Source organism: Gallionella capsiferriformans ES-2 (assembly GCF_000145255.1).
Classification (GTDB): domain Bacteria; phylum Pseudomonadota; class Gammaproteobacteria; order Burkholderiales; family Gallionellaceae; genus Gallionella; species Gallionella capsiferriformans.
The window spans coordinates 1,786,230-1,901,572 of record NC_014394.1 but is presented as its reverse complement, the minus strand read 5'-3'; the positions used below and the strand labels follow the sequence as shown (position 1 = coordinate 1,901,572).

The 115,343-nt window shown below is 52.9% G+C and carries 109 protein-coding genes, 3 tRNA genes and 1 pseudogene (2 of these 113 cut by a window edge); 50 read left to right on the top strand and 63 right to left on the bottom strand.

Annotated features, from left to right (window positions below):
- Positions 1-619, top strand: the 3' end of a protein-coding gene (locus GALF_RS15020) for a CYTH and CHAD domain-containing protein (RefSeq protein ID WP_013293693.1). The gene continues 872 nt to the left of window position 1, outside the view; the window shows 619 of its 1,491 coding nt (coding positions 873-1,491); its start codon lies off the left edge, out of view; the stop codon is at positions 617-619.
- 13 nt (positions 620-632) lie between these two features.
- Here GALF_RS15020 and ung read toward each other — a convergent pair whose 3' ends face one another.
- The 7 genes from ung to GALF_RS08690 form a co-directional block, all read right to left on the bottom strand.
- On the bottom strand, positions 633-1,298 hold the full coding sequence (ung, locus tag GALF_RS08720; RefSeq protein WP_013293692.1) for a uracil-DNA glycosylase: 666 nt from the start codon (positions 1,296-1,298) through the stop codon (positions 633-635).
- A gap of 36 nt (positions 1,299-1,334) precedes the next feature.
- Complete coding sequence (locus tag GALF_RS08715) at positions 1,335-3,500, bottom strand: heavy metal translocating P-type ATPase (protein WP_013293691.1); 2,166 nt, start codon at positions 3,498-3,500, stop codon at positions 1,335-1,337.
- Between the two features lie 33 nt (positions 3,501-3,533).
- Positions 3,534-4,325 (bottom strand): sulfite exporter TauE/SafE family protein, encoded by a 792-nt coding sequence (locus GALF_RS08710; protein WP_013293690.1) that lies wholly within the window; start codon positions 4,323-4,325, stop codon positions 3,534-3,536.
- Positions 4,326-4,343: 18 nt separating this feature from the next.
- The gene (locus GALF_RS08705; protein WP_013293689.1) at positions 4,344-4,535 is read right to left on the bottom strand and encodes a YgaP family membrane protein; all 192 of its coding nucleotides are present in this window, start codon (positions 4,533-4,535) and stop codon (positions 4,344-4,346) included.
- Between the two features lie 61 nt (positions 4,536-4,596).
- Positions 4,597-5,265, bottom strand: coding sequence for a Crp/Fnr family transcriptional regulator (locus tag GALF_RS08700; protein WP_013293688.1), 669 nt, complete (start codon positions 5,263-5,265; stop codon positions 4,597-4,599).
- 27 nt (positions 5,266-5,292) lie between these two features.
- The gene (gene lysS, locus GALF_RS08695) at positions 5,293-6,816 is read right to left on the bottom strand and encodes a lysine--tRNA ligase (protein ID WP_013293687.1); all 1,524 of its coding nucleotides are present in this window, start codon (positions 6,814-6,816) and stop codon (positions 5,293-5,295) included.
- Positions 6,817-6,933: 117 nt separating this feature from the next.
- The gene (locus GALF_RS08690) at positions 6,934-7,710 is read right to left on the bottom strand and encodes a TrmH family RNA methyltransferase (protein ID WP_013293686.1); all 777 of its coding nucleotides are present in this window, start codon (positions 7,708-7,710) and stop codon (positions 6,934-6,936) included.
- 152 nt (positions 7,711-7,862) lie between these two features.
- Between GALF_RS08690 and GALF_RS08685 the strand changes: the two genes are divergently transcribed.
- Entirely contained in the window at positions 7,863-8,660 is a 798-nt protein-coding gene (locus GALF_RS08685; protein WP_223293686.1) for a L,D-transpeptidase family protein, read from the top strand.
- A gap of 6 nt (positions 8,661-8,666) precedes the next feature.
- Here GALF_RS08685 and hpnE read toward each other — a convergent pair whose 3' ends face one another.
- The 11 genes from hpnE to dapC form a co-directional block, all read right to left on the bottom strand.
- Entirely contained in the window at positions 8,667-9,959 is a 1,293-nt protein-coding gene (gene hpnE, locus GALF_RS08680) for a hydroxysqualene dehydroxylase HpnE (protein WP_041938409.1), read from the bottom strand.
- Complete coding sequence (hpnD, locus tag GALF_RS08675) at positions 9,944-10,777, bottom strand: presqualene diphosphate synthase HpnD (protein ID WP_013293683.1); 834 nt, start codon at positions 10,775-10,777, stop codon at positions 9,944-9,946. The genes hpnE and hpnD overlap by 16 nt, the downstream gene beginning before the upstream one ends.
- 14 nt (positions 10,778-10,791) lie before the next feature.
- On the bottom strand, positions 10,792-11,031 hold the full coding sequence (locus GALF_RS08670) for a DUF2442 domain-containing protein (RefSeq protein ID WP_013293682.1): 240 nt from the start codon (positions 11,029-11,031) through the stop codon (positions 10,792-10,794).
- A 4-nt stretch (positions 11,032-11,035) separates the two neighbouring features.
- A complete protein-coding gene (locus tag GALF_RS08665) occupies positions 11,036-11,290 on the bottom strand; it encodes a DUF4160 domain-containing protein (RefSeq protein ID WP_013293681.1) in 255 nt (84 codons plus the stop codon).
- A 13-nt stretch (positions 11,291-11,303) separates the two neighbouring features.
- Entirely contained in the window at positions 11,304-12,128 is an 825-nt protein-coding gene (gene hpnC, locus GALF_RS08660) for a squalene synthase HpnC (RefSeq protein WP_013293680.1), read from the bottom strand.
- Positions 12,129-12,134: 6 nt separating this feature from the next.
- Positions 12,135-13,043, bottom strand: a complete 909-nt coding sequence (gene prmB, locus GALF_RS08655) for a 50S ribosomal protein L3 N(5)-glutamine methyltransferase (protein WP_013293679.1) — start codon at positions 13,041-13,043, stop codon at positions 12,135-12,137.
- The gene (dapE, locus tag GALF_RS08650; protein ID WP_013293678.1) at positions 13,034-14,164 is read right to left on the bottom strand and encodes a succinyl-diaminopimelate desuccinylase; all 1,131 of its coding nucleotides are present in this window, start codon (positions 14,162-14,164) and stop codon (positions 13,034-13,036) included. The genes prmB and dapE overlap by 10 nt, the downstream gene beginning before the upstream one ends.
- On the bottom strand, positions 14,161-14,523 hold the full coding sequence (locus tag GALF_RS08645) for a Spx/MgsR family RNA polymerase-binding regulatory protein (protein WP_041938408.1): 363 nt from the start codon (positions 14,521-14,523) through the stop codon (positions 14,161-14,163). Before GALF_RS08645 ends, dapE begins: the two co-directional genes overlap by 4 nt.
- Entirely contained in the window at positions 14,523-15,683 is a 1,161-nt protein-coding gene (locus tag GALF_RS08640; protein ID WP_013293676.1) for a PilT/PilU family type 4a pilus ATPase, read from the bottom strand. The genes GALF_RS08645 and GALF_RS08640 overlap by 1 nt, the downstream gene beginning before the upstream one ends.
- Positions 15,684-15,756: 73 nt before the next feature.
- Positions 15,757-16,578 (bottom strand): 2,3,4,5-tetrahydropyridine-2,6-dicarboxylate N-succinyltransferase, encoded by an 822-nt coding sequence (gene dapD, locus GALF_RS08635; protein ID WP_013293675.1) that lies wholly within the window; start codon positions 16,576-16,578, stop codon positions 15,757-15,759.
- 44 nt (positions 16,579-16,622) lie between these two features.
- Positions 16,623-17,828 carry a succinyldiaminopimelate transaminase gene (gene dapC / locus GALF_RS08630; protein ID WP_013293674.1) on the bottom strand — a complete coding sequence of 402 codons (1,206 nt, stop codon included), beginning with the start codon at positions 17,826-17,828 and terminating at the stop codon, positions 16,623-16,625.
- 669 nt (positions 17,829-18,497) lie between these two features.
- On the opposite strand from dapC, the gene GALF_RS08625 reads away from it, so the two are divergent.
- From GALF_RS08625 to GALF_RS08580, 10 genes are all read left to right on the top strand, one after another.
- The gene (locus tag GALF_RS08625; protein ID WP_150102596.1) at positions 18,498-20,060 is read left to right on the top strand and encodes a hypothetical protein; all 1,563 of its coding nucleotides are present in this window, start codon (positions 18,498-18,500) and stop codon (positions 20,058-20,060) included.
- A gap of 31 nt (positions 20,061-20,091) precedes the next feature.
- Positions 20,092-21,381: a hypothetical protein gene (locus GALF_RS08620; RefSeq protein WP_013293671.1), complete on the top strand. Its 1,290-nt coding sequence runs from the start codon at positions 20,092-20,094 to the stop codon at positions 21,379-21,381.
- 86 nt (positions 21,382-21,467) lie between these two features.
- Positions 21,468-21,773, top strand: a complete 306-nt coding sequence (locus GALF_RS08615; protein WP_013293670.1) for a hypothetical protein — start codon at positions 21,468-21,470, stop codon at positions 21,771-21,773.
- Between the two features lie 42 nt (positions 21,774-21,815).
- Positions 21,816-22,133: a hypothetical protein gene (locus GALF_RS08610; RefSeq protein WP_013293669.1), complete on the top strand. Its 318-nt coding sequence runs from the start codon at positions 21,816-21,818 to the stop codon at positions 22,131-22,133.
- A 38-nt stretch (positions 22,134-22,171) separates the two neighbouring features.
- The gene (locus tag GALF_RS08605; protein ID WP_013293668.1) at positions 22,172-22,555 is read left to right on the top strand and encodes a hypothetical protein; all 384 of its coding nucleotides are present in this window, start codon (positions 22,172-22,174) and stop codon (positions 22,553-22,555) included.
- 1,394 nt (positions 22,556-23,949) lie between these two features.
- Positions 23,950-24,828, top strand: a complete 879-nt coding sequence (locus GALF_RS08600; RefSeq protein ID WP_013293667.1) for a putative selenate ABC transporter substrate-binding protein — start codon at positions 23,950-23,952, stop codon at positions 24,826-24,828.
- Between the two features lie 2 nt (positions 24,829-24,830).
- Positions 24,831-25,652, top strand: coding sequence for a phosphonate ABC transporter ATP-binding protein (locus tag GALF_RS08595; RefSeq protein WP_013293666.1), 822 nt, complete (start codon positions 24,831-24,833; stop codon positions 25,650-25,652).
- Positions 25,649-26,485 carry a PhnE/PtxC family ABC transporter permease gene (locus GALF_RS08590; protein WP_013293665.1) on the top strand — a complete coding sequence of 279 codons (837 nt, stop codon included), beginning with the start codon at positions 25,649-25,651 and terminating at the stop codon, positions 26,483-26,485. Before GALF_RS08595 ends, GALF_RS08590 begins: the two co-directional genes overlap by 4 nt.
- A 1-nt stretch (position 26,486) precedes the next feature.
- Positions 26,487-27,344 (top strand): phosphonate ABC transporter, permease protein PhnE, encoded by an 858-nt coding sequence (gene phnE, locus GALF_RS08585; protein ID WP_013293664.1) that lies wholly within the window; start codon positions 26,487-26,489, stop codon positions 27,342-27,344.
- A 334-nt stretch (positions 27,345-27,678) separates the two neighbouring features.
- A complete protein-coding gene (locus tag GALF_RS08580) occupies positions 27,679-28,572 on the top strand; it encodes a DMT family transporter (protein ID WP_041938404.1) in 894 nt (297 codons plus the stop codon).
- A 29-nt stretch (positions 28,573-28,601) separates the two neighbouring features.
- Here GALF_RS08580 and GALF_RS08575 read toward each other — a convergent pair whose 3' ends face one another.
- The 4 genes from GALF_RS08575 to GALF_RS08560 form a co-directional block, all read right to left on the bottom strand.
- Positions 28,602-29,489 carry an MBL fold metallo-hydrolase gene (locus GALF_RS08575; protein WP_013293662.1) on the bottom strand — a complete coding sequence of 296 codons (888 nt, stop codon included), beginning with the start codon at positions 29,487-29,489 and terminating at the stop codon, positions 28,602-28,604.
- The gene (locus GALF_RS08570; protein ID WP_013293661.1) at positions 29,486-30,361 is read right to left on the bottom strand and encodes an HDOD domain-containing protein; all 876 of its coding nucleotides are present in this window, start codon (positions 30,359-30,361) and stop codon (positions 29,486-29,488) included. The genes GALF_RS08575 and GALF_RS08570 overlap by 4 nt, the downstream gene beginning before the upstream one ends.
- 78 nt (positions 30,362-30,439) lie before the next feature.
- Positions 30,440-32,134, bottom strand: coding sequence for a diguanylate cyclase domain-containing protein (locus GALF_RS08565; RefSeq protein WP_013293660.1), 1,695 nt, complete (start codon positions 32,132-32,134; stop codon positions 30,440-30,442).
- A 192-nt stretch (positions 32,135-32,326) separates the two neighbouring features.
- Positions 32,327-33,409, bottom strand: coding sequence for a class I fructose-bisphosphate aldolase (locus GALF_RS08560; RefSeq protein ID WP_223293685.1), 1,083 nt, complete (start codon positions 33,407-33,409; stop codon positions 32,327-32,329).
- 153 nt (positions 33,410-33,562) lie between these two features.
- On the opposite strand from GALF_RS08560, the gene purT reads away from it, so the two are divergent.
- The 3 genes from purT to zapE are packed head-to-tail and all read left to right on the top strand — an operon-like array spanning position 33,563 to position 36,271.
- Positions 33,563-34,774: a formate-dependent phosphoribosylglycinamide formyltransferase gene (gene purT, locus GALF_RS08555; protein WP_013293658.1), complete on the top strand. Its 1,212-nt coding sequence runs from the start codon at positions 33,563-33,565 to the stop codon at positions 34,772-34,774.
- Entirely contained in the window at positions 34,771-35,142 is a 372-nt protein-coding gene (locus tag GALF_RS08550) for a VOC family protein (protein WP_013293657.1), read from the top strand. The genes purT and GALF_RS08550 overlap by 4 nt, the downstream gene beginning before the upstream one ends.
- Before the next feature lies 1 nt (position 35,143).
- On the top strand, positions 35,144-36,271 hold the full coding sequence (gene zapE, locus GALF_RS08545; RefSeq protein ID WP_013293656.1) for a cell division protein ZapE: 1,128 nt from the start codon (positions 35,144-35,146) through the stop codon (positions 36,269-36,271).
- Here zapE and mnmH read toward each other — a convergent pair.
- Positions 36,268-37,302, bottom strand: a complete 1,035-nt coding sequence (gene mnmH / locus GALF_RS08540; protein ID WP_013293655.1) for a tRNA 2-selenouridine(34) synthase MnmH — start codon at positions 37,300-37,302, stop codon at positions 36,268-36,270. The two genes, zapE and mnmH, sit on opposite strands and share 4 nt — an antisense overlap.
- Positions 37,303-37,312: 10 nt before the next feature.
- Between mnmH and selD the strand changes: the two genes are divergently transcribed.
- Positions 37,313-38,353, top strand: coding sequence for a selenide, water dikinase SelD (gene selD / locus GALF_RS08535; protein ID WP_013293654.1), 1,041 nt, complete (start codon positions 37,313-37,315; stop codon positions 38,351-38,353).
- Positions 38,354-38,365: 12 nt separating this feature from the next.
- Here the strand turns inward: selD and GALF_RS08530 are convergent, their stop codons facing one another.
- From GALF_RS08530 to queF, 5 genes are all read right to left on the bottom strand, one after another.
- Positions 38,366-38,626 (bottom strand): hypothetical protein, encoded by a 261-nt coding sequence (locus GALF_RS08530; RefSeq protein ID WP_013293653.1) that lies wholly within the window; start codon positions 38,624-38,626, stop codon positions 38,366-38,368.
- A 37-nt stretch (positions 38,627-38,663) separates the two neighbouring features.
- Entirely contained in the window at positions 38,664-39,269 is a 606-nt protein-coding gene (locus GALF_RS08525; RefSeq protein WP_013293652.1) for a protein phosphatase CheZ, read from the bottom strand.
- Between the two features lie 51 nt (positions 39,270-39,320).
- The gene (locus GALF_RS08520) at positions 39,321-39,683 is read right to left on the bottom strand and encodes a nucleotide pyrophosphohydrolase (protein ID WP_013293651.1); all 363 of its coding nucleotides are present in this window, start codon (positions 39,681-39,683) and stop codon (positions 39,321-39,323) included.
- 3 nt (positions 39,684-39,686) lie between these two features.
- Positions 39,687-39,890 carry a hypothetical protein gene (locus GALF_RS08515; protein WP_013293650.1) on the bottom strand — a complete coding sequence of 68 codons (204 nt, stop codon included), beginning with the start codon at positions 39,888-39,890 and terminating at the stop codon, positions 39,687-39,689.
- A gap of 80 nt (positions 39,891-39,970) precedes the next feature.
- Positions 39,971-40,390, bottom strand: coding sequence for a preQ(1) synthase (queF, locus tag GALF_RS08510; protein WP_013293649.1), 420 nt, complete (start codon positions 40,388-40,390; stop codon positions 39,971-39,973).
- Between the two features lie 59 nt (positions 40,391-40,449).
- Here queF and smc point away from each other — a divergent pair, with 59 nt between their 5' ends.
- From smc to GALF_RS08465, 9 genes are all read left to right on the top strand, one after another.
- Positions 40,450-43,920, top strand: coding sequence for a chromosome segregation protein SMC (smc, locus tag GALF_RS08505; RefSeq protein WP_013293648.1), 3,471 nt, complete (start codon positions 40,450-40,452; stop codon positions 43,918-43,920).
- A gap of 54 nt (positions 43,921-43,974) precedes the next feature.
- Positions 43,975-44,280 (top strand): hypothetical protein, encoded by a 306-nt coding sequence (locus GALF_RS08500; protein ID WP_041938039.1) that lies wholly within the window; start codon positions 43,975-43,977, stop codon positions 44,278-44,280.
- A gap of 69 nt (positions 44,281-44,349) precedes the next feature.
- Positions 44,350-45,582 carry a TolC family protein gene (locus GALF_RS08495; protein ID WP_013293646.1) on the top strand — a complete coding sequence of 411 codons (1,233 nt, stop codon included), beginning with the start codon at positions 44,350-44,352 and terminating at the stop codon, positions 45,580-45,582.
- Positions 45,579-46,724, top strand: a complete 1,146-nt coding sequence (locus tag GALF_RS08490; protein WP_013293645.1) for an efflux RND transporter periplasmic adaptor subunit — start codon at positions 45,579-45,581, stop codon at positions 46,722-46,724. Before GALF_RS08495 ends, GALF_RS08490 begins: the two co-directional genes overlap by 4 nt.
- 48 nt (positions 46,725-46,772) lie before the next feature.
- On the top strand, positions 46,773-49,874 hold the full coding sequence (locus tag GALF_RS08485; protein ID WP_013293644.1) for an efflux RND transporter permease subunit: 3,102 nt from the start codon (positions 46,773-46,775) through the stop codon (positions 49,872-49,874).
- A 9-nt stretch (positions 49,875-49,883) separates the two neighbouring features.
- Positions 49,884-50,216, top strand: coding sequence for a P-II family nitrogen regulator (locus GALF_RS08480; RefSeq protein WP_013293643.1), 333 nt, complete (start codon positions 49,884-49,886; stop codon positions 50,214-50,216).
- A gap of 75 nt (positions 50,217-50,291) precedes the next feature.
- A complete protein-coding gene (locus tag GALF_RS08475; protein ID WP_013293642.1) occupies positions 50,292-51,368 on the top strand; it encodes a calcium:proton antiporter in 1,077 nt (358 codons plus the stop codon).
- Between the two features lie 31 nt (positions 51,369-51,399).
- A complete protein-coding gene (locus GALF_RS08470; protein ID WP_013293641.1) occupies positions 51,400-52,065 on the top strand; it encodes a response regulator transcription factor in 666 nt (221 codons plus the stop codon).
- A complete protein-coding gene (locus GALF_RS08465) occupies positions 52,062-53,468 on the top strand; it encodes a sensor histidine kinase (protein ID WP_013293640.1) in 1,407 nt (468 codons plus the stop codon). Before GALF_RS08470 ends, GALF_RS08465 begins: the two co-directional genes overlap by 4 nt.
- A gap of 4 nt (positions 53,469-53,472) precedes the next feature.
- Here the strand turns inward: GALF_RS08465 and GALF_RS08460 are convergent, their stop codons facing one another.
- Complete coding sequence (locus GALF_RS08460) at positions 53,473-53,979, bottom strand: Smr/MutS family protein (protein ID WP_013293639.1); 507 nt, start codon at positions 53,977-53,979, stop codon at positions 53,473-53,475.
- A 19-nt stretch (positions 53,980-53,998) separates the two neighbouring features.
- Positions 53,999-54,955 carry a thioredoxin-disulfide reductase gene (gene trxB, locus GALF_RS08455; RefSeq protein WP_013293638.1) on the bottom strand — a complete coding sequence of 319 codons (957 nt, stop codon included), beginning with the start codon at positions 54,953-54,955 and terminating at the stop codon, positions 53,999-54,001.
- Between the two features lie 163 nt (positions 54,956-55,118).
- Between trxB and mltB the strand changes: the two genes are divergently transcribed.
- Complete coding sequence (mltB, locus tag GALF_RS08450; RefSeq protein ID WP_150102595.1) at positions 55,119-56,024, top strand: lytic murein transglycosylase B; 906 nt, start codon at positions 55,119-55,121, stop codon at positions 56,022-56,024.
- On the opposite strand, the gene GALF_RS08445 is transcribed toward mltB, so the two are convergent.
- The gene (locus GALF_RS08445) at positions 56,021-56,533 is read right to left on the bottom strand and encodes a C40 family peptidase (RefSeq protein ID WP_013293636.1); all 513 of its coding nucleotides are present in this window, start codon (positions 56,531-56,533) and stop codon (positions 56,021-56,023) included. The genes mltB and GALF_RS08445 overlap by 4 nt on opposite strands.
- 46 nt (positions 56,534-56,579) lie before the next feature.
- Here GALF_RS08445 and GALF_RS08440 point away from each other — a divergent pair, with 46 nt between their 5' ends.
- Complete coding sequence (locus GALF_RS08440) at positions 56,580-57,383, top strand: type II and III secretion system protein (protein ID WP_013293635.1); 804 nt, start codon at positions 56,580-56,582, stop codon at positions 57,381-57,383.
- On the opposite strand, the gene GALF_RS08435 is transcribed toward GALF_RS08440, so the two are convergent.
- The 7 genes from GALF_RS08435 to GALF_RS08405 all read right to left on the bottom strand — a co-directional run bounded on the left by GALF_RS08435 (position 57,380) and on the right by GALF_RS08405 (position 65,278).
- Positions 57,380-57,922 (bottom strand): hemerythrin domain-containing protein, encoded by a 543-nt coding sequence (locus GALF_RS08435; protein WP_013293634.1) that lies wholly within the window; start codon positions 57,920-57,922, stop codon positions 57,380-57,382. The genes GALF_RS08440 and GALF_RS08435 overlap by 4 nt on opposite strands.
- A 90-nt stretch (positions 57,923-58,012) precedes the next feature.
- Complete coding sequence (locus GALF_RS08430) at positions 58,013-59,077, bottom strand: DUF6765 family protein (protein WP_013293633.1); 1,065 nt, start codon at positions 59,075-59,077, stop codon at positions 58,013-58,015.
- Positions 59,078-59,110: 33 nt separating this feature from the next.
- A complete protein-coding gene (locus GALF_RS08425; protein WP_013293632.1) occupies positions 59,111-61,324 on the bottom strand; it encodes a hypothetical protein in 2,214 nt (737 codons plus the stop codon).
- A 34-nt stretch (positions 61,325-61,358) separates the two neighbouring features.
- Positions 61,359-61,772 (bottom strand): hypothetical protein, encoded by a 414-nt coding sequence (locus tag GALF_RS08420; protein ID WP_013293631.1) that lies wholly within the window; start codon positions 61,770-61,772, stop codon positions 61,359-61,361.
- A gap of 19 nt (positions 61,773-61,791) precedes the next feature.
- The gene (locus GALF_RS08415; protein WP_013293630.1) at positions 61,792-62,637 is read right to left on the bottom strand and encodes a hypothetical protein; all 846 of its coding nucleotides are present in this window, start codon (positions 62,635-62,637) and stop codon (positions 61,792-61,794) included.
- Between the two features lie 16 nt (positions 62,638-62,653).
- Positions 62,654-62,842, bottom strand: a complete 189-nt coding sequence (locus tag GALF_RS08410; protein ID WP_013293629.1) for a hypothetical protein — start codon at positions 62,840-62,842, stop codon at positions 62,654-62,656.
- 75 nt (positions 62,843-62,917) lie between these two features.
- On the bottom strand, positions 62,918-65,278 hold the full coding sequence (locus tag GALF_RS08405; RefSeq protein WP_013293628.1) for a DNA internalization-related competence protein ComEC/Rec2: 2,361 nt from the start codon (positions 65,276-65,278) through the stop codon (positions 62,918-62,920).
- Positions 65,279-65,311: 33 nt separating this feature from the next.
- Between GALF_RS08405 and GALF_RS08400 the strand changes: the two genes are divergently transcribed.
- Positions 65,312-65,845 carry a DUF2062 domain-containing protein gene (locus tag GALF_RS08400; RefSeq protein ID WP_013293627.1) on the top strand — a complete coding sequence of 178 codons (534 nt, stop codon included), beginning with the start codon at positions 65,312-65,314 and terminating at the stop codon, positions 65,843-65,845.
- 2 nt (positions 65,846-65,847) lie between these two features.
- Here GALF_RS08400 and lolD read toward each other — a convergent pair whose 3' ends face one another.
- Positions 65,848-66,540, bottom strand: coding sequence for a lipoprotein-releasing ABC transporter ATP-binding protein LolD (gene lolD / locus GALF_RS08395; protein ID WP_013293626.1), 693 nt, complete (start codon positions 66,538-66,540; stop codon positions 65,848-65,850).
- Entirely contained in the window at positions 66,533-67,777 is a 1,245-nt protein-coding gene (locus GALF_RS08390) for a lipoprotein-releasing ABC transporter permease subunit (RefSeq protein WP_013293625.1), read from the bottom strand. Before GALF_RS08390 ends, lolD begins: the two co-directional genes overlap by 8 nt.
- Before the next feature lie 358 nt (positions 67,778-68,135).
- Here GALF_RS08390 and GALF_RS08385 point away from each other — a divergent pair, with 358 nt between their 5' ends.
- From GALF_RS08385 to GALF_RS08375, 3 genes are all read left to right on the top strand, one after another.
- The gene (locus GALF_RS08385; protein WP_013293624.1) at positions 68,136-68,636 is read left to right on the top strand and encodes a CIA30 family protein; all 501 of its coding nucleotides are present in this window, start codon (positions 68,136-68,138) and stop codon (positions 68,634-68,636) included.
- A gap of 211 nt (positions 68,637-68,847) precedes the next feature.
- Positions 68,848-70,017, top strand: a complete 1,170-nt coding sequence (locus tag GALF_RS08380) for an IS4 family transposase (protein ID WP_013292311.1) — start codon at positions 68,848-68,850, stop codon at positions 70,015-70,017.
- Between the two features lie 22 nt (positions 70,018-70,039).
- The gene (locus GALF_RS08375) at positions 70,040-70,939 is read left to right on the top strand and encodes a TIGR01777 family oxidoreductase (protein WP_013293623.1); all 900 of its coding nucleotides are present in this window, start codon (positions 70,040-70,042) and stop codon (positions 70,937-70,939) included.
- 363 nt (positions 70,940-71,302) lie between these two features.
- On the opposite strand, the gene GALF_RS15560 is transcribed toward GALF_RS08375, so the two are convergent.
- Both GALF_RS15560 and GALF_RS08365 read right to left on the bottom strand, forming a co-directional pair.
- A complete protein-coding gene (locus GALF_RS15560) occupies positions 71,303-72,025 on the bottom strand; it encodes a hypothetical protein (protein ID WP_013293621.1) in 723 nt (240 codons plus the stop codon).
- A 16-nt stretch (positions 72,026-72,041) separates the two neighbouring features.
- The gene (locus tag GALF_RS08365) at positions 72,042-72,314 is read right to left on the bottom strand and encodes a hypothetical protein (RefSeq protein ID WP_013293620.1); all 273 of its coding nucleotides are present in this window, start codon (positions 72,312-72,314) and stop codon (positions 72,042-72,044) included.
- A gap of 69 nt (positions 72,315-72,383) precedes the next feature.
- On the opposite strand from GALF_RS08365, the gene GALF_RS15710 reads away from it, so the two are divergent.
- From GALF_RS15710 to GALF_RS08355, 4 genes are all read left to right on the top strand, one after another.
- Positions 72,384-72,539 carry a hypothetical protein gene (locus GALF_RS15710; protein WP_190274064.1) on the top strand — a complete coding sequence of 52 codons (156 nt, stop codon included), beginning with the start codon at positions 72,384-72,386 and terminating at the stop codon, positions 72,537-72,539.
- A 1,095-nt stretch (positions 72,540-73,634) separates the two neighbouring features.
- Positions 73,635-73,928, top strand: coding sequence for a hypothetical protein (locus tag GALF_RS08360; RefSeq protein WP_013293619.1), 294 nt, complete (start codon positions 73,635-73,637; stop codon positions 73,926-73,928).
- Positions 73,929-74,072, top strand: coding sequence for a hypothetical protein (locus GALF_RS15705; RefSeq protein ID WP_013293618.1), 144 nt, complete (start codon positions 73,929-73,931; stop codon positions 74,070-74,072).
- Positions 74,073-74,168: 96 nt separating this feature from the next.
- A complete protein-coding gene (locus GALF_RS08355) occupies positions 74,169-75,803 on the top strand; it encodes a recombinase family protein (RefSeq protein ID WP_013293617.1) in 1,635 nt (544 codons plus the stop codon).
- A 180-nt stretch (positions 75,804-75,983) separates the two neighbouring features.
- Here GALF_RS08355 and GALF_RS08350 read toward each other — a convergent pair whose 3' ends face one another.
- The 9 genes from GALF_RS08350 to GALF_RS08320 all read right to left on the bottom strand — a co-directional run bounded on the left by GALF_RS08350 (position 75,984) and on the right by GALF_RS08320 (position 82,951).
- A complete protein-coding gene (locus GALF_RS08350; RefSeq protein WP_013293616.1) occupies positions 75,984-76,163 on the bottom strand; it encodes a hypothetical protein in 180 nt (59 codons plus the stop codon).
- Positions 76,160-76,675, bottom strand: coding sequence for a zeta toxin family protein (locus tag GALF_RS08345; protein WP_013293615.1), 516 nt, complete (start codon positions 76,673-76,675; stop codon positions 76,160-76,162). Before GALF_RS08345 ends, GALF_RS08350 begins: the two co-directional genes overlap by 4 nt.
- A gap of 964 nt (positions 76,676-77,639) precedes the next feature.
- Entirely contained in the window at positions 77,640-77,774 is a 135-nt protein-coding gene (locus tag GALF_RS15940) for a hypothetical protein (RefSeq protein WP_263053275.1), read from the bottom strand.
- A gap of 100 nt (positions 77,775-77,874) precedes the next feature.
- Complete coding sequence (locus tag GALF_RS16030) at positions 77,875-78,006, bottom strand: hypothetical protein (RefSeq protein WP_263053274.1); 132 nt, start codon at positions 78,004-78,006, stop codon at positions 77,875-77,877.
- An 88-nt stretch (positions 78,007-78,094) separates the two neighbouring features.
- Positions 78,095-78,856: a dihydrodipicolinate reductase C-terminal domain-containing protein gene (locus GALF_RS08340; protein WP_013293613.1), complete on the bottom strand. Its 762-nt coding sequence runs from the start codon at positions 78,854-78,856 to the stop codon at positions 78,095-78,097.
- Positions 78,857-79,083: 227 nt separating this feature from the next.
- On the bottom strand, positions 79,084-79,287 hold the full coding sequence (locus GALF_RS08335; RefSeq protein WP_013293612.1) for a hypothetical protein: 204 nt from the start codon (positions 79,285-79,287) through the stop codon (positions 79,084-79,086).
- Between the two features lie 252 nt (positions 79,288-79,539).
- Positions 79,540-80,910 carry a sigma-54-dependent transcriptional regulator gene (locus GALF_RS08330; RefSeq protein WP_013293611.1) on the bottom strand — a complete coding sequence of 457 codons (1,371 nt, stop codon included), beginning with the start codon at positions 80,908-80,910 and terminating at the stop codon, positions 79,540-79,542.
- Complete coding sequence (locus GALF_RS08325; RefSeq protein ID WP_013293610.1) at positions 80,907-81,446, bottom strand: hypothetical protein; 540 nt, start codon at positions 81,444-81,446, stop codon at positions 80,907-80,909. The genes GALF_RS08330 and GALF_RS08325 overlap by 4 nt, the downstream gene beginning before the upstream one ends.
- Positions 81,443-82,951, bottom strand: coding sequence for a HAMP domain-containing sensor histidine kinase (locus GALF_RS08320; RefSeq protein WP_190274063.1), 1,509 nt, complete (start codon positions 82,949-82,951; stop codon positions 81,443-81,445). The genes GALF_RS08325 and GALF_RS08320 overlap by 4 nt, the downstream gene beginning before the upstream one ends.
- Before the next feature lie 116 nt (positions 82,952-83,067).
- On the opposite strand from GALF_RS08320, the pseudogene GALF_RS08315 reads away from it, so the two are divergent.
- A pseudogene (locus GALF_RS08315) lies at positions 83,068-83,645 on the top strand (transposase); the annotation flags it as partial.
- A gap of 211 nt (positions 83,646-83,856) precedes the next feature.
- Here GALF_RS08315 and GALF_RS08310 read toward each other — a convergent pair.
- Positions 83,857-85,884, bottom strand: coding sequence for a site-specific recombinase (locus GALF_RS08310; protein WP_050752595.1), 2,028 nt, complete (start codon positions 85,882-85,884; stop codon positions 83,857-83,859).
- A 756-nt stretch (positions 85,885-86,640) separates the two neighbouring features.
- On the opposite strand from GALF_RS08310, the gene GALF_RS15015 reads away from it, so the two are divergent.
- From GALF_RS15015 to GALF_RS08295, 3 genes are all read left to right on the top strand, one after another.
- A complete protein-coding gene (locus GALF_RS15015) occupies positions 86,641-87,825 on the top strand; it encodes a plasmid recombination protein (RefSeq protein ID WP_013293607.1) in 1,185 nt (394 codons plus the stop codon).
- Positions 87,826-88,156: 331 nt separating this feature from the next.
- Positions 88,157-88,450 (top strand): hypothetical protein, encoded by a 294-nt coding sequence (locus GALF_RS08300; RefSeq protein WP_013293606.1) that lies wholly within the window; start codon positions 88,157-88,159, stop codon positions 88,448-88,450.
- 242 nt (positions 88,451-88,692) lie between these two features.
- The gene (locus tag GALF_RS08295; RefSeq protein WP_041938035.1) at positions 88,693-89,910 is read left to right on the top strand and encodes a recombinase family protein; all 1,218 of its coding nucleotides are present in this window, start codon (positions 88,693-88,695) and stop codon (positions 89,908-89,910) included.
- A gap of 369 nt (positions 89,911-90,279) precedes the next feature.
- On the opposite strand, the gene GALF_RS08290 is transcribed toward GALF_RS08295, so the two are convergent.
- The 4 genes from GALF_RS08290 to GALF_RS08275 all read right to left on the bottom strand — a co-directional run bounded on the left by GALF_RS08290 (position 90,280) and on the right by GALF_RS08275 (position 91,920).
- A tRNA-Arg gene (locus GALF_RS08290) sits at positions 90,280-90,356 on the bottom strand.
- 82 nt (positions 90,357-90,438) lie between these two features.
- Positions 90,439-90,515 (bottom strand) — tRNA-Arg (locus GALF_RS08285).
- A gap of 35 nt (positions 90,516-90,550) precedes the next feature.
- A tRNA-Ser gene (locus tag GALF_RS08280) sits at positions 90,551-90,643 on the bottom strand.
- A 44-nt stretch (positions 90,644-90,687) separates the two neighbouring features.
- On the bottom strand, positions 90,688-91,920 hold the full coding sequence (locus GALF_RS08275; RefSeq protein WP_013293605.1) for an aspartate kinase: 1,233 nt from the start codon (positions 91,918-91,920) through the stop codon (positions 90,688-90,690).
- Between the two features lie 148 nt (positions 91,921-92,068).
- Between GALF_RS08275 and recJ the strand changes: the two genes are divergently transcribed.
- Both recJ and GALF_RS08265 read left to right on the top strand, forming a co-directional pair.
- Positions 92,069-93,757 (top strand): single-stranded-DNA-specific exonuclease RecJ, encoded by a 1,689-nt coding sequence (gene recJ / locus GALF_RS08270; RefSeq protein WP_013293604.1) that lies wholly within the window; start codon positions 92,069-92,071, stop codon positions 93,755-93,757.
- A 42-nt stretch (positions 93,758-93,799) separates the two neighbouring features.
- Positions 93,800-94,276: a DUF3124 domain-containing protein gene (locus tag GALF_RS08265; protein ID WP_013293603.1), complete on the top strand. Its 477-nt coding sequence runs from the start codon at positions 93,800-93,802 to the stop codon at positions 94,274-94,276.
- A 23-nt stretch (positions 94,277-94,299) separates the two neighbouring features.
- On the opposite strand, the gene GALF_RS08260 is transcribed toward GALF_RS08265, so the two are convergent.
- From GALF_RS08260 to GALF_RS15700, 3 genes are read right to left on the bottom strand one after another with little or no spacing between them, the layout of a single operon-like run.
- Entirely contained in the window at positions 94,300-95,094 is a 795-nt protein-coding gene (locus GALF_RS08260) for a DODA-type extradiol aromatic ring-opening family dioxygenase (protein ID WP_013293602.1), read from the bottom strand.
- Positions 95,095-95,565, bottom strand: coding sequence for a DUF4149 domain-containing protein (locus GALF_RS08255; RefSeq protein ID WP_041938034.1), 471 nt, complete (start codon positions 95,563-95,565; stop codon positions 95,095-95,097).
- A gap of 45 nt (positions 95,566-95,610) precedes the next feature.
- Positions 95,611-95,778, bottom strand: a complete 168-nt coding sequence (locus tag GALF_RS15700) for a hypothetical protein (RefSeq protein WP_013293600.1) — start codon at positions 95,776-95,778, stop codon at positions 95,611-95,613.
- 162 nt (positions 95,779-95,940) lie between these two features.
- Between GALF_RS15700 and GALF_RS08250 the strand changes: the two genes are divergently transcribed.
- The 3 genes from GALF_RS08250 to GALF_RS08240 are packed head-to-tail and all read left to right on the top strand — an operon-like array spanning position 95,941 to position 100,227.
- Positions 95,941-98,829 carry a pyruvate formate lyase family protein gene (locus GALF_RS08250; RefSeq protein WP_013293599.1) on the top strand — a complete coding sequence of 963 codons (2,889 nt, stop codon included), beginning with the start codon at positions 95,941-95,943 and terminating at the stop codon, positions 98,827-98,829.
- 22 nt (positions 98,830-98,851) lie between these two features.
- Positions 98,852-99,481 (top strand): hypothetical protein, encoded by a 630-nt coding sequence (locus GALF_RS08245; protein ID WP_013293598.1) that lies wholly within the window; start codon positions 98,852-98,854, stop codon positions 99,479-99,481.
- Positions 99,478-100,227, top strand: coding sequence for a radical SAM protein (locus GALF_RS08240; protein ID WP_013293597.1), 750 nt, complete (start codon positions 99,478-99,480; stop codon positions 100,225-100,227). The genes GALF_RS08245 and GALF_RS08240 overlap by 4 nt, the downstream gene beginning before the upstream one ends.
- Before the next feature lie 40 nt (positions 100,228-100,267).
- Here GALF_RS08240 and GALF_RS15010 read toward each other — a convergent pair whose 3' ends face one another.
- Complete coding sequence (locus tag GALF_RS15010; protein WP_013293596.1) at positions 100,268-101,050, bottom strand: response regulator; 783 nt, start codon at positions 101,048-101,050, stop codon at positions 100,268-100,270.
- 224 nt (positions 101,051-101,274) lie between these two features.
- Between GALF_RS15010 and GALF_RS08230 the strand changes: the two genes are divergently transcribed.
- Positions 101,275-101,904 (top strand): response regulator, encoded by a 630-nt coding sequence (locus GALF_RS08230; RefSeq protein WP_190274062.1) that lies wholly within the window; start codon positions 101,275-101,277, stop codon positions 101,902-101,904.
- 42 nt (positions 101,905-101,946) lie between these two features.
- Here the strand turns inward: GALF_RS08230 and GALF_RS15005 are convergent, their stop codons facing one another.
- From GALF_RS15005 to GALF_RS08210, 3 genes are all read right to left on the bottom strand, one after another.
- On the bottom strand, positions 101,947-104,724 hold the full coding sequence (locus GALF_RS15005) for a bifunctional diguanylate cyclase/phosphodiesterase (RefSeq protein ID WP_013293594.1): 2,778 nt from the start codon (positions 104,722-104,724) through the stop codon (positions 101,947-101,949).
- A 717-nt stretch (positions 104,725-105,441) separates the two neighbouring features.
- Positions 105,442-107,214 carry a SapC family protein gene (locus GALF_RS15000; protein WP_013293593.1) on the bottom strand — a complete coding sequence of 591 codons (1,773 nt, stop codon included), beginning with the start codon at positions 107,212-107,214 and terminating at the stop codon, positions 105,442-105,444.
- Positions 107,208-107,444, bottom strand: a complete 237-nt coding sequence (locus GALF_RS08210; RefSeq protein WP_013293592.1) for a hypothetical protein — start codon at positions 107,442-107,444, stop codon at positions 107,208-107,210. Before GALF_RS08210 ends, GALF_RS15000 begins: the two co-directional genes overlap by 7 nt.
- A gap of 366 nt (positions 107,445-107,810) precedes the next feature.
- Here GALF_RS08210 and GALF_RS08205 point away from each other — a divergent pair, with 366 nt between their 5' ends.
- From GALF_RS08205 to GALF_RS15935, 5 genes are all read left to right on the top strand, one after another.
- Complete coding sequence (locus GALF_RS08205) at positions 107,811-110,309, top strand: EAL domain-containing protein (RefSeq protein ID WP_013293591.1); 2,499 nt, start codon at positions 107,811-107,813, stop codon at positions 110,307-110,309.
- A gap of 20 nt (positions 110,310-110,329) precedes the next feature.
- Complete coding sequence (locus GALF_RS14995) at positions 110,330-113,158, top strand: PAS domain S-box protein (RefSeq protein WP_013293590.1); 2,829 nt, start codon at positions 110,330-110,332, stop codon at positions 113,156-113,158.
- A gap of 105 nt (positions 113,159-113,263) precedes the next feature.
- The gene (locus GALF_RS08195; protein WP_013293589.1) at positions 113,264-113,713 is read left to right on the top strand and encodes a response regulator; all 450 of its coding nucleotides are present in this window, start codon (positions 113,264-113,266) and stop codon (positions 113,711-113,713) included.
- A 13-nt stretch (positions 113,714-113,726) separates the two neighbouring features.
- Positions 113,727-115,277, top strand: a complete 1,551-nt coding sequence (locus tag GALF_RS08190) for an ASKHA domain-containing protein (protein WP_190274061.1) — start codon at positions 113,727-113,729, stop codon at positions 115,275-115,277.
- Positions 115,278-115,301: 24 nt separating this feature from the next.
- Positions 115,302-115,343 carry the 5' portion of a uroporphyrinogen decarboxylase family protein gene (locus GALF_RS15935; protein ID WP_013293587.1) on the top strand. Its footprint extends 1,650 nt past the window's final position, so the window shows 42 of its 1,692 coding nt (coding positions 1-42); it begins with the start codon at positions 115,302-115,304; the stop codon falls past the right edge of the window.

The window sequence follows — 115,343 nt, the reverse complement described above, 5'->3', positions numbered from 1 at the left end:
TGTGCTGGGCCGGGTGCGCGATTGGGATGTGTTTATCGGCAATTTGCATGCACTTTCATTCGCTCCACCGGGTTTTGAAGCGCTGCTGACGGCGTGTGAGACGCAACGCGCGGCCTCGAATGCTGCGCTGCGCGCTCAGGGGAGTGCGATGCAGCGTTTATTGCTTCGTTTTGCGGTCTGGATGAACGGAAACTATTGGCAGCAGGCTGAACTGACAGCCCCTGACATGCCTGAGTTTGCCCGTCGTTGTCTGCAGCAGTTACACAAACGCTATCAAAAGGCCAGCGAGCAATCAGACAGGCTCGATGAGGTGGCGTTGCACGATTTGCGCATCGATGCCAAAAAATTACGTTACAGCGCGGAATGTTTTGCAGGTCTGTTCAATGCGGCCAAGGCCGAGGTTTATATTTCAGGACTGAGCGAGGTGCAGGAATTTCTGGGGGATATCAACGATGTATCGGTTGCTCGCAGCTTGCTGGCTCGTCTGGCAGATACGCTGCCTGCAGACAGTGTGGCACTGATCGATCATGAAATTCGCTTAAAGTCGTCAAAAAATCTAAAGCTATTGAATAAGAAGCTTAAAGCTTTTAATCAGGAACCCGTTTTTTGGAAAAAGTAATCCTGCACGCACATCACAGATCGGTAATCTGCCAGTCTATGGGGCGTCGGCCGGCATCGGTCAGTGCAGCATTAATTTTAGAAAACGGACGGCTGCCGAAAAATCCCCGGTAGGCGGACAGCGGTGAGGGGTGGGGGGATTCGATCACCACATGGCGACTTTGATCAATCAGACCGATTTTTTTCCGCGCATAGGCACCCCAGAGTACAAATACCACGGGATCTGTTTTGGCATTCACGGCCGCAATCACCGCATCGGTAAAGGTCTCCCAGCCGCGCGCCTTGTGCGAATTGGCGTGATGCGCCTCGACGGTCAATACGGCATTGAGGAGTAAGACGCCCTGTCTGGCCCATGGGATCAGGCAGCCATTATTGGGTATCTGGCAGCCGAGATCCGCTTTTAATTCTTTGAAAATGTTCAGCAACGAGGGCGGAATGCTCACGCCGGGGCGCACCGAAAAGCAGAGTCCATGCGCCTGATGGTCATCGTGATAGGGGTCCTGACCCAGTATGAATACACGGACCTCTTCAATCGGGGTCAGGTGCAGTGCCGCGTAAACATCGGCTTCAGGCGGGAAAACGGTGTGTTTTTCACGCTGTTCGGCAATGAACTGTTGTAACTGTCCAAAATAGGGTTTGTGCGTTTCTTCGATTAGAAGGGGGCGCCAGGTGGTTTTCATGATTAAACTCAGTGCGGACAATGGGAAAGGTTCAGCTTAATCTTCGACGGCGGGCATCCAGCGCTTGAGCAGCAGTGCGTTGCTCACGACCGATAGTGAACTCAGCGCCATCATCGCACCCGCAATCACCGGATTGAGCATGCCGGCCGCTGCGAGCGGTATGCCCAGCACGTTATAGCCAAAGGCGAAAAACAGGTTTTGGCGGATTTTTGCAAGGGCTGCGCGTGACAAGGAGATGGCGTCAACGACACTCATCAGGTCGCTCTTCATCAGCGTAATGTCGGCCGCCTCGATGGCGATGTCGCTGCCGCCGCGCATGGCGAAGCTCACGTGGGCTGCGGCGAGTGCCGGCGCATCGTTGATGCCATCGCCTACCATGCCGACGGTGTTCCCGCCCTGTTTGAATGATTCCACCAGCGCAGCCTTTTCTTCCGGACGCACGTTGGCGCGAAACTCGCTGATGCCGGCCTGATCCGCGATGCGTTGTGATGTGACCGGATTGTCGCCGCTGATCATGATCACGCGGATGCCAAGTTTAATGAGTTTGCTGACCGCTGACCGGCTGGTGGGACGCAACGGGTCAGCCACTGCGATGTAGCCTAGTAATGCTGAATCTTGTGCGATGACCAGCACCGTTTTTCCTTGCTGTTGCAACGCTGTGATGCGTTGATCATCGAGTGCGACCGCACGTCCGGCGGCGAAGGCGGGGGAGCCTAGCAAGTACGACATTCCGTTGATTTCGGCACACAACCCCTGTCCTGGAAATTCGCGAATATTGCCGGCTTGTTCGGTATCGATGCGCAGCGTGCTTGCATGCGCTGTCAATGCGCGTGACAGCGGGTGCGTGGAGCCTTGGGCCAGTGCTGCGGAAATTTTCAAAAGTTCGTCGCCGGTCAAATCGCCGTGCGGCAGCAGATCGGTGACGGCTGGATGCCCTTCGGTTAGCGTACCTGTCTTGTCAACCAGCAATACGGAGAGTTTATGCGTGCGTTCCAGCGCCTCGGCATCCTTGACTAAAATACCCGTCTGGGCCGCGCGTCCCGTTGCGACGACCAGGGCCGTGGGGGTGGCAAGACCCAGCGCGCAGGGGCAGGAGATGACCAGCACCGCCACTGCATTGATCAGTGCCGTGCCCAGCGTACTGCCGGCTACCCACCATGCGACAAAGGTCAGCAGAGCGATGCACACGACGGTCGGCACGAACACGGCGGAGAGCTTGTCGGCCAGTTGCTGGATTGCCGCTTTCGAACCCTGAGCCTGTTCGACAAGACGGATGATAGCGGCGAGCCGCGTATGCGAGCCGATTGCCTGTGCGCGGCATTTCAACACGCCGAGCCCGTTGAGCGTGGCGGCATACACGGTGTCGCCCTTGCTTTTCGATTGCGGCAGGCTCTCGCCCGTCAGCATCGCCTCATCAATGGCCGATGATCCCGACAATACGATGCCATCCACCGGCACGCTCTCGCCCGGGCGCACCAGAAAGACATCCTCTATGCGCATCTGATCAATTGCCATTTCCAGCATCACGCCATCGCGTTCGACATGGGCGATTTTCGGCTGCAGGCTGATCAGTGCTTCCAGCGCACTTGATGTTTTTCCCTTAGCGTGGGCTTCGAGCAGTTTGCCTAGCAAAACGAGCGTGATCAACGTTGCGCCCGCTTCAAAATACACCGGCTGATCGAGATTGAGCAGCCATACCGCGCAGCTGAAGAAATAGGCAGCGCTGGTGCCCAGTACGACTAATACATCCATGTTCGCAGCGCCGCCGCGCAAGCTGCGCCACGCGCCTGAATAAAAGCGTCCGCCGATCCAGAATTGCACGGGCGTTGCCAGCAAAAAGGACAGCCAATCAGGCAGCATCAGGTGTATGCCGGCGAACATCAACAGCATTTGTAACAGCATGGGGGCGGTGAGCAGGGCGGCGAGGATAAATTGCCGCTGCTGGGATTGCAGGGCCGCTAGTCTCGCCAGCTTTTCTGCCGCAAAATCGCGCATCGGGTGTGCATCGAAACCGGTCTCTTGGATCGCCTTGATCAGCCCTTCGGGGGTGAGCGTTTTGGGGTCGTAGCTGATATGCGCCTTTTCGGTCGCGATGCTCACCGCAGCGTTAACCCCGGGCAGCAGGTTCAATGCTTTTTCAAGACGTGACGAGCAGTTTGCGCAGTGCATGCCGGTCACTTGAAGATCGATGTGTGTTTTCATTTTCGGATTATATGTCCTGATACCGTTTCAGGTTTAGCGCGCGCGATACAGCAAAAACAAGGCTACACTGAAAATCAGCATGGCCAAGGCGCGTTGCAGCATGATTGCGGGTATTTTTGGCGCAAACAGGCGCCCCAGCAGCATGCCTGTTGCGGCGGCAGCCATAAACAACAAGGCCGGTTCCGTGAGGGCCAGATGTCCCGATGAAAATGCCGAAATAACCGCACCTGCGGAGACAAAGGTGATCACGGTTAACGAGGTGGCGATAATACCGCTTATTGCAATATCGCTGCAGCGCAGCAGTGCCGGTACCACGATGAAGCCGCCGCCAACGCCCAGCAAGCCGGTTGACAGGCCGGATGCTAAACCGATCAGGCTTAATTTTAAAAAAGACAGGGGGTTCCAGCTGATACGACCGGTTTTAGTGTCGATCACGCAGGTTCTGGCGCGTGTCGAATTCTTTGCCGAAGGGTGTGTCGACCGGAACAGGCGCACTGCCACGATAAGCATCACGCAGACGAATAGTCCGGTCAGCCAGCGCTCCGAAAGCCGATGCGCCAGATGCTGTCCGAAGGGGGCCGCGATGATGCCGGTGGCGGAAATGAGCAGCGCGGCGCGAATGCGGACTGCGCCTGCGAGCAGTCCGCTCATCATGCCGATCAATGCTGCCGTGGCGACAGTTAGCAGTGCGACCGGTGAGGCCGAGGCCATCGTCCAGCCAAGACCCAGCGTGAGTGCCGGCACGGCAAGGATGCCGCCACCGGCGCCCGTGAGTGCCATGATCAGGCCGATCAGTAAACCCAAGCCTATCGGGAGGATGAACACGGTGATGTTAAAAACGCGCTATTTATTGATGCGGCAGGTGTTAAGTCCCAGCAGTGCATAGGCTGGACACAGGCCGATCACGCCGCTGAGCATGGGGACGATGCCGAACCATCCCCAGGAGCCGATCAGGCCGGAATAGGCTAATTCGATCAGGGATAATCCTGCCAGGACGCGAAAGCCGCGGTCGAGCGTGCCTGCATTCTTCTTCATTTTATTTCCTTCGCATCATTAATGTAGCGCAGGATAGCTTCTGCGCCGCCGGTGATAAAAGTTACACCAGTGTTGCAAATTTCTTGAGTGCTGCAATATCGGTGAGTGTGATCTGTTCGCGACCGAGTTTGACCCAGCCCTGTTCTGCAAAGCCTTTGAGCAGGCGGCTGACGATTTCGCGTGCCGAGCCCAGTTCGTCTGCGATGGCCTGATGGGTGAGATGGATGGGGCCGGTTTTGGCAATCAGCAGCGCAGCCAGTCGCTGATCCAGCTTTTGAAATGCGACGGCGGTGACCAGCTGCATCATGTCAGTCAGTCGTTCGGTAAACAGCCGGAACACATAGCGACGGAAGGCATCGTGTTTGCCTAACAATACATGAAAAACGCCGGCGGGCAGCATGATCATCTCAAGCGACTCCTCAACGATGCCGCGTGCCTGATAGGGCGTGTCCCCCAACAGGCAGCTACTGGTCAGTATGCAGCTCTCACCCGGCATGACCCGGTACAGTTGTAATTCGCGACCATTGGCGGACGATTTAATGACCCGCAGGCTGCCGCTGAGCAGTAACGGAAATCCCTGACAAGGCTGGTTTTCATCGAACAAAATCGTACCGGCCGGAAAAATCATCGCGTGTGCGCTCGCGAGCAGTGTATCTAATTCAAGGCTCGTGAGCGACTGCAGCATCGGATACTGCTGCAGGATGCGGGTGCGGGTCTCGCCATCAATCATAATCCGGCTACCTGTAGAGTGACGATCTTACTCTGGGCGCATTTGCGGGAACAGGATGACATCGCGAATGCTGCTGCTGTCGGTCAGCATCATAATCAGGCGATCGATGCCGATTCCCTCGCCTGCGGTCGGCGGCAAGCCGTATTCCAAGGCGCGGATATAGTCGTTATCCTTGAACATCGCCTCTTCGTCGCCGGCTTCTTTTGCGATAACCTGCGCATCGAAGCGCGCTTCCTGATCTTCCGCGTCATTTAACTCCGAGAAGCCGTTAGCCAGTTCTCGTCCCAGCACAAACAACTCGAAGCGCTCGGTGATGGCGGGATTGGCATCGCTGCTGCGCGCTAACGGTGAGACTTCCACCGGATAGTCGATGATGAAGGTCGGTTCGAACAAGAGGGTCTCGGACAACTCCTCAAACAGCGACAATTGCAAACCGCCCAGACAGTCTTTCGGATTGTGCTTGGCTTTGAGATCCTGCAGTTCGGTGAGGACGAAATCGCGATCGTGCAATTGTTCGGTGGAGAATTGCGGATGATACTTCTGGATTGCCTGTACCATGGTTAGACGATGGAAGGGTTTGCCCAGATCGAGTTCGCGGCCCTGATAACTGACAATGGTGGTACCTAGCACCTTGCGTGCGACTTCGCGCAGCAGCTTTTCGGTGAAACCCATCAGATAGTTGTAGTCGCGATAGGCCTCGTAAAATTCCAGCATGGTAAATTCCGGATTGTGGCGGGTAGACAGCCCTTCATTGCGGAAATTACGGTTGATTTCGAAGACTTTTTCGAAGCCGCCGACCACCAGACGCTTCAGATACAGCTCGGGCGCGATGCGCAAAAACATCTGCATATCGAGCGCATTGTGGTGCGTCTCGAACGGTTTGGCCGATGCGCCGCCGGGGATCGAATGCATCATCGGCGTTTCGACTTCCAGATAGCCGTGATGGATGAAAAATTCGCGTATCGCCTGAATGATCTTGGTGCGCGTGACAAATACGTGGCGCGCGTCGGGATTGGTGATCAGATCCAGATAACGCTGGCGGTATTTCTGTTCCTGATCGGCCAGACCGTGGAATTTTTCAGGCAGGGGACGCAGCGATTTGGTCAGCAGGCGCACCTGCGAGACGCGCACGGACAGCTCGCCTGTCTTGGTCTTGAACAGCACACCGACCGCACCTAAAATGTCGCCCAGATCGTAATGCTTGAAGGCAGCATGGGCTTCTTCGCCGACATCGCCGTTGCTGATGAACAGTTGCAGACGGCCGCTCATGTCCTGCAGCGTTGCAAAACTGGCTTTTCCCATCACGCGTTTGAGCATCATGCGACCGGCAACGGCGACGTGGATTTGTTTTGCTTCCAGTTCGTCGTGCGTGAGTTCGCCGAATTCTTCGTGCAGATTACCTGACAGATGGGTGCGGTCGAAATCGTTAGGGAAGGCGATTCCCGCACTGCGTAGGGCAGCCAGCTTGTTGCGGCGCTCGGTGATAATCTGGTTGTCGTCTTGTGCGTGAACTAGGGTGTCAGGCAGGTTTGGGGTGGATTCAGTTGTCATAATGCTCGATGAGTTTAATTTTAATGCCGTAGGTGCGCGATTGTGTCACAAAACGGCTGAATCAGGAATCGGCGCGTGGTCAGATTCGTTCTCAGCATGGGGAGTGTGTTGAGTGAATCAGGGGGCTCGTCGCTGGCGAACCGCTTCAAACAGGCAGATGGCGGTGGCAGCGGCGGCATTGAGCGATTCGACTGCGCCCGGCATAGGGATTGTGACAGGATGGGTCGCCAGTGCACGCAGTTCGGGAGTCAGGCCGGCGCCCTCGTTGCCTACCATGAAGGCGATATTTCCTGTCAGGTCGCAATCGAACAGGCTGTCCGTGGCCTGTAGCGTGGTGGCCAGCAGTTTGCCTGAGTAGCCTTGGGCGACTTTGAATAAATCCTGCTGCTCGTAAATGGCAAGGCAGAAATGTCCGCCCATTGCCGCGCGCAGCACTTTCGGTGACCAGGCATCGGCGCAAGCCGGTGATAAAAAGACCGCATCGCATCCGGCGGCCGCAGCCGAGCGTAGCATCGAACCCAGATTCCCCGGGTCCTGCACTGCTTCGAGCAGCAAGGCGAAGCGGGCGGTTACTATTTTAGCTGGCGGCAAATCGATCAGCGCGAGGATGCCCGTCGGCGTTTTAAGTTCGGAGAGTTCTGCGAATAGCTTGTCATCCAGTTGCGTGACGGGCGCGCCGGTGATGCGCTGGCGCAGCGAGGTGATTTCAGCATCCTGCAAGGCGGCCGCGTTCAACAGAATATGGCGAGGTGTGTATCCCGCGTCCAGATAAGCTTTGAGCAAATGCGCGCCGTCGAGCAGCGTCTGGCCTGCTTTGTTGCGGTTGCGAGTCGAGGCGGTGAGCTTGACGAGTTCTTTATAAAATGGATTGTCGCGCGACTGGATATGTTTCATGGCGCTGATTTTATCATCAAGCAACCTGTCGTGATGAATTGCTGATACCGGTGTTTTGAAAACTACCTATCTGATGATAGTGCAGATGAATTTCACAGTCAGATAGCCAAAGGCGATATGATCAAGTCATCCTCATGACCACAATGCCTTTTATGAACGTTATTTTTCGGCTCATATTCGTGCTGCTTTGCCTATCGGCCAGTTCATCGCGGGCCGGGGAAGGGGCGAGGCTTGCTGACGCCTTTGAGCGGGAGGTCGCTGTGAAGCTGAATGTGCCTGAGTCGGCTCAGGCGCGCTATGCGTTCATGCTCGATGCGGCGTTGAAGGGGGGCGCGTTCTCCGCGTCGCAATACCTGATTCTGGTAGACCGAAATTCGAACGTACAGGCCCTTTTTATTTATTTTCTGGATTTACCCGCCGCACGTTTGCATTTCATCGGCGCATCCCCGGTCTCTACGGGTAAACCCGGTCAGTTCGATTATTTTTTTACCCCTACGGGCGTCTTCGCTCACACGCTGGAGAATTTGGATTATCGCGCCGAGGGCACTTTTAACAAGAACGGCATACGCGGACTGGGGTTAAAGGGGATACGCGTTTTTGATTTTGGCTGGGCGATGGCAGAGCGCGGATGGGATGGCGGGGGCAGAGGGCAGATGCGCTTACTGATGCATGCGACCGATCCTGATTTTCTGGAACCCTATCTCGGTGTGGCAAGATCCAAGGGCTGTGTGCGTATCCCGGCGACACTCAATGTTTTCATCGATCGTTACGGCCTGCTGGACGCCGACTACCTGCAGGCACTGGAAAACGGCGAAAAAATGTGGATGCTGCGTGCCGATAGAACGCCTACGGCGTGGCCTGGGCGCTATCTGATCATCATCGATTCGGCAAGTCGCGAACGCCCGGACTGGGCGCCGCTGCCCGGCAAGCGTCGCGCTCATAAGCCGTAGGTTCGCTCAGGCTTTGAGCCGTTCCGCGCACAAGATGCCGCTTCGCACGGCGCCTTCCAGTGTTGCAGGATAGTCGCCCCGGGTATAGTCGCCCGCCAGCAGTAGGGTGCTCAGGGGTGTTTGTTGTGCCGGGCGCTGCAAATCGGGCGTACAGGCGAAAGTGGCGCGTTTTTCCGCGATGACCCTGAACCATAGCGGCGCATCGACAAAGCCAAATTCGCTACTGAGTTCAGCGATGACCTTTTGCGCCAGTTCGTCTTGTGATAAGGCCTGATGGTGTCCTTCCGCGCTGATGACCGACGCGATCAGACCCGGCTGGCCGGATATCTGCCCTTTGTCGAACAGCCACTGGCTGTAACGCTGATGCAGGCCTAGCATCGGGTGGGGGAGTGTGACGTGTGGCGGATATTGCAGATAAACGGTGTAGATTGGCTGATGCGCTAAAGCGTCGATTTGTGCAACCACGGGCGCGAGTTCAGCGAAGTCTCGCAGGAGTCGCGCTGTAGTCACAGCTGGCGTTGCGCAGATGACATGGCTGAAATACAGGCTGCCCCGTTTCGTGACGATTTCCATGCCGATATTGTGGGGCAGCAGGCGTTCCACAGCGCAGGAGGTTAGGACATGGCCGCCGTGCCGCTTGACATAAGCTGCGGCTCGCGCTGGAAACAAAGCGGTAAAATCCAAACGCGGAATCAGCATGTCGCTATCAGCGCGTTTTTGATTGAGCGCATCGCGCAACACGTTGAGCAGTACCTGCGCCGATGCAATTGCCACGGGCGTGTTGAGCGCGGCGATGCACAGGGGCTCCCAGAGTTTTTCCACCAGTTGCTGACTTTGACCGTGACGGGCGAGCAGAGCGCTCGCGGTCATATCGCTGTCAAGACGGAAATTCATCCGGCGCAGCAACAGCATAAAGCGCGCAGCGCTCAAGCGCTCACGCCATGTTAGCCCTTGCGCCCGCAGCAAGGCGACCAATAGATGCAAAGGGGCCGGCAGTTTCGGGGCTTTGAGTGAAAAATGGCCGTGCAGATCAAGCTGCAGCGGCAGCCGCAGAAAATCGGCGTCAAGGTCGCCGCCCACCTGCTCGATCAGCCGTAAGGTATCGCGATAGCAGCCCAGCAGCAGGTGCTGGCCGTTGTCGAGCTGTGCATGCCGGTGCGCGACGCCCCTCGCGCGTCCGCCCAAGCTCTTTGCGCTCTCGAATACGGTGACGGCCATGCCTTGTTCTGCCAGACGCACCGCAGCCGCCATCCCCGCATAGCCGCCACCGATGACGGCGATATTTAATTCTTTATCCAAGTTGTCCAGGCGAGCCACAGTTTGCGCAGCGGAGTGAGTGAGACGCGTTCTTTGAGTACGTGGCAGCCGGAATGGATGACTTCATCCAGCGTTGCGCGATAGATGGCCGCCATGATGAGTCCGGTACGCTGATTTTTCCGGTCAGTCGCCGGCAACTGCGCCAGCGCCTGATCATAAAAACGCTGTGCGCGCTCGATCTGGAACGCCATCAGTTTCTGGAAATTCTCAGTCTCATTGGCATTCAGAATATCCGCTGCCGTGACATTGAACTGCTGCATCTCGTCCATCGGTAGGTAGATGCGGTTGCGGCGTGCATCTTCGCCGACGTCGCGGATGATGTTGGTGAGCTGGAAGGCGATCCCTAAATCGTGCGCATATTTGAGCGTCTGGCGGTCTTTGTAGCCGAAAATCTCCACAGACAGCAGGCCGACAACGGAGGCGACGCGGTAGCAATACAGCTGCAGCGACTTGAAGTCTGCATAGCGCGGCTGATCCAGATCCATCTCCATGCCGTCGATGATTTCAAGCAGATGTTCCTGCGCCATGTTGAACTGTGCGACGACCGGTACCAGCGCTTGTGCGACCGGATGCTGTGGACGTCCTGAGTAGATTTCCGCGACCTGAGTGCGCCACCATTGCAGCGTAGTGCGTGCCACTTGCTCGTCCGAGCATTCGTCCACCACGTCATCTACTTCACGGCAAAAGGCATACAGTGCGGTAATCGCGCGGCGTTTTTCTTTGGGCAAAAACAGGAAGCTGTAGTAAAAGCTGGATCCGCTCGCGGCGGCCTTGTCCTGGCAGTATTGGTCTGGAGTCACTGTAATATTCTATTTTAATGAGGGGGTGAAATATGGGATTTTGCCCATTTATAAAGGGTGTCGGGTTCGATATCGACAGCACCGTCTTTGAATTCCAGGCATCCCCAATCCTGGTCGATGCGAGCCGATGCCAATTCAGTCGCATTGACATGATCTTTGATGAGTGGTGTCAGATCGGTTTCAATAAACTCGCCATTGGCAAAGGTTAAGCCAAAAATATAATTTTGCTGCTGTTCAAATTGTCTGAGTTTCATCTGGCTACTCCAAGGGTTGCACTCGGTGAAATTTTTGGGTGTCCCATATTTCAATTAGTTCGGCCTGATGCAGTTCTGCCCATTCGCGTACCAACTGAAAACACTTGTTAGGTAATTTACCATCAATTAATTCCAGCGTATTCAAACTCATGACGGCTTCGTGGTCGCCATATTTTATGTGGATATGGCGTGGCGGATGCTCCCGGTCGATGAGGAACATGCGAATAATGATGCCGTAAAAGCGAGCAAGTTCGGGCATGGCGTATTTGTTGTCAGGTAGTGGCGAGGTTCATCGGTGCCGATTTGGCCAGCATGATAACCCAGTCGAAGGGGCCTAACACCGGGCGGCGGCGGAACATGTCGTAATTGACCGCGTCGAGCTTGTCTAAAATGCGCAGTCCGCCTGCGATAATCATGCGCATTTCAAGGCCGATGCGCCCGGTCAGAATGCTGCCCAGCGGCGCGCCTTGTAACATCAGGCTGCGGGCGCGGTCGATCTGGAATTTCATCAGCGCCCGCCAATTGTCATCGCAGATGTGTTGTGCGATTTGGGTCTCCGTCACGCCAAAGCGCGCCATTTCATCGCGCGGCAGGTAAATCCGCCCGATCGCCATGTCTTTGGCAACGTCCTGCCAAAAATTGATCAACTGCAAGCTGGTGCAGATCTGATCCGAATAAGCCAGATTGACCGGCGTGGCCTCGCCGTACAGATGCAGCATCAGGATGCCGACCGGATTGGCCGAGCGGCGGCAATAGTCTGCAAGCGCTGCATAGTTGTCATAACGCTTGGTCACCACGTCCTGCGAAAAGGCATCGAGCAGGTCGTAATGGGGCTGCAAGGGAAGCTGGTACGCCTGGACGGTTGCGGCCAGATTCTGGAACAGCGGCGTGAGCGGCGGCTCTCCTTGAACCATGCGATCCAGCTCGCTGCGAAATGCAGCGAGCTGCGCTAAGCGTTCGGCGTCCGGCAAATCCCCTTCATCGGCAATGTCGTCCGCAGCTCTCGCGAAATGATAGATCGCCGCAACGGGCCGCCTTAGCCGTTTGGGCATCAGAATCGAGGCGACCGGGAAATTCTCGTAATGCTCAACCGACATGAAGGATTACAGTAAATCGTTTCTGTGCAGCATGAAGACGAACTGGTCGCCCGCGGTGACATCCAGCCACGTGAACGGCAGTTTCGGGTAGGCCGCTTCAAGGATATCCCTGTTGTGGCCGATTTCGACGATCAGGATGCCGTTCTCTGTCAGATGTTCTGCCGCGTGTTTCAGGATCACGCGCGTTGCATCCAGTCCGTCATGCCCGCTGCCTAACGACAACTTGGGTTCGTGCAGATATTCCGCAGGCAAGGCCGCGACCGATTCCGCATCGACATAAGGCGGGTTGCTGATAATCAGGTCGTAGCGGCGGCCGGATAACTTGGCAAATAAGTCCGATTCAATCAGGCTGATGCGCGATGCTAACTCGTAGTCGGTCACGTTGCGCTCTGCGACGGCCAGTGCGTCAGGCGACAAATCGACTGCATCGACCGTCGCATTGGGGAATGCGTCGGCGCATAAAATCGCCAGACAGCCGCTGCCGGTGCAAAGATCAAGCACTTGGCCTATGGAGTCAGGTTCGGTAATCCAGGGGGCTAACTGTTGACGCAACAATTCGGCGATGAAGGAGCGCGGCACGATAACGCGTTCGTCCACATAAAAACTGTAATCGCCCAGAAAAGCCTCGTGGGTCAGGTAGGCGGCCGGGATGCGCTGTTCGACGCGACGTTGGATGACGTTGAGCACTTCACCGCGTTCGGCAGGCGTGAGTTGCGCATCCAGAAACGGCGCGAGCGTGTCCACCGGCAGATGCAGGGTATGCAAAATCAGATAGACCGCTTCGTCGTAGGCATCCGTGCTTCCGTGACCGAAGAACAGTTTTGCCTGATAGAAGCGGCTCACCGCGAAACGCAGATAGTCGCGTACCGTCAGCAGGCTTTGCGAAGCGGCAGAAAAATAATTGCTTATTTGCATAACAGGTTTTCCAGTGTGCGCTGATAGGTCAGCTTGAGGGGTTCGATGTCGGCGACTGCGACGCATTCGTTGAGTTTATGGATGGTCGCATTCAGCGGGCCGAATTCGATCACCTGCGCGCAGATGTCGGCAATAAAGCGTCCGTCCGAGGTGCCGCCGGAGGTCGAGAGTTCAGGCGTGATGCCGTAGCTTTGCTCGATCGCACGGCTGATGGCCTCAACCAGATTTCCCTTGGGCGTAATGTAGGGCTTGCCGGACAACTCCCACAGCAGGTCGTATTTGACGCCGTGCTTATCGAGGATCGCATGCACGCGATTTTTGAGCTCCAGTTCGGTACTGGCGGTGGAGAAACGGAAATTGAACAGGATGTCGACCGTGCCCGGGACGACATTGGTCGCGCCGGTGCCGCCGTTCATGTTGGAAATCTGCCATGAAGTAGGAGGGAAATATTCGTTGCCTTCATCCCAGACTGTTGTAGCCAGTTCGGCAATGGCGGGGGAGACCATGTGGATCGGATTTTTCACCAAATGCGGATAAGCGATATGACCCTGCACGCCTTGCACCACCAGCGTGCCGTTGAGCGAGCCGCGACGACCGTTTTTGATCATGTCGCCAACCAGTTTGTTGGAGGTCGGTTCACCGACGATGCAATAGTCCAGTGTTTCGCCGCGCGCCTGCAAGGCTTCGACTACGCGCACTGTGCCATCCACCGCTACACCTTCTTCGTCGGAGGTGATCAACAGGGCGATAGAGCCGTCGTGCTGGGGGTGATCTTCGACAAAGGCTTCGATCGCCGTGATGAATGCGGCAATCGAGGTCTTCATGTCGGCCGCACCGCGACCAAACAGCATTTCATCCCTGATCGTCGGTTCAAAGGGCGGGCTGAACCAGGATTCTACCGGGCCGCTGGGGACGACATCGGTGTGGCCTGCGAATACCACGACGGGCGCATTGATGCCGCGCCTCGCCCAGAAATTATCGACATTGCCAAAACGCATGCGTTCAATGGTAAAGCCTAGCTTTTCCAGTCGTTCGATCAGAATTTCCTGGCAGCCTGCATCGTCAGGGGTAAGTGAGCGGCGCGCGATCAGCGCCTTCGCGAGTGCGAGTGTTTCGGTCATGATTTAACCTCTTTGTTGAATAGGTGGGCATAAGCCAAGGGGTCGAAGCCGATATGTAATACGCGTCCCGCCTGTTCCAGTACCGGACGTTTGACGACACTTGTTTTGTCAATCATTAAAGCTAATGCTGAAGTATCGTCTTTAATACTTTGTTTTTGTTCATCTGTTAATGCGCGCCAGGTCAGCCCTTTGCGGTTGATCAATTCCGACTGGTCGCGTTGCGACAGCCAGTTTTCCACAATGCTGGCATCGAGGCCAGACTTTTTGAAGTCGTGAAATTCGACCGCGATATGGTGTGCTGTCAGCCAGTCGCGTGCCTTTTTGACCGTGCTGCAATTGGCATTGCCGTAGAGTTTAATCAAGATACATCCAGATCGAGTTTGATGCCGCTGAAGTCCGATTGCGGTGTTTTCGCGGTAACCGGGTTGGGGGTGTAGGAGGGCACCGTCATGGTATTGGTGCGCTCGGAAAAATCGACCAATGCGGCGAGATTGCTTGCGGAATCGGCGTTGCGCATGGCTTCTTCTTTGCTGATGACGCCGGTTTTAAATAAACGGTACAACGCCTGCTCGAAGGTTTGCGAACCTGCTGACACGCTTTTGTCGATGGCCTCGTGTATCTTTTCGATCTCGTCGTTTTTGATCAGGTCGGCAATTAGCGTCGTGTTGAGCAGCACTTCTACGGCGGGCACCTGTTTGCCGTGCACATTGCGCACCAGACGTTGTGAAATCACTGCGCGCAAACACATCGATAAATCCGATAAGACGCTCTGGCGAGAATCGTAGGGGAAGAAATTGACGATGCGGTTGAGCGCGTGATAACTGTTATTGGCATGCAGCGTTGTCAGACACAAATGTCCGGTTTGCGCAAAGATCAGCGCGTGCTTCAAGGTCTCGCGGTCGCGGACTTCACCGATCATCAGCACATCCGGTGCCTCACGCATGCCGCACGACAGCGCATTTTCGTAGTTTTTCGTATCCGTGCCGATTTCACGCTGATTGACGATAGACTTGTCGTGTTTGAAAAGGTACTCGATCGGGTCTTCGATGGTCAGGATGTGCCCGGTCTGGGTACGGCTGCGGTAATCGATCATCGAGGCCAGGGTCGTTGACTTGCCTGAGCCTGTGGCGCCGACGACCAGTATCAGGCCGCGCTTTTCCATGATCAGCGATTTTAAGACGGGCGGCAGATGCAATTTGTCCATCTCGCTAATCTTGCCGCGGATATAGCGTATGACAATGGCGATATCGCCGCGCTGACGGAAAATGTTGACACGAAAATTTCCCAGCCCTTCCTCACGGTAGGAGAAGTTCATTTCCATGTTGGCTTCAAATTCGATGATCTGGCGCGAGCTCATCATCTCGTAAGCGATGCGCTTGATGATGTCTGCACTGAGGACTTGCGAGTTAACCGGGACGGCATTGCCATCGATCTTGACGTTGACCGGCGCACCGACCGAAAAAAACAGGTCGGAGGCTAACTTTTCAGCCGCGAGCTTCAGCAACGGTGTGACGATCATGGTTACTCCCAGTTATCAGGCGCTAGTTAAAGCCGGCCGCGTAGCGGCGACAACCATAACTAGCTACTTGCTTTTAGATTCCACGCAGCAGTTCGTTGATGCCGACCTTGGACAGCGTCTTGGCATCGACTTTTTTGACGATTACCGCGCAATACAGGCTGTATTTGCCATCCGCTGAAGGCAGGCTGCCGCTGACGACGACTGAGCCTGCCGGTACACGGCCATAGGTCACGGTGCCGGTTTCGCGGTCGTAAATCTTGGTGCTCTGGCCGATGAATACGCCCATCGAGATCACTACGTTGTCTTCCAGAATCACGCCTTCGACGATTTCGGAGCGTGCACCTACGAAACAATTGTCGCCGATGATAGTCGGGTTAGCCTGAACCGGTTCGAGCACGCCGCCAATGCCGACGCCGCCTGACAGATGTACGTTTTTGCCGATCTGCGCGCAGGAGCCGACCGTCGCCCAGGTGTCTACCATGGTGCCTTCATCGACATAGGCGCCGATATTGACATAGGATGGCATCAGCACCACGTTTTTTGCGATGTATGCGCCTTTGCGTGCGGCAGCGGGAGGCACAACGCGGAAACCGCCTTCACGGAAATCGCGGCTGTTGTAGTCGGCGAATTTTGACGGCACTTTGTCGTAGTAGTTAGTGAAACCGCCTTTGATAAAGGCGTTGTCTTCCAGACGGAACGACAGCAGCACCGCCTTTTTCAGCCACTGGTGGGTAACCCATTCGCCGTCAATTTTTTCGGCGACGCGCAGCGTGCCGTTGTCCAGTTTGCTGATGACCGCATCGACAGCTTCTTTGAGTTGCGCGTCCGCATTGCGCGGGGTAATGTCGGCACGACGTTCAAAAGCGGCTTCGATGATTTGTTGTAATTGATCCATGGTTATTCCTGTTTAGTAGTAAGTGGTGAGTGGGTAGTCGTGAGTTACTTGCTACTCGTGACTGACAACCCGCGGGTAAATTCAGCGATTCTTTGTGCGGCTTCCACGGTTTCGGCAGTTTCGGCAACTAACGCCAGTCGGACAAAATGCTCACCCGGGTTGATGCCCTGCGCGTGGCGGGCCAAGAAACTGCCCGGCAAAACGGTGACATTATAATCGCGATATAAGGCTTGCGCGAAGGCCGTATCCTTGATGGGCGTGCGTATCCATAGATAAAAAGCCGCATCCGGCAGAGCTACCGGTAAAACGGGCGACAAAATTTCCATCACGCGGGTGAATTTTTCGGCATACATGCGGCGATTTTCAGCGACATGCGCCTCGTCGTTCCATGCCGCGATGCTGGCGGACTGGATTACCGGATTCATCGCGGAGCCGTGATAGGTGCGGTAGAGCGCAAATTTTTCGATGACGCGCGCATCCCCGGCCACAAAGCCTGAGCGCATGCCGGGCACGTTTGAACGCTTCGACAGGCTGGAAAACACCACCAGATTTTTGTAGTCACCGCGTCCCAGTTGTTGGGCAGCTTGCAACGCGCCCAGTGGCGCCTCGTCAAAATAAATTTCTGAATAGCATTCGTCCGAGGCGATCACGAAATTGTAACGGTCGGATAGCTCAAACAGCGTTTTCCATTCCGCTATCGGCATCACACGCCCCGTCGGGTTGCCGGGCGAGCAGACATAAATCAGCTGGGTGCGCTGCCAGACCTCTTCCGCTAACTGGCTGAAATTCAATGCGTAATTGTCTTCCGGCAAAGTATTGAGAAAGTAGGGGGTCGCACCGGCTAAAAATGCCGCGCCCTCGTAAATCTGGTAGAACGGATTCGGGCAGACGACAGCAGGATCGGGGCGGTTGCGGTCGATCACTGTTTGCGCGAAGGCGAACAAGGCTTCGCGGCTGCCGTTCACTGGCAAGACCTGTGTCTTGAAATCGGGCGTCGGGATATCGTAGCGATGCGCCAGCCAGCTGGCGATCGTGCTGCGCAACGCGTCAGTGCCTGCCGTTGTGGGGTAACTGGCAAGCCCGCTCAGATTGTCAGTTATGGCCTCATAGATAAATGGCGGTGTCGCGTGTTTCGGTTCGCCGATCGACAGGCTGATCGCCCGGTAATCTTGATTCGGCGTGACTTCACGAAACAGGGCGGCGAGTTTCTGGAACGGGTAGGGCTGGAGTTTATTCAGGTCGGAATTCATTGCAATTGGGCATCGACGAAGGTGACGGACATTATAAAGGTCAGACGAGTGTCATCAAAACAAAATATCGTGCCGGCAGCCGATTTTCTTGGCGGGCAACCGGGTAATTTTGCCCTACCTAGCTAAGTAGCTAATACTAAATGAGGAAATAAGCTGATAAATTTCGTAGCACGGGCTAGCGCACCGTATTACGAAAACTTCTTTCGGCAAGCAAACTCACTATGGTCAACGTCGAAGCATGGACAGTCTGCAACGTATTTATAAGCTGCATCAGTCAATTTCATCTCGTCGCCACCCCGTAGAGTGTCAGACTTTGCATTTTCTTCATGCAGGTGTGCGAGCGTCTCAACCTGATCATTCAGTTAGCATGATGGGTGCCGGATACGGCAACCCGAGAAATGATCAGATAAAGCCTAGTGTCAGCTAATTGTCCTGCAATAATGAAGGCCAATGGGCGGGTGAGTGCCATCTGCCGACATTCGGGTGATGTGCTGATTATGTAGGATAGCTTGTTGTATAAAATCATCTTAGTCCTATAGAATCAAGTTGTTACAATAGATCAGGCCAGCTTGTACAGAACACTGCCCTGCATATGTTTAAATAGTTCTGTCTATTTCACGTTAGACCGCTGCGGCGGCAGTCTTACTACCTACCGGTTCCACTACTACTATGACTGAGAATAGCAAAACGGCATCTTCAACATCCTCTCCTACCTTGGCTAACGGCCATTCAGGTTCAACTGAGCTTGTTACGAGCGAAGAGCCACCGCAACGCAAGGCTCCACCGATTGCATGCGCAGTCGAGCAGTATTTTTCTGCAATTAGAGGAATTGGACAAACTGCACAAATAGCACTTCCGCATATAGCAAAGTGGAAAGTTGCGGAGGTGGAGAAAGCCCAGAAGAAGATAGAGAAGTTTTTCCCTGACTTGGAGAAAGAAGACGACGGACCTAAGAGCTTCACTCTTGATTCAGCGCGAGACTTTGCGGAATTCACCAGCACTATTGAGCAATTGGAGGAACTCCGCCACCAGAACTTTACGGAAATACTCGCCAAAAGTTTGTTTACACAGCTCTTTGCTGAATTTGATGCATACATAGGCGAATTGCTAAAGATTATTTATCTAAAGAATGACAAGCTACTCAAGGGGATTTCACGCGAAATATCCCTAACCGATCTTCTAGATTTCGAAGACCTTAACGCAGTAAAGCTATCGATGCTTGAGAAGGAAATCGAAACATTTCGACGAGACAGCTACATTGAGCAATTTTCCACACTTGAAAAGAAATTTAATCTGTCGCTAAGGAAGTTTAGTGAGTGGCCGCAGTTCGTAGAACTATCGCAGCGCCGCAATATTCTTACTCACAACGGAGGCTTGGTTAGCGATCAATACATAGTCGTGTGTGATAGAGAAGGGCACAAGTTTCAACCGAGCCCCAAGATCGGCGAGTCGCTCGGGGTGACATTCGAATACTTCGTAAGTGCTGCTCGGCTCCTTTCTAAGGTAGGTTTAATGCTTGCCTACACCCTTTGGAGCAAAGTATTCCCGAAGGAATTCGAGCAAATGCATAGTGCGCTCAATGACACACTATTCAAGTGCTTACAACAGAAGCGTTGGCATCTTGTGGCAGAACTCGAAGATTTCGTATTGAGCGTCCCAATGCGAAAGGACGTATCGGAAATCGACTTAAGAATAAGGATTGTCAATGCTTCGATTGGGTTGAAATTTGCCGGGAAAGACGCTGAAGCCGTGCGCCTCCTTGAGTCAGTTGATTGGAGTGCAAGCTACCGAGATTTCAAACTCGCTATAGCCGTTCTCCTGGAGAAATACGATGACGCGGTAGTGATAATGAAGAGTATTGGCAAGACAGGCGAAATACTCGAACAGCATGCTTATCATTCTTGGCCACTATTTACGCGATTCCGTGAGCGCCCGGAATTCTATGAAGCGTACTCCGACATCTACGGGGAAGCTTTTTCTGAAAAGGTCGACACAACAAAAGGCTCAGTTGAAGCGCATGCAAAATCATCAGCCCCCGGAAGTGTAGGCACGGGAACTGGCACGGTGATTGATGGAGTCGCGCATAAAGTCTCGACCGGCGCGTCAGCTATGGCACGTTCGGCACCCGCTCCCAAGAGAGGGAAATCCAAGACATCAGAGGCGCGAAGAGCAAAATCGTCTAACCCTGCGGTCCAGGGGACGCCGCGCAATAAGACCGCGCGGCGCCCCTGACCTCCACGTTAGAACTCTCAGGAAATAATCCATGGATACCACCGAATTTCCCATAGCTCTCCCAGCAGATCAGCAAGAGATACTGCCTTTGATTAAACGCTCTCTCTTGTCTGTGCGAGATGAGTTGAGAGATGACCCTTACATCATCGAAGCGGTAAGCGTCTTGCAAGTAGCAGGCTACCGGAGCGCAATCGGCTCATTTTGGAATGCAGTTGTCGACGATCTGCGAAACAAGATAACTTTCCGCAGCTTGAAGCTCTTTAATCAGTCCGTTGAGATTGGACGAGAGATAAAGACGTATGAGGATTTTCAGAATTTCGTTAATGACGATCAGTTGATTGATGGCGCATACAAAATTGGTGTAATTAGTTGGGAAGCATCCAAGGTTCTAAAACACGCAAAAGAAACAAGGCATATTTTTTCAGGCCACCCCAAGAGCAGCCCTCCATCTATCATTAAAGTGCTTTCCATGATGGACGACTGCATTAAGTATGTGCTCAATGCAGAATATCCGGCGCAAATAATTGATGTAAACGATTATGTATCTACTCTCAATGAGCAGTCATTCGATAGAAACCGGATTGCGATCGAAAGCGCCTTAGGCGACCTCCCTGATGTCTACAAGAACGAACTTGCCAATCGACTCTATTCGTCATACATACACCCCCAGTCAACAAGCGTCCTTCGTTCAAACATAGAATTTGTCGCTCCAATACTGTGGAAGGTCTTACCGAAAAGCGTCAAGGTTCAAGTTATTCGTCGTGTCGATCAAGAAATACAAAAGGGAAATGGGGACATCACAAATGCAGCATTTGCCTTTGTTGAAGTTGTCGAAGGCCTTTCCTATTTGTCCTCAGTAGCTCGCCGTTACAAGACTGAGCCAATGGTAAATGAGTTGGTAGACGCTCTCGACGATTTCCCACGGGAGAACATTGCTGTAAGGGCATTAGTGTCATATGCAAGCCTAATTCCGGAAGACTTGATTTCAACGTACGTGGCAAGTCTAACGAAGACCTACGTTGGCCGTGTCGGGTCAAGTGGTCGTTGGGCTCGAACTGATTTTTATGCGGATGGTGCTGCTCTTCACATTCCTGACATGTTCAAGAGCTTTGATGATGCAGCCGCACATGCCTTTGTAGATGGAATCAAAACAAGCGATCTTCTGAAGAGAAGAATCCAGTCCCCTGCAAAAATGCGTCGTTTACGTGCTTTGGGAAACCTTGTGCTTGAAAAGGCTTCCGACGGTTTCTCTGAAAAGAAGTTTTTGGAGTCTCTATGTGATGAGGCGCGAGAGGGCGAATTCTTCGACTTACTCAAATAGTTCTAACCCATCATTCAACACTGACTGGCGCGATAAAGCCGCGCCAGCCGGTTAATTCAAACGTTATGCCTAATTGGAGTTTCGCCATGAAGAAATCACTAGTCCCGCTTATGCTCTTGGTGTTCGTGTGCTCGGCACACGCTAGTGAAGAGGCTTCTTTGCAAGACACGATATTGGTGTCAAAAATGGCTGGCATTTGTGGAGTAATGCAGCAAATGGCATCCTTTCAATCAACCACTAAAATGCCAGGTGGTAGTGAATTCATTGAACGTTTCTGGCGTACAGAATTTGCCCGCCTTGGCAAAACTCAGGAAACATTTTTCAAAGAGTGCGAAGGTTCAATAGCCGCCTACAACCAGCTTTGGCAGGCGTCAGAGCAGTTGAAGAAATGATTGCGCATAATTAACGTTAGCCACCTTCAAGGAATACACAACATGACCAGATCGCATAAATTTAACCTTGCCCTTACGATAATACTTCTTGCACTGGCCGCGACAGGATGCACGACCATTAGCGAAAAAGCCTCAAAAATTCAATTTCACAGTCAGCTTAGCCAAGCTCTTGATGGTTGCAAACGGATCGCACCAGTTCAAGCGGTAGAAAGCCGATTCAAGCCACAAGCCACTGAATCGCTGAATGTGAAAATCCGCGAAGCCGCTTCTGACGTGGGCGCTGATTCAGTCGTGACATTAAATATGGAGGAAACAATGACTGAAGTTCGACTACAGGGCATTGCATACAAATGCTACTGATGCGAAGTTAAAACTAACCGAGACAAAAGGAGCATCACATGGAACTGTCCAGTATGGGCGCTAACCACAAAGAAGTTCAGATGAAAGCATTTTCGGAAAGAGACCCATCTCTTACCTTCGATTGCGAAACCGGAGGCTTAAAGCTCTTGGTGCAGCGCGCTGATGGGATGGGCAAGCAAGGTCAGTACGACTACACAGTCATGCTCAGCGCGAAAGACCTTAAAGCAATAATCGTGTGCCTCGCCAAGCAACGTAGCGCATTCGAGCCAAGTAAACTTCAAACTCTGCTTGAAGAATCCAGCCACTCATTGCTCCGGCTTCTTGTTGCAAGTAGCTTGCTGCCTTTTCAACTGGCACTAACCGAAGAACAGCTAAAACTTAAAGCGCTGAAAGAAAAGTTCGCCGCGAAAAAAGATGGCTAATTCACGTTATGCCTATTAGGAAGCAGTAATGCCAAAAACAAAAATAACTGTAGTTACCGTTGGGCATATGCCTGCTGACTTCAATAGAAAGAAGATAAAAGGATGGGATTGATCTGTATTTGAAATTGTTGACGGTATAGAAAGCTATTCACTTACCTGCGACTCTGATGGGCTTGATTGGGAATTTACTGACGAGGCTCTGGAAAACGTTCTTCCTAAACAATTCAATGGTGAATTTTTAATCGCTATTGTGAACGTGCCAATAGAGCTGAATTGGTATTCACGCCGCCTCTCAGCAAATAGAGTCGTTTTCTCATTCCACGAAATTAAAGAAATTCTTAGGTTTTCAAATATCTCTCTTGAGAATGTTATCTGTCGGCTCCTATACGCGTACACGCTGCTATACAAACGAAGTGGCAACCGCATACCCGAAAATTCGGAGCACACCAATTTTACTCATGACGAAACACGTGGCTGTCTATTCGACATGAACGGCATAAAAACAGATGTTGTTTACTCGTGCCACAACCCCATTATTTGTCCAGATTGTGTGGAGCGGCTTAGGCGAGAAAAAGTCTCTGACGAAACAATTGCCAAATGTCAGAGTGAGATTCGGCGAATACGAAAGGTGCTGTTTTACAGAATCACAGATTTTATTAAACAACATCCTCTGTGGTCATTGGCAATCTCCGCAGCGACAGCGATCATTTTGTGTGCGTCAGGGTCTGTGCTTGGCTCCTATGTGTACGAAGCAATCAAATAACAGGCATAACCCGCCGTTCAACACGGACGCGCACAAAAGCAGCGCGCGCCGGTTAGCTCTACGTTGACCGTCTGCATTGTCTCGGCAACAGCCCGTCGCGACAGTCAGCAATCCGGCAGGCTGAATAATTAACCCGAAAAAATCACCAATGCCCGCTTACGGGCTGTGTATTATCGGAACTGGTCATCTGCAAGGTGTCTGTTGCAGCCTGTCGACGCGTAAAATATCCAGCAATAAAGCTGGCGTCCGTGACCAGTAACAAGGTGCATTCGCCTGCTGGTAAAATGAGATCGGTCATACGTCATGGCGTCTGACACCGCCGCATCTGATAGAATGCGCCCCGCTGTCGTACCTGTTTTTGTTGGCTCGCCGTAACGCCGTTTCATTTTTAAGTGAATCGGGTCAGACGGCCTGCGTGAAGCTGACATTATTTGGGAACGATGGAATGTACCGTATCAACGCGCTGCCAGTGTGCAGGTCTGCAGATCCTATGGGGTACGAGCGCCAGTCTTTGCGCTTGCATAGCCGGCATATCCGAGCTTTTTTCGTCCATGAAAAATGGGCGGAGTATCATCATTTCTGCCGTTCCCCTGCATTTCATGACCGCGCCCACTATTTATAAAGGGTAACCATGACTTGTTCTATATCTTCAAAATCTATCAAATCACTCATTGCAACTGTGTTCGCCTCAATAGTACTGTTGTCGGCCACCCCGTCCTTTGCGGAACAGGTATTGCGCGTGTCGGCAATTCCGGATGAATCGCCGACTGAATTGCAGCGCAAGTTCAAGCCGCTGGGCGAGTACCTTGAGAAGAAGCTGGGAATGAAGGTGGAATTCAACCCTGTCACCGATTACGCGGCATCCGTTGAAGGTCTGGTCAACAACAAACTGGATATGGTCTGGTTTGGGGGGTTTACTTTTGTGCAGGCCAAAGTGCGCAGTAACAACCAGGTGATCCCGCTGGTGCAACGTGAGGAAGACGAAAAATTCAAGTCCGTTTTCATCACGACGCGTAATGAGATTACAAAGCTGTCTGACCTGAAGGGCAAGACATTTACTTTCGGCTCGGAATCTTCCACATCCGGTCATCTGATGCCCCGCTCCTTTTTGCTTGCAGCCAAAATTAATCCGGAAACGGACATGAAGCGCATCGCTTTTTCCGGCGCGCATGATGCGACGGTCGCTGCTGTTGCCGGTGGCAAGGTGGATGCGGGCGCGCTGAATATCTCCGTATGGGAGAAGTTGTTGTTGCAAGGCAAGGTGGATGCCAATGTTGTTCATGTGCTCTACACCACTCCGGGTTTTTACGATTACAACTGGAGTGTACGCGCCGACATGGCACCGGCATTGCGCGAGAAGTTAACTAAGGCATTCCTCGCGCTGGACAAAAACAATCCTGCCGACAAGGAAATTCTCGATTTGCAACGCACTGCCCGCTTTATTCCGACCAAGGCGGCAAATTACAGTGCGATTGAAAGTGCAGCAAGAAGCGCAGGTATGCTGAAGTAAGCATGTCGTTCGTATTACGCGGCATCAGTGTGCGCCATGCTTCGGCTGAGCGTGGGGATTCATGCAATGCCCTGAATGAAGTCAGTGTGTCGATCAAACAGGGTGAGCAACTGGCCTTGATCGGTCCATCCGGCGCTGGCAAAACGACCCTGCTGCACACCCTGGCTTGTGCTCATCCGCAAGCCTCCGGTGAACTGTCCGTTTTTGGGGTGTCGCCCTGGAAGCTGAGCCATGCCGAGCGGCATGCACTGCGCGCACGTCTGTTCCTCGCTCCGCAGACTCCTCCATTGCCGCCGAGGCAACGCGTGGTGACCACTGTTCTGGCGGGATGTCTGCCGCAGTGGAATATATGGCAAGCGATCGCATCGCTGATCAGGCCAAGCAATCCTGATGCAGCGTATGACGCGCTGGCGCGATTCAATCTCCAGGACAAGTTGTATGCGCGAGTGGATCGTCTGTCGGGAGGCGAACGTCAGCGTTGCGGGATGGCGCGCCTGCTGGTCTCGAAAGCAGATGCCTTTCTGGTGGATGAGCCGCTGTCCGCACTCGATCCCATGCTGGCACAGCAAACTTTGACTACCCTGCAACAGGAGGCGGCAAGTCGCAATGCCACGCTGATATGCAGCCTGCATCAGGTTGAGCTGGCACTCAGTTGTTTTCCGCGCATTGTCGGCCTGCGCGATGGTCGTATCGTATTTGATGCGCCTCGGGCAAAAGTGACGGAAGCGATGATTACCGAGCTTTACCGCCATGCCGTGCAGGATGAGCAGCGTGATGTTCGCAGGCGCCAGCGCGCATTCATGTACCCTGCTGACCAGCTATGAGCATGCTCGTTAAAGCCGCACATCACCCGGACCCTGCCTGGCGAGGCCGTATCGCGGCGACCCTTGTTGCCTTGATACTGTTGTGGCCCATGCTGGTTGCAAGCGAGTTCAAGCCGTGGATATTGCTGGATGCACAAAGTCTGCAGGCGACCTGGGGCTTTCTTTCCGGATTTTTCCCTCCCGCACATTCCAGGGAATTCCTGTTGCTGATCCTGGAGGCAACCTGGCAGACCATCGCTATTGCCACTGCCGGGCTGACTTTGGGGCTGCTCGGCGCAATCCCGCTGACCCTGCTGGCAACGGAATCAATGTCGGTCTCACTTTTGGAAACCGGGCGGATGCGTCTGTCCGGCGCCATAGTCAGGCAAGCTGCGCGCTGGTTGTTGGTGTTGCTGCGCAGCGTACCGGAACTGGTTTGGGCATTGCTTCTGGTACGTATCGTAGGTCTTGGGCCGACTGCCGGGGTATTGGCCATTTCACTGACATACAGCGGCATGCTTGGTAAAGTTTACGCTGAGATACTTGAATCTTCAGAAGCACATGCGACCCAGTCGCTTCTGAAGAATGGTGGCAGTCGGCTGGCTTCATTGATTTATGGCGCCTTGCCGGCATCGGCATCAGAGTTAGTGTCCTACACCACCTTCCGCTGGGAATGTGCGATTCGTGGCTCGGTAGTAATGGGGTTTGTCGGTGCAGGTGGAATCGGTCAACGCATGGATGAATCGATGAAAATGCTGGCCGGGAGTGAAGTGTCCACCATGCTGATCATCTTCGTGCTGCTGGTGGCTTGCGCTGATCTGGTCAGCACTTTCTTACGTAAGCGACTGGGATGATATGAAGTCTCCTCGAATTCCCGCTCCGCCTGTTATCGAACCTGCCACCGGTGTATTGCTGATTGGTTTGCTGGCATTGGTCGGTGTCAGCTTTTATTCGCTGACTATCAAATGGGGGGAGCTTTTCAGCGCCGATGCATTGCGTTCTTGCATGGAGTTTTTAAACGGCTTTGTACCGCCTGAGTTAGCGGCGCCGTTCCTGATCAGGGTCGCTGAGGGCATGCTGGAAACGCTGTCCATGTCGACATTGGGGACAGTCATCGCATTTATATTCGGTATCACATTGGCTTTGCCTGCCAGCGCAAGATTCGGCGCAACAGCACGCTCGCTCATTCGTCTTGCGCTCAATATATTGCGCTCGATTCCCGAACTGGTTTGGGCTGTCATCGTGCTGATTGCTGCAGGACTGGGACCCTTCGCAGGCACGCTGGCGCTGGCATTGCACACGACCGGGGTGCTGGGCCGACTGTTCGCTGATGCGCTTGAGAATTTGCCTGATGCGCCTGAGGCTACTCTGCGCATTAACGGCGCCTCTCCGATGGCTGCATTCTTTTATGCATCGCTACCGCAAATCCTGCCGCAATTGATGTCCTACACGCTGTATCGCTGGGAGAACAATATTCGTGCCGCAGCCATTCTGGGGGTAGTCGGTGCAGGTGGGTTAGGGCAGATGCTGAAATATCATCTTTCACTGTTTCAGATGCATCAGGCTGCCAGCGTTATTATCGCGATGCTGTTGATGATCACCCTGGTTGATGGCATCAGCTTCCGGCTCCGACGCCAGCTAGTTGGAAATTACACGTCATCGCGAGTAGCAAGATTGGCGTGTTCAATTGGGAGGAAAATTTTCAGCGGCTAGCAGATCAGTCGAACGACTGTACAGGTTCGACTACCCTTCTTGAATTGGATGACAGAAAGAGGCAGGTCATGAACGACGGCAATGTCTCGATTGCTATTCCCGAAGGGCCGCATTCCGGTTTTCAATTTTTTAAAGGAAGCTGATCTTTCGCTGTCCGGAAACGGGATGGTAACGTGCTGGCATTGAGTGTTAATCTCCGGTGTTGAAAGCTAAGAGGTTAATAATTCTTTCATGCGTGTACTATTAAACGGGGTAGGGTGTGAGATAAGAGTGAGTTTATCCGCACGCAGGGCTGATGCCGGCACTGAAAATTTCTGGACGTCTGGCGACAATAATGGCTTTTAATTACAATAAAAACAATTTACTACCTGCTTTTGGAATTCTCTCAGGGGCACTCGTCTGGGGGCTGATCTGGTATCCTTACCGCGTATTGCAGGATGCCGGGATCTCGGGGCCGTTAGGCACGCTGATCACTTATACGCTGGCGATGGGGTTAGGCGCATTCATGCTGCCGCGCGTGTGGCGCGAATTTTCAACTGCGGGCTGGTGGGCGCTGGGGTTGCTGCTGAGTGCCGGCTGGGCCAATTTTGGCTACGTCCTGGCGATGTTGCACGGCGAAGTGATGCGCGTATTGCTGCTGTTCTATCTGGCGCCGGTGTGGACGATCCTGTTTTCCTTCTGGTTGCTGGGCGAACGTTTAAATCGCTACGGCTATCTGGTGATCGCGCTGTCGATGAGCGGCGCGTTCATTATGTTGTGGGAACCGGCGTTAGGCATTCCTTATCCGCAAAACGTCTCGGAGTGGCTGGGACTGTCAGCCGGAATTAGTTTTGCGTTGTCCAACGTCGTATCGCGTCGTGCAACCTGCCTGAGTGTCGAAACGAAAACCTTTAGCATCTGGCTGGGTACGGCGATGCTCACCGCGCCGCTGCTCGTGTGGCAGGGCGGACTCCCGGCGCAGGGGATCGGGGGTGAGAGCTGGCTGATACTCGGATTGATCAGCATCGCCTTGTGTTCGGTCAGCTTTGCGGTGCAGTATGGTGTGACGCACATGCCGGCCAATCGGGCGATGCTGCTGTTTTTGTTCGAACTGGTGATCGCCGCCGTGGCTTCCTATTTTCTGGCGAATGAAGCGATGGGGTTGCGCGACTGGCTGGGGGCTGCGCTGATCGTGTCGGCCAGTTTGCTGTCAGGGAAGCTGTATGTCGAACCTGAAGTTAAAGCCTGAGCCCTTTGAATGCAGTGCGAGCCACGGCTTCAGACCTCGATTTCCTGCCCTTCGCGTGCCAGCCTGACCTCTAGTTGCCCCAAGATGCCGGCGTTGCGTTCGAGTGCTTCTGCAAAGACGCGTTCGAGTTCATCGTCGCTGCGGGTCGGTTCGTGGTGAGTGCAATAAAGGACCTTGGCGCCGGCATTCAGAGCCAGTTTAATGCTGCTGTCGAAGGTGCCGTGCCCCCATCCTATTTTGGCCCGGTGCTCCTCGGGCGTGTATGAGCAGTCAGCAATCAGCACATCGACGCCGCGTACAGCATTTACGATGGCGAGGCACTGTTCATCGATCAGTGCCTGATATTCTGCATAGCCCTCATCTTCCAGGTCATAGATGTTGAAATGGGCTTCATGGTCGCCGGTAAAAAATATCGATTTGCCATTGCAGTCGATGCGGTAGCCCAGATTGATCACCGGATGATTGAGCAGGGTGGGCGTAATGGTGGCGTCGCCCAGGGTCAATGGTGTATTCGGCATCAAGCTGACATATTCAAATCTCGATTGAATTTCAGCCTCGCGTACCGGAAAAAAACTGTATTGCAGCTGTACGTTGATAATGCGTTCCGGACCGTCACCCGTAACGGGATCGCGCGCACCGTAAAGTTTGATCGTGTTGCCGGGGATGAAGATGGGAATGAAAAAGGGCAGGCCCTGAATGTGATCCCAGTGGCTGTGTGTATTGAAAATATGGGCGGTGACCGGCAAATTTTTGAGTAGCGATTGCGCCAGCGGAAAAATGCCGGTTCCGCCGTCGAGTATGATCAGCTGATTGTCGTCGCTGCGGATTTCGATACAGGTGGTGTTGCCACCGTATTTGACGGTCGCAGGGCCCGGGGAGGCGATAGAGCCGCGTACGCCCCAGAATTTAATTTTCATGTTCGGCTCTCCCGTGCGGCCTGTGCAATGATCTGTGCTTCACTTGTCAGGCGTGATATATCGCCTAAGTCTGCGATGATGTCCTGTAATGAACCGTTGAAGCGCTCGCACAGCGCCGGCGGCAACGCTTCAACGATCAGGTTGCCTGCATTGCCCAGAGCCAGTTGTTTGCTGATCTGATTGGCGACGAACAGGCAACTTTGCACGGTGTTGTCCGGCGCCGCGTCGTCATGGTGAGTGCGTATCGTGTTGGTGAGCGCTGCAGGGAAACGCCATTTTTCGACCAGCATGCCCCCGAGGACGGTGTGATCCGTGCCGATGATTTGCCGCTCGGCGGCGTGCAATGAGATATTTGTGTGCGCGGCAAGCGTTAATGCGGCGGTAAATTCCGCCTGCATAAACTGGGCAAAAACCACTTTGCCGAAATCGTGCAGCAGACCGGCGATGTAACAGTCGGCAGGGTCGGTATCGTCATCGCTGTATTTTTGACACAAGGTGCGCGCCAGAATCGCCGTTGACAGCGAGTGATCCAGATAGCCCTGAATGTCGAAGCCCAGATTGCCCTGCGGGGGCAGTGCGCCCATGGCGGCAAACGAGAGTGCCATGTTTTTTAGCGTGTTGAGGCCAAGATACACCATGGACTGGCTGACCGAGGTAACCTGCTTGGGTAGACCGTAACAGGCTGAATTGATCACCCTCAGTAATTTCATCGTCATCACAGGATCTTGCTCGATCACCATGACCAGCTCTTTAGGGCGGCAATTGATGTCGCGGGAGAGTTCCAGAATACGCTGCACGCTTTTCGGAAATACAGGCATGCTCTCCACCGCAGCGGACAGTCGTAGCGTAAGCTCTGTAGAGATTTTTGTCATGGGTTGAGTGTCTGGCGGGCAGGGCGGCGGAAAGAAGCCGCCAAGCCCGTTTTACGGAAATACGTATAAAGAGGCAAGCTATTGTCCTGAGTTCGAGAAATAGACAAAGCGGTTGCGTCCTTCCGACTTGGCTGCGTACATGGCTTTGTCCGCACATTTAATCAGGCCCTTCGTGTCCATGGCATCCTGCGGATAATTTGCGATGCCGATGCTCGCCGACACATGGTAGCCAGTCTCATCGTTGACAAAGAAGAAGGGTTGCGACAATTTATCGACGATGTTTTTGGCGACACGCAAGATCTGGGTGGCATCGCTAAGCTCAGGAAGAATAACGGTAAATTCGTCGCCGCCGAGTCGGGCCACGGTGTCCGCTTCGCGCACGCAACTACTGATGCGGCGCGCAACCTCCATCAGCAATACATCGCCGTTAGCATGCCCTAAGGTATCGTTGATTTCCTTGAAATAATCCAGATCGATGAAAAACAGCGCGAGCGGCAATTCGGTGCGATGCGCAAGTTTAATGGCTTGATTCAAGCGATCCTGAAACAAGCGGCGATTTGGCAGGTTAGTCAGCGGGTCATAATTGGCCTGCCAGTGTATCAGCTCATCCTTCTGTTTCTTTTCAGTGATGTCAGAGAATTGCGCGACAAAACGATAGATGCTGCCGTCCTGATGGCGCAGCGCGATGATATTGACCGATTTTGCGTAGAGTCCGCCATCCCTGCGCTTATCCCAGATTTCACCTTGCCAGTGTCCCTGGTCGATAATCGCACGCCACATCTTGCGGTAAAACTGGATATCGTGCTGACCGGACTGCATCAGTCGCGGGTTTTTTCCGCGCACTTCATCCAGTGTATAGCCGGTGATCCGAGTGAAGGCGGGATTCACATCCACGATCAGATTATTCTCATCGGTTACGACGATGGCATCCGCATTCGATTGATAGATGGAGCTCGCCAGCCTCATCGACTTTTCGGAGTTATACAGCGACTCCGACATCTGGTTGAAGGTACGGGCGAGTTTTCCGATTTCGTCCTGATTGCGCTCATCCAAGGGGAGAGGAACAAAACTCGCCATGCTGCCACAGCGCTGCATGCTTTCCATCGAGGATTGCAGTTGCAAGATTGGTTTGATGACGTGGCTGATCAGCCGGCTGGTGGCAAAAAACAGTAGCAGTTGCAGCAGGATTTGACCGAGCCACAGCATGCCTTGCGTGCGCCGGATGGCCTTGAAGTCATCCGTCATGTCGATGGTGATACTGGCCGCACCGTTGACGGAACCCGCTTCTACCTTATGGCAAGTGAGGCAATTGGTGCCGCGAAAATTGCTGCTGGCGATAAAGGGTACGACGGTACGCAGGGTAGGGGCGATTGGGTCTTCATTGAGCAGGAAGTCCGTTTTTTTGGAGCTGATCACGCGCTTGTCCATCTCGTCGCGCACCTGCTCTTCAGGTAGTCCATAACCGAACTGGTCTTGTACCTGACGGGTTCTGATAATACGGACTTCTTTGACGTTTTCCGTATCGCTCATCTTGTTGATGAACAGCAGGCGCTGATTCGGATCAGAAATCGTGCCATTCAACATCATCATGTTCATGCCGTTGATGATGCCATCGGCGGAAACGGTCGCCCGCCGCTCGGCGCCATCGAGAATTTCTTCCTTGATGTGCGCCATAATCCAGATATGGGCGAACGACAGCGCAAGGAGCAGCAGCACCTGAATCGGGATGTTTAGTTTGCTTCCAATGTCTAGGGTTTGCCACCAGTTTTTCATTGCGCGGTAAGGTTTTCTAGGCGTTGGAGTTCGTCGGTATGTGATATTACCGTATTCGTGCCCGTATGGGCTAGATTTGAACTTATTCAGCGTTAAAAATTTTTAGCCGGATTAATTGCCAGCTGCGGTTTGAATCAGCTTGAAGTTACAGTTGATTTCTACTATTTAATTGTTTTTAATCAATAGATTGTCTTATGCAATGGTCACGTTTTGATCAAGATAGACGTCTTGGATCGCATTGAGCAGTTCTATGCCTTCATTCATCGGTTTTTGGAAGGATTTACGCCCGCAGATCAATCCCATACCGCCGGCGCGTTTGTTAATGACCGCCGTGCGTACCGCTTGATGCAAATCGTCATGGCCGGATGCGCCACCTGAATTGATCATACCCACGCGCCCCATATAGCAATTGGCTACCTGATAGCGCACCAGATCGACCGGATGTTCGCTGGTCAGTTCGCTGTAGACACGGGCATTGGTCTTGCCGAATTTAATGGCAGTGTAGCCGCCGTTGTTCTCGGCCATTTTTTGTTTGATGATGTCCGCATTGATGGTCGCGGCCAGATGATTCGCCTGTCCCGTTAAATCTGCCGCAACATGGTAGTCGATGCCATCTTGCTTGAATGCCGGATTGCGCAAATAAGCCCATAATACCGTCGCCATCCCGAGGTTGTGCGCGTGCTCGAAGGCTTCTGAGACTTCCTGTATTTGACGGCGCGATGGTTCAGAACCGTAAAATACCGTAGCGCCGACGGCCACCGCCCCCATGTCGAAAGCCTGATCGACGCTGGCGAACAGCGTCTGATCGAATTTATTCGGGTAAGTGAGCAGTTCGTTGTGATTTATTTTGACGATGAAGGGGATTTTATGCGCGTAGCGGCGGGCAACCGAAGACAGTACGCCCAGCGTTGAAGCGACCGCATTGCAACCGCCTTCAAGGGCCAGTTTGACGATGTTCTCCGGATCGAAATAGATCGGGTTGGTCGCGAAAGAGGCGCCGCCTGAATGTTCTACTCCCTGATCTACCGGCAACAAGGACAGATAGCCTGTACCGGCTAGCCTGCCGTTGTCGTACAGTGATTGCAGGCTGCGTAGCACAGCGGGCTTTCGGTCTTTGATCGCCACCACACGATCCACGTAATCCGGGCCCGGCAGGTGCAGAGATTCTTTTGGAATGCCGCTGCATTGGTGGCCCAGCAGATAGTCTGATTCGTCAGCCAGTAATTGCACGATGTCGGTCATGATCTTACCCCTTGGGTTGAGAATGTTCGTCATATTACTCCTGTTTTAATTTAAATATCTAATTGATAGATATAAGATTTTCCTGATATTTTCTAGGTAAAATATTAGCTGATTGCAAGGGGAGGTCAGGATGCACAGGGTGTCGCGGTGTATAATTTCTTCCATTTAATATTGAAGGTTTTAAAAATGTCTGCTCCTTCCTCTGTCATCGGTACGCCGCTTAGTCCTTCCGCCACCAAAGTCATGCTGCTGGGTAGCGGGGAGCTGGGCCGCGAAGTTATCATTGCCCTGCAGCGCTTAGGGATCGAAACCATCGCGGTGGATCGCTACCCGGATGCGCCGGGTCATCAGCTCGCTCATCGCGCCCATGTGATCGATATGACGGATGGTGCTGCCTTGCGCGCACTGGTTGAACTTGAGAAGCCGGATCTGATTGTTCCGGAAATCGAAGCGATCGCGACCGACATGCTGGCACTGATCGAGAACGACGGCTTAGCGCGCGTGATCCCTACCGCACGGGCGACCAGGCTTACCATGAACCGCGAAGGGATCCGCCGTCTGGCAGCGGAAACGCTGGGCCTGCCCACTTCCCCGTATCGTTTTGCCGACAGTCTGGCTCAAATGCGCGCGGCGATTGAAGAAATAGGTTACCCGTGCATCATCAAACCCGTGATGTCATCGTCCGGCAAGGGTCAGTCCAAGGTGGATACGCCCGATGAAGTTGATGCCGCATGGGAATATGCCGCTAGCGGCAGCCGTGTGAATCAGGGGCGGGTGATCGTCGAGGGCATGATCTGTTTTGACTACGAAATCACGCTGTTAACGGTGCGTGCGCTGGGCGCGTCCGGCCACACTGAAACGCACTACTGTGAACCGATCGGTCATGTGCAGGTGCAGGGTGACTATGTTGAGAGCTGGCAGCCGCAAGTGATGTCGCCACTGGCCTTGCAGCGCGCGCGCGACATTGCCGGCAAAGTGACCGGCGATCTGGGCGGCTTGGGTTTATTTGGGGTCGAATTGTTCGTCAAAGGGGATGAGGTGTGGTTCAGCGAAGTCAGCCCGCGTCCGCACGACACGGGGATGGTCACGATGTGCACACAAGCACAGAATGAATTTGAGCTGCATGCACGGGCGATTTTAGGGTTGCCGGTCGATGTTACTTTGCGTGCGCCGGGTGCGTCTGCCGTGATTTACGGACAGATGGATGCCAAAGGGATTGCCTTCGAGGGCGTGGCCGATGCGCTGCGCGTCCCGGGCAGCGATATCCGGTTGTTTGGCAAGCCCGAATCGTTCTTGCGCCGCCGTATGGGGGTTGCGCTGGCGACCGGGGTTGACACCGATGAGGCGCGTGCGCGCGCAAAACTCGCGGCTGGCCGCGTAAAACCTGTCAAACCATGATCACCGGCATTCATCACGCGACTTTTTTAACGGCTGATCTGGCGCGTGCGCGCGCTTTTTACGAAGGCGTGCTGGGTTTGTCGCCGGATGCCGCTCGTCCGCAGATGAGTTTTGAGGGAATCTGGTATGACGTGGGCTGTGGGGCACAGATACATCTGATGCTGCTGCCCGACCCCGCTGCGGGGTTGCCGCGCCCCGCGCACGGCGGGCGCGATCGCCACGTGGCGCTGACCGTAACCGACATGGCGGCCTTGGTGGCGCGACTCGATCATGCGGGTATTGTTTATACTCTGAGTCAATCCGGTCGCCGTGCGCTGTTTTGCCGCGATCCGGATCAGAACGCGCTGGAATTTATCGAGGTGGCATAACGTGCATCAGGATGACACGGGATTGGATCCTAAGGCCTGGTATCGGGCCGCATGCGAGCAAGGCGGATTTACCTGTGATGCCGCGCAGACGGCCGCGATCAACGAGCTGGAAGCTTTCTGGCAGCAACTGGTCGAGTTTAAAAGCCGGCGCGATAAATTTTTGGGGCGCAGCCTGTTGAGTCCTGATGTGCCCCGTGGTTTGTATATCTGGGGCGGGGTCGGGCGCGGCAAGACATTTTTGATGGACGGTTTTTATCATTGCCTGCCGTTCCGCCGCAAACGCCGGATTCATTTTCACCACTTTATGGCCGAAGTTCATCACGAGATGAAACTGTTGGCGCATACCCCCGATCCGCTGATGGCGTTAGCCGATACGATTTCGCATTCCACCCGTCTTTTGTGTCTGGATGAACTGCATGTGGATGACATCGCCGATGCGATGATACTGGGCCGATTGTTGGGCGCTTTGTTTAAACGCGGCGTAGTGTTGCTCACCACCTCTAATTACGCGCCGGATGATTTATATCCGAACGGCTTGCAACGCGAGCGCTTTTTGCCGGCGATTGCGCTGATGAAGCAGGAACTGAAAGTCTTGCAGCTGGCAGGCAATAACGATTACCGGATGATGCAGATGGTGCGGGATCCAATCTTTATGGGCAGCGACGAGGCGGGCAGGATGGCGTCGTTGTTTGAGCGGCTGACGGCAGGGGCAACTTCGCCGGTGAACTCCGAGATCCGGATTAACGCGCGCCGCGCATCGCGTGAGATTATTTGGTTCGATTTCAAGGTGTTGTGCGGGGGAAATCACGATCAGGCTGAATACCTGTTGATCGCCCATCGTTACCATACAGTCTTTTTATCGGATGTCCCGCGTATGACGCACGACAACGCCTCGGCCGCGCGTCGTTTTACCTGGCTGATCGATGTCTTTTACGATAATCACGTCAAACTGGTGGCCAGTTTTGCCGTCGCGCCCGATCAGCTCTATGACGCCGGGCGGCACGACAGCGAGTCGCAGCGCATCGCAAGTCGACTGACGGAGATGCAGACGCATCGCTATCTGGAAACGCCACATCAGCGACTGGGCGAAGCGCGCACCGAATTGGCTGTTGCGAGTGTTGCAGCTTAAAAACCCGCGGCTATTTTCAGCAATGCCTGAGCACTGAGATCAGTGAGTTGAATCCTCTCAGCAGCGGGGAGTTTTTCGTAGTGTTTCGAGGTGGCGCGCAGGTAACTCGGATCGTAATGCAGCGTGAGCAATTCGCCCACCATCGTAGAAAAATCGCCAGTCTCGATTAAATGAGTCCAGCATTGCAATTGTTTTTCGCCGTGAAACTGGCGCAGCGCCTGCAAATGTTGAATCAGCAAGGCCGGTTGATCAACGTAATGCGGATAGTCTTGCAGCAATCCCTCGACGCGCGCGGCCAGCGGCACTTCCAGCAGCGTACATGCGCTTGCATGCATGCCGGCGACCAGCGCGGGGGGTAGCGTGACGAGGCCGATTTTATTGCTTTCGGCTTCCACATAGACGGGGCGGGCAGGATCGAGCTTTTGTAACGCCAGCAGCAGGTTGCTGTCGAAGCCTTTTTGCGAGGGTTGCGGCTGATCCGGCAGGCGACCCAGCATCGAGCCCCTGTGCTGCGCCAGATGCTCTAGGTCCAGCACCTGATGCCCTTCTGCGGCCATTGCGCGGAGCAGGCGCGTTTTCCCCGAGCCTGTTGGACCACAGATCACTTGATAGTGGTAGTTTTGCGGCAACACGGCCAGCTGATCCAGCACGGAGCGCCGGTAGGTTTTGTAGCCGCCTTCCAGCTTGTGCGCGGCCCAGCCAACCTGCGAGAGGATGATGCTCATTGCGCCGCTGCGCTGTCCGCCGCGCCAGCAGTAGATCACTGGACGCCAGGACTTGGGATGATCCTTGAAGCGGGTTTCCAGATGGCGTGCGATGTTTTTGGCGACCATCGCAGCACCCACCTTGCGCGCTTCGAAGGGCGATACCTGTTTATACAGGGTGCCGACGATGATGCGCTCTTCATCGCTGAAAACCGGGCAGTTGATCGCGCCAGGAATATGGTCTTCGGCAAATTCAGCCGGCGTGCGCACGTCGATAATTTCGTCAAACAGGGCCAGTTGTGATAGGTTTGCGGTTCTGAACAGCATTGAGGAACCTATGTCGGAAGTAAAGTTGACCCAATTGTCTCACGGTGGCGGCTGCGGCTGCAAAATTGCACCGGCACTCTTACAAAAAATTTTAGGCGATATCAAAGACAAGTTGCCCTATCCCGATCTTCTGGTCGGTACGGAAACCTGTGATGATGCGGCGGTGTACCGTTTAAACGACAGTCAGGCGATTATCGCAACCACCGATTTTTTCATGCCCATCGTCGATGATCCCTATGATTTTGGCCGTATCGCTGCGACGAATGCACTGTCCGATGTGTATGCGATGGGCGGCACGCCCATCATGGCGCTGGCGATTGTCGGCATGCCGATCAATAAACTCCCTGTCGAGGCAATCCGTGCGATTTTGCAGGGCGGTGAGTCGGTTTGTCGCGCCGCCGGCATTCCACTGGCAGGCGGACATTCGATCGACTCCCCCGAACCGATCTACGGGTTGGTGGCGATCGGGGTGGTGCATCCTGACCGGTTGAAGAAAAACAGCGCGGCCCGTGCGGGGGATGTGCTGATTTTAGGCAAAGGGCTGGGCGTGGGGATTATGGCCGCTGCGCTGAAAAAGGGCGCGTTGTCAGCTGAGGGCTATCAACAATTGATCAGCAATACCACGAAGCTCAACACGGTTGGGCCTGCGCTCTCGGCGATTGATAGTGTGCATGCGCTGACCGACGTGACCGGATTCGGTCTGCTCGGACATTTGCTGGAAATGTGCCGGGGCGCGGGGCTGACGGGAGAGGTAAGCTTTAATCAGGTGCCGATATTGCCCGCTGCGCTGGAATTGGCGCAGGCAGGTTATGGTCCCGGTGCGATTGAGCGCAATATGGAAAGCTACGGGTGCGATGTGCAGTTTGCAGAGGGGATATCGTCCTGGCAGCAGCGCGTGCTGGCCGATGCGCAAACCAGCGGCGGCTTGCTGGTGTCCGTCGCACCCGATGCGGTTCAAGAAGTCTTGGCGTGCTTTCATCAGGCAGGGTTCGAGCAGGCTGCGGTGATCGGTGTGATGAAAGCCGGGAGTGCGAAAGTCGTCGTCAGTTAAGGCTTGCTTTGTTCAGGATCGCCAAACCAGAAAGATGGCAAAAGCGATCCAGAACGGCAGGCTGTAGACAAGAATTTTGCCGAACAGCATGTCGCTGATATGAAAAAAATGCACCAGATACGGCACGTATTGCAAGCTGCTGGCCGAGACGCTCAGCAGAATGAGCGCCCCGGTAATCTGGGCAATTTGTGTTTTTTTCTCGATCGCTAGCCGGATGCGCGATTCAGCCCAGTCGTATAAACTTTCCGCCCATTCGTCCGGTCTGAATTTCATGGTTTATATCTGTACTTAGGTTTTAAATAATCAGACCTTACAGGCCGAGCGAGGCTAACAGGTCATCCACTTCATCCTGTCCTTTGACGCTGTCTTTGATTTGATTGCCCGGTCCTGCGGTCAATCCTTCGGTGCTGATCAGAGAGTCCTGGGTATTGGGCGCATATTCTTTGAGAATTTCGAGCAGTATGCTTTCAACTTCAACCGCCGCGTTGACGATCTTGTTGACCATTTGCCCCGCGACATCGCGAAATTCCTGCGCCTCCATGATCTGCAGCAGATTGTGACGCATGGTTTCCTCGCTCATGGCGATTTCACCCAGCTTAGAGATGGTTTCCATGATGAGTTCTTGCTGTTCGGTAAACACCGCATCCGCCAGACGGATAGACAAGTCGCTGCAGATTGCGCGATTCCGGGCGGTCATCGGCAGCGAAGTTTCGACAGCGCTAATGGTCAGTTCCGAGGCATCGTGCATGGATTTGTCGATAAAGGACAGGCGGTCGCGCGCGTCCGGCATGGTTGAGGCTGACTTCTCGAGTTGTCGGGTGTGTCCGAGCTCTTTGAGTATGCTGTGCAGCCTTGCGGTTGCGTGACCAATCTTTTCAACTCTGACATCCGTTATAGGCGTGCGTTTTTTGCTCATGGTGTCTGACTCACTGTTCGTTCGTTGAATGATCGTGAAAGGGGCAAGCCTTCACGACCGGTAATCGCTGTATTTCATGGCGCTGCCGTAAACCTGATCTGCCGGATACTTTAATGCATTTTTATCGATCTTGCGCATGGCCGCAGCAAATAAATCTACCCCGAGTTTGTCAGAGAGGCGCACCAGATACAGCAGTACATCGGCCAGCTCATCGGCAACCTCCGCCATTTTTTCGGTTGTGAGCTGCTCCGATTGCGCAGCGGTGAGCCACTGAAAGTGCTCCATCAGTTCAGCCACTTCGACCATCAGTGCCATAGACAGATTTTTTGGCGTATGAAATTGGTCCCAGTCGCGCACCTGAGCAAACTCGCGCAGTTTCTCGCGCAATACCTGCAAATCAGATGGAGCGTTCATCGGTCAATTGAGCGTGTGCTGATCGGTGTCCATTTTTAACAGCAAGGCGTCGACGTCCAGCGCGACGAGGCAATGCGGCAGCGTGACCGGTTCGGCATCAGCGATGTGCATTCTCAGTTGAGGCCATGGCATTTCATCTGCCGGCCGTAAGGATAAATCGCTGCGTTCGATTTCATAACTGCTCATGTTCATGGTAACGATGCTCATGTCACACCTCCGTCTGTTACGTTAAGGGCGCGTGCTCCCTGTTATACATGTTATCGGTGCAATGAAACAAAAGCTGAGTGCTAACCGCGCGTATTTGATTGGCTGCCGAACTGGGAGAGTTCAACGAACGGGGCCGGCATCCAGTTATCCTTGCGGTGTTCAGCCACAACGTTAGTGAAGATGCCGCCGCGCACGTAAAATTTGGCGGTCAGGCGCATAAAGCGCGGTTGCGTGGCTTTGATCAGATCATCGAGGATGCGGTTGGTGACATCTTCGTGGAAGTGACCTTCCTCTCTGAACGACCACATGTAGAGCTTGAGACTTTTGAGTTCGACGCATTGCTGATCGGCAATGTAATCGAGTACCAGCGTCGCGAAATCGGGCTGGCCGGTCTTAGGGCACAGGCAGGTAAATTCGGGGATTTCCATATGGATGTGGTAATCGCGCGACGGGTTCGGATTCGGGAAGGTTTCCAGTGCTTTGGTGGGTTGGGTCGTCATTTGGTCGTGGGACTCGCTTCGGTTAAGATGGCGGTCATTATATCGTTGCGGCTGACAAATTGCGTCTTTCACAAATCAAGTTGGCTGGATTTAAATCCTTTGTCGATCCGACCACCATCGATCTGCCCGGTCAGATCGTAGGCGTGGTGGGGCCTAACGGCTGCGGAAAATCGAATGTGATCGACGCGCTGCGCTGGGTGCTGGGCGAGTCGCGCGCGTCCGCGCTGCGGGGAGAATCGATGCAGGACGTCATTTTTAACGGTTCAGCCCGTCGAAAACCCGTCGCGCGTGCCAGCGTCGAACTGATCTTCGATAATCAATCCGGCAAGGCGGGCGGGCAATGGGCCAGTTACGCCGAAATTTCCATCAAGCGCGTGTTGTTGCGTAACGGCGACTCGAGCTATTACATCAACAGCCAGAAGGTCAGACGGCGCGATATTACGGACATTTTTTTAGGTACCGGGCTGGGCGCGCGTGCCTATGCCATTATCGAGCAGGGCATGATCTCCCGCATCATCGAAGCAAAGCCGGAAGAATTGCGCATTTTTCTCGAAGAAGCGGCCGGGGTGTCAAAATATCGCGAGCGCCGCCGTGAAACAGCGCAGCGGTTAAATGACACAAGAGATAATTTGCTGCGTGTCGATGACATCCTGCAAGAGATGGACAAGCAGTTGCTGCATCTGGCGCAGCAGGCCGCGGTTGCGGTGCAATATCGCGAACTGGAAACGCTGCGCGATACGGCGCAGCATTTGTTCTGGCTGTTGCGGCGTGAGGAGGCTGAGCTTGCTCGGGCAGGTTTCGCGGCACAGATCGAAAAATGTCGCACCGAACTTGAATTGAAAACAGCCGTCTTGCGCGAGAATGAAAGCGCGCTTGAGATGGCGCGCAGCAGTCATTACCTGTTATCGGACGAGTTGCAGGCGAAACAGGGCGATTTGTACGCGGCCAACTCGGACCTCGTCCGTCTTGAGCAGCAAATCAAGCATGCAGCGTTAGCCAGGCAGCGCTTGCAACAGCAAATCGATCAGACCGGCCAGCAAATTGAACAACAGCTGCAACAGCGTGAAGTCGCGCAACATCAATTGCTGCATTGGCAGAGCCAGCAACGGGTCGCGGCGGAAAAATTAACCGAGGCCGAGCAGCAATTCGCCTGTGTCGATTTGTCTCAGGTAGAGCTGCAGGCGCACGAGGCTCGCGAGGCGTATCACCGGTTACAGCGCGAACAGGTTAAATTGCAGCAGCAACTATCGGGCGGAGAGCACGGCAACCTTGCGCGCAACATCGCTCAACTGGAGGCGCGCGAGGCTCGCTTAACGGGTGAGGCAGGCAGTTTGCCGCTGCCGGATCTCCCCGCGCTGCAACAATTCGAGCGTGAGCTGGCCGAATTGTCTTTGTTGCAGGCCGAACACGATGCACGCCAGTCAAGCTTACAGACGCAATTGACGGCGTCCGACAGTCAGCGACAGCAGTTGCGCAGCACGTTGCAGCAAAGGCAGTTGCAGGCGGCGCAAACGCAAGCCCGGGTGCAGGCCTTGCAGTCTTTGCAGCAAGATAACGCGCCTGACTTGCAGGACTGGTTAGGTCGGCATGGGCTCGATGCATTGCCGCCTCTGTGGCAGGGGATACAGATTGAACCGGGCTGGGAGACTGCGCTCGAGGCGGTGCTGGGTGAGCGTCTCAATGCGCTGCCCGCATTATCTGAACTCATATGCCAAATCGATACGCCGCCTAGCCGATTGGCTTTGTTTGAGCCGGGGTCGGATTCCCCTTTAGAGGCGGGGTCTTGGCCCCGCTTGCTCGATTGCGTACAAAGCAGCAATGCGCAGGCGTCGATCAATGAATGGCTGGCATCGGTTTATACGGTGGCGGATGTAGCACTGGGGGTCTCAATACGGGGGCAATTACCCTCGGGAGGACGCTTTGTCACCCCGGAGGGGCATCTGATCGACCGCCGCAGTGTGCTGTTTCACGCGCCTGATCCTCATTTGCACGGCATGCTGAGCCGGCAGCGCGAGATCGATATGCTGGAGCGCAGCGCTATGATCGACGATGAAATGGTTGCGCAATTAAAAGCGGCCTGCAGCGAAGCTGAACAACGCTATCGCGATCTCGAATGTCAGTTGCCCGTGTTGCGCCGTGCTATCCATGCTTCGGGTCAACGCCAGCATGCGTTGCAAATGCAGCGTCATACCGCTCAACAGGCCGAGGAACACCGTCGTGCACGCGGGGAACAGATATCCGTGGAATTGGCTGAAGTCGCAAAATTGCTCCTGATCGAGCATGCGCAGCAGCACGCGTTGCTGGAACAGATGGCGCAGTTACGCTACGAGGAGGGCTGTATCCGTGCGCAGGTGAGCGAAGCGCGGCAGGCGGCAGAAGACCGTCAGCGCGAGTTTCGCGAACAGCAGGAGCGCGTGCGGCAGCTATTGCTGGCTAAGCAGGAAGCGGATTTTTTACAGCGCACCTGTGCCGATAAAATTACCGATGCACAGGCCGCGATTGAGCTTGCCACGCAAGCTTTGCAGCAATCCGAACTGCTAATGTGTAAGCATCGTGCCGACTTGTCCAGCGGTGCGGATGAAATCTCCAATGAGGCATTGCAAGCTGCGCTGGCCACTCGCGAGACGGCTGAAAATACGCTCAGTGAGCTGCGAAATCGTCTGGAGGCGGTCACGATGCAGATGCAGCGTCTGGATCAGGCGCGTCTGTCTTGTGAGCATGAGCTGACAGGAATAAGGGAAAGGTTGGCCGGACTCGCGCTCAAAGAGCAGGAAGCCCGTTTATATTTTGAGCAATGGGCCGCTCACTTACAAGGCGTGGATGAATCAGCCCTCTTGCCGCAACTGGCTAAAGCGCGTTCAGGTACGCTGCAGAACGAACTGGTTCGATTGAGTCGCGAGATTGCCGACTTAGGGGCTGTCAATCTTGCTGCGCTTGATGAGTTGCAGGCGGCCACCGAGCGACGCGGCTACCTGATGGCGCAATCAGAGGATTTGCAGCAGGCGATGGCAACGCTCGAAGACGCTATCAGGCATATTGACCGCGAATCGCGCGAATTGCTGATGGACACCTATCGTCAGGTTAATTTGCATCTGGCCGAGTTATTCCCGGTGTTGTTTGCCGGAGGGGAAGCCTCGTTAGTCTTGACCGGTGAGGAAATTTTGGACGGGGGCGTGCAGGTGATGGCGCAGCCGCCGGGGAAAAAGAACAGTACGATACATCTGATGTCAGGCGGGGAGAAAGCGCTCACGGCGATAGCGCTGATATTTTCGTTGTTTCAGCTCAATCCCGCGCCCTTTTGTCTGCTCGATGAAGTCGATGCGCCCTTGGATGATACGAATACCGAGCGTTTGTGCGCACTGGTGCGAAAAATGTCACAACACACGCAATTTGTTTTCATTAGCCACAACAAGATCGCCATGGAAATGGCGGGGCAGCTGGTTGGCGTGACGATGCAGGAGAAGGGCGTCTCGAAAGTGGTGTCGGTGGACATCGAGGCGGCGATTCTTCTGGCTGACATGGCCGGATAGCCTGTTTAGCGTCGTATTTTCATACTGTTTGTGCAAATGCGATACAATGCGGGCATGAATATCCAACCGTTGACCTCACTTCTGACCTTATGCCTTGTTGCAGCAGCGCTGTTATTTAGCCTGTGGGTCGGTTGCGCGCAAAGTTTTTGCGCGCAGGATGTGATCGGCAGCGGTCATCTTGAGCTTACACTGGGCTCGGATATTCAAGTAGATGATGCCGATAATATCGCGGCGATCATCTCATCGCCTGCCCGCACCATTCAAGCGCCACACAGAGAAAATTATTCCAAATGGCTGGCGCAAGTTGTTTTGTTTAACTGTTTCTCTCCACCTGACCGCCCGCCTATCTTAGCCGCTTGATTTAAACATGACGTCACGGCGTGAGGTCAGATTTTGTTGTAACTTGCAAGATAATCAACGGATTCAAACATGAAATATATTTATGCTCACCTGATATCAGGTGTGTCGATGCTATTGATGCTAGCGCCGGTGAGTAGTGCGCCACTGACATTGCAACAAGCTTGGGTGTTAGCCGAACAGCACAGCCCTTCCCTTAAAGTGGCCCGCAATCAGGCGGAGGGGGCGCAGGCGGCACTCGAGACCGCAAGCGCTTACCCTAATCCGGATGTTGAGTTCGGTGCGGGTACTTCGCATCTCTTACCACCCAGCGCACAAACTGGACGCAACAGTGCGATGAGCATTTCGCAACCGCTGGAATTTCCGGGGCTGCGCAGTGCCCGTCAGCGTGCGGCTCAAGCCGGAATTACATCAGGGGCTGCCCTGTTGGATGATGCCCGGGTCAACTTGTACGCACAGCTTAAGCTGGCCTTTTTTGAGGTGTTGCGCCGTCAGGACGAAGCAACGTTGACCGCTGAAAATCATGCTTTGCTGTTGCAGATACGCAATCGTGTCAAGTTGCGGGTTGAGGTGGGCGAGTCGCCGCGCTATGAGCTGGTGAAGTCTGATGCAGAGTCCCTGACGGCTGAAAACGCGGCCAAAACCGCCGAGCTTAGAGTCGTGCAGGCGAAAGACAGGTTGCGCGTTTTGCTGGGGGCGCCCCTTGACGATCAGTTCGAGATCGTTCATGTGATGCCTAAAATATCAGAACCGCCTGAGTTGAGTGTATTGCGGGCCGAGTTGCTGCAAAGTCAGCCGCTGCTCAAGGCGGCGATTGCCGAATCTGAGCGTGCCGAGGCTAAACTGGAGCAGGAGCGCAGTCTGCGGATTCCGCAACCCACGCTGAAGTGGGGGGCTGAACGCCATCCTGACGTGAACCTATGGCGCGTTAGTGTGGCGATGCCTTTGCCCTTGTGGAATCAGCGGGCAGGTCCGGTTGGTGAAGCACATGCAAACCGGGAGCGTGCACTGGCCGAACAGGAACGCATCCGTCTGGGCTTGCTGGGGGAGCTTGATCAGGCTTATGGGCGCTATCAGATCGCGCGTCGCCAGATGAATGTGTTTGAAAAAGGTCTGATGCGAGATGCGGAATCGGCGTTGAAGGTGGCGGAAGCCGCTTATCGATACGGTGAACGCGGCATTCTCGACTATCTGGACGCGCAGCGGGTGTATCGCAGCACCCGTATGGATTATCTTAACGCACGCTATGAATTGCAATTTGCGCTAGTTGACATCGAACGACTGCGCGCAGGAGAACCAAAATGAATTTATCAAAACGCTATTTATTACCTCTCGTTTTAGTCGCGCTGTTGGGCGCTTGCGAGAAAAAACAGGAAACCTCTGCAGCGGCTCCCGCTGAAGACCCCGGACTCGTCACCGTTACGCCGCTGTTGCTCAAACGGCTGACGATTTTAGCTGTGGGTGAGGGCGAAATGGCCGACACGGTCCGCGTGCCGGCACGCATCGAGGTGGATGAGCAGCGAGTCGCGCGTATCGGCGCTGCCGTGACCGGGCGTCTGACTGAAATTCACGCCGAATTGGGGCAGCGGGTGCGCCGCGGCGAAGTGCTGGCCATATTGCACAGCGCTGAACTGTCCACTTCACAGTTAGCCTATCTCAAAGCCGTATCACAGGAAGGGTTGCAGTTGCGGGCGGTGGCGCGTGCCAAGCTTCTGTTCGAATCCGATGTGATCAGCTCGGCCGAACTGCAAAAACGCGAGAGCGAGCTTTTGCAGGCGGAAGCTGAACGTCAGACTTCGCATGACCAGTTGCGCGTGCTGGGTATGACTAAGGAGGACATCAATCAATTGGCCGCGACGCGTTCGGTGCATTCGGTTTCATCCGTCATAGCGACGATAGACGGGGTGGTGATCGAGCGCAAGATCACGCAGGGACAGGTCGTGCAACCCGCTGATGCGTTGTTTACCGTGGCTGACTTGTCTCATGTCTGGCTGGTTGCAGAAATTCCCGAGCAGCAGGCAGGGCTGGTCAGAGCGGGCGGCGTGACGGAAGCCGAGATTCCAGCACTGGGAGATCAGGCGATCAAAGGACGACTGATTTTCGTCTCGGATACGGTTAAACCCGACACCCGCACGGTCACTGCGCGTATGGACGTGGAAAATGCAGATCGCTTGATCAAGCCTGGCATGCTCGCGTCGATGCTGATACGCGGTGCGTTGCACAAACGTCTGATGGTGCCGGTGGTCGCGGTTGTGCATGACGGGAGTCAGGATTATGTGTTTGTTCAGAAGGATGCACAGCATTTCGAGTTGCGCCAGGTCAAACTGGGACAGGAAAACGCTGGGGTGGCCCCGGTGATCTCAGGTCTGGCAGCGGGCGAGAAGATCGTCACGGAAGGTGCGTTTCATCTGAATAATGAGCGCCGCCGTAAAGAACTCGAAGGCTAAGGCGCTTATCGTCACGCAGTGATCAACAAAGTCATATAAAGGCTAATTATGCTGGAATCTTTAATACGCGCAGCGCTCAAGCAGCGGCTGGTGCTGGTTGTGGTGGCCGTCTGTCTGGTTGTATTCGGGCTGGATGCGACGCGCAAATTGTCGGTAGATGCGTTTCCCGATGTGACCAACGTGCAGGTGCAGATCGCAACGGTGGCACAAGGCCGCTCACCTGAAGAAGTCGAACGTTTCGTCACCGTGCCGATGGAAATGGCGATGACCGGCCTGCCCGGTCTCGAGGAGATGCGCTCGCTCAATAAACCGGGTTTGTCGCTGATTACACTCGTGTTTACCGATGCCACTGACGTGTACTTCGCGCGTCAGCTGGTCATGGAGCGTCTGATTGAGGCCGCCGGTCGCATGCCGCAGGGTGTGTCCCCGACGCTGGGGCCGCTGTCAACCGGACTGGGCGAAGTGTACCAGTACACGCTGGATTTGCCGGATGACGGGAATAAGGTGTTGTCCGTTGAGGAACTCACCCGCCGCCGCATCGCACAGGACTGGGTGGTCAGGCCGCTGCTGCGCGGTATTCCCGGCGTGGCGGAAATTAATTCCCAAGGCGGCTACGTCAAACAATATCAGGCGCTGGTCAATCCAGACCGGATGCGTCACTACAAAGTCACGCTGACCGATGTTTATCAGGCGCTGGCGCGCAATAATGCCAACGCGGGCGGCGGGGTGCTGCCGCACTATGCCGAGCAGTATTTGATACGCGGTATCGGTCTGATCAAGGATCTTGATGATATCCGCAGCATCGTGCTCAAAGAGCAGGACGGCGTGCCAGTGTTTGTGAAAGATGTGGCCGATGTCTCCATCGGGCATGAAGTTCGCTATGGTGCGCTGCTCAAAAATGGCGTCACCGAGTCGGTAGGCGGCATCGTCATGATGATGCGTGCCGGAAACGCCAAGGAAGTGGTCTCGCGCGTCAAAGAGCGGGTTCAGGAGATCAACGACAAGGGCATGCTGCCCGGTGGTTTGAAGATCGTGCCGTATTATGACCGTAGCGAGCTGGTGGATGCGGCGCTGGGGACGGTGGTGAAGGTGCTGATTGAAGGCGTGGTACTGGTCATCATCGTATTGTTCCTGTTTTTGGGCGACGTGCGTTCATCGCTGGTGGTGGTGGCAAGTCTGGTGTTGACGCCGCTGGTCACTTTTATGGTGATGAATCATTATGGCTTATCAGCCAATCTGATGTCGCTCGGGGGGCTTGCGATTGCCACCGGACTGATTGTGGATGGCTCGGTTGTGGTGGTCGAAAATGCCTTTCAGCGTCTGGCTGAAAATAAAGGCCGGGGTCTGAGCCGGGTGCGGGTGGTGCTCGATGCCGCAACTGAAGTGGGAACGCCGGTAATCTTCGGGGTCTCCATCATTATTTTGGTGTTCCTGCCGTTGATGACGCTGCAAGGCATGGAGGGCAAGATGTTTGCGCCGCTGGCTTTTACCATTGCCATCGCCTTGTTTGTCTCGCTGGTGTTAGCGCTCACCCTCACGCCGGTGCTGTGTTCTTATCTTTTGGTCGGCAAAGACGAGCACGATACGCGTCTGGTCGCGCTGGCCAAAAAGCCTTATTTGCGTTTGCTGGACTGGACCATGGAGAATGGTCGCAAGACGATCACGGCGGCATCGGTATTGTTCGTTGTGGCACTGCTGATGCTGCCGCTGCTGGGCACCGCTTTTATTCCAGAAATGAAGGAAGGATCGATCGTGCCGGGGATTAACCGCGTGCCTAATATTTCCCTTGAGGAGTCGATTAAGCTTGAAATGGAGGCGATGCGCCTAGTGATGCAGGTTCCCGGCGTGAAGTCCGCCGTTTCGGGCGTCGGGCGCGGCGAGAGTCCTGCCGACTCGCAAGGTCAGAATGAGTCCACACCGATCGTCAGTCTTAAACCGCGCAGCGAATGGCCAAAAGGTTGGAATCAGGACGATATTGCCGCCGCAATACGGGAAAAACTGATGACCTTGCCGGGGGTGCAGATCGTTATGGCGCAGCCCATTTCAGACCGGGTGGATGAGATGGTGACAGGCGTGCGCTCTGACGTGGCGATCAAGCTGTTCGGCGATGATTTGGAGCTGCTCAAACAAAAGGCCGATGCCATTGCCAAAGTGGCAGGCTCAGTCAAAGGTGCGCAGGAACTCAAAGTGGAGCGTGTGACAGGACAACAGTACCTGTCGATCGAGATCGACCGTCAGGCCATCGCTCGTCACGGCATCAACGTCTCTGATATCAACGATGTGATTGAATCGGCGATAGGCGGGAGAGCTGCGACCGAAATTTACGAGGGCGAGCGTCGCTTCGGTGCGGTCGTGCGTTTGCCGGAGGCCTTCCGCGGCGATGTAGCCACTATTCGCAGTCTGCTGGTGATGTCTCCGAATGGCGCGCTGGTGGCGCTGGAGAATCTGGCTCAGATCAGTGTGGCCGATGGTCCGGCCCAGATCAGTCGCGAAAAGGGCAAACGCCGTATCGTGATCGGGGTCAATGTGAAGGACCGCGATTTGGGTAGTTTCGTGACCGAGTTGCAGCAGGCGGTGGATAGCAAAATAAAATTGCCAGATGGTTATTATCTGGAGTGGGGCGGACAATTTCAGAATATGGAACGCGCCATGGGGCATCTGAAAATTATCGTTCCCGTGACGGTTGCGGCGATTTTCTTTCTGTTGTTTTTGTTGTTTGGTTCGCTGCGATATGCGGCTTTGATCATTCTTGTGCTGCCCTTCGCATCGATCGGCGGCGTGGTGGCGTTGTTTATCACTGGCGAATATTTGTCCGTGCCGGCATCGGTTGGTTTCATCGCGTTGTGGGGTATCGCAGTGCTCAACGGGGTGGTGCTGGTATCGTATATTCGCAGTCTGCGCGATGAAGGCATGAGTCAGACGGCAGCCGTCGTGCAGGGCTGTCGCCAGCGCTTTCGTCCGGTACTGATGACGGCAACCGTGGCGATGCTGGGCCTGATCCCCATGCTGTTTGCCAACGGACCGGGTTCTGAAGTTCAGCGTCCTCTGGCGATCGTTGTGATCGGCGGATTGATTACCTCCACCCTACTGACACTGGTGGTGCTGCCTACGTTGTATAAATGGTTTGAAGAGAAGCCCGTCGAAGCCTAGGAGAGAAAAATGAAAGAAATCAAAGCAATCGTACGACCCGCAAAACTGCATAAAATACGCGATGCGTTCCGGCTGCTGCCGGGTTTTCCCGGTATGAATATTTCGAATGTGGAAGGTTGCAGTGCGCATTCGGGTATCGAGCAGAGTGACTCGTTGAAAAACGAGTTGACTGACTTCACCAAAAAACTGCGGATCGAAATCATTGCTCCCGATGAAATGCTTGATGAGATTCTGGCGATCATTCACCGCACTGCGCATACGGGGCAGACAGGGGACGGCGTGTTGTGGGTAACTGATGTGCAGACGTTTACGAGATTGTGTACGCTGCCTGTTCAAGAGTAGCATGGGCAGGTTAACAACGGGTGTTGTCCTCGTCCCGGACGGATGCAGCACTTATGATGGGCAGGAGTTCTTGTTATGAATACGCTTAAGTCCGAATGGCCTATCATCATTGCATTTGCGATGCTGGCGTTAGGTTTTACGCTGGAACATGCTGCGGTCGAGCAGGGCGGCTTGCTGTTGTGGGCGGCCTTGTTGGCCATATTAGCCGCGATCATCGGCGTTGCGTTTCGTATTGCTCATCATGCGGAAGTGCTGGCGCTGCGCTTTGGTGAACCTTATGGCACGCTGATCCTGACCCTCGCCGCCGTGTCGGTCGAAGTGGTGATTCTGATCGTTTTGCTGCAAGGGGCGCCGAATCCGACCCTGACTCGCGATACCGTATTTGCTGCGATTATGTTCGACATCAACGGTATATTGGGTCTGGCGGCGATTGTCGGCGGTCTTAAACACGGCAGCGCCCGCTACAATGTGGACTCGGCCAATTCTTTCATTGCCATGTTGCTGGTTGCAATCGGAATTGGCATGTTTATCCCCGATTTTGTGCCGGATGCGAAATGGATGGGATACTCTGTTTTTTCTATCGTCATGATGGTCGTGATGTACACCGCTTTTCTTCGCCTGCAGACGGTTGAACATCGCCGCTTTTTTGAATATTCGACCCAGCTGGAAGAAGAAGTGCAGGACAGGCTGAAGAGTCCGAATAGCCTGCATGTTGCCGTGATGCTGGGGGCGATTGTGCTGGTGGGGCTGCTCTCAGAGGTGCTGTCCGTACTGCTCGATGCAGGGCTCAGCGGTAGCGGTTTGCCTCGTGCGATTCCTGCCGTGCTGGTCGCCTTGATTTCCGCCAGTCCGGAGATCCTCACCGCGCTGAAGGCCGCGCAGCAAAATCGTATGCAGACCACCGTCAATATTGCGCTGGGCGCCTCATTGGCTACGGTGCTGTTGACACTGCCTGTGCTTGAGGGCATTGCGCTGTTCAACGGCGAGCGAATCGATTTGGCGCTCACGCCGGTTCAGGGCGGTATGCTGCTGCTCACCTTTCTGACCGTGATGAACAACCTGCATGACGGTGAAACCAATGCCATCGAAGGTATCAGCCATTTCGCACTGTTTTGTGCTTTTATTGCGCTGGTCATGACAGGCGTGCTGTGACGAAGTTTTATAATTAATTCACAACATTGTTATGCATTTACTCCTCGTCGAAGATGACCCGGTGCTGGCCAATGGTCTGATGCACTCACTGCAGTTGGCCAATTTTACGGTGACCCATGAGGCCAACGGCCAGCGCGCAGACCATTGGTTGACCGTGAAATGCTTTGATCTGCTGATACTCGATCTGGGCTTGCCGGATATGGATGGCACGGAAATTCTTTCCCGATTACGCCAGCGCGGCAATTTAATACCGGTGTTGCTTTTGACGGCTCGCAACAGCCTGACGGATCGGGTTCACGGGCTCGATGGCGGGGCGGATGATTATCTGGCCAAACCCTTTGAATTGCAGGAGCTGGAGGCGCGTATCAGGGCGTTGTTGCGGCGCAGCCAGCCCATTGGCCATGCCCGGCTGGAAGTGGGAGGGTTGTGCCTGGATATGGAGGGGCAATGCGCCACGCTCAATCAAGTACCGCTTGATTTGCTCGCACGCGAGCTGAACTTGTTGAAAATACTGATGCAGCAGGCAGGTCGCGTAATCAGCAAAGACGTGCTGTGTGAACAGCTCTCCTCCGCAGGGGAAGAGATCAGCAGCAATGCAGTTGAGGTCTATGTGCATCGCCTGCGTAAAAAAATTGAAAGTGGAGGGGTCAGTATTCTCACTTTGCGCGGTCTGGGCTATATGCTAGCGTTGCCGTGAGCTGGTACCGAACCTGGATCAAGACGGTCAGCCTACGCCATCGCTTGTTGTGGAGTGTGCTGCTGCCGATGCTGATACTGCTGGTTATCAATATCGTGGTGGTCAGCAAAATGGGATACGACAGCGCAACGCGCAGGCACGATCATTTTTTGCAGGACGTCAGCGCCAAATTGCTGGAACAGTTAAATACCAGGCAAGGGCATGTGGGCTTTAATGACCGCAACCTAAATATTCTGACCGAAGACAAAAGTGATGAGGTTCACTATTTTTTTCGCGGAGTACAGAGTAACTTCCGTTTCGGTGATGCCGACTTGCCGGAACCGACGGAAATGCTCACTGCAGAGCCCATTTATTATTTCGATACCTACAGAGACAAACCGGTACGCATGATGGCCGTGATTATGCCGCAGGCAGATGTCAATGCGGAGCCTGTTGTGATGGTGGTGGCAAAAACGCTGGTGCTTTATCACGAACGCGCGTGGGAGTGGATTTGGCGTGTACTGCCAGCCCATCTAATTCTGATGGGACTTTCTGCGGTGCTGGTCTGGTGGGGGGTGGGACGGGGTTTACGGCCTTTGCTGGATTTGCGCGATGAGGTGACCCGCCGTTCTTCACTGGATTTACATCCGTTGCCGGAGCAGAAAATCATTCTTGAAGTCAGGCCCCTGATCCACAGTTTTAACGAGTTGATGGCGCGTTTGGACGTGTCACTAGCGGCACAGCAACGCTTTATCACCAATGCAGCGCATCAGTTGCGCACCCCGCTGAGCGGTTTTAAGACGCAGGCCGAGTTGATCATGGGCATGGATAATGTCGATGAGATACATTACACGATGCGGCAGTTGCATATCGCGGCCGATCAGGCCGGTCGTATGATCAGCCAGTTGCTGGTATTGGCCAGTTCCGAGCCGGGCGCGCAAACGCAAGAGAGTTTTTCCCGGCTGAATCTGGTGGCTCTGGCGCGCGACATCACGCAATCCTGGGTGCCGCGTTCTCTGAAGCGTCATATCGATCTGGGATTGGAGAGCGAAGAGAATGTGATTGATGTGACAGGGAATGCCTTGTTGATGGCGGAGATGCTAGGCAACCTGATCGACAATGCGTTGCGCTACAGCCATTACAGCGGGCAGGTGACGGTGCGCATCAGTCGCAAGGGAGGCAAGGTCTGTCTGGAAGTGGAAGACAATGGCCCCGGTATTGCGGTCAGTGAGCGTCAGCGCATCTTTGAGCGATTTTATCGTGTGCCGGGTACGCTACAGGATGGCTGCGGGTTAGGATTGTCTATCGTCCGCGAAATTGCGCATCGTCATCAGGCTGAGGTTTATGTGCTATCAGGTTCCAATGGTCAGGGGACGTTGATGAGGATCCTCTTTGCGCAAAACAGCGCACAAGTCGTGCCGTGAGCGGTCAATTGCTTTTGAGCAGAATGATGACCGCACCATCGCCGCCCAGATTCGGCGGGGCAAGACAGTAAGCCAGTACCTGAGGATGTTGCGTCAGCCAATTGCGGGTCAGGGCGCGCAGCACCGCTTCACCGCCCGGGCTGTTGATTCCTTTGCCATGGATGATCCGTACATGACGAAAGCCCTGCTGGATTGCCGAAAAAATAAAGTGTTGCAACAGCACACGCGCCTCCTCTATCGGGCTGCCGTGCAGATCCAGGCTGTCATCGATGCTGTTGCGCCGCAGTTTACGCAGTACCATGCGCGATAAGCCATTGGCGAGGTAGGTTTCCGCTGAAGGCTGAGCTTGATAGTCGGACAGGGTGTCGAGAATTTCAGTGGCGCTGTGTGTGCTGCGCACCCGGGTATGAACGGCAGGTTTTGCTTGCGTGGCGCGGTTGTGCTCAGCCAGCGGCGTCACAGCACCTACCACCGAGCGGAACAAAATGGCATCCTCAACGGTTGCGCTCATGACGCGACGCTAGCCTGTGTTACAGCTTTCCGATAGAGGCCAGATATTTGTCCGCGTCGAGCGCCGCCATGCAGCCGGTTGCCGCGCTGGTGACTGCCTGACGATAGATTTGATCCTGTACATCGCCTGCCGCAAACACGCCGGAAATGCTGGCGGCTGTTGCGTTACCCGTTGAGCCGCCGCGCGTGCTGATGTAGCCATTGTTCATTTCCAGTTGGCCTGCGAAAATTTCGGTATTCGGTTTGTGTCCGATCGCGATGAACACACCGGTCAACTCGATATCCTGTTTGTCTCCGCTTTGCACATCTTTGACGCGCATGCCGGTGACGCCTGAGGCATCGCCCAGCACTTCATCGAGCGTACTGTTCAGTTGCAGTGTGATCTTTCCTTCGGCTACTTTCTCCATCAGATGATCGATCATGATGCGTTCTGCACGGAAGGTGTCGCGACGGTGTACTAAGGTGACGTGTTTGGCGATGTTGGCAAGATACAGGGCTTCTTCGACGGCGGTGTTGCCGCCACCGATCACGGCCACATTCTGTCCCCGGTAGAAGAACCCGTCGCAGGTCGCGCAACCCGACACGCCGCGTCCCATGAAGGCTTCTTCGGAGGGCAGTCCCAGATACTGAGCGGATGCGCCGGTGCAGATGATCAGTGCATCGCAGGTATAGCTGCCCGCATCGCCTTCGAGCAGGAACGGTTTTTGTTGCAGACGGGCGGTGTGGATGTGATCGGAAATCATCAGCGTATTGAAGCGTTCCGCGTGCTGCTGCAGCCTTGCCATCAATTCAGGGCCTTGTACGCCCGATACATCGCCCGGCCAGTTGTCCACTTCCGTGGTGGTCATCAACTGTCCACCCTGTGCCATACCGGTGATCAGCACGGGGCCGAGGTTCGCGCGTGCAGCATAGACGGCCGCCGTATAACCGGCAGGTCCTGAACCCAAAATGATGAGACGGTGGTGTTGAGTGGTCATGATAGGTCTTCCGGTTGTGTTTGTGCTGGTGAAATTGTTCAGCGATAGGCGAAATTTACCAGTAATGGCAGCAATCTGTCGAGCATAGGTTAAAATCTGCGCTATGAAATCCTATTTATATTGCATTTGTTCTCTGTTGGGCTGTTTGTTCGCTGGGCCCGTGATGTCAGCAACGCTGCCGGGTATCCCCGAGTTTATTGATGAAATGGTCGCACGGCATCAATTTGATCGCGAAGAGCTGAAGGCTGTTTTTGAAACGGTTGATTACAGGCCTCAGGTTATTGCGGCGATTTCGCGTCCCTCAACGATCAAGCCGTGGCTTACCTACCGCGCTGCCTTCGTCAATGCCCGGCGCGTTAAGCTAGGACTCCTGTTCTGGGATAAGCACCGCGCTGCATTGCGTCGTGCCGAAAAACAATATGGCGTGCCGCAGGAAATCATTGTGGCCTTGATCGGTGTGGAGACGATCTACGGTCAGCAGATGGGAAAGTTTCGTACTCTCGATGCATTGACAACGCTGGCCTTCGATTATCCGCGCCGCGCTGCCTTTTTTCGCGATGAACTGGAAAACTATCTGCTGCTGGCTAAAGCGCAGCAGTTCGATCTATTTGAGGTGAAAAGCTCTTATGCCGGCGCGTTGGGTATTCCTCAGTTCATGCCCAGCAGCTATCGCAAGTATGCGGTCGATTTTAACGGCAATCATAAAATAGATCTGCTGGATGAGCCTGTCGACGCTATCGGCAGCGTGGCCAATTATCTGAAGGAGTACGGCTGGGTAAAAGGCGGGCCGGTTGCGGTGCACGCACAGGTCAGCGAAGGGTGTTGCAGCGAGATCACTAAAATTCCGCGTAGCCTGGCCGACTGGCAGGAATCTGATGTCGTCGTCAGCGGTCATCTCAGTCCGCAAGAAAGTGCGCGATTGATGGACTATACCGTGACTGAGGGTAAAGAATACTGGCTGGGGTTTAATAACTTCGAAGTCATCACGCGCTACAACAACAGCGATTTTTATGCGATGACCGTGTATCAGCTGGCCTGTGGGCTCAAGTCTGCCCGGCAGGTCAATTAATTATTGACGGCGAACTGTTTGTTCGGCGTGATGCGGCGGGCACCGTTGTAACGAGCACGCCAGTACTTTTCATTCAGGCTGGTAATCATGATCGCCTTGCCGGATTTAGGCGAATGAACGAAGCGGTTTTCGCCGATAAAAATACCGACATGGGAATTAGCGCTGCGCGTTGTGTTGAAGAACACCAGATCTCCGGGTTTTAACTGGGTCGTGTCTAACGGCGTGCCGATGCGACCCATTTCAGCGCTGGTGCGCGGTAGATTCAGCCCGAGCGAATTTTGGAACACGAACTGTACAAAACCGCTGCAATCGAATCCGTTGTTGCGTGAAGCACCGCCATACTGGTAGGGGGTGTCGTGCAGGCTCATCGCATAGATCGCGAGATTGTTCATCTGCGCTTCGTCATTCAGGGGCGCTGTGTAGCTTGACTGTGGCGCGCTGGTATGGACAGGCGCAGTGCCGCATGCGCTGAGCAGCAATACTGAAAAAAGCGTGGCTGGATATTTCATGAATGATAATTTACGGTAGAGTAGCCGAGCTTGTAAAGGGAAAATAATGAAAAAACGGATTATCTTGTTGTTAGTGCTGTGGTTTAGCGTGTCAATACAGGCCAGCGAGCTTGAAAGCATTAACCTCAAGCACCGTACTGCCGAAGAGCTGATACCTGTGATCCGGCCTTTGCTCGATAAGGATGAAATGGTCAGCGGCATGAACTATCAGCTTATTGTGCGCGCATCCTCACATCGTATTACGCAGATTAAACGCCTGCTCGATGGACTCGATACGATGCCGCGCCGCTTGAAAGTCACGGTGATGCAGAATGTCGACAGCGATACGGCATCGCGTCTGCTGGCGTTGTCGGGCAGCATGGGATCGCGCATCAGTCTGGGACAGAACGGCACGCAGGCCAGTATCATCAGCACCCGTTCGCTTGAAGACGATAAGAAGACCCAGCAGCTACAGGTGCTGGAGGGTAATCGGGCTCTGGTGCGTAGCGGCCAGAGTGTGCCGCTACCTCAGCGACAGGTCGTGCAAACCCCGTGGGGGACGCAGGTGACGGAGACGACGCAGTACCGGGAGGTCGCCAGCGGATTTTATGTCCTGCCGCGCCTGCAGGGGGAACGGGTGACGCTGGAAATCAGCACGCAGAATGACGCTTTAGCAACGAATCAGAATTCGGCGGGCACGACCCGCATACAAAGTACGAACAGTGTTGTGTCGGGGCGCTTAGGCGAATGGATCAGCCTGGGCGGTGCGGAGCAGCAGCACAGTGTCGATGATTCGACGATCACCACGCGCAGCACCTCGAGGCTCAATGAAGCGCGCTCCGTGCTGATCAAGGTTGAAGAAGTCGATTAGGCAGGCATTGATTCGGGGAATTTTGCGCCACGGCGCTCGCTCATTTTTCGACCGAGCAGCGTGATTTGTTGCGTGCTTAACAGGCGCTCCGCCATCGGCAGCAGTTGCGCATTTTCGATCGCAATATGGTCGGTGTGGCGGGAAATAAAGTTTTCGACCAGCGCACTGTCGAGCGGGGTTTCATGACCTGCGACGAGTTGCAGCAGCACCGGCCGCAACGCGGTCCACGCGTCTTGCATCTTTTCGTGTTCGGCAAGCAGTCGCGCCAGCAAAGCGCTATCGGTATCGGGGTGGCCTAGCAGCAGAGGGAACAGATCTTCTTCCTCATCCTGATGGTGAAATTGCCCTGCACTATCAAAGTAGCGCAGTATCCCTGATGCGGCTTGCTGAACCTGTGTGTCACATCCGCTTTGCCTGAGGTGTGCGTCCAGTTTTGTCAGTGTGGCGCATTGTTGCAATATCTTGTCATGGCAGGCGTGCAGCATTTCTAGCGGGTCGTCGAAGCCGGGGGCGGCCTGAAATGCGTTCAAAGAAATCATGTTCCTGATCGTTGCGAGGTAAAGATGGGAAAACATCTTAGCAGCAAAGCGGCGGAGTCTGTCAAAAGTGCTTTGTTCGCGCGCATCCGTTTATGCGGCACAGATACCGTATTTGGGCAGAATGTTGTAAATCACATTGAAACGGTGGGCCTGAATCGCATCGTGAAACTCTTTCCAGTTGCTGCTCAGAAAGTGCGATTGATAGCCGTATTTATGCAAGTCGTCGCTCGTGCCGAGCGCAGCAGCCTTCCATGAAGCCTTACCTAGCGGGTCGTAGTCGTCTATGTCCGTTTTGCCGCACACGGTAAATAGTCCGTCCCGAATCGCCGTGAGCCATTTTTGATGACGCGCGTCGCCGTCAGCGGACAGCGTGGTGGCGAACATCGTGCCGATTTGTTCCCGGGTCTGAGCGCTAAGTCCGGGTACAAGAGCCTCCGGATCCCCCAGTATATAGCGCCGCATTGCGATGCACATCTGTTCGCTGGCGGCCATAAAATCGGCCGGATTGTCACGCGGGATCAGTTTGCCGCGGCCGTTTTTGTATTGCCAGCGTAAAAAAGGCATGTCAGGAAAAATTTGTGCACGGGCGTGTCCTAACGGCGGGATGGCATCATCCAGAAAACTGCCCAGCAGGTTACTCAACGGCTTGTTGAAAATACCGGACTTTCCGGTCTCACGGGCTTTTTCCACTTCGTTGATCTGGTGCGTGACGCCGGCGAATCCCTGATGGGCCCAGGTGTCTGCATAGACATGCAGGGTCACGCCCAGTCTGTGCAAGCCATAGGCGCGATGCTTATCCAGTATGGCATCGCGCACCATTTCACGCGCGATCGGACTATCCGGCGTGCAGACAATTTTGTCGATGAAACTGCCTTCGGGATTTTGCTCTGCCGGCAATCCGCCGTTGCCGGGTAAAAAGTGAAAAGGCAGCCAGACATTGTGATTGGCCAGCTCCTCCGCGTTGCGAATATCGATCATTTTATGTGCCGAATTGATGCGGTTATAGGCGGCCCCGTTATCAAAATAGACCGCGCCGCTGCAGGTTGCATCGTCGACATACTGGGATGCGTAGGCAATGATATCGGCATCGTGATGATCGAAGCCGGCTTCGCGTGCGATGACATAGGTGGTGGCGTGGTGAAAATCAATTTGCATGAGTGCTCCCGTCGTTTGAATAGGGTTTTCGTATCAGTTAAGCGTGTCCAGACCGATCGCCTGCCGGTGTCGCTCCCACTCGTCGTCCAGCAGCAGGAAGTAGCCGAATAGCTGATAGTCATATTCGGCGGGATTAACGCCCGAATTAAAGGGCCGTTGCAGCGCCGTGGCATAAATGAGCTGCCCCAGAAACAGGCCGTCGGCAATTTCGACCAGCTCGTCCAGACAATAGCCGATCGGTGCGGGGCCGCCGATTAAGGGATAGCGATAATTGAACTGAAACACGCGTTTTTCGCGATTGGCGGGCAGGATAGAGGGCTGATCCGCAACGCCCAAAAAGGCGTATCCCTGTCTTTCAAAGGGCGAACCGCTCTTGACGGATGCTTGCTGCAGCGCAGTATCGGGGACGCGATAATTCATGTCATTGAGCGCCATCAGGCTATCCATCATTAAAATGCGTTTATCCTGCAGGTTGTAACCCATCACATAGCGCTCGAGTGCTTCCTGACGCCAGAAGTCCTTGTCGGCAGGGCTCATGCCCTGATCCCAGCTGTGCGTCAGATGTTCGGTGTAGCGCCCGCTGTTAAGATGCTGTGCATCCGCTTTGAGCGACAGGTAATGGGGGCTGCTTGCCGGATGGCATTTGAGTTGAGAGACGCGGGCCGGATAGCGCGCGGTCAGATTCGGACTCTCGTCTAGCAACATGGACAGTTTGCGCGGCGATATTTTTTCGAAGGATTTGCCAGCCCAGGGAAAAATGAATTTTCCGATGCTGTGCCAGAGCTTATTTAAAATATTCGGGCCGCTGGGGGGCTCGAAGGACAGGCGCGAATCCGCTTGATCGGATGTATCAGCAAAGCCGCAGTGCAGATTGAGTGTGGCGCCGTGGTAATAATCGAACCCTTCGATGAGAGATTTTTCGCCATACCAGTCATCCTGAGCGCTGCTCGTTAACCTGACGTTATACCCGCGCGCGCCGCTGCCCTGAAACAGTCCATCTCGAACGCAGGGGGCGATGCCTGCTGCAAACAAACGATGCAGCGGCTCAAAGGCTAGTAACCGGTCGTGCGGATTACTCTGTTCTGAAATATGCGCGCTGATGCGCTGCAGCATTTGCAGTACCGACTCATCCGGGTGTTCGATGCCGGCCATGCCGGTTGGATGTCCTATCAGTCGGGTAAATTTCTGCTGGAGTGTGGTATCCGATTGCCAGCGGGTATCGACAGGTCTTGTGGTGGCAGGCGGGCTTTCATCAGGGCGAGGCGCGAGTTGGGGAAAGGCCGCGTAAATCCGGTTTGAGTTGGCCGGGTCCAGCATCAGGAAATAGCCGTTATTCTGATAGCCATAGTCGGTGCCGGACGCCGTATAGGCTTCGTCGATGGCCTCGTTTAAAAACGGCAGTGAGCCCAAATTGATGTGGCGGGTCGCATAAATCAGCTGTCCCAAATACATGCCGTCTGAAATTTGTACGATTTCATCGATCAGGCCGCTCATCGGAAAGATCGGGTGCAGATTGGGCCACCGGTAATTGAGCGAAAAGACGGTCTTTCCCGCCATGTCCGGCAGCACTGACCTGCCCAGATCGGCCAGAAAATAGCCGCCGGTCTTGTTGTAGGGAATGCGCTTTTCAAGGTCAAGATGGCGTTGCAGCAGGATGCTGTCGAATCCGCCGCTCCCGGTTGATTCCGGCCGGTCTTTTAAGTGCCAGGCCGCCGTGATCACAGGCAGCAACAGGCCTGGCATGTCGCGAAAAAAATTGCGGCCGATGCGGCTCACCTTTTCGTCGTAACTGGCCATCACCTCAGGGGCATCGCCACATTTTTCAGCATAGGCATCGCGTAAAACAGGCTCGAATGTCTTGCCCATCCAAATCCCGCTGCCAGATAGCGTGGCGTTCCAGGTGGTGGCCAGAATCTCGAGACTTGCGATGGCCGAACGAGACAGGCCTGTTGTTCTGGCCTGCGCACTTAAAAAGTCACTATCGCGTAATGACAGCGTGATGCCTATCATGGGGCCGTCGAGCGGCACGGCGCGGCCGCACAGGAAGAGTGTGCGCAATTTATCGTTAATTTCTGGCCATCTGGCATGCTGTGTATTGTCAGATAAAATCCGCTGATATTCCGCCATCAAAGTGTAAAAATCGCCGTGATAATCCTCCGTTAGCAGGGTGGCCAGATTGCTATCCAGTATCAGGCGCACCTCTTTCGTGGTGTCCGGGAAGTTGTCGCTGCTGAGATAGTTCATCATCGCACACTCCGTCAGGCGTGAATTGCAGCAATTTTTATACGGCGGTATTGGCTTTTACGACGCCTTTTAATTCAGACATCTGACTCAAGATCGCTTGCGCATTTCCGCTGGCAATCGTGATGCCCAGCGTCGCGATTTTGCTCAGAATATTCAAAATCCGACTGACATCATGGATGGCATTGATGGCGGCAGTTGCCTGATCAATGGCATCAACCAGCCCTTGCGTCGTGATTTCGCCATTACAGGCCAGCAGGGTGATGCCCACGGCGCGATAGCGATCGGCGTCATAGCGCAGTGCCGTTTCGCGGGCGACTAAGGCGTCATACTGCTGATCGGTTAAGCCGGATTTTAACGATCGGCGCAAGAGTAGGGCGGCGGCGGCCGCCGCCTGAATGGCATCGGCAATTTCAAACGCCTGGGCGGGGAGTAGTTTTTTGTCTTTTAACATGGCAATTTACGTCGGTTGATTAAAAGGCGAATTGAATCTGGTTTCTGACCTGACGAATTTTTCCGGCGTAGTCTTGTAATAATTCGATCAGTAGTTTGTCATTGTCGGCATTTTTCAGCAGCGCGGCGTGTACATCGACCATCGCGTCTATGGCGATTAATACGTCCTTGGCGGATTTCTGGCGATAAGTTAAATTGATCTTTTGCTGTTTGATCGATTCGATCAGTTCCCGGGCGCGTAAGGGTTCTGTTTTGAGATGGCGGTCGCTGAGCAGCTCCTCCAGACTGTCGAGATTGCCGGATTCATTGGCCAGCACGGGCAAGTACGCATGGTTGATGAAGGATTTGAGCAGGGAGGCTAGCTGAACGATGTCATCGTGTCGATCGAGTACCTGTTTTATTTCATTGCGCCGGTAGGCGTCGGTTGAAGCGCGCAGTAGTAGATTGGCTAAGGCGCTGACGGCGTTGAGCTGGGCGGCATTAAAATAAGGCGCTGCGGTGTTGAGATTGGCGAGGGCGTTTTTTGCGCTTGCCTCATCTGGGAATAGACGTTGATTATCCGCCAGCTGGCCCAGTAATTCACCATAGGCGCGGGTGATGCCATTGAACTGTATGAAGTGATTGCCAGCCAGCTTTAATTGATCGCAATCAGCGGCATAAGACAGGCGGGTGTCGTTCGATAGCCCTTTGACCGGCACATCGAGGGCCAGCCTTCTGAAGCAGGATGCGCTGCTATCTTGGGCTAAAACATCGATCGAATCGGCTAAAGAGCGGGTCTGAACGGAGTACTTTTGCACGGCTGGCAGGCTCGCGCAGCCTGAGAGCGTCAGCACAAAGAGAGCGATGAGCAGGCTTTTGATCGGCATATTTCCCCCGTTGAGGTTAATGGGTATGACTTAAGTTTGCTGGCTGACAGGCGCGGCTTGCGGCCGCATTTATTTTCTCGCGGCAGTGCAATTTTTTGGGCTGCGCGGGCAGTTGTACGGCTTTGTTATGAAGCGGCAGGGTGGGCGCCGTGTGTCCGGCAGAGAGCGCCAGCAATAAATAGAGCAATTGCGATTCGTACATCATTCGCCCGCCTGTGCCAATCTAAGGTGCGCAGTTTTTCAGCTTTCGGGTGTGCGGACAATATGCCTGAATGCCTAGTTATTTCGGCATAGTCAATTGGTGAGTCCAGTAGTGAGCATGCGTGATGCGATAGCGCTCAACCTTGATGCCTTGCGCGTCCATGTCGACAAGAATTGCGCCATCCTGATCGGAGCGCAGCAAGGTCGCTCCGCTGTCCAGATAGCGCTGCAGAATCGGCTCTTTAGGATGGCCGAAGCGGTTGCGGTAGCCCGCGGTAAACACCGCATAGTCGGGCAGTACGGCCGCTACAAAATCGACGCTTGATGAACCCGCGCTGCCGTGATGCGGCACAACCAGTAAGTTTGCCGGCAGCTGTTCCGGGTGCTCGAGCAGTAGTCGTTGTTCGCCGCGCTTTTCGATGTCGCCGGGCAACAGAATATGCCGGTCGCCGATGCTGATGCGCAACACACAACTCAGGTTGTTGTCGTGCGCTTTGCCGGTGCTGTTGCGCCCCGGATGCAGCAGGTCAAACTGAACGCCGTCCCAGTTCCAGCTGATGCCATCGTAGCAACGGCGTGTCGCTGTGTGTGCAATCTCATTTGATGAGGCGACCCATGCCGTTGGGACGGATTTTAAGAGGGAGGCCGTGCCGCCTGCATGGTCGGTGTCATCGTGGCTGATAATCAGTCTATCCAGATGGTTTATGCCCATTGCGTGCAGGGTCGGTATCACAATGCGGTTGTCGCCCTCTCCGGCGTAATCGGGACCCGTGTCGTAGAGCAGCGTGTGATGGCGCGTTTCTGCCAGCACCGATAAACCTTGTCCGACATCAAAGAGGGTGAGGCGCAGGGTGCCGGATTTTGGGGGCGCAGGGGTATTGAGAAACATCGGCAGCAACAATAAACCGCCCAGCCAGCGCGATGAAAAACCCTGCGGCAGCAATATCCACAGCACGCCTAGCATGCCGGTTGCGATACTCCAGTGCGGCGGGATGTGTTGTATCCATATGGCATCGGGCCAGTCGCTCAAACCTTGCAGCGGGAGCATCGTCAGATCAAGCGCGATATGTGCGAGCCATAAGGGCACTTCGCCGGGCAGAGCTGCGCCAGTCAATGCCAGTGGCACGACGACGAGGCTGATCAGCGGGATCGCGAAGGCATTGGCGATGGGCGAGACCAGCGAGAACTGTCCGAACAGCATCAGCAGCAGCGGGAGCAGGCCGATGTACATCGCCCACTGCACGGTGAAGTAATCGCGTATTCCGCGTAAAATTTGATGAGTCCGAACTTGCGGGAGGATGCCGGGCGTTTGGGCGTCTGTGCGTCCGATGCGATGGCTGGTGGTGTACAGGATGAGGGCGACCGCGCCAAACGACAGTAAAAATCCCGGGGAGAGTATGGCCCACGGATCTGCAATCAGTACCTCCAGCAAAGCGATGCTGAGTATTTGCGCGAGCGAGAAGTTGCGGTTGAGCCACAAGGCGGCCGCTACTGCGCTCACCATAAACACGGTGCGTTGCGCCGGAACGCCGTAGCCTGCCAGTTCTGAGTAGAGATAAGCCGTCAGCATCGCCGCGATGGCGGCGGCCTTACGGGCGGGCAACCATAGTGTCATCCGGCTGCTGCGCCGCCACAGCCAGTACACGAGGGCAAACATCATGCCGGCGAGCATGGTGATGTGCAGTCCTGAAATGCTCATCAGGTGAATGACGCCGGTGCGCCTGAAGGTCTCCCACTGTTCGCTTGAAATACTGTCCTGATCGCCGACCGCCAGTGCGGTCAGCACCCCGGTGTAGGGCGCAGAACCTAACGTGTCGGTGAATTTGTCGCGTATCGCTTCACGCCACGCTTCAACACGGTAGTGCATTCCCTGAGCGCGCTGATCGATCAGGATAGCGGGGGCGGGATTATGAATATAGCCGATGGCGCGCACGTTGTTTTTCAGCGCCCACAGTTCAAAGTCGAACCCGTGCGGATTGCTGCTGCCGTGCGGTTGCTTGAGTCGCACGGTCAGTTGCCAGCGTTGGCCTGCATGATATTGGGGCGGTGGCGCTTTTAAATTTAGGTAGCTGCTGAGATAGAGGTGTGCCGGTACATGCGCCCCGGGCGTCAGTGTACGTTCGACATCAAACCGGAAGCGCTGACCGCGCGCCGTTTGGTGGGGTAATTGGGCTACGATGCCGACCACTTCGATGTCGCGCCCCTGCCACTCATCGGGCAGACTGTCAGAGAGTCTTTGCTCGGCCTGCCATGCGGCATGGAAAAAACCGATGCCACAAGCCACGCCTGCAATCAGCAACGGGCGCATCAGGCGGTGCGGCGGGCTTAGCGGCCACAGGATCGCTCCTGCAAGCGACCAGGCCCAGATAAAGTCGGGTAGTCGTGCCTGCAGTTGCAGCAGGTAGACGCCGACCGTAAAAAACACCGCGAAGAGAACCATGCGCACAGCGTAACGCACGGTTAGAATGTCGTCATGCGAAAATTTTTACATCGGGTTTTGCCGCATCACGACACGGTTGTGAATAACCGCTGGCTTAAGCCGTTTGGCCGCTGGTTGATTGAGCCTAATTTGTGGCATTTGCACCGCAGATCGGTCGCCGGTGGCGTTGCAATCGGGCTGTTTTGCGGGCTGATTCCCGGGCCGTTGCAAATGATAGGGGCTGCCCTGTTCGCCGTATTGTTGCGCGTGAATTTGCCGGTCGCCTTGCTTGTCACGCTGTACACCAATCCGTTTACGATCGTGCCGCTGTATTTGCTCGCCTATCGGCTCGGTGCGCAGGTGAGCGGCACGACTGAGGGGCTGTCGAATCCTCCCTTTCCCGAACTGCAATGGCAAAACATGGGCGGCGAGTTGTGGGTCTGGCTGTTGCAGATGGGCAAACCGCTGTTGATCGGCCTGCCATTGCTGGCCGCCGGATTTGCGGTTGCAGGCTACATCGCGGTGCGGTTGGCGTGGCGGGGCGGCGTGTTGTTGAAATGGCGAGCCCGTCGGCGTAAACGAGTTTGAGTTTAGTTTGTTGTTAGCACACCGTCTACCAGCGTCAGGATTTTTTGCATGCGTTTTGCCAGTTCAAGATCGTGGGTGACGACGATGAAACTGGTGCCTAGTTGTTCATTGAGCGATTTCATCAAATCGAATAAGGCTTCCGCACTGGCTCTGTCGAGATTGCCGGTCGGCTCGTCGGCCAGCACGCAGGCAGGTTGCGTGACCAGTGCGCGCGCGACAGCCGTGCGCTGACGCTCGCCACCGGACAGTTCGGCAGGCAGATGGCCGATGCGGTGCGCAAGGCCTACTTTTTCCAGCATCGCGGCGGCCACAGGCTCTGCCGCAGCGCTCGTCATGCCGCGTATCCGCAGCGGCATCGCGACGTTTTCAAGGGCGGTGAATTCCGGCAGCAGATGGTGAAACTGATACACAAAGCCCAAAGACTGATTGCGGATGTCGCCGCGCTGTGTCTCGTTCATCTTTTGTACATCCTGCCCTAAGATCTGCACGCTGCCGCCGCTGGCATTGTCGAGTCCGCCTAACAGGTGCAGCAGCGTGCTTTTGCCCGACCCTGAGGAACCGACGATGGCAATGCGTTCGCCGCGCTCAACCGTCAGGCTGACGCCTTTGAGCACGGGGACTTGCTGCTTTCCCAGCGTGAAGGTCTTGCTCAGATCGCGGCAGGCAATGACCGTCTGAATCTCGTTTTTATTCATAGCGCAGTGCCTCTGCAGGTTGTGTTTTAGATGCGCGCCAGCTCGGATAGAGCGTCGCTAATATGCTGATTATAAATGATAATCCTGCGACTGTTGCCACCTCTGTGTAGCGCAGGTCGGACGGCAGTTCGCTGATGTAATACACGTCTTTTGCTAAAAACTGCACGCCAAACAGATGTTCGATAAACGGCACGACCACGTTCAGATTCAGCGCCAGCAAAATGCCAAAGAAACAGCCCAGCAGCGTGCCGGTCAGTCCGATGATCACGCCTTGCACCATGAATATCTTCATGATGCTGCGAGGGGATGCGCCGAGGGTGCGCAAAATGGCGATGTCGGCCTGCTTGTCGGTCACCGCCATCACCAAGGTCGAGACGATGTTGAATGCGGCGACCGCGACGATCAATGACAGAATGATGAACATCATCTTCTTTTCCATCTGCACGGCTTTGAAATAGTTGCTGTTCTGGTGTGTCCAGTCATTCGCGTACAAGCCTTGCGGCAACTGGTTTTGCAATTCGCTGGCGACATCGGGCGCTTTGTCGATTTCGCGCAGTTTAGTGCTGATGCCGGTTACCGCATCGCCTAGCTGGAACAGCTTTTGCGCATCGTTGATGTTCACCAGCGCCAGACTATTATCGTACGGGGCCATGCCGATCTCGAAGATTCCGACGACGCGAAACTGTTTGACGCGCGGCATCATGCCGGCGGGCGTGATCGATCCTTGCGGCGCGATCAGCATGACTTTTTCGCCCATCCGCACGCCCAGTGCACGCGCGAGATCCGAACCCAATACAATGCCGAATTCGGTACTGCGCAAATCGGTCAGTTTACCCGCCTTGATATTGTTGGATAAATCCGTAATGGCGGTCTCACGTTCCGGATCGATGCCGCGCACCATCACGCCCTGTACGCTCTGCCCGAACGACAGCATGCCCTGACCCGCGACGTAGGGGGCAGCAGCCGACACTTGCGGATGATGCAGCACGGTGCCCAGCAGCGGTTGCCAGTTTTCCATGCGCCCGCCGTCTGCGACGACTTCGAGGTGAGGCGATGCGCCCAGCATGCGTGCGCGGATTTCCTTCTGGAAACCGTTCATCACCGACAGCACGACGATCAGTGCCATGACGCCTAAGCCCATGCCCAGCATCGAGATCAGTGAAATGAAGGAAATGAAATGATTGCGTCGCTTGGCGCGCGTATAGCGCAGGCCGATGAAGAGTTCGTAGGGTTGCAAGGTGATTTGATCGGTGTGGTGGAACAGGCCGACAGTTTGCCACAAGCGGGCGGTAGAGGACAGCGCCTAATGTTCGTCCTGCGCTCGCGAGGCGCGATTTTCAGGACAGGGGAGCGGGGCCATTGATTGCCGGTGCCGGAATGTTTTTTCTCAGGATGATTATGAAAGCGGCTAAGTCATAAAGGTTTTAAGCTGTGCTGACCGAATTGCTTGTATGCTAGCCGTTGCCAGCGGAGAATATTCGCCGTGCTTTAAACTTATTTTATCGGGCGCTCACTTTTAGCTGTGTCATTGTCCGGGCAGGCTGATGACGCGGGGTGTGCCGCAAAACTAAATTTGTAAGGGGATGAATGCCGTGATGCCGTTAATGCTGGACGACCGACGTCGCGACGATCTGATTGCCTCGAATCAACAGACATGGCGTGTGTTCACGGACACGGTGATGGGCGGCGTGTCCTCGGCTGATCTGATTCCGGCGGAGGTGGCGGGGGTGCGCTGTTTGAGATTGCGCGGTCAGGTGAGTCTGGCGAATAACGGCGGTTTCGTGCAGGCGAGTCTCGATCTGGGTGCGTTGGATGCGAGCGCTTATCGGGGCATCGAACTTAAGGTATGCGGCAATGGTGAGATTTACAATCTGCATTTGCGTACCGACGACACCCGCATCGTGTGGCAGTCTTACCGCGCCAGTTTTCAGGCCGGGGCTGATTGGCAAACCATCCGTTTAGCATTCGACGAGTTTGCACCCCATCGCATCGATCGGCCGCTTGATTGCACCCGCTTGCGCCGTCTGGGCATCATCGCCATAGGCAAAGCGATGCAGGCGGATATTTGTCTGGCCAGCCTCAGTTTTTATGCTTGAGATTTGTGCCGTGTTATTTACTAGTGGTTCAATAAATTCAATAGGTGAGCGCACTACTGTCCGGTAGATTTTAAGTTCATTTCGCTGTAGCCCTTTATTGACGTGGCTTTCAGCACGTTTTTGCATTCCGACGATTTCAAATACTATCTGGAATCGCCTTTGGTTAAAAAACCGTATCGTTTGCCCTTTAATCGGCAGACGGAGCGGCAGCATGAATCGGGGCAAAACAGTTTTCGCACAATTGCTGGACTTCGTGCCGTTCAATCATTTCGAATATCTGACCGAGCGCTTTGCCGCCAACCACGGGATCAAGCATTTCTCCGCATGGAGCCAATTCATCTGCATGGCCTATGCACAACTGACCCGGCGCGATGGCTTGCGTGATTTGGTTGCCTGTCTCAATTCTCAGAAGAGCAAGCTTTACCATATCGGTATCCGCAGCAAAGTATCCCGTTCCACACTGGCCGATGCCAACGAACGGCGCGACTGGCGGCTGTTCGAGGCACTCGGCCATCGTTTGATCTCCATAGCGCTCGAACTGTACCGGGACGAGGACATCGGCCTGGGACTCAAAGAACCGCTCTACGCCATGGACTCGACCACCATCGATCTGTGCCTGACGCTGTTCCCCTGGGCGGAATTTCGTTCAACCAAGGCCGCCGTCAAAGCGCACACCATCATTGATCTGCGCGGTTCAATCCCTGTGTTTCTGTCCATTACCACCGGCAAGGTTCACGATGTCAATCTGCTCGACGTGATCCCATTCCCCGCTGGCACCATCGTCGTCATTGATCGGGGCTACCTGCACTTCGCCAGATTGTATGCGCTACACCAGCGCCAAGTTACCTTTGTCATCCGCGCAAAGAACAATCTCCGCTTTACCTGGATTGCGTCGCGCGAAGTGGACAAAGCCACTGGATTACGCTGCGATCAAACCATACTGCTGGCGACACCCAAATCAAAAACCGCTTACCCGGAACGCCTGCGCCGGGTTTCTTTCCGCGACCCGGAAACCGGCAAGCATTTGGTGTTCCTGACCAATCGCTTCGATTTGCCCGCGCTGACCATCGCCAATATCTACAAAAATCGCTGGCAAATCGAACTGTTCTTCAAGTGGCTCAAGCAAAACCTTGCCATCAAACATTTCTATGGCAATTCCCTCAATGCCGTCAAATCCCAAATCTGGATCGCAATATGCGTTTACCTGCTGGTCAGCATTGCCAAAAAACAGCTCAATCTTCCTGCCTCCCAGCAGATTTTACTGAATCTTTTTGAGGTCAATATGTTCGATAAAACCCCAATAAATCAAATGGTTGCAAATGCGATACAGAATCTTGACGAACCGGACATCAGTAAACAATTGAATCTATTCGATTTTTAACCGGACAGTAGTGAGGTGAGCGATGAAAATTCTGATGACGGGCGGGACGGGGTTGATCGGTCGTGCGCTGTGCAAGGCGTTGCGGGCTGAGGGGCATCAGCTCACCGTTCTGAGTCGGCAGGCCGCCTTGGTGCCGGAAATGTGCGGCAAAACCGTGCAGGCCATGGCGAGTCTGGACGAATGGCATTCAACGCAGCACTTTGATGCGGTGATCAATCTGGCCGGTGCGCCGATTGTCGATGCGGTCTGGACTCCGGCACGCAAACAGATATTGCGCGACAGTCGCATTGCGCTGACCGAAAAACTGCTGCAGCGCATCGCTGATGCCGCGCATAAACCGGCGGTGCTGTTGAGCGGTTCGGCGGTGGGTTACTACGGCAACCGCCCGGATGTTGAATTAGATGAGCAGTCGGAGGCAGGAGCGGATTTTGCCGCACACCTTTGCGCAGACTGGGAAAACGCGGCGGTGCCTGCCAGTGCTCTGGGGGTGCGGGTGTGTTTGCTGCGCACGGGGTTGGTGTTAAGCGATCAGGGCGGGCTGTTGGGGCGGATGTTATTGCCTTTTAAGTTTGCGCTGGGCGCACGTCTGGGGGCGGGGCGGCAAGGGATGAGCTGGGTGCATATCGACGATTACGTGGCGATGGTCTTGCGCCTGTTGCACGATGAGCAATTGAGCGGCGCTTTTAATATGACCGCGCCGCATCCGGTGAGCAATGCCGAATTTACCGGGCAACTGGCGCACGCCGTCGGACGTCCGGCGATCTTTGTCGCGCCGGGGCGTTTACTCAAATGGGCAATGGGGGAGCGTGCGGTGTTGCTGCTGGAAGGCCAGCGCGCGTTGCCTGTCAGAATGCTGGCGGCAGGGTTTAAATTTACCTATCCCGAACTCCCGGATGCATTGGGCGCTGTGCTGGGTAAATAAATATAAAAAAACGGCTAGATCATTTAAGATCTAGCCTATTAATTTTACATTCGAAACTGGTGCGCCATATACGATGAGTCTGGGCAATGGCAAACAAAAATTTCATTGATTTAACCATCAATTTCGGCATTGCATTTTTGAATAGCGACTTGCATGAGTTGGAATTTCCGCGTCACGGACGCGGTAGGCTATCTAACTTTCCGTGCTGCTATGGGTTTAAACCGATTATTTTTTAAAAATGCACCATTGGTGAAAATCAACCAGCTGGCTTGACCATCTGCTTTCGAGCAGGCAGCTCTGAAACTAGCCCATCCTCGTGACAGAATGACTATAACCAACCCGTAGCAACCATATTTGCACAGCTTAAAACGGGGGGCCTAACTTCATATCCGACCATATGACCTCCCCTTTAAAATTTGGTGCATACGTTTCAACAACTGAACGTACGGTTGAAAAAAATGCAGGCTCTGCCTGTGGATGAACTCTAATAGACTCGATGTATTGTTCAAGATCGAATGCTAATTGCATACCCTTAGCAATCTGCATTTCTTCATTCTCATCAAAGTGTACGATTCGTACTTCATTTTCGTACGCATACATAGGCAGTTTCTTGGTAACAAGGTCAGTGTGTGTAGGTGTTCTCTTATTACTTCCATGTGTTGGATATGTAACTTGGTGTAATGAATACGGGCCTTTAATTAAGTTAAGTTTTTCATAACTTGTTTGAAGGACGACTCCATCAGTACTCTTACAATAGATTTGCCACAAGGCATTTGACTCATACTCCGACATGTTCCAACAATTAATGAATGTATTATTCCTCCAGTAATTTACTATCCTTTCAGCCCTCTCAATTGCTGGTTCTCTTCTTGGCTCACCTATAGGTGAAATAGGAGCGCGACTGATTAAAAGCCGTAACTGTTCCCCAGAAAGACTGATTTCCCATGGGTCATCTAATAACTCAGCACGACATAACCACAAGCATTTGTTTTGAATTGTCCAAACAAATTTGGAAAAACTCATATAACGCCATACAGTTTTTTTTGATTCAGCTTGAGCTGTGCTATTGGAGCTTCTTGTATTCATGCCTACCTTTTCCACGCTATTTAGGCATATTCTGCCTGCTCCAATGGGTTGGTTTTACATCATCCACAAACTGCCCATCCCAAATAGCCAAGGCAACTGAAATAACTCCTATGAGGTTAAACAGGCTTATTCCCATTTTGTTATCAAAAAGTGCTTTGTTGCTGAGGAGATAATCCGCCATTTGCGAATTGACGGTGAAATCTATGATAAAAAGGGGAATGGACAAAACAGCTACCCCTAATAAGTAGATAAAAATTACCTTAAAAAATAGGCTTCCAAATCTTCTCACTTTGTTTTCTCCAGATTGGTAACGCGGGCACTCCATTGCTACTATAGTCACTGTTAATTGGCGGCAAACTTGAGCGACCGCATTGTGGCACACAACCGACTGATCGCAGTCTACCCGTCAGCGACCGCAGATGGCACCTCACCGCCCATCACCACCGTCAGCTATCTGACCGCGATTGTACACCCCGACAGGAAAAATTTTTGTGCACTGCATCCCGAATTTTAAAGGCTTGCATATATCAACTGCTCGAAAGGTCACCGCAGTTTAGCCGTGTTTCATCTTTTTGACCGAAGGAAAAAAAGCGGGGTCGGGGGCAACGCCACCATTCCTCGCTATCCATCTCATTTTTGCTTGGTCAAACCAACAGTAGTGTTTATTCCCGGCAGGATCACATTTTAAAACGCGCAATAATATTTACAAAAAACAATGCGTTAGACTTACTCGCTGTCTGTAAAGACTATCAGAATTTTTCTCGCAGCTAATTCGTACTCCCTGTTCAGAAATCTCATCAAAATTTTTCTTGCAACAAACTAGCTTGCCGTCACATTTTCATTTCGCCCGAGTTTGCCGAGACCTCAGAAAAAATCTTGCAAACCAGTTTGCAGCGATCAAAAAATATTGAGCCGACTTGCCGCGCGGCACAGTGATTTTTGTCATTTTTGATGGGGCAGGCAATCCATTTCAAAAAATGCCCCCCTAAAAATTAAACACAACTGTTGATGCCGATCACTTCAAAAAAACAGTGGATAGCGAGGAATGGTGGCGTTGCCTCCTTCGACCTGCGGTCGCCCCGTTTTTTCCCTTCGGTCAAAAAACAGCATAAACCTCATGAGTTACAGCCTAAAGATGATGCTGGAATGTTTATAAAATGTAGAGCTTAAACACCAGTAGCTCTGATGTGTGCAGATAAAAAAGAGCATCCGCAATGGATGCTCTAAGGAGGAGAGGCAATATGTAATCAATCGCAGGGAGGTATTCTGTTGCTTGATTTCATTTTGACTGCACGCAGTATATTACCGAATTCTTGCAGAATTATTACAACAGCATCATGGTTCAGCTGTCTCAAAGAGTGAAAAAAGTCTGCTTTGATTTTTTGGCATTTACCCACCGTTTCTTGTAGTCAATCTCACCAATAAAAAAATAGTTTAAAAAACATTATTTTTAGCTAGGTGTTTTTAACGTGGCCATATAAATTATACAAATCAATAGGTTGCTTGACAATATTGCAACTTGTTGTATTTAAGCGCCACTGAGCTTTTGTCCGATGAATCTGTCGGCACCGAGATGAGGGGAGACGAGAAATCAATTATAGGGAGTTTTATGACAGTAAATTATCAGGAGCAATTATGTAAAAAATCACTCGGCGATGTAGTCATTTCGGCGGCAGGTCAATTGTCGCTGGTTATCGATGCACTGAACGAGCGGAAAAATCGCTTGTTACTCACCGCACAAGTCGGCTTGCCCGACCATCAATTTGAAGCCTACCGAAAAATCCTGCTCGATGAGCTGGGTCGGAATGGATTTGAACGGGATTTGGAAGAAATCCTGAAGCAGCACACGGCACGGAATGGATCGGGCAGGCCTATACATGCAGGAAAGGAGGTGCCAGAATGAATGAACAAACCTACCCCTATCATAATTCGCTTTAAACCGCAGTTGACGTTAGTCTCAGCGGAAGAGTTAGCACTGCTTGAGTCCATTCTGCCTGATTTAATTCAGGCTATGCAGGCCGCGGAAGTGCATCAACAACAAGAATAACAAGAACGTCTGATGCGCATCATGAATAACTGCGCCTCATACAACCCGTGCATCTCAGTCGTCTGGGGTGTACGGTTAACTTTATGGAGAACTTTTATGCATGTAGCGCTATACGCACGCGTATCAACAACACGGCAGGCTGACAACGACCTGTCAATTCCCGATCAATTACGCCAGCTTCGTGAGTGGGCGGCAGCAAACGGTCATCTGGTCATACAGGAGTATGTGGAGCCTGGCGCATCGGCCACCGATGACAAGCGACCTGTGTTTCAGCAAATGATCAGCGATGCAATGATGAAACCGGCTGCATTCGAGGTTATTGTCATTCATAGCCTGTCACGATTTTTTAGGGATGGTATTGAGTTTGGCGTCTATGAACGCAAGCTTGCCAAGAACAAGGTTAAGGTGGTGTCTATCACACAACCAACTAGCGATGACGCTGGCGGCGAAATGATGCGCCGTATCATCTGCATGTTTGACGAGCATCAATCCAAGGAAATATCCAAGCACGTCTCGCGCTCCATGAAGGAAAACGCCCGGCAAGGGTATTTTAACGGCTCTAAAGCGCCGTTTGGCTATCAAGCTGTGGCAACCAGCACAACGGGCAGTCGCGGCCGTCAGAAAAAGAAACTGGCCATTGATCCCGATGAGGCGGAGGTGGTGCGACTGATATACCGTCTCTATCTGAACGGGATTGAAGGTCGTGGTGCTGGGGTTAAGGAAATTGCCAAATATCTGGCCACGCTGGGCTATCAGTCACGCGGAAAACCTTGGAGCATCCAGAAGGTGCATTGGACCTTATCGAATACGCTTTACATGGGAGATTACTACTTCAATGTGATGGACTCGAAGGCTAAGAAACCGCGACCACCGGAAGAATGGATTAAAACTGAGATTCCAGCCATTGTTGATGCGGATATTTTTGAGCGTGTGAGGGTGCTACGTGAATCTCGCGCCCCGCAAAGCGGCACAGCGATCCCCAAGGTGATGTCTTCACCCGTGTTGCTGGCGGGGATTATCAAATGCGGTGTGTGTGGCAATCGCATGACCTTATCCACGGGCAAGGGCGGCAAATATCGTTATTACAAGTGCACCAGTCGTCGGGGTCAGGGCAACCATGCTTGCAGCAGCAAAAACATCCCGATGGAAAAATTTGATGAGATGGTGCTGAACCAAGTCGCGAATACGATCTTCCATCCTGATCGCCTTCAGATTCTGATGAGTGAATTACGCGAGCGGATTCAGTCTGGCAAAAACAGTCGGCAGGAAGTGGTTTCAGAGCTTGAACGGCAGTTAAAAATTATGGATGAAAAACAGAACCGCTTGCTCGATGCCATTGAAAACGGCATCGTTGAACTGGATGAAATCACCCATCACAGATCACAGCAAAACAAAACGATACGCGAAGCGCTGCTGATTAAAATGGCTGAGGCGCGTAGAACCCCGTTGCCTGCTGCCATTGAATATTTGAAACCGAGTCAGGTTGATTTGCTTGGCAAAGCGCTGCGCAGCAAATTGCTGGCTAAAGATTCCAACTTAGCCAAGGGCTATATGCAACTGCTGCTGGATGAAGTGCTGGTGGAGGATGAGACCGCGACAATCAAGGGGAGCTATGCCTCCCTTGCAAATGCGATGCATCAAATGAAAATAGGCACTAATAATCTAGTGCCTACACTCATACCGAATTGGTGCGCCCGGAGCGATTCGAACGCCCGACCCCTTGTTTCGTAGGACTGTCATTCTAAACGCAAGCATTTAATATACAGTGTTCGCCACACGTTAAAATCGTCTCAAGCAACTACAGGAAGCCCTTCAAATTCTCAAAATGATATGGTTCTTACTACAGCCTATATTGCTCCAATGCCGGCATTACAACCCTAAAATTTCCGCACAGCAAGCAACTCGATAGATTCATCTGGGTAGCTGCATTCCTATCGGTTTTACGCGCACACTTTTCCCATTTCGCGAGATAACCAATTCTGTATTCGTATTCAATGCCACCTCAACAGCGCGTTTAGCTGCACGACGAATTGCAACCAAAGAGTTCACTAAGTCAGGGTCATTTGCTAGCTCTATACTTTTCTGATTCATAATCTTTCTCCCCAGTTAATCAACACTGGCTCATCACCAGAATTATCATACAACGCCCAAGCATCAACCTCATCACGATATACTTGTTCGAAATTTTTCAGTCCCGCAGTATAACGCCTGCGCACAATCGCACTCGGCACATTATGACCACCTTGGCGAACCCGTTCGGCAACTCGCTCAATTGCCATTTGTGAATTTGGCAAGGATAAGAAAAATAACGTGACGTGATATCCTGCTTCTCTCCAGCGGCGAATGCGATGTGCATAAACCACTCCTGACAGTGTCGTCTCGAAGGAAAAACTTTCACCTCGTTGCTCAAGCTCTGTAATACTTTCCAGCATGATTCGAGCTGCCTTCAGTGCCGCGACATCCGGTGCGAAAGGAGACAAGCCAGCGGCAATCAGATCCGCATTAACAAATTGTTGGCAATCAGCCTCATTAGGTAAAAACTCACGTGCAAAAGTAGTTTTCCCCGCACCATTTGGACCAGCGATGATAATAATTTTTTTCATTCAGCTTTCACTTGGTGAAAATACCTCATTCCTACGACAAAAACTAGCTCAATGCCGCTGTAACCGCTTCCGGCGCACGCTGAATCACATTTAGCAACCACTGTGGTAATAGAAAATCACCCTGACACCCCCACTTTCACCGTGCCCACCGCTACCCCAGCGTAACTTACGGATACCGCCTGTCCCTTCGATCAAGTCACCAGATTTAGGATGGGCCGCTAAATACCTAACGATATCTTGCCGTTCCGTTGCGCTCAGGAGTTTTTCTGTCTGTCGGATGTATTCAGGTACTTTAGCAATCGTAATCATCGTCGCATATTAATGTTTGCGCAAATATGATTCGGTTGTTCAGCACCTTAATATGCTCAAGGCTCATCCTGTGGAAGAGCCCCCCGAGAAGTCCCAGGTAGAAATGAACAAAGGGCTAAGCATTTCTGCTTAACCCTTTAATATTACATCCGAAACTGGTGCGCCACAGACGATAAATCTGGGAACTGGATGCATCATATCACTCTACCCTAGTCTGGTCAAACAGTATGAAAAAAACAGCCACTGGGGGTAGTGTTAAGGGTTTAATCATGATTTTCCGAAGGCGGCCAATGCTTGTCAGTTCTAGTGTCGATTTAAAGTGATTATTATTTATGGATGGTCCAATTGGTAAAGATAAGCCAGTGTGGTGTCTTGAACATCAGCTTTCAGGTAGGAATTTTTCAACCTTGAGCATCCGGTAACGAGACACAGCCGTCGTTCGCGACGGACGCTTTATGGTGTGCAATTCACAAGATCGACGCTCTCCAATTGCTCCATACTCGAAGCGATAGATATGCTTGCGAATCGTTTTACCCTGCTTAGCAATAAACGATTCACCTGCGCCATCTCAGCCCGGATTGTCTGGAGCTACTCGATAAGGAACGAACAGCCAATACATTGACTAGCTTAGGGTCGCTATTTACCAAAATTTTTATCAGAAATACGCAGCGCTGGTATTCTTGATATCTAAATCAGCAAGGATATGTGCCAGTTTGCTTTGCGCATCAGCATCGCCCTGATAGGCTGCCTTACGTATCCACATTGTCGCCTGTGCATAGTCTTGTGGCACGCCCTGACCAATGGCATACCTATTACCTAGGTTTCTTTGCGCGACAGCATCCCCCTGTTATGCTGCCTTACGGCGCCAGTAAGGCCGCCTGCGCGTAGTCCTACACCACTTCCTCCCCAAGCCCATACATCGTGCTAATTTCGCTTTGCGCCATTTCATTCCCTTGTTCGTCCAAAGCCTTAGTCTGTTTCAATGCCATGCCGCCAAAAAACATTGCAAATAGCCCCAACATTTACTTCTTGAATATACGTTGGTAATTGACCCACTCAATCAATCAACCCTACTTTTAAATCTGGATCACTGGCAGCATATGATGCCAGTCACTCGTTTTCCGCCTCGGTGGTAGCTTGTTCACTTTCCTGCAGTTCATCACGCATCAGACGCAGCAACAGATCGTCAAATGTGTAGAAACCGTTTTTACATTCAGCAAGCTGAACAAGCGCAAACGCCGCCCCCGTGCCAAATGCTTCACGCCGGATCGAATCGTGTATCAATCGCACCGTTTGATACGGGAAGCCAAAAATCACCTCGTGGTGACCGACGATGCCACCCAACCGCAATGAAGTGATGTTCTCTCCAGAAATCTCCAGCGTTTCAGCGATTCTGCGCGCAGTGCCGGATACTTCCGGCTTTTCTTTGAAGTGCTGTTCAAGTATCTCCACATCGGCGAACGGGGCAATCTTGCGCAACAACTTCGCCGCCACGATCAGAAAATTGATACCCAGCGTGATGTTGGGTGAACACAAAACTCGGGTGGTCTGACCCAGGCTGCGCGCATATTCCAAATCCATTTCTGAATAGGCAGAGATTGCGCTGATTAGCATGATGCCGCGCGCGCGCACTTCTTCCCCGTAAATATGAATACTTTTTGGCGAAGAGAAATCGAGCAGTGCATCCACTGGAATACGCTCGAATAAATCATCGAATGAATTCTGTTCCAGCCCGAAGACAGGAATATCGTTTCCTAGATGAGTTTTCTGCCCTGCGATTGCAGAACGCTTCGCAATCCAGCGCAATTCAAAACGCGGATCGCAGCTTAAGACGTTGGCTACTGCACTGCCTGCCTTACCATAGCCGACCAATCCTACTCGTATTTTTTTTGGAATGTTCCTCTCCTTTATGGCGTAACCGTTTCAACACGGCAACAAGCCTGCGGTTTATGGCGCGCTTACGTTGAATTGATAAAAATGCATGGAGGTATTGCAGGTATGGAAATACTGTGAATGACCGTTCTCCTACGCTTATACAGAGTATAGAACGTTCGACAAAGTCAGCCTTTGCTGACTTTGTCGAACGTTAGCGAACTAAATTACTTTTTGGGAGCTGCGTTTGTAGCATCGGTTTTCGATGCAGCGCCTTCTGTTTTTACTGTGGCAGCATCAGTTTTCGCCGCTGCCTGTGTTGTTTCCGCAGCCTTGTCATTTGAGCTTGAGATGGTAGCCTCTCCCGCTGTAGCAGCCATAGAGACGATAGCAAATGCACTGGCGATTAATACGGACAATAGCTTGTTCATAACACTTTCCTTTATAAAATTGAGAATAGCCCGCAAGCATTCTTGCTTGGCACCCCGTTAAAAGCAAGTGTCGTGCCACTTGCAAATAATCTATAAAAAACAGCATGTTGATTTAATATTCCTGAATGCAAATTTCTGAAATCATAGTTTTTTATGTCGCCAAAATGAGACAGAAATATGGCCAAATTTTCAATCTGATTGATACTTAAGCGTTTTTGGGTGTCGCAAGATCACGACAGGGGTTATCACAGATTACGGCAGTTGCCTGATCAATGACGGGGTGATCTGATGTTTCTGAAGCAATTTATAAAACTCTGTCCGGTTTCTCTTCGATAATTTTGCAGCTTGGGTTACATTGCCCTCCGTAATTTTTAAAATGCGAATCAGATAATCCCGCTCAAAACGATTTTTCCCTTCCTCAAGCGAAACGAACATTTCTGCTTCAATATGAATCGTATTTTGAACCAGTACGGATGAAATCAACGATGTCGTGCACAGCACTACGCTTTGCTCAACAACATTCTGAAGCTGCCGGACATTTCCAGGCCATGGGGCTTCAATAAGCTTGTTCATTGCATCTGGCGAAAAACCGTTTATTTTTCGGTTATATTTTCCAGAAAGCATGGACAGAAAATATTTGGACAGCAAGGGAATGTCTTCACGCCGCTCCGATAACGGAGGAATAACCAACTCCACGACATTAAGACGGTAATAAATGTCTTCACGGAATTTGCCTGCAACAATTTCTTCTTTTAGGTCCCGGTGTGTCGCTGAGATGATGCGCACATCCAGGGGCACCGTCTGCGTTGAACCAACAGGCGTGACCTGTTTTTCCTGAAGCACACGCAACAGCTTACTTTGAAGCGCCAAAGGCATGTCGCCGATTTCGTCCAGGAAGACAGTACCTCCAATTGCCGACTGAAACAAACCCTTGTGATCGCGCACCGCACCAGTGAACGCACCTTTGGTGTGCCCAAACAGCTCAGACTCCAGCAACAGTTCGGGAATGGCGGCACAATTGATTGCAACAAATGGACGTTGAGAGCGATGACTTGCATTGTGAATGGCATGAGCAAGCAATTCCTTGCCGGTGCCGCTCCCACCCCGGATCAGCACACTTGCGTCCCCTTCTGCCACAAGTCTGGCTTTAGTCAGAACGTCTTCCATGACGGGACTTTGTGTGATGATATCGGCACGCCAATCGCCGGTTTCCGGGTTTCGCAGCGCAGCAGGAATAAACTGGAACGCTCTTTCAACATGCTCGAGCAGAACGGCGCTGTCGAAAGGCTTGGTCAAATATCCGAACAGGCCGCGTTGCATTGCGTTAACCGCGTCTGGTATCGTGCCATGCGCGGTCAGCATGATGACAGGAAGGGTCGGCACGCTTCTGTGAATACGCTCAAACAACGCTATCCCGTCCATGCCTTGCATCCTCATGTCGGTTATTACGAGTTGAGGTCTTTCCATCGACACGAACTTGATTGCAGCCTCTGCGCTATCGGCCGATTCGACCTCGAAATTTGCAGATTCAAGCCGGATGGACAGCAATCGCAACAAGTCAGGATCGTCGTCTACAATCAATATTTTGCGCTTGGGCGCTGCCGTGAGTTGTGTGCTGTTCATGGTTGATCTCTGTGAGTTTGATTTGTTTCAAAATCCTTGATAGCGTCAATTTTATCCTGGAGCGATTTAATCTGAGCCCTGTCGGTTGCAAGCAGCTTTGTAAGATCGCTCAATGTTTCCGCTGTCTGTTGCTCTTTACCAAGCAACATGTTTAACAGCAGTGCAAAGCCATTTAAATCAGACTGCGAATCAGAAGGTGTTACGGTCAAACCATTCAGAAGACCGATTGCCTTGCCGGTATCGCGGAACTGGGTATCGGGGAGCGACAACAATATTGCCAATTTAAGGCGCTCAGTGTTGTTTACTATGTTCATGCGCGCCGCGTTATATTCCTGAGTCAGATCAGACGCGGACAAAGAGCGAATGTAAGCTGCGTATAGCAAGGCTTCGTGAAGTTTAATATCGTAACCCGAAGGGGTGGGACAGGAAGCCATATCCAGCGTCGGCTTGTGAGCGGTCACGCCAGAACATGCAGCGAGCATCATTGCCACTGTGAAGGCGTTTATCAATTGAACCTTCATGCGTATGCGCTTCATGCTGTGACCACCATGCGAGTCGCGGGAAGAGCCAGGCGAAAGCACGTACCTGCCTCAAGTTCGGTCAATTCGAGCGTCCCGCTATGCGCAAGAGCATATTCGCGGGCTATCGCCAACCCCAGTCCGGTACCCCTGATATGGGATTGCGGCGCTTTGCGCCCCTGATAAAAAGCGTCGAAAATTCTTTCTCTGTCAGTCGGGTCTATGCCAGGGCCAGAATCAATTACATCCAGCCTGATGGTGTCGTTGATTTCTTTCACTCGAATTTTTATCTGTCCACCAACAGGAGAATATTTGATTGCATTGGACAGAAGATTGTCCATGATGATGCCAAGCTTTTGTTGATCGCACTCAATTGATAAATCGGGGCACAGCAACTCGATTTTTAATGATTTATTGGTCATTGCCAGATACTGATCATGCACGATCAAATCAAGGAGCGGCTTGAGAGCAACGTTTTGCCTGATCAGAATGGCCTTCGCCGACTGAAGTGCGCTAAAGTTTAACAGGTCTTCGATTCTTTTCTGCAAATGAAGGCTGTTGGAATAAAGGATTTTTGTAATTTCGCTTTGCCTTTCGGTGAGTTTTCCAGCGACACCTTCACAAAGAAGATTCGCGCCTTCCCGGATAGAGGTAAGCGGCGTTTTTAGTTCATGGGATACATGCTGTAAGAAAGTAGATTTTTGATCTTCAATTTCCATGAGGCGCTGACGCATCCAGTTCAGTCTGTTTGCCAGCTGCTGCAAATCCTGAGGGCCATTAATTTCGACCGGGCTCGATAGATTTCCATTTCCCATCGATCGTATTGCATTGTCAATTTGCCGGATGGGTCTGGTAATCAGTACGGAGAAACCGAACGCCAGCAAAGTCACAAACGGGACTAGCCCGGCCAGCAGCAACATGATGATCCGGTTTGCCTGATCGGCCATTTTCTGCATAGCTTCGACTTCCCGTTCAATCGGTGCGTCTCCATGATTGAGAAAGTCTTGCGTTGCAACTATCAGGGTGGAAAAGTCAACATGTCGTTGCACGATGTGTTTCCTGGCATCTAAGATCTTTGTCACATCGTGAAAAATAGCGGATTCTGAAGACTCTATAATTTGTATTAGTTGTCTTTGTTTGTCCGTTAGAGGAAGAGATGAAAGGTTTTGCAGAATGTCCCTGAATTCGTCATGGCTTTGGAAATATTTTTTTAACAGGGATTTATCCTCCAAGATAGATGTAAGCTTGACGCTTCGTTCCATTGATGCGGCATGATTGACCAGGATACGGCTAAAATGAGCAATTCGTTCCGCTTTATAAACTACCTGCCGATTTTGCGTTGAAAGCTGGTTAATGGCCGTGGCACTGTAGATCAGCGAAAATATCAACGGCAGCGAAGCAAACAAATAGCCCGCCAGAATGAGTGCGGAAAATGATTTTGGGTGCCACACGAACATTATTTTAGCGAAACCATGGATTGTATCCACCGGGATGATGTAACGTTTAAATGCCAACTTCTGCAATGTTTTTTTCGAATCTGGGCTAACTATTTCATCTAACCTGAATATTGCATAAATAGGGCGAATATCACAGTAAGCATTTGTATAATTTGAATTATCTATACACCGATTTGTAAAAAATTCCTGCTTGCACTCACCCTGTTGACGATTTTACCCCAGAACAACCCCATTTTCCTTCCATTCCTAGTTTCACCGTTCGCGCCGACTTCAAGGGCGGGGAGTTATCCTCTGACTTGGGGGCCGTAGTGTTGAGTGCAGTCGACCGTCGTATTGGTCTGCTCAATCGCCTGACTGCGGCCATTACCGTTTTTCGTGACGCTCGCTACATCACGCATACCATGCGAGATTTGCTGACCCAACGCGTTTTTCAGATTGCTTCGGGTTATGAATACTGCAATGATGCCAATACCTTGCGTGGCGATCCGATTTTCAAGCTCGCAGCGGCGCTTGCGCCTCTGGATACTGACAATTTACTGGCCTGCGCTACGACTCACTCCCGTTTGGAATCTACCAGCAGGAATATTGCGACCGCGGACAAGCAGAGAATTGGATCAAGCAAGTGAAGTGTGATCTGAAGTCCGATCGAACCTCCGCATCAACCTTCCTCGCCAACTTCGCTCGCCTGTTGCTAACGGCTGCGGCGTATGTGTTGCACCAGCAACTGCGCCAATTGGGGCTGTTGACGAGACAGCCCCGACCGCTATCTACGCGTATTCAGCAGAGTCGAATGATTAGCTGCCTCATTCGCTGGGATATGTTGGTGAATTGCTATGGGATATTACCTGCAATAGTTTCTGATCGAAATTTCCGATGAGGCCAATTTTGTGGGCCAGCTTAAACTAACCATAGTGTCCCTGATAGAAAGAATTCAACTTCATAGTACGACTAATCCACTTCATCCGGCGTGTTCAATGAGCGTCCAGCTCATCGCCTTTCTGAGACTTTGGTGGCAGTAAAAACTCTCTCGGTTTGCGCCCGAAGCGCCGTCCCACACTGCGCAACAAGGTTGACCAATGCGCAAAAGTAACCTTGCGTGCTTTCATTGCCACGCTAAGCGCCAAGGTGAAGCTAACCATCAAATTGGCCAGGCCGATCAGCGCGATGCCTAGTGCGGCTACCAGAAGTTGCTGTGGTTCGACTGCGAAATCCAGCCCGACCAACGAGAAACCCAGAAATGCGGAAGAGAAGGTGATGTGCCGGATGTCCACCGGCAGGCCGAACACCACGCCGATGGCGGCCACGCCGCCTAGCATGCAGCCGAAGTAGAAATTCCCCGCGAGTGCCCCTAGGTTGTTTTCCACATAGTCGGCGACACGCGCCAGCCGCGCCGCGCCCAACAGACGCTTTAGCCAGCGCAGTTGTTTCAGTCGTTGCGGTATCCGGTTGTAGACGGCGAGGTTGTCATGGTGGCCCGCGATCAGTCCCGACAGGAACAGGCAAACGCCGGCAATCGCAGCGTAGAACACGGACAGACTGTGAAACGGGTCGATGTCGGCCATCAGGTGTTGGGCTTTTTCGGGGGCGACGAAATGCGCGCCTGTTGCTGCCATGATTCCCCAGGCGATTAGCATGGCCAGTGGTATTACCACCAGCACATTACCCAAGATCGCCGCCAACTGGCTGCGCATCGTTTGCGCGATGATGCTGGTCAGGTTTTCCATGTCGTGGCTATTGCCGTGTTCGCTGATGCTGGCGGCGATGGCCGAGGCCGTCATCGCGGGCTGTTTAGTGGCGATGGTAAAGTGCAGGATGTGGATCAGGATAAAGCCCAAACCGTAGTTCAGGCTGAACAACAGCGCCTCGGTCAGCGGCGGCAGGTGTTGCGCCGCGATGAACAGTTTGATCATTGCCATGAAAGCGATGATTAACCCCGCACCCATGGCCGATTTCAGCAGTGCAAAATACTCAGAGCGTGTGCTGGTGATGTAATGCTCGCCGGTGCGGCTGGCGTTTTCTGTCACGCGCAGCGCCAGCAGTTCCATGCTATCACGCCAGTGTTGCCGCACATCGTTCTTGTGGCATTCACCGCTGACCAGTGTCTTGAACAGGCCCACATACAAGGGGCGCGCACGCTCCCCTGTTTTTTCCTCGTGCAGTGCTGCAAGAATGGCAAGCAGGTATTCCATGCGCTCCAATTGCTGGGTCAGACGCTGTAACAGGAAGGTGAGACTGATGCTGGTGCCGGAACGGGATGCGGTGCGCCGTATCCTCTGGATGATTTGCGCGCACTGGTCCAGCAATACGCGGATGTGTTTTTCGTCCTGGAATGCAAGCGTGGAGCCCTCCCAAGCCAGCGCGAACTGTTCAAGATATTTGCCGACTTCATCGTTTTGGGTAAGGAAGGGCGAGGCGAACTCTTCCAGCGACGGTTCATTGCGGATCAGTTCCGGTTCCAGACCTATGGATGAGATCCGGTAGGAGAGCACTCGAACCGCATCCATAATGCCGCGCACCGGCAGGGGCAGAACGGTTTCCGCTGCTTGCTCGTCAAAGCGCAATTCCGTCAGCAACTCCAGCCAGCGAGCCTCTGGCACGGCATTGACCCAGACTTCGCCGTCATGACGGGTGAAAACCAGCGCGAAGATGTCTTTCAGGTATTGGGGGTCGATCGCCTCGGGCAGTATCTTGTGACTCACCCGCCGGTACAACTCCGTGAAAAATCCGGTACTGGGCAGTATTCCTGATTCCACATACAAAGAAACTGGTTTGTGCGTTCCCAGCAATTTGAGCAGCGCGGCACGCAGCGCGGCACGCAAGTCCGGTCGGCGTCCGAGTATGTGGCACAACGCGCCGATCATGTGTTCCGCATGATCGGCCTGCGAGGATTTCGGGGGGCGGATCTTTGCTACGAGCTCGGCGATCAGTGTGATCTCGTCGCCGTTTTCCTGTAGGTGGTGTTGCAGCACTGTTTCCATAGACTTTTCTACTTTATGCATTTTGGAATCGACAATAGCACGATAAGGGGGGATTACGGTTTTCGTGACCATTGCAAGCGAAACCAAAGCAACCCGTGACTTCGCATTATTTTTGAGCAGACATCAATGACTGTTTGGCGGCGGAATCAGCCTTAGTTTGTAAAATATTCCAACGTCTGTGGCCTTTTTTTCACCGTTCCTCACGGCATATTACGGAAGTAGCTCTCTTCCGTCCTGAATTTCAGCTATTGGCACACTGTTGCTGGTCACGACCGTCAGCTTTCTTGCGATCCACTCTACACCTCGACAGGCAGCAATTGGCACTGTGCAGCCCATCACATCGGTCAGCTAACTTACCGTGATTTTACAGCGCGACCTGAAAAACCAAGTGGATAAAATTTTTCGATGTTTTATTCAATATACCGGAGAACCACGGATGCAACTACTAGCCATTAGGGCTAGACAGTGAATCCTAGACGCAACCCCTGTGATAAAAGCAGAATAAACCTCATCCTGATACCTGCACACAAAAATTTTCGCGCACTGACGCATCGCAAGATGCGTAACGATTTGTGAGCGAAGCGAATGCTTTTGGCCTTCCGCAGGAACCGCATTTCCGTAGGAAATATAGTCGGTCACTATATTTCTTTGAATTTGCCTTTTGGGGTGATTTCAGTTTTTCAGTATTTTTAACTTGGACTTTTTCATCTTTGACGTTAACGTGTAACTGATTGATTTATATCATTTATACTAACTAACAGAAGGATTGTCAAGCCCATGTACCAGTTCATACACATCTCCAGCTATTCATCGCAAGCCTCAAAAAAGAGCAAATCGTCTGCCTGCGTCAAATCAACAGTATCGGAAGCGGACCGAAAACCGAGTTACACCCACCACATTAAAGAGGTCGAAGCACCGGTCATCTTGTTCGGCTGCTCTCCGACTGCCGCAGGTGATCTGGCAGAAGCATGGGGCAAGCAAAACAAAATCCGCAAAGATGGTCATGTGCTGTTGGCTGGGGTCATTTCGGTCAATGCCGAATTTGAGCACTGGGATGATTATAAGCTGACCTGTATTGAGTGGCTGAAAATCAAATACGGTGATCGCTTGCAATCCGTGGTTGAACATACTGATGAAGATCATCCCCACCTGCACTTTTTTGTAATCCCGCGTGACGGCGAACGATTTGACGGCCTGCATGAGGGTGAGAAGGCGCGCAATGAATCTCGGGCCTTAAAACAGCGCACGACCGATCAGAATACCGCTTACAAAGCCGCGATGAAAATTTTTCAGGCAGATTTTCATGCTGCGGTATCGACGGGATATGGTTTAGCTAAAGACGGACCTAAACGGCGCCGATTATCACGATCTGCTTATTTGGCTGAAAAGGAGGCGGTTAATATTGTATCAGCGGCCACTTTGGATAGAACCAGTCTGGTTGAACAAGGAAGGAAAGAACGCACGGGAATTATTGAGCAGACAAAACGTGAAGCGGTGCAATACCGTCTCGACAACAACAAACTTGCAGATGCCGCCATAAAAAAGCGTATGGATGAGGCCACTGCCAAAATCCAACAGGATGCAGCTAAGGTCAAGAGGCAGGCTGAGGTTCTCGGGCGACAGCAAGGTCAAAAATCCTTTGAGCGGCAACCATGGATTAAAAAAATCCGTGCAGTGATATATGGAATTGTTCAGCTGGGTAATAAACAGCTTGAACGACTCCGACAACAGCTAATTACCTCAAGGTTTCAGGTTGATTCCAGACTGGCGGAGGCTAAGCGTGAAATAGCTGAGATGGCCGCTGAAATTGCCAGTCAGAAGAAAGACATTCGGCATATTAGCGATTTATATGAGTCGGCCTGCAAGTTGAACAGGGATTTAAAGTGGGAGGCACAACATCGCTCATCGCTGACATTTTCTGAATCGGCCAATGTGCCGGATCACTTTAAAAAGCCGAGATAAATTCAGTTGGAATCCCTGAAAGCCTTATTTGATAAGGGTTTGCTGAATTCTACAAACTAGTTTGTCTTGTACCAACCGCTCGAGTAGTCGGGGATTATACGGAGAAATTATCAAATACCGGCGCTGATAGGAAGTACCCAATTTAATTGAAAAATATTTTTTTGTTTTGCGTTTTTAAGTTGCATCGTCATTTGGATCCCTCTACTATACTTATATAAATCAACAGCTTGACAAATATCATGCTTGTTTGTATTTATAAAATAGCGGTTTCTGGGCATCGATATGAAGCAGGCGATGACGGGTTCCAACAAAAACAATAATAAGGAGTTTTATGACAGCAAATTATCAGGAGCAATTATGTAAAAAATCATTCGGCGATGTAGTCATTTCGGCGGCAGCTCAATTGTCGCTGGTTATAGATGCACTGAACGAGCGGAAAAATCGCTTGTTACTCACCGCACAAGTCGGCTTGCCCGACCATCAATTTGAAGCCTACCGAAAAATCCTGCTCGATGAGCTGGGTCGGAATGGATTTGAACGGGATTTGGAAGAAATCCTGAAGCAGCACACGGCACGGAATGGATCGGGCAGGCCTATACATGCAGGAAAGGAGGTGCCAGAATGAGTGAACATACCCACCCATATCATAATTCGCTTTAAACCGCAGTTGACGTTAGTCTCTGCGGAGGAATTAGCACTGCTTGAGTCCATTCTGCCTGATTTAATTCAGGCGATGCAGGCTGCGGAAGTGCATCAGCAACAATAATAACAAGAACGTCTGATGCGCATCATACATAAGCTGCGCTTCTTACAACCCGTACATCTCAGCCATCTGGGGTGTGCGGTTAACATTTTGGAGAGCATTTTATGCATGTAGCGCTATACGCACGCGTATCAACAACACGGCAGGCTGACAACGACCTGTCAATTCCCGATCAATTACGCCAGCTTCGTGAGTGGGCGGCAGCAAACGGTCATCTGGTTATACAGGAGTATGTAGAGCCTGGCGCATCGGCCACTGATGACAAGCGGCCTGTTTTTCAGCAGATGATCAGCGATGCAATGATGAAACCGGCTGCATTCGAGGTTATTGTCATTCATAGCCTGTCACGATTTTTTAGAGACGGCATTGAGTTTGGCGTCTATGAACGCAAACTCGCCAAAAACAAGGTCAAGGTGGTGTCTATCACGCAACCGACCAGCGATGATGCTGGCGGCGAAATGATGCGCCGTATCATCTGTATGTTTGACGAGCATCAATCCAAAGAGATTTCTAAGCACGTATCGCGGTCCATGAAGGAAAACGCCCGGCAAGGTTTTTTCAATGGTGCAAAACCGCCGTTTGGTTATCAGTCTGTGGCAACAGAACAATCGGCCAGCCGTGGGAGAAGTAAGAAAAAGCTGGCAATCGACGAAGGGGAGGCCAGTATCGTCCGTCAGGTATATGACTTATATCAGAACGGATTTGAGGGGCGGGTGATGGGCTGTAAGGAAATCGGCAAGCATTTGACGAGCCAAAATTTGCTGATGCGCGGTTGCGCATGGAATGTCCATAAAACTCACAAGCTACTTTCTGACACGCTTTACATGGGCGATTACTATTTCAATGTGATCGACTCCAAGACCGGTCAAAAACGTCCACCGGAGGAGTGGGTCAAAACAACGATTCCTGCAATTATTGATGCTGCCACTTTTGAGCGTGTCAGGTTAAAGCGTGAATCTCGTGCTCCTGGTGTGGTGCCGCCGCGCAGAGTCTCTTCACCGACGCTGCTCACGGGATTATTGAGATGCGGCGTCTGTGACCATGCCATGACGTTAGTCACGGGGAAAAGCGGTAAGTATAAATATTACAAATGCACTAGCCGACACAGCCAAGGTAATCATGCCTGTACGAGTGGTAATCTGCCGATGGAAAAACTCGATGAGCTGGTTTTGAGTCAGTTGTCCGAGCAGGTTTTTTCACCGGATCGCTTGAAAATCATGATGGAGGAACTGCGCAAACGTATTCAGTCATCGGAGAATGGACAGCAGGAGCAGATCGGAAAATTAAATTCGCAGATGAGGGATGTTGAAAAACGTCAGTAACGCCTGCTTGATGCGATTGAAACCGGTATTGTTGAATTGGATGAGACAACGCAACGTCGCTGCCAGCAGTTAAAAACTTCCCGCGAGGCAATATTTATTGAATTGGCGGGAGTTCGTCGTGATACTGCGATACCGGCAGGTGATTACTTGAAAGCGAGTCAGGTGGACGTATTCGGTAAGGTGTTGCGGGAAAAGCTGCTGGCGAAAGGTTCGCCGCTGGCTAAAAGCTATCTGAATGCGCTGGTGGATGAAATCGTGGTGGAAGAAAAAACCGCGACCATCAAAGGAAGTTACGTGGCATTGGCTGAAACTATGCAACAAATAAAAAAAGGCAGCTTGAAAAATCAAGTGCCTAGTTTTATACCGATATGGTGCGCCCGGAGCGATTCGAACGCCCGACCCCTTGGTTCGTAGCCAAGTACTCTATCCAGCTGAGCTACGGGCGCAAACTTGATACTGCTGAAAACTTTACTAATTTATCAAAGATGTCAGCATTGCTGCCTGACATTTTGATACTACATCCGAAACTGGTGCGCCCGGAGCGATTCGAACGCCCGACCCCTTGGTTCGTAGCCAAGTACTCTATCCAGCTGAGCTACGGGCGCAAACATGAGATTAAAAACGCTAACCTCAAAACTACTGGCGGAGAAGGAGGGATTCGAACCCTCGATCCAGGTTATCCCCGGATGCTCCCTTAGCAGGGGAGTGCCTTCGACCACTCGGCCACCTCTCCGAAGCCGCGCATTATAGGGATACGCGGTGTTCCTGTCAATTCTATTATGCAACTTCCTGATCGAGATCGAACGCCTTGTGCAATATGCGCACGGCCAGCTCCAGATACTTCTCGTCGATTACGACCGAAATCTTGATTTCAGATGTCGAGATCATCTGGATGTTGATGCCTTCTTCGGCCAGGGTGCGGAACATCTTGCTGGCGATACCGACGTGCGAGCGCATGCCGACGCCAACCACGGACACCTTGGCGGCCTTGTTGTCGCCGATCACTTTTCGCGCGCCGATGTGGGGCAGCACTTCGTTGTTGAGGATGTCCATGGTTCTGGAAAACTCATTGCGATGCACGGTGAACGAAAAGTCGGTCGTGCCATCCACGCCGACGTTCTGGATGATCATATCCACATCGATGTTGGCGTCCGAGACGGGGCCCAGAATCTGGTAGGCAATGCCAGGTTTGTCCGGTACGCCTAGTACGTTAACTTTGGCTTCATCGCGGTTAAACGCGATACCGGAAATAATGGCTTGTTCCATTTTGTCTTCATCCTCAAAAGTAATCAGTGTGCCTTCGCCTTCTTCTTCGAAGCTCGATAACACGCGTAGTTTGACCTTGTATTTACCTGCAAATTCTACCGAGCGTATCTGCAACACCTTGGAGCCGAGACTTGCCATCTCGAGCATTTCCTCGAAGGTAATGGTTTTCAGGCGGCGCGCTTCGGGAACCATGCGCGGGTCGGTGGTATAAACACCGTCCACATCGGTATAAATCTGGCATTCGTCGGCGCGCAGTGCGGCGGCGATCGCAACACCGGTGGTATCCGAACCGCCGCGTCCCAGCGTCGTGATATTGCCGTCCTTGTCCATGCCTTGAAAGCCTGCCACGATCACGACGCAGTCATTGGCCAGATCAGCACGGATGCTTTGCTCATCGATGCTGACAATGCGCGCCTTGGTGTACGCGTCATCGGTCAGAATTTTGACCTGCGCGCCGGTATAGCTCTTCGCATTGACGCCCAGTTCCTTGAGGGCCATCGCCAGGAGGCCGATTGTGACCTGTTCTCCGGTGGAAATAATGACGTCCAACTCGCGAGGATCAGGATTTTGCTGAATTTCACGCGCCAGTCCGATCAGACGATTGGTTTCTCCGCTCATCGCCGAGAGCACCACGACCACCTGATGGCCTTTTGCTTTGAAATTTGCGACGCGCCTAGCGACATTCTTGATGCGCTCTGTGCTGCCGACTGATGTACCACCGTACTTTTGTACTATTAGCGCCACGATATCTATCCGACTTAAAAAAGTATGACGATTTTAGCGCACCTGACCAAAAAAAACGAGTTCGTAGCGCTTGCATCGGGGGCGAAAGTCGATAATTTGACGCAGACGGGTGTTAAACTTGAGTCAATTTCAGCGTATTTGGCACACCATGACACAAATCACCCCACGGGACATTCCGGCAATCGCGTTTCATAATTTGACGGATGAGGGCTATCCGCCCGCAATGGCGAAAATATTCGCCGCGCGCGGCATCGAAAATAAGGTGCAACTTGACGCGACTTTCGCGCACCTTGTCTCGTTTGAGTATTTGAAAAACGCCAAGACCATGGCCGTCATGCTGGCCGATGCAATCGCGGCGCGAAAAAAACTGCTGGTCATTGCCGATTACGATTGCGATGGCGCGACAGCCTGTGCGGTTGCGGTGCGCGGTTTACGCGCGTTTGGTGCAAGCATTGATTTTATCGTGCCGAACCGTTTCGAATACGGCTATGGTCTCACGCCTGAGATTGTTCAGCTCGCCCATGAATCAAAACCCGATATTCTGCTCACGGTCGATAACGGCATCGCGAGCGTGGACGGCGTAGCGGCGGCGAACAGGCTCGGCATGCAGGTGTTCGTGACCGACCATCATTTGCCGGGTGATATGCTGCCCGATGCGGCCTGTATCGTGAATCCCAATCAGCCGGGCTGCGAGTTCCCCAGTAAACATCTGGCTGGCGTAGGCGTGATTTTCTACGTATTACTGGCCTTGCGCGCCGAATTGCGCAATCGCGGGCAGCTGACCGAAGCTCAGGGGCGGGCATTGCCGGAACTGCTCGATTTGGTTGCGCTGGGCACGGTCGCCGATGTGGTCAGGTTAGATCAGAATAACCGCATTCTGGTGCAACAAGGGCTGTTGCGCATCCGTGCCGGTCGCGCCTGCAAAGGCATCAGTGCGCTGTTGCAAGTCTCTAAAAAGTCGCCGGAAAAAATTGTCAGCCTCGATCTTGGATTTACCGTAGGTCCGAGGCTTAATGCGGCGGGGCGGCTCGATGACATGAGTCTGGGGATCAACGGGCTGCTGACCGATGATGAGGGCGTTGCAATGGGCATTGCCACCCAGCTCGACACGCTCAACCGCGAACGGCGCAGTATCGAGACGGACATGCAGGAAGGCGCACTGGCGGTGCTCGATACGGTCAATCCGCAGGATAATTTTAGCCTGACTTTATTCGATGAAAGCTGGCATCAGGGAGTGATCGGGATTCTGGCCTCGCGTCTGAAGGATAAATTTCACCGTCCGGTGATTGCTTTTGCCCAGGCGAATAGCGGCGAGCTCAAAGGTTCGGGGCGCTCCATCGCAGGATTGCATTTGCGCGATGCGCTCGATCTGGTCAGCAAACGCTCGCCTACACTGATCAAGAAATTTGGCGGTCATGCCATGGCCGCCGGACTCTCTATCGATGCGGCTGATTTCGACGCCTTTGTCGCGGCTTTTGAACAGGTCGCCAGTGAGCTGCTGACGCCGAATGACTTATTGCAACGCATCGAAACCGACGGTCCGCTCGATTCATCGGGTCTGACCTTGGAAGCTGCGCGACTTTTGGATGAGCAGGTCTGGGGGCAGGGCTTTCCTGCGCCCCAATTTGACGACGATTTCGAAGTGCTGAATCAGCGCGTGGTCGGTGAAAAACACCTGAAACTGCAACTGGCCACCGATGAGGGGCAATCGATCGATGCGATTTTGTTCGGGCACAACGAGCCGCTGCCGGAATTCATACACGCTGTGTACAGTTTAAGTATCAACGAATACAAGGGTGCGCAAACGCTGCAGTTGATCGTGCGGCATTGGGAGTAGTCGGTATAATTTGCAACGCGACGAATTACGGGAGAAATTGACATGAAAAATTATATGGTTGCGTTGCTGTTGTGGGCGCTTTCGGGCGCCGCGCTGGCCGATGAGCTGTTTTCCGGTCAGACGTTGTATTTGCCGGTCTATTCGCACATTTGGCACGGTGATCGCATCGGCGCTGAGGGGGCACCGCTGAAAATTCAGTTGTCTGCGCTGGTGAGCTTACGCAATACCAGTCTTAAAACTCCGATCAGAATTATTTCGGCGCGGTATTACAACACGGAAGGCCGCTTGCTCAACGAATACCTCATCAAGCCTGCCGTGATCAAGCCGATGGGCACGATAGAGTTGTTTGTCGAAAGGAAGGAGTCGGAAGGCGGTTCCGGGGCGAATTTCTTGATTCAATGGGACGCGGCCGTCCCGACTAATCCGCCTATGGTGCAGGCGGTACACGCCGAAATCAGAAGCGGTAACCATGCGCTGACCTTCATTACCACCGGTCACCCGATACAGGCGGATAAATAAGGTTGTTTATCATGTGACAGGGGCTAGATTCCCCGCCACAGATACGCATCCATGGATAAACTGCCGTAGGTAAAGTCGGGCTGATAGCGCGTCGGCGTATCGCCCTGTGCCGCACCCAGGGCGACGAACAGCGGCAAAATATGATCGTCGTGCGGATGGGCCTCTGCGCCATAGGGCGCGCAGCGATAGTCGAGCAGCGCCGTCTGATCACCGGCTGCGATCCGTTCGGCGATCCAGTCGGTAAATGTGCTCGCACGCTGATCGGGCGCCTTTTGCTCTGATGCACGCCAGTCGAGCCAGGAAAAATTATGCGTGATCGAACCTGTGGCGATGATCAGCACGCCCGCGTCGCGCAGTGGCGCTAAGGCGCGTCCGATCGCACTATGCGTCGCCGGGCTTTCATGCGCGACCAGCGAGAGTTGTGTGACCGGCACCGCAGCATCGGGATACATCACCGACAACGGCACCCATGCGCCATGGTCGAGTCCGCGATCGGGATGTAACTTTGTGGTGATGCCGGCAGCCGTTAGCAGTGCGGCCACCTGTCCGGCAAGAACAGGCGCGCCCGGCGCGGGATACTGTATCTGGTACAAGTCAGGTGAAAAACCTGAGAAGTCGTGCAGGGTTGCGGGCTGTGTGGCCTGACTGACCGTGGCCACCGCCGCTTCCCAGTGGGCGGATATGACAAGTATCGCCGCCGGTTTTGGGATTCGCTCGCCTAAGCTCTGCCAGCAGGCGCGCGTGTCAGCCGATTTTAACAGGGCATCCGGCGCGCCGTGCGAGACGAAAACGACCGGCATGCGCTCAATAATAGACATTTAGCGTTCGGCGGGTGGGTGAGCCGGCCGGCAGCCCTTAACGACCAGCAGCAGACCTAGCAGGCTCTCCATCAGATAGGCGATGCTGGAAAGTCCGTGCAGCAATTTAAAGCGCGCGGCATAGGCGCTGTCCATCACATTCAGCGGTGCGGCCTGTAATTTCAGCTCGCTCATCACAGGTTGAATGCCAAACTGGATGATCAAGGTCAAAATCAGCATGGCTGCGACAATCCAGAGCTTCGGTTCACGCAGGCGGCCGGACTGACGGGCAAAATAGAAGACTAAATAGCTGCCGAAAAGCAGGCCGAGATGAGCTGATATGGTAAACATCTCTCCTGCCAGCATGCCGGCCAACTGCCTGTCGGGTTGAGCGTGAAACAAAACAGGCACGGCAAGATAGCCGATGCCCCACAGGCTACCAACCCAGGCAGTCAGGGACAACGATGCTAAGTGATCGGTGATATTTTTCATGGGGATGAGGATATCACAGCATTCAGCCATGCAGCTTGTCGCGGCTCACTTGGCTGTTTTATGGAAAAAATCACATATCGCGTGCGTGAGGGTGTTTATCTTTGATTCCGGCTCTTCCCATTCCACGGTCTCGGCGTCATCCTGTAAATGCAGTTCTCTTAAGTCTTCAGGTGCGACGGCATAGAGCAGACCGGGTGAAAATTGTTGTTCCATGATGTTCTCCTTTATCCGAGTACCGTTTTCTAATGATTAATAGTATATACGGTAATATTATTAATGCAACTGGCTTAATCGCATAGACCTTTTGGCATATTGACGCTTCATCATCATAAATTTAGATTTAGAGGTGTGAATGCATGTCATATCGGGGGATGTATGGAGACGACGGGATCGGTTGGCGATAAGGGGGCGTTACCAGCCGGCGAGGAGCCGCTTGAAAAATCAGGATCTTCTCGCGTGATGACGCTGGCTGACCTGACGCTGAGTGGCCTGCTGTTAAGCGATTTTCCCGTGGTCATGGCTTGGCGAAAGCGCCTGTTTGATGAGATTCCGGAAATATGCGACGAGCTGCCGCGACTCTTGACCGGCTATGTGCGTACGCCGGAGGCGCAGAGTTTGTCGCCAGAAGTGCGGCGGGCACGCGCCGTGCGTCATGTGTTCGAGCACAAAAAGGCACTGGTACGCGCAAGTGACCTTTTGCCCGGGCAGACCACCACAAGTTTTGTGGGGCCTGTCATATACATGGATACCATCGGTTACTGCATCTGGCCCGAACTCAATACGGTTGAAACTCGTTCGCAAAATCCGTTCAAGATCAGTTCTGATGTGGCGAAACGCTTAAATAAGGAAATTTTTCCGTTCTGGCTGGATCAGCAACGTCCCGTTCAGGAAGCGGCCCGGGCGGCGGCGTACGACACAGGTGATTACCCTTTCATGGATGAGGTGAATGGCGATTCAATCGACCCCGCACTTAAAAAAATGGCGGGGGAAACGCCTAAGTGTCAGGAGTTGATGGAGCGTGTGGCGTTTTATTTGTCGGATAAATCCACCTGTGTCTCGCATACCGTGCCCGACTGGGACCGGCTGCTAAAGTATGGCCTTGACGGTTTGGCAGCGCAGATGCGATTCGATCTTGCGGTGGCTAATAGTGAGCCGGCGCGGCAGTTTTTGGCGGGCGTCATTGATACCTTTGAAGGCGCGATGACCTACGCTAACCATCTGGCGGAGGCTGCCGAGGCGGCTGGCAATAGTGAGCTTGCGCGCATCTGTCGAAAAGTGCCGGCACAGCCTGCCGATACCCTGCATGAAGCGCTGTCCGCGATCTGGATTTGTTACCATCTGCTGTTGCAGGAAAATACCAATTTCGGGCTGTCATTAGGCCGCCTGGATCAGCTGCTCAATCCTTATTATTTCAAGGAGTGGCAGAAGCTAGGCAGCGACGAGGCAAGGGCGTCCTATACCCGGCATGCAGTCGAATTAATCTGTCATTTCTTTTTACGTTGCTCGGATCATGTGCCGCTGTCCACTTCTGGTTCGGAGACCCTGTTTGCCGGCAGCGGTTCGAATCAGGCGCTCACCGTGGGGGGCACCCGTTATGAGAACGGACAAGTCGTCGATGCGGTCAATGACATGACTTACATTATTCTCAAGGCGACGGAACTGCTGAGCATCCGCGATCCCAACGTACACGCCCGCTACCATGCTGACGTGCATCGACGGGATGCGGACGGCAATTCCCTGTCTCGTGATGCGATGGATGATTACCTCAAGCGCATTTGTCAGGTCAATATCGCAACGCGCGCCACCCCGGCACTGCACGGTGACATTCCTGTTATCAGAAGCATGGCGGCTTATTATGCCGACCATAAAGGGGTGAGTGACGAAGAGGCGATGCAGGATGCCTGTGACTATGCGTCTATCGGCTGCATCGAGCAGAACGCGCCGGGCAAACATTACGGCAATTCAGGTTCAACCTTGCTGGTGCTACCTGCGGTGCTGGAGTTGGCGATATTCGGCGGAAAACATCGCTCCGACGGGACGGGGGGGACGGATCCTGATTTGTTCAATGGTCAACCGCGCTACACCTCAGTCCCGCTGCTCGGGATGACCTGCATGGAGGAGTTTGTCAGCGCCTTTGGCTTCCAGTTAAATGAGATGGCGAAGCATGCGGTGCAGAACAATAATTATCTGGGCAGGGTGATGGCGAAGGAGCGCGCATCGCCTTTTTTGTCCGGATTGTTTACGGGGCCTGTCAATCTGCCGGGCGAACAGGGGGCAAAATTTCGCGACGTGGCCGCGGGCGGTGCGAAATACAATTCGGCCGGGGTGGCCATCATCGGTCTGGCCGATGTCATCGATACATTCTGCATTCTCGATGAACTGGTGTTTAGCGGCAAAGTGAGTGCCGCCGAGTTGCTGTCCGCGATGGGTTCTGATTTTTCGGTTGCGAAGCACGCCAGCGAGCAGCACGACTGGCCGCATTATCTTGAGAAAATGCGTCGCTGGTTGCATCCCGATGCCACCGTTCCGTTGCCAGCGCTGAGCGCCGAGCGTCTAGCCGAAATTTGTACCGCCATTAAACATACCGCGCATTACGGCGCGGGTGTTGCACAGAACGGCATTTTTGACAACAGTCTGGCGGTGACGTATTCACGGCGGCTGACGCGAATGATCCATGAGGTGTTTTATGCATACCGTACCCACCGGGGCGGACGCTATCTGACGGGCTACTGGTCGATGACCAATCACGCCGGATTTGGCATGCTGACACAGGCAACACCGAACTTGAGGCGGGCAGGGCAGGCGTTCGCCTCCGGCATCACGCCCTGTCCCGGTATCGTCAAGCGCGACGGCACGCCTGTGATGGCGCTCGATCACATGCTCTCTGTCGCCGCTGTTGACAGCGATGCGGTGAAAAACGGCTACACCTATAACCTGAGTCTGACGACGCGGGGGGCGGCAGAGCGTTCTGCAGATATTGAATTATTTGCCCGCTATATGAGGGCCTTCACAGATAACAACGGTGTGCTGGTGCAGCTGTGCGTCTCGTCCATCGCTGATCTGGTCGCGGCTGATAAGGCCGCAGCGATGGAGGGGGCGGGGGCATTTGAGGCGCTCGCGCCTTACAAGGATCTGATGATACGCGTGGCAGGTTACTCGGCGTATTTTGTCACGCTGAGTGCGCAGATGCGCACGGAAATTATCGCGCGTGCCAATTTTTCGCTGAAGGATGGCACCGAGCAACATGCAGTTCATAGTCTGTAGCTGAATCTTTAAGGAGAAGAGCATGCATGCCGGTTTTCCTCAGTTGAGCTCCGGAATTTTTCGTACCCTCAATTCCGGTATGCAGGGCGATGCGCACCTGAAGAGTGTGCTCTCACAAGCTGGAGGGGGTATGGTTGCCGGGGGTATGGCGCTGGCACTCCGGTTGGGATTCAGTTTAATTTTGCGCGATGGCTTACTCGATGAGACGCAGTCGAGACGTGCAAAAATTTTTTTCGAAGATAATTTTAAGATCAGCGATCCGATGGTAACAGGGGGTATTCGGTACTATCAGGGGAAGTTTATGATCCGCACCCGGCAGGCCGGAGACAATATGAATGTGTTGCTGGAATTTTGTCCGAGTCCTGGAAATCTGTATCGCAACATGCCGTGGGGTGCCTGTCTGGATCCGTTTGCCGTAGTGCAAACTTCCGTGCTGGACGAGGAAGAAGCCGATGTGAAGGTGCGCTGTGTCGATCTGGTGATTCATTTTCGCGACAGTGCAACCATACTCGGTCTGATCGGCCAGGCTAATGTGGATATTGTCGGGCTGCTGCTGAAAAATCAAGTGCAGCTGACAGGTAATGTCGGGCATCTGTTCAAACTGGGTGCCATCGCCGCCGATGTGCAACGACTGATTGCGAGCGCGCCGTGAATGCCTTGTGCGGCAGGGTGTTCGACATTAAGCGCGATTGCAGCGAAGACGGGCCGGGCATCCGCACTACGGTTTTTTTTCAGGGGTGTCCGCTTCGCTGTCTTTGGTGTCAGAATCCGGAAGGTCAGGCACGGTCGAGCCGGGAGAGTGCGTCATACGACGGATCACGCTGGTATACGCTTGAAGAATTACGCTATCGTGTCTTGATCGACCGGCCGTTTTTTGACTCGACAGGGGGCGGCGTTACGGTTTCCGGCGGCGAGCCTGCGCATCAGATGCCATTCGTCGGCGCGTTCCTGAGTAGCCTTCAACGTGAAGGCGTCGATACGGCCATCGAGACCTGCGGTTTTTTCAATTACATGCACTTCGAGAAATACCTGTTGCCTTATCTGAATCGCATTTACTTCGATCTGAAAATCATGGATGAGGCTAGCCATCAAGCGCTGACGGGACAGTCAAACCGTCCCATTCTTGAAAATTTGCTGCATTTAAAGCGCGCAAGTGAGGTTCCTGTCATGGTCAGAGTGCCGCTCGTGCCAGATATGACCGCTACCGTGGAAAATCTCACTTTCATTGGACAGTTTTTGCGGAATCACGATATCCGCAAGGTCACCTTGCTGCCCTACAATCCACTCTGGCAGGATAAAGCGGTTCGGATGGGCAAAAGGAGGCATCTTGATGCAGGCTTCATGACCCCTGAACAGCTGGCCGATTGTGCCCGGCAGATCAATTCAGTGCTCAATTAAGCTCCTGGGAAGACGGCGTAGTTTTTCGAGTTCGCATCGTTTAAGCCAATTCTTGACTGACTATTTCTGCGATTTGTTCCAGCGCAACGTGCATCTGGCTAATCAGATTATGGGCAACGCCGGTGTCGCATATCGTTCGGGACGTTATTTCCAGTTGCTTGGATAATTCATAAAAATCGCTTGCACCGACCATTCTGGCTGGCGAACTGATGTGGTGAGCTAAGGTTGTGAGCGCGACAAAATCTTTAATTTCCAGCGCCGCGTTGATTTCGATGAGATCCAGGTGCGCAGAATCCAAAAAACTGCCGGTAAATTTCTGCAATTTTATTTTGTCATCGCCTATCCAGTTTGTCAGCACGGACAGATCGATTGGCTTTTTCGCTGCCCTTGGCAGGGCATGTGTCACAGTGATTTGAGTCAAACCGGTAATCATATGGTGTAGCCTTGCAGGCTCAAAGGGTTTTTCGATAAAATCATTCATACCGGCAGACAGACAGCGGCAGCGATCCTCATTTGAGGCGCTGGCCGTCATTGCAATCACAGGGGTCATCGCCAGCGTCGGGTCGGCACGAATTCGCTCTATCGTCTGGAAACCGTCCATCACAGGCATTTGCACGTCTAACAGCACGCAGTCAAACGGCTTTTGTTTCATTAAGTTGAGTGCTTCCATTCCGTTTTGTGCGATACACACAGCGGCACCGGCATTTTCCAAAATGTCGGTGATGATCTCCTGATTAAATACATGGTCTTCTGCAACGAGAATCTTGATGCCGTGCAGCGGAGTGCTTGTGTTGTTGGCTAAACGATCTTTCTGGTAAGGCATAAACGACTCCGCTAGGTTGAATGAAGCGCATTAAGTCATGTTGCTCGCTGACTACATTTAGCCTTCATCTGGTGCCGAAACCGTCTTTAAAACGGCCATAACGGCTAATTTGATCCGGATAATATCTGAATTATTTGCTGTCGTCTGAAACGTTCATCACGCGATAGGGGGTGTTTCGTGGAATAATAAGGGCTGCGGGTAACTTGATGCGAGAATGTATGCACGTGCGCTTAATTGTAACGGATGATCACGAACTGGTTCGGGCTGGACTGTTGCAGCTTTTTGAAGGTGCGCCGGGTATTGAGGTAGTCGGCGAGGCGGTCAATGGTGAAGAATTGATGCGCAAGCTGCAAGCAACGCAGGTTGACTTAGTGTTGCTTGATCTTGATATGCCGGGCGAAAATGGCGCAAATTTGATTGAGCGCATCAGACGACACTATCCCGATTTGCTAATCCTGATACTCAGTGCGCATGATGAAATTAAGGTTGTGTCGCGTGCGGTTCAGGCGGGTGCATCAGGTTACATTTGCAAAGATTGTTCTCCAAAAACGCTGCTGGAAGCGATTCATAAAGTCGTTGCGACGGGCAAGTATCTCTCACCGTTGATGGCAGAAGAGTTGGCTTATACGAGTGCTATTCCACAAGCAAATAATTCATTGGCTTTGTTGTCCAGCAGAGAGCAGGAGATTTTTCGGCTGCTCGTGGAAGGACTCAGCAATGACGATATTTCCCGGCAATTATTTATCAGCGACAGAACGGTCAGTGCGCATAAAATCAATCTGCTCAATAAGCTGGGATTAAAAAACGTCGTCGAACTGGTCCACTATTCGATTCAACATCAACTGTTTGTTTGATTGTAGCTGTTTTCAATCTTTCGGATTGAAAATTGATGCGGGTTAAATGCAAGCCGCGGCAGTTGAATCGCTTGATAGCAATGACTCGAACTGCTCAATGGGCATCGGTTTGCCAAATAAATAGCCTTGAAAGTGTGAGCACTGATTTTTCAGCAGAATTTGCCGTTGAATTTCGGTTTCTACCCCTTCGGCGATCACATTCAGGTTCAGACTGTGCGCCATGGCAATGATAGTGCGCACAATGGCCTGATCGTTGTAGCCCGTTGCCAGATCGCGCACGAAGGATTGATCGATTTTGAGTTGGGCTAGCGGCAGACGCTTCAAATACTGTAATGACGAATATCCTGTGCCGAAGTCATCCAGCGAGAACTGTACGCCGAATTCCTGCAAACTGCGCATGGTGGCAATTGTATCGTCCAGATTATTGAGCAGCATACCTTCGGTCAGTTCCAGCTTCAGCAACGCCGGGTTGATGTCGTGTCTTTCAATGACAGATCGGACTTCGGTTGCGAATCCGTTCTGGTGGAACTGGCGGGCGCTGACATTGATGGCGAGAATCAGCTGAGCGGTCGCGGGATTATCCTGCCATTTTTTCAGTTGTGCACAGGCTGTTTCGAGTACCCATAAACCGATGGGTAAAATTAGACCGGTTTCCTCTGCGACGGGCACGAATTGTGCCGGTGAAATGATGCCGTTCACAGGATGAATCCAGCGCAGCAGCACTTCTGCACCGATAGTCTGGTGCGCGCTGTCTACCTGAATCTGGTAATGCAACTGTAACTGCTCATTTGCAAGCGCTTTGCGCAATTCCGCTTCAAGATTTGCACGCGAACTGATGGTGTCCTGCATGCGTTGATCGAAGAACCTCAACTTGTTACGGCCCGATTTCTTCGCTTGATACATTGCGATGTCGGCTTGCTTCAGGGGCTCGTCCTGTGATTGCCCGTTGTTGCTGAATAGTGAGATTCCGATGCTAACAGAGCTGTGAAATTCGTTGGTGAGCAATTGGTAGGGCATCCTTAATGCCGCCAATATTTTTTCCCCGATGACCTCGGTTTGCGCAGCGGCTTCCACCGATTCGATGTTCAGGTCCTCGAGCATGACGACAAACTCATCTCCGCCGATGCGCGCCACGGTATCGATTTCCCGTACACACGCTTTTAAGCGATGTGCGACCTGTTTGAGCAATAAATCGCCAATATCATGTCCCAGTGTGTCGTTCAGGGTTTTGAACTTGTCCAGATCAATGAAGAGCAGTGCGCCATTTTTACCGGTTCGCAGACCTGATGCCAGCGCATAGTTAAGTCGGTCGAGCAACAAGCGACGGTTGGGCAAGCCTGTCAGCGTGTCGTAGAACGCTAGGCTGATAATCTTTTCTTCGGCCATTTTGCGTTCAGTCAGATCCGTATAAGATCCGACATAATGCGTGACGACACCGTTTTTACTCTTAACTGCATAAATGTTGAGCAGCTTAGGGTAAATTTCGCCATTCTTGCGTTTATCCCAAATTTCTCCCTGCCATTTTCCGGTTTGTTTAATTTGCCGCCACATCTCGTGGTAAAACTCTGCGCTGTGGCGATCTGTTTTTAGCAGGCTCGGCGTTTTTCCTACGGCTTCTTCGCTCGTGTATCCGGTAGTTGCGGTAAAGACCTGATTGACCTTCAGGATAATGCCACGGGAATCAGTGATGATCATCGATTCCTCAGATTCAAATGCGGTGGCTGCGATGCGCAAATCTGTTTCGGCTAATTGGGCTCTGACATGCGTACGCGCATGTTTTAAGCTGGAGAAAAATATCAGGCCCAGCAACAGTGTACTCACAGGAATCAGACGCTCTCCCAATACCTTTGTTCTGGAAAGCAGCTGCGCTCGGGGAATATGTCTGACCACTTTCCAGTCGAGGTTTTGCGTTGCATTGAAATCGGCGCTGTAGGCTACACGTTTACTTGGGGTAATGCTGGCAGGATAAATGCTCGCGAATGTCCATAACCCGTCAGCGGTCATAAACTGCCCCTGTGTATGGCCGCCGATATGCTGCCATGCAACCGGTTTACTGTTCGCTATCGACTGCGTATCCGGGTACGGCGGATTGCTTAAGGTTTCTACCCCGGGTGATTTCTCGAGATAATAGCCGTCCCGGTTGACCAGCATGGCATGCTCGTCGCCGGTCGGGGCGGAGGAAATAAATTTCTGAACCAGAATTTCACTTGGATAGTTGAATACGATCACACCGTGTTTATATCCATTGATATCGACAACCGGTGTTGCGATGCGCAGGATGTGTTTGCGCGCCAATTCGGCTGACTCGGCATCGAGATCGTGCGGGCTGACATAAATTTCGCCGGCATTGAGCCCAAGCGTCCGGGTGAAATAATCGGCAGTGGATTTGTTGGTCAGTTTTTCTTCGGGGATCAGGTTGGTGTGATGACCGTTGAAATGAACACGGGCTCGCTCCATGCCGGTTTCATCTATCCAGCTGATTTCGTCGTAATGTTTGCGGCTTTGTGAAATCAGACGCAAATCATGCAAAAAACGCCACGTCAAACCAGATGATTTGTTTGCGATGAGTTCCTGTAAACTCAGGTTTTGAGCAACGAGATAGGTGTCGCTATAAATCCCTTCCAGCGTTTGTTCAACCGCGCCCTTTGCAAGTGAAATTTTTGCATTTTCACTGAGGCTTTGCGCAATAAACTCTCTTTGCTCTTCTGATTTATATAAATAGACGGCCGATGCGATGACGAGCAATGCGAATGGCAGAAACCATATCAACAGATGAAAGAGTACGGACTTTTTCTTTAACTTAAGATTGAGAGCGGACATGTGGATTTGCTCAGGTGGCCATGTCAATCAGCTTTTGCGAATACCGGGTGCGGGAAATGACCGTGTTTGTCGACGTGCGGCATCCCTGGTGCGTAATTCCTGCATTTTAGGCGAGCCCGGCGAGCAACTCTTCAAGTCGGCAGTCAGAGAAGGGCGCTGTTCGGACGATAGTATCAGGGGCGCTTTAGGGCCGGTGGGCGGGGTTGGATTCATGAATTATCGTGATCGAATTGAAGGTGAGATGGCTAAAATGGGCTGGGGAGCGGTTGATCAAACTTTTTTCATTATGCACAGATCACTTCGTCTGACACCATTAGAGAGTACTGATTTTATCTAAGGAAATTCTTATGCTTTGTCCGTCAGAGACGGACTGAGGCCCATAGGATTTATGGGGTAGCGGGATGCAAGTCGATGAGGATACTAGGCGTGTTGGTATAGCCTGGGTGCGGTTAACGTCGTAACGGCTACTTGGTAGCCTTTATAATTGTTCAGATTCGATCAGACGGCAGTCCGTGTAGACTTGCTCGCGATCGGTGTTGATTTCAGCGATCGGCAGCTAGCGCTGCGCCAGTGGATCGATATCGGGAAGGCGTCGATCTTAAGGAGGTCAACGCTTTGAGGGCCGTGTTGCGATGATTCAATACCGTCCTGACCATGCGCCCTTTGGATGCAGGCCGGTTTTCGAAACGGAGCCGCTTGATGGGATCTGCGTGTTGTTTAGGGCAGCGTTCTTGCCAGACGTAAGCCGTTATTGTTGACGCGCTCCTTCGCTGAACGTTTGTAGCGGTTGGCTGCCCGAGGCGTGTCTTCATCATTGGACCAGGAACCGCCGCGTAACACGCGCGTATCGCATGTCTCTTTGCGATCACCTTGTGTCGCGCGGGTGTGGTAGCAGTCGTCAACCCACTCCCAAACATTGCCGCTCATGTCATACAATCCCCAGGCATTCGCCTGTTTCAATGCGACCGGGTGGGGCGTTTGGGTGTTGTACCAGGCTAATTCATCTGGATTGTTGCCGCCGCAATAGCGTTGATTTTTGCCCGCGCGGCAGGCGTACTCCCATTCCGCTTCGCTGGGCAGACGATACGACTTTCCCGTTATCCTATTGAGTTCATTAATAAATTCATGAGCATCGTTCCAACTGATATTCTCGACCGGGCAGTTGTCGCCGCACTGTTTAAATGCCAGCTTTTCAGGCAGATGCCCCATCACGCTCACCCATTGGCCTTGTGTGACCTCCGTCTTGGCTAACTCAAAGGCCGGGCTAATGTGGTTTTGCTGGATCGGTTTTTCATCCTTATCACCGTCCGTCGAACCCATCTCGAATGTCCCCGGTGCTATACGTATCATGGCAGTACTAAAGGGATCGGTCAGCGCGGGCGAAGAAGCGGTGGGGGGGGTAGGGCTCGGTGTCGAAGGGGCGGTTGTATTTTTTGAACCTGTCAAAAAATAGACGGTGAAAATAACTGCGCCGGCCGATGCACCCAGTGCCCATCGCCATTGGAGGGGCTTTTTCGTATTGATTAGGGTATCGAGAGGTTCGGGTATCTCCGGCACGATGGGTGTTTCGGTTAAACTTTGCGTGTAACGCTGCTTATGCACTTGCGCCAGACGATTTGCCTCATCGCTGAGCTTTTTGGCAATTTCCTGTTTGCGGAGTATTTCCTGTTGATCATCGACTGAAATAATCGGCGGCGTGTCAACGATTCTGGCTTTGAGTGCCGGTCGCTGGATTATTTGTTCTGCGCGGCGCGGGAGGGGCTCAGGTTTGTTAGTGGCCTTGTCCGCGTTTAATGCCAATTGCCTGTTCGCGGTGTGGATCAGACCGGGCAGGTGATCCTGTGAGGCAAGTTGCAAGTAAGCTAATTGTAACGCACCGCTGTGGAACAGCCCGGGCAGGGCGGCATCACTCAGTTTTTTGAGTTTCGCTTCATCGATTGAGTAGAGCGCGGGAAAATCGATGTTGTTGCCGTCGCATTTCAGCGGCGACAATAAGTCCAGCTGCTTGAGTTGCTCCGCCATCAGGCGTGTTTGTGCGAGCCGCTCAGCGTAATGCTGGGAAAATTGCAACTCATCATTCGCGCGCGGTTGTAATACCCCCTCTGCATCAACGAGCAGTTCACCCGTTGTAAAATTCAGCGCACGCGAGGTCTCGTCCAGATAAATCTTTGCGGGTTGATCTAGGTTCGGTATAAACGGGTAGCGTTGCAAGGCTTGCGGGATATAGGCGGCACGCCATAGGCCCGTGGTACTGACCAGCAGATTGCCTGTGGCGGGAAGACCGAACAGTACGACAGGGCACAATTGTTCATGCTCGTCGTACATGAATGAGATGGGAAGCTCTTGGGCTGCGCTGGTCAACTCATCAAACGTGACGGGTATCGAAGTGCAATTGCGAGCGAACCCGTAATCCGGCTTTGCCTCTTCAATTCTCAGATTTTGATGCGAGCCGGAATTGAGCTCAACGAGAGTTCCATTAAAATTTAACATTCGAATTTAATAGGTTGGTTAATTTTAAATATCGTGCCTGTTAAATCGCACACGGTCAGTGAGCCTATCCATCGCACGCAGTAAATACCGTGCACCGTCACGCCGGCAAAATATGTGTTTTCGCGCAGATTTGATAAGCGTTGTGCGGCAAAACGCATTGCAGCGGTGTTCAGCAAGTCGGGGAGAGGGGGCTTGAGAAGGTCAGGGCGATGTGTGCCGCGCAGGATCATATTCGAAACTCTCAAAAATATAGGCGGATGTATAAATAATCCGTCTTTAAGTATCTGAAGCTTACCATGGGAGGAACGCCCCTTGCTAATTCGAAGTTCGGATTGTGCGCGAACGGTTATGAATTATGCTGGATTCTTTGTGGCGCTAAATTTAGCAATTTTAAAGGCGGCCTAGCTGTTTTTCGATGAAACATTGTTATTTTGACCGCAAATTTCCTCCCGTCTGATACCATGCGGCTAGGAGGAGTGAACGAGCGAATTTAAGGGATTTTATAAATAAAAATCATCGTTCCTGCAGTACATTATGCCCATAAATAAATTCGCGTCACGCAAGTTAAGTCAACCGGATTTTGTTGGAATTTTAACTTGCTGCGCGTACGGGTGTTCAAGTTGAACACCCAATATTCTGTATTACTGGTCGAAGACGAGCCGGCGGATGCGCATTTGGCGCAGCAAGCACTGCGCGCCAGTCGTTCACCTGTTTTCAGCGTCGTTTGGGTCACTACACTGGCCCTCAGTTTGCTGGAACTCAAACAACAGCGCTTTGACGTGTTGTTGCTGGATTTATCCTTACCTGATTCCAATGGAATTGAAACCGTGCATCGCATACGCGAGGTCGCATCCGAGATGCCGTTGGTCGTGCTCACGGGACACGACGATACCAGTTTTGCGCTGCAGACACTCGAAGCGGGCGCTCAGGATTATCTGGTCAAGGGGAAATTTGATACCGATGCGTTAGTGCGCTCGATTCGTTACGCAATCGAGAGAAAACTACTGTCGGTTAATTTGCAGAAAAGCCACGATTTATTGCACAAACTCTCAGATCATGTACCCGGATTGATTTTTCAGTTTCGTCTCGATGTGGACGGCCATATGAGTTTTCCGTTTGCCAGCCGTGCGATGTTGGAGCTGTATGGCGTAGAGGCTGATGCGGTTCGTGACGATGCTACCGCGGTGTTTGCCTTTCAGCATCCGGATGATACAGCCGGTATTGCCGCATCGATACAAGAGTCCGCCCGTACCTTGACGCCTTGGCATCATGAGTATCGCATCTTGTTACCTGAGCAGGGTGTTTGCTGGCGCAGGGGTGACGCCAGACCCGAAAAACAGGTAGATGGCAGCATACTGTGGCACGGTTTTATTACCGATATTACCGAAAATAAAAAAATTGAAGCGCGTCTTGAGTTGGCATCAAGGGTCTTTGAGACCACGGGGGAGGCGATTGTTGTCACCGATGTCAGCGGCGCCATCATCGCGGTCAATCCAGCTTTTTGCCGCATTACCGGATACAGCGAAGCTGAGGTGGTCGGTAAAAATCCCCGTATGTATAAATCAGGGCTGCACAAACAAGCTTTTTACCGTGACTTCTGGTCGGAATTGATCAAGCATGGTCAGTGGTGCGGTGAAATCTGGAATCGCCGTAAAAATGGCGAGCTGTATGCACAGTGGGAGTCGGTCACGACCATTAAAGATTCGAAGGGGAATACCAGCAGTTATGTCGCGGTATTTTCCGATATGAGCGAAATTAAAAAGGCGCAGGCAGAGGTCGAAGAGCTATCCTGGCGTGATCCTCTGACGGGGCTGGCTAACCGCGCGTTGTTTTTGCGTCAGGTAGAGCAGGCGCTAGTGAGTTCTAAGCGCGATGATTATTTTGCTGCGGTGTTGTTGATTGATCTGGATCGCTTCAAGGAAATCAACGAAGCGCGCGGATTAGCGATCGGAGATGCCTTGCTGCGCTCTGTGGCGGATCGCCTAGGGCAGACTTTGCATCGCGATGATCTGCTGGCGCGCTTAGATTCGGACGAGTTTGCCGTGTTGCTGCCGAGATTGCATATTCCCCGTGAAAAAGCGGGGCGCGAGGCATTGGCGGTGGCAGAAAAATTGCGCGCTGCATTACGCTGCGCGATTGAAATGGATGGCGAGTTTATTCATGTCGATGCCAGTATCGGTATTGCCATGCTGCCCGATACGCCTCAGGAAACCGCGATTGATGTGTTGCGTCAGGCGGATATGGCGATGACGAATGCAAAGGCAGAGGGGCGCTCGCGCACCATGTTCTTTGAGTCATTGATGGGAGAGACCGTCAGGGCGCGTTTTCAGCTGGAGGCAGAGTTGCGTCTGGCAATTTTAGAGGATCAGCTGCGACTGTATCTGCAACCGCAGGTGAATTCGTCGGGCGTGCAGGTCGGTGCAGAAGCGCTGGTGCGCTGGCAGCATCCCACGCGGGGTCTCACGCTTCCCGGTCTGTTTATTCCGTTAGCGGAGTCATCTGATCTGATCATATCGATTGATCGCTGGATGTTATCGGCTGTTTGTCGATTGCTGGCCGAGCTGGATGCTGAGGGGAGTTCAATCAGGCTGTCGGTCAATATCAGTCCGCGTCATTTTCAGCAGGCAGATTTCGTCAGCGAGATCCAGCATCAATTAGAGGCGAGCGGTGCGGATCCCAGCCGCTTGGTACTTGAGCTGACCGAAGGGATCGTGATCGGTGATATTGGCGATGTGATCGCCAAAATGACCCTTTTATCGACGTTGGGGATCCATTTTTCCATCGATGATTTTGGCACCGGCTACTCGAGTCTGGCCTATATCAAGCGACTGCCTATCCATGAGCTGAAGATAGACAAGAGTTTTATTCAGGATTGCACCAGTGATCCTAATGATGCCGCGCTCGTTGAGACGATCCTGTCTATTGCAAAACACCTGCATTTTCAGGTGGTGGCCGAAGGGGTGGAAACGCTGGGTCAGAGCGAATTTTTGAATGCGCGCGGACAGATTATTCATCAAGGCTATTTGTATGGTCGTCCTGAACCCGCCGCAGTGTGGCGGGCGCGTCTGTCGCAGTCGGGCGCGACAGATTTGTAACGAGATTAAAGGCCGTTTCCATGCTAAAAGATACCGTTGCGCCTTCACGATTTTTCTTGCAAATGGTTGCGGGCGCAGTGCTAGTGAATCTGGCGATGTTTTTTCTGGTCGGTTTGATACTGTACCAAAGTTATCATCAGTATCAGCACAATGCCGAGAAAATGACGCAGAGTCTGGCGCATATTCTGGAAGAGAGTTTTTCCGGCATGCTTGCGCGAGTGGATGCCTCCATGCTGTCGGCGATCGATGAGGTGCAGCGACAGTATAAAAGCGGAAAAATCAATCCGGCGGAGCTTAATGTTTTTTTGCAAAAACGGCAGGTGCGTTTACCTGAAATCGACAATCTGCGCATTGCAAATTCGGCAGGTATAATCAGCTATGGTACGGGCGTTTTACCCGGTTCAAATGTCGATATTAACGATCGAAAACATTTTATTTATTTCAAGTCGAAAAACGACGATCGCCTGTTCATATCTGAACCTGTATTTGCCCGCATCGACAAAAAATGGGTGCTGCCGATTGCGCGCCGACTCAATCACCCGGATGGCACGTTCGCGGGCATTGTGTATGCGTTAGTTTCACTGGAAAAAATTTCGACTTCATTTTCGCATCTCGAGGTGGGAAAGGGCGGCATCGTAAATCTCCGCGATAGCGACATGAACATCATCGTGCGCTATCCTGAACCGTCATCTGCTCAGGCGACGATAGGAAAAAATACCATGACCCCGCAGTTGAAATCCTCTCTCGAGGCGGGGCTTACCAAGGGCACTTATCGGGTGGCGGGCATTTTGGATCAGGTCGAACGAACCTACTCCTATCGTAAAGTGTCCGGTTATCCGCTTTATATTACCGTTGGTTTTTCCGCTGATGATTATCTGGCGCAATGGCGCAATTCCTCTTTAAAGCTGGTCGGGCTGTCGGCGGTATTTCTTGTTATTTCCGTTTTGTTGCTCGGTATGCTCTACAGAGGCGAGCGCCGGCGCCGGGAGGCGGTGGATGCCTTGCAGATATTAAATCGGGATTTCATGACGTTGCTGGAGAGCACGACTGACTTTATCTATTTTAAGGACCGGGATAGCCGGATTCGTTTTTGCAGCCAGACGCTGGCCAATATCACCGGGCATCAGAACTGGCGCGAGATGATAGGCAAGCATGATCTGGAAATTTTTCCTGAAGATGTGGCGAAAATTTATTATGAGGAGGAGCTGCCTCTGTTCAATAGCGGGTCGCCTATTCTTAATCGGATCGATCCTTATTATGATTCAGCAGGGCGGCAAGGTTGGGTCAGCACCAATAAATGGCCGGTGTTTGCCGAGGATGGCAAGACGGTGACGGGCATATTTGGCATCAGTCGCGACATCAGTGATTTTAAACGTGCGGAAATTTCATTGCGTCTGAGCGAGGCGCGTTATCGCGCGACCTTTGATCATGCCGCCGTGGGCATTGCGCAAGTATCCACGGACGGTGTGTTTTTGGAAATCAACCGGGTATTTTGCAATATTATCGGTTATACGCAATCTGAGGTGTTGTCGCAGCATTTTTCTTTCGGGCAAATTACCTATCCGGAAGATCTGGCCTCAGATATGGCGCAGGTGCAGCGTTTGCTCAGTGGTGCGGACGATCATTATGAAATGGAAAAACGCTACATTCGCAAGGACGGGGGGATTGTTTGGGTTAATCTTTCGGTCGCGCTGCTGCGTGATACGGAGGGACTTGCGCTGTATTTCATCAGTTCAGTGGTCGATATTACGCAGCGCAAGCAGGCAGAAGCACAGCTGCTGGAAAGTGAAGCGCATTTGCGCGCGATCATTAACAATGAACCCGCATGCATTAAGATCGTTGACGATCAGGGCATACTGATCCAGATGAATCCGGCCGGTTTGGAGATGATTGAAGCCGATTCACTGGCGCAGGTTGCCGGTCGCCCTGTCACCGGTGTGATTGCCCCCGAGTATCGCGAGGCATTTTTGCAAATGCATAAGCGGGTGATTGCCGGCGAGTCGATGCAATTGAAATTTGAAGTGTTGGGCTTAAAAGGCGGCCGACGCATGCTGGAGACACACGCCGTGCCGATGGAAGCGTACGGCAAGCGGGTACAGTTGGCGGTCACACGCGATATCACCGAGCGGCAGCGGATCGAAGATGCGCTCAAACGCTCCAACGCGGATCTGGAACGCTTCGCCTATAGCGTTTCGCACGATATGCGTCAGCCGTTGCGCGCGGTAAGCGGTCATCTGCAATTGTTGCAACATAGCCTCAAAGAGCAGCTGAGTGAGGACGATTTGTTGAATATGAATTTTGCACTCGATGGTGCAAAACGCATGGATTCGATGATTGTCTCGCTGCTCGACTACTCTCGTGTCGGCAGAAAGACCGGCGAAAAACAAGGGATAGAGAGCCGCGCGGTTTTGGATGAGGCGCTGAGTTTTTTACAACCGATGATCCAGGAATCCGCAGCGCAGGTTACCTTCCAAGGGGTATGGCCGCAGCTCTTCGCCAGTCGTGACGAACTGACGCGATTATTTCAAAATTTGATTGGCAACGCCATCAAATTTCACGAATCCGGGCAAGCGCCCCTGATTGAAATCAAATCGGTTGTGGCAAAAGCAATGTGGCGCGTTAGCGTTAAAGATCATGGCGTGGGCATTGATCCCAAGCAAGCCGACCGTCTGTTTCAGTTCTTCAGTCGTTTGCAGTCGCGAACCATTTTTGAAGGGACTGGCATGGGATTGGCGTTATGCAGGCGTATTGTTGAACATCACGATGGTCGTATCTGGGTCGAGTCTGCCGGAGTCGGCTCGGGTAGTACCTTTATTTTTGAATTGCCCGTTATTACTCACGATCATTGAGTTCCGCTTTAACCTTGTATAGGGTGTTGTTTTGCGTGCTAGTATTTATTAAACCGGAACTGTACACCGTCATGTCAGCCTATGTGCTGCAACGAGGAGAGATGAATGTTGATGAACCATGCCCAAGCCTTTGATGTCTTGCTGGTGGAAGATGAGCCGGCTGATGCGAATCTGGTGCGTTCTGCACTCAAAAGCAATAAGGTTTTTTGTAATTTACATCACGAACTCGACGGGGTGGATGCCTTAGCGTTTTTGCGCAAGCAGGGAGAGCGTTACAAGAATGCGCCTCAACCTGATCTGATCTTATTGGATTTGAACATGCCCCGCATGAATGGACGAGAGTTTCTCGCCGAAGTCAAAAAAGATCCCGATTTGTCCGTGATTCCGGTGGTCGTACTAACGACTTCTGATGTAGAGCGTGATGTGGTCGCGTCATACAAACTGGGGGCGGCAGGTTATATCACTAAGCCGGTTGACATGAATCAGTTCATTGATGCGATCAGGCAACTAGACAATTATTGGTTTACTTTGACCCGGTTACCCAGAAAAAGCTAACCTTATGATCGTGGTGCAAAACTCGCAAGGCGAAATACTGCAGTCCCTGCAGCCTGGCGCTAATTTACGCGAAGTGCTGATCGCAGGTGGATGTGCGGTGCGCTCGTCTTGCGGCGGACAGGCACGCTGCGGGCAATGTCAGGTCCGCGTGGCTGAAAGTGGGGCAATCCCCTATACATTTTCAGAACGGGCAAGGCTGTCGGGAGCGCAGTTAGCGGCAGGAATACGGCTTGCGTGCCAGCTGAATGCATTGATGGATTTACATGTCGAGGTGATGCAACCTCTGGCGCAGATGAGCTGGCGGGCGTTGCGTGAAGATGAGTGTAGCCGTAGCGCATGGTCTTTTGCTCCACGTGCGCACACCGTGCGATACGGGGTTGCGATTGATGTCGGGACCACGCAGGTGCGCCTTGCGCTTTGGGATCTGGTTGCCGGAGTACGCATCAATGCCTGTTCAGGACTCAATCCGCAGGGAAGCTATGGTGCGGATGTGTTGACACGGTTGATGGAGGCCGATCGCGCTGAAGCGTGCGCGCGTGCGCTGGGCAAACTGATACGGGATCGGATTGCAGATGCACTGGCTAATATGTCATCTCAAAGCTCGATTGCGTTGTCAGCCGTCGGGGAGGTTCAGATCGTGGGCAATACGGCGATGCTCAGCCTGCTGGCAGGGCTCAATTACCGGATGCTCTTGGATCCTGAAAACTGGACCCGCCGTATCGCGTGTCAACCAGAGCAAACAACTTTCTTGCGTGCAGCCTGGGGGGTGAGCGAGGCGGCAAACATTCGATTGGTGACACCCTTAGGTGGTTTTGTCGGTTCTGATTTGCTCGCAGGCGTAATCGCTACCGGTTTGATACGGCAGCCGGCAGGCGCGTTGTTGATCGATTTTGGCACCAATTCTGAGATGGCACTGTGGGATGGTCAGACGCTGCATGTCACGGCGACCGCTGGAGGCCCGGCCTTTGAAGGCGGTGGCATCAGTTGCGGAATGCCGGCTGAAGACGGTGCGATCTATCGTATCGATCAGACGGGGGGCGAAATTAAGCTGCACGTGCTGGGAGACCTGGCGCCGCGTGGATTGTGCGGGTCCGCACTGGTGGATGCTGCAGCCTATCTGCTGCGTACGGGGCAGCTTGATAAAGTTGGACGTTTTACCGACAAGACCTCCGGGGGATGGGTGTTGTCAGAAGGCGTTGTATTAAAGCGCGGCGACATCGATGTGTTGCAGCGTGCTAAAGCTGCGATCGGCGCCGGGGTGCAATGGTTATGTCAGCAGGCCGGTCTTGAAACTGGCGATCTGACACAGGTTTACGCTTGCGGTGCGTTCGGTCAGTTGCTTACGGTCGAAAATGCACAGCAAATCGGTTTGTTGCCGCAAACAGCTATGGTGCATCTGGAGGGCAATACGGCGCTGGGCGGTTGCGAGGCGTTACTGATCTCGGATCTGGCCGAGGCTGAGCTGGCAGCTGTTCTGGCGGTGAGCCGGATTTATAATCTTGCCGAGGATGTCGGGTTCGAGTCACTATTTGTGGAAAATCTTTATCTGCAAGCGATACCGTAAGTTCGGATCATGAAGGGGCGCGTGATGTTAGATGAGGTGATCAAAAGCTACAACGAGGCGGTGATG

Coding starts and splice junctions, on each gene's coding strand:
- ung (WP_013293692.1), bottom strand. CDS start 1,298: ATGAAAACCACCTGGCGCCCCCTTCTAATCGAAGAAACGCACAAACCC.
- GALF_RS08715 (WP_013293691.1), bottom strand. CDS start 3,500: ATGAAAACACACATCGATCTTCAAGTGACCGGCATGCACTGCGCAAAC.
- GALF_RS08705 (WP_013293689.1), bottom strand. CDS start 4,535: ATGAAGAAGAATGCAGGCACGCTCGACCGCGGCTTTCGCGTCCTGGCA.
- GALF_RS08700 (WP_013293688.1), bottom strand. CDS start 5,265: ATGATTGATGGCGAGACCCGCACCCGCATCCTGCAGCAGTATCCGATG.
- lysS (WP_013293687.1), bottom strand. CDS start 6,816: ATGACAACTGAATCCACCCCAAACCTGCCTGACACCCTAGTTCACGCA.
- GALF_RS08690 (WP_013293686.1), bottom strand. CDS start 7,710: ATGAAACATATCCAGTCGCGCGACAATCCATTTTATAAAGAACTCGTC.
- GALF_RS08685 (WP_223293686.1), top strand. CDS start 7,863: ATGAACGTTATTTTTCGGCTCATATTCGTGCTGCTTTGCCTATCGGCC.
- GALF_RS08670 (WP_013293682.1), bottom strand. CDS start 11,031: ATGAAACTCAGACAATTTGAACAGCAGCAAAATTATATTTTTGGCTTA.
- GALF_RS08665 (WP_013293681.1), bottom strand. CDS start 11,290: ATGCCCGAACTTGCTCGCTTTTACGGCATCATTATTCGCATGTTCCTC.
- hpnC (WP_013293680.1), bottom strand. CDS start 12,128: ATGTCGGTTGAGCATTACGAGAATTTCCCGGTCGCCTCGATTCTGATG.
- prmB (WP_013293679.1), bottom strand. CDS start 13,043: ATGCAAATAAGCAATTATTTTTCTGCCGCTTCGCAAAGCCTGCTGACG.
- dapE (WP_013293678.1), bottom strand. CDS start 14,164: ATGACCGAAACACTCGCACTCGCGAAGGCGCTGATCGCGCGCCGCTCA.
- GALF_RS08640 (WP_013293676.1), bottom strand. CDS start 15,683: ATGATCGTCACACCGTTGCTGAAGCTCGCGGCTGAAAAGTTAGCCTCC.
- dapD (WP_013293675.1), bottom strand. CDS start 16,578: ATGGATCAATTACAACAAATCATCGAAGCCGCTTTTGAACGTCGTGCC.
- dapC (WP_013293674.1), bottom strand. CDS start 17,828: ATGAATTCCGACCTGAATAAACTCCAGCCCTACCCGTTCCAGAAACTC.
- GALF_RS08625 (WP_150102596.1), top strand. CDS start 18,498: ATGACTGAGAATAGCAAAACGGCATCTTCAACATCCTCTCCTACCTTG.
- GALF_RS08620 (WP_013293671.1), top strand. CDS start 20,092: ATGGATACCACCGAATTTCCCATAGCTCTCCCAGCAGATCAGCAAGAG.
- GALF_RS08615 (WP_013293670.1), top strand. CDS start 21,468: ATGAAGAAATCACTAGTCCCGCTTATGCTCTTGGTGTTCGTGTGCTCG.
- GALF_RS08610 (WP_013293669.1), top strand. CDS start 21,816: ATGACCAGATCGCATAAATTTAACCTTGCCCTTACGATAATACTTCTT.
- GALF_RS08605 (WP_013293668.1), top strand. CDS start 22,172: ATGGAACTGTCCAGTATGGGCGCTAACCACAAAGAAGTTCAGATGAAA.
- GALF_RS08600 (WP_013293667.1), top strand. CDS start 23,950: ATGACTTGTTCTATATCTTCAAAATCTATCAAATCACTCATTGCAACT.
- GALF_RS08595 (WP_013293666.1), top strand. CDS start 24,831: ATGTCGTTCGTATTACGCGGCATCAGTGTGCGCCATGCTTCGGCTGAG.
- GALF_RS08590 (WP_013293665.1), top strand. CDS start 25,649: ATGAGCATGCTCGTTAAAGCCGCACATCACCCGGACCCTGCCTGGCGA.
- phnE (WP_013293664.1), top strand. CDS start 26,487: ATGAAGTCTCCTCGAATTCCCGCTCCGCCTGTTATCGAACCTGCCACC.
- GALF_RS08580 (WP_041938404.1), top strand. CDS start 27,679: ATGGCTTTTAATTACAATAAAAACAATTTACTACCTGCTTTTGGAATT.
- GALF_RS08575 (WP_013293662.1), bottom strand. CDS start 29,489: ATGAAAATTAAATTCTGGGGCGTACGCGGCTCTATCGCCTCCCCGGGC.
- GALF_RS08570 (WP_013293661.1), bottom strand. CDS start 30,361: ATGACAAAAATCTCTACAGAGCTTACGCTACGACTGTCCGCTGCGGTG.
- GALF_RS08565 (WP_013293660.1), bottom strand. CDS start 32,134: ATGAAAAACTGGTGGCAAACCCTAGACATTGGAAGCAAACTAAACATC.
- GALF_RS08560 (WP_223293685.1), bottom strand. CDS start 33,409: ATGACGAACATTCTCAACCCAAGGGGTAAGATCATGACCGACATCGTG.
- purT (WP_013293658.1), top strand. CDS start 33,563: ATGTCTGCTCCTTCCTCTGTCATCGGTACGCCGCTTAGTCCTTCCGCC.
- GALF_RS08550 (WP_013293657.1), top strand. CDS start 34,771: ATGATCACCGGCATTCATCACGCGACTTTTTTAACGGCTGATCTGGCG.
- mnmH (WP_013293655.1), bottom strand. CDS start 37,302: ATGCTGTTCAGAACCGCAAACCTATCACAACTGGCCCTGTTTGACGAA.
- selD (WP_013293654.1), top strand. CDS start 37,313: ATGTCGGAAGTAAAGTTGACCCAATTGTCTCACGGTGGCGGCTGCGGC.
- GALF_RS08530 (WP_013293653.1), bottom strand. CDS start 38,626: ATGAAATTCAGACCGGACGAATGGGCGGAAAGTTTATACGACTGGGCT.
- GALF_RS08525 (WP_013293652.1), bottom strand. CDS start 39,269: ATGAGCAAAAAACGCACGCCTATAACGGATGTCAGAGTTGAAAAGATT.
- GALF_RS08520 (WP_013293651.1), bottom strand. CDS start 39,683: ATGAACGCTCCATCTGATTTGCAGGTATTGCGCGAGAAACTGCGCGAG.
- GALF_RS08515 (WP_013293650.1), bottom strand. CDS start 39,890: ATGAGCATCGTTACCATGAACATGAGCAGTTATGAAATCGAACGCAGC.
- queF (WP_013293649.1), bottom strand. CDS start 40,390: ATGACGACCCAACCCACCAAAGCACTGGAAACCTTCCCGAATCCGAAC.
- GALF_RS08500 (WP_041938039.1), top strand. CDS start 43,975: ATGAATATCCAACCGTTGACCTCACTTCTGACCTTATGCCTTGTTGCA.
- GALF_RS08495 (WP_013293646.1), top strand. CDS start 44,350: ATGAAATATATTTATGCTCACCTGATATCAGGTGTGTCGATGCTATTG.
- GALF_RS08490 (WP_013293645.1), top strand. CDS start 45,579: ATGAATTTATCAAAACGCTATTTATTACCTCTCGTTTTAGTCGCGCTG.
- GALF_RS08485 (WP_013293644.1), top strand. CDS start 46,773: ATGCTGGAATCTTTAATACGCGCAGCGCTCAAGCAGCGGCTGGTGCTG.
- GALF_RS08480 (WP_013293643.1), top strand. CDS start 49,884: ATGAAAGAAATCAAAGCAATCGTACGACCCGCAAAACTGCATAAAATA.
- GALF_RS08475 (WP_013293642.1), top strand. CDS start 50,292: ATGAATACGCTTAAGTCCGAATGGCCTATCATCATTGCATTTGCGATG.
- GALF_RS08470 (WP_013293641.1), top strand. CDS start 51,400: ATGCATTTACTCCTCGTCGAAGATGACCCGGTGCTGGCCAATGGTCTG.
- GALF_RS08460 (WP_013293639.1), bottom strand. CDS start 53,979: ATGAGCGCAACCGTTGAGGATGCCATTTTGTTCCGCTCGGTGGTAGGT.
- trxB (WP_013293638.1), bottom strand. CDS start 54,955: ATGACCACTCAACACCACCGTCTCATCATTTTGGGTTCAGGACCTGCC.
- mltB (WP_150102595.1), top strand. CDS start 55,119: ATGTCAGCAACGCTGCCGGGTATCCCCGAGTTTATTGATGAAATGGTC.
- GALF_RS08445 (WP_013293636.1), bottom strand. CDS start 56,533: ATGAAATATCCAGCCACGCTTTTTTCAGTATTGCTGCTCAGCGCATGC.
- GALF_RS08440 (WP_013293635.1), top strand. CDS start 56,580: ATGAAAAAACGGATTATCTTGTTGTTAGTGCTGTGGTTTAGCGTGTCA.
- GALF_RS08435 (WP_013293634.1), bottom strand. CDS start 57,922: ATGATTTCTTTGAACGCATTTCAGGCCGCCCCCGGCTTCGACGACCCG.
- GALF_RS08430 (WP_013293633.1), bottom strand. CDS start 59,077: ATGCAAATTGATTTTCACCACGCCACCACCTATGTCATCGCACGCGAA.
- GALF_RS08425 (WP_013293632.1), bottom strand. CDS start 61,324: ATGATGAACTATCTCAGCAGCGACAACTTCCCGGACACCACGAAAGAG.
- GALF_RS08420 (WP_013293631.1), bottom strand. CDS start 61,772: ATGTTAAAAGACAAAAAACTACTCCCCGCCCAGGCGTTTGAAATTGCC.
- GALF_RS08415 (WP_013293630.1), bottom strand. CDS start 62,637: ATGCCGATCAAAAGCCTGCTCATCGCTCTCTTTGTGCTGACGCTCTCA.
- GALF_RS08410 (WP_013293629.1), bottom strand. CDS start 62,842: ATGATGTACGAATCGCAATTGCTCTATTTATTGCTGGCGCTCTCTGCC.
- GALF_RS08405 (WP_013293628.1), bottom strand. CDS start 65,278: ATGGTTCTCTTCGCGGTGTTTTTTACGGTCGGCGTCTACCTGCTGCAA.
- GALF_RS08400 (WP_013293627.1), top strand. CDS start 65,312: ATGCGAAAATTTTTACATCGGGTTTTGCCGCATCACGACACGGTTGTG.
- lolD (WP_013293626.1), bottom strand. CDS start 66,540: ATGAATAAAAACGAGATTCAGACGGTCATTGCCTGCCGCGATCTGAGC.
- GALF_RS08385 (WP_013293624.1), top strand. CDS start 68,136: ATGCCGTTAATGCTGGACGACCGACGTCGCGACGATCTGATTGCCTCG.
- GALF_RS08380 (WP_013292311.1), top strand. CDS start 68,848: ATGAATCGGGGCAAAACAGTTTTCGCACAATTGCTGGACTTCGTGCCG.
- GALF_RS08375 (WP_013293623.1), top strand. CDS start 70,040: ATGAAAATTCTGATGACGGGCGGGACGGGGTTGATCGGTCGTGCGCTG.
- GALF_RS15560 (WP_013293621.1), bottom strand. CDS start 72,025: ATGAATACAAGAAGCTCCAATAGCACAGCTCAAGCTGAATCAAAAAAA.
- GALF_RS08360 (WP_013293619.1), top strand. CDS start 73,635: ATGACAGTAAATTATCAGGAGCAATTATGTAAAAAATCACTCGGCGAT.
- GALF_RS15705 (WP_013293618.1), top strand. CDS start 73,929: ATGAACAAACCTACCCCTATCATAATTCGCTTTAAACCGCAGTTGACG.
- GALF_RS08355 (WP_013293617.1), top strand. CDS start 74,169: ATGCATGTAGCGCTATACGCACGCGTATCAACAACACGGCAGGCTGAC.
- GALF_RS08350 (WP_013293616.1), bottom strand. CDS start 76,163: ATGAATCAGAAAAGTATAGAGCTAGCAAATGACCCTGACTTAGTGAAC.
- GALF_RS08345 (WP_013293615.1), bottom strand. CDS start 76,675: ATGAAAAAAATTATTATCATCGCTGGTCCAAATGGTGCGGGGAAAACT.
- GALF_RS16030 (WP_263053274.1), bottom strand. CDS start 78,006: ATGTTGGGGCTATTTGCAATGTTTTTTGGCGGCATGGCATTGAAACAG.
- GALF_RS08335 (WP_013293612.1), bottom strand. CDS start 79,287: ATGAACAAGCTATTGTCCGTATTAATCGCCAGTGCATTTGCTATCGTC.
- GALF_RS08330 (WP_013293611.1), bottom strand. CDS start 80,910: ATGAACAGCACACAACTCACGGCAGCGCCCAAGCGCAAAATATTGATT.
- GALF_RS08325 (WP_013293610.1), bottom strand. CDS start 81,446: ATGAAGCGCATACGCATGAAGGTTCAATTGATAAACGCCTTCACAGTG.
- GALF_RS08310 (WP_050752595.1), bottom strand. CDS start 85,884: ATGCATAAAGTAGAAAAGTCTATGGAAACAGTGCTGCAACACCACCTA.
- GALF_RS15015 (WP_013293607.1), top strand. CDS start 86,641: ATGTACCAGTTCATACACATCTCCAGCTATTCATCGCAAGCCTCAAAA.
- GALF_RS08300 (WP_013293606.1), top strand. CDS start 88,157: ATGACAGCAAATTATCAGGAGCAATTATGTAAAAAATCATTCGGCGAT.
- GALF_RS08295 (WP_041938035.1), top strand. CDS start 88,693: ATGCATGTAGCGCTATACGCACGCGTATCAACAACACGGCAGGCTGAC.
- recJ (WP_013293604.1), top strand. CDS start 92,069: ATGACACAAATCACCCCACGGGACATTCCGGCAATCGCGTTTCATAAT.
- GALF_RS08265 (WP_013293603.1), top strand. CDS start 93,800: ATGAAAAATTATATGGTTGCGTTGCTGTTGTGGGCGCTTTCGGGCGCC.
- GALF_RS08260 (WP_013293602.1), bottom strand. CDS start 95,094: ATGTCTATTATTGAGCGCATGCCGGTCGTTTTCGTCTCGCACGGCGCG.
- GALF_RS08255 (WP_041938034.1), bottom strand. CDS start 95,565: ATGAAAAATATCACCGATCACTTAGCATCGTTGTCCCTGACTGCCTGG.
- GALF_RS15700 (WP_013293600.1), bottom strand. CDS start 95,778: ATGGAACAACAATTTTCACCCGGTCTGCTCTATGCCGTCGCACCTGAA.
- GALF_RS08250 (WP_013293599.1), top strand. CDS start 95,941: ATGGAGACGACGGGATCGGTTGGCGATAAGGGGGCGTTACCAGCCGGC.
- GALF_RS08245 (WP_013293598.1), top strand. CDS start 98,852: ATGCATGCCGGTTTTCCTCAGTTGAGCTCCGGAATTTTTCGTACCCTC.
- GALF_RS15010 (WP_013293596.1), bottom strand. CDS start 101,050: ATGCCTTACCAGAAAGATCGTTTAGCCAACAACACAAGCACTCCGCTG.
- GALF_RS15005 (WP_013293594.1), bottom strand. CDS start 104,724: ATGTCCGCTCTCAATCTTAAGTTAAAGAAAAAGTCCGTACTCTTTCAT.
- GALF_RS15000 (WP_013293593.1), bottom strand. CDS start 107,214: ATGTTAAATTTTAATGGAACTCTCGTTGAGCTCAATTCCGGCTCGCAT.
- GALF_RS08210 (WP_013293592.1), bottom strand. CDS start 107,444: ATGATCCTGCGCGGCACACATCGCCCTGACCTTCTCAAGCCCCCTCTC.
- GALF_RS14995 (WP_013293590.1), top strand. CDS start 110,330: ATGCTAAAAGATACCGTTGCGCCTTCACGATTTTTCTTGCAAATGGTT.
- GALF_RS08195 (WP_013293589.1), top strand. CDS start 113,264: ATGTTGATGAACCATGCCCAAGCCTTTGATGTCTTGCTGGTGGAAGAT.